The organism is Sphingobacterium sp. UBA1897 (assembly GCF_002337775.1).
Taxonomy (GTDB): domain Bacteria; phylum Bacteroidota; class Bacteroidia; order Sphingobacteriales; family Sphingobacteriaceae; genus Sphingobacterium; species Sphingobacterium siyangense.
The window spans coordinates 1-92362 of record NZ_DDGR01000005.1 but is presented as its reverse complement, the minus strand read 5'-3'; the positions used below and the strand labels follow the sequence as shown (position 1 = coordinate 92362).

At 39.0% G+C, this 92362-nt stretch carries 75 protein-coding genes; 44 read left to right on the top strand and 31 right to left on the bottom strand.

Annotated elements, in window-relative coordinates; translation table 11 throughout:
- Window positions 1-35: 35 nt before the first annotated feature.
- The 3 genes from B4N43_RS04275 to B4N43_RS04265 are packed head-to-tail and all read right to left on the bottom strand — an operon-like array spanning window position 36 to window position 3464.
- Window positions 36-533, bottom strand: a complete 498-nt coding sequence (locus tag B4N43_RS04275) for an FKBP-type peptidyl-prolyl cis-trans isomerase (protein WP_046672788.1) — start codon at window positions 531-533, stop codon at window positions 36-38.
- Window positions 534-570: 37 nt separating this feature from the next.
- On the bottom strand, window positions 571-2571 hold the full coding sequence (locus B4N43_RS04270; RefSeq protein ID WP_286732990.1) for a thioredoxin domain-containing protein: 2001 nt from the start codon (window positions 2569-2571) through the stop codon (window positions 571-573).
- Window positions 2572-2621: 50 nt separating this feature from the next.
- The gene (locus B4N43_RS04265) at window positions 2622-3464 is read right to left on the bottom strand and encodes a hypothetical protein (protein WP_286732988.1); all 843 of its coding nucleotides are present in this window, start codon (window positions 3462-3464) and stop codon (window positions 2622-2624) included.
- A 193-nt stretch (window positions 3465-3657) separates the two neighbouring features.
- Between B4N43_RS04265 and B4N43_RS04260 the strand changes: the two genes are divergently transcribed.
- The 7 genes from B4N43_RS04260 (at window position 3658) to B4N43_RS04230 (ending at window position 14770) form a co-directional block, all read left to right on the top strand.
- Window positions 3658-4272, top strand: coding sequence for an RNA polymerase sigma-70 factor (locus B4N43_RS04260; protein WP_286732986.1), 615 nt, complete (start codon window positions 3658-3660; stop codon window positions 4270-4272).
- Between the two features lie 2 nt (window positions 4273-4274).
- Window positions 4275-5285, top strand: a complete 1011-nt coding sequence (locus B4N43_RS04255) for a FecR family protein (RefSeq protein WP_286732985.1) — start codon at window positions 4275-4277, stop codon at window positions 5283-5285.
- A gap of 18 nt (window positions 5286-5303) precedes the next feature.
- Window positions 5304-7874, top strand: coding sequence for a TonB-dependent receptor (locus tag B4N43_RS04250; protein WP_286732982.1), 2571 nt, complete (start codon window positions 5304-5306; stop codon window positions 7872-7874).
- Between the two features lie 5 nt (window positions 7875-7879).
- Complete coding sequence (locus B4N43_RS04245; RefSeq protein ID WP_120333676.1) at window positions 7880-8698, top strand: DUF4249 family protein; 819 nt, start codon at window positions 7880-7882, stop codon at window positions 8696-8698.
- A gap of 118 nt (window positions 8699-8816) precedes the next feature.
- Window positions 8817-9515, top strand: coding sequence for an AcvB/VirJ family lysyl-phosphatidylglycerol hydrolase (locus B4N43_RS04240; protein ID WP_153845680.1), 699 nt, complete (start codon window positions 8817-8819; stop codon window positions 9513-9515).
- Between the two features lie 51 nt (window positions 9516-9566).
- Window positions 9567-12086, top strand: a complete 2520-nt coding sequence (locus tag B4N43_RS04235; RefSeq protein ID WP_286732977.1) for a DUF5686 and carboxypeptidase-like regulatory domain-containing protein — start codon at window positions 9567-9569, stop codon at window positions 12084-12086.
- A gap of 113 nt (window positions 12087-12199) precedes the next feature.
- Window positions 12200-14770 (top strand): flippase-like domain-containing protein, encoded by a 2571-nt coding sequence (locus B4N43_RS04230; protein WP_286732975.1) that lies wholly within the window; start codon window positions 12200-12202, stop codon window positions 14768-14770.
- 44 nt (window positions 14771-14814) lie between these two features.
- Here B4N43_RS04230 and B4N43_RS04225 read toward each other — a convergent pair whose 3' ends face one another.
- Complete coding sequence (locus B4N43_RS04225) at window positions 14815-15306, bottom strand: SixA phosphatase family protein (protein ID WP_205400428.1); 492 nt, start codon at window positions 15304-15306, stop codon at window positions 14815-14817.
- A gap of 360 nt (window positions 15307-15666) precedes the next feature.
- Between B4N43_RS04225 and B4N43_RS04220 the strand changes: the two genes are divergently transcribed.
- The 4 genes from B4N43_RS04220 to B4N43_RS04205 are packed head-to-tail and all read left to right on the top strand — an operon-like array spanning window position 15667 to window position 20440.
- A complete protein-coding gene (locus B4N43_RS04220) occupies window positions 15667-16896 on the top strand; it encodes a hypothetical protein (RefSeq protein ID WP_286732973.1) in 1230 nt (409 codons plus the stop codon).
- Window positions 16897-16948: 52 nt separating this feature from the next.
- Window positions 16949-18007: a glycosyltransferase family 2 protein gene (locus tag B4N43_RS04215; protein WP_286732972.1), complete on the top strand. Its 1059-nt coding sequence runs from the start codon at window positions 16949-16951 to the stop codon at window positions 18005-18007.
- A 20-nt stretch (window positions 18008-18027) separates the two neighbouring features.
- Window positions 18028-19260 (top strand): glycosyltransferase, encoded by a 1233-nt coding sequence (locus tag B4N43_RS04210; protein WP_286732970.1) that lies wholly within the window; start codon window positions 18028-18030, stop codon window positions 19258-19260.
- The gene (locus B4N43_RS04205; RefSeq protein ID WP_286732968.1) at window positions 19253-20440 is read left to right on the top strand and encodes a glycosyltransferase; all 1188 of its coding nucleotides are present in this window, start codon (window positions 19253-19255) and stop codon (window positions 20438-20440) included. Before B4N43_RS04210 ends, B4N43_RS04205 begins: the two co-directional genes overlap by 8 nt.
- A 67-nt stretch (window positions 20441-20507) precedes the next feature.
- On the opposite strand, the gene B4N43_RS04200 is transcribed toward B4N43_RS04205, so the two are convergent.
- Complete coding sequence (locus B4N43_RS04200; protein WP_286732966.1) at window positions 20508-21803, bottom strand: glycosyltransferase; 1296 nt, start codon at window positions 21801-21803, stop codon at window positions 20508-20510.
- Between the two features lie 52 nt (window positions 21804-21855).
- Window positions 21856-22860, bottom strand: coding sequence for a hypothetical protein (locus B4N43_RS04195; RefSeq protein ID WP_286732965.1), 1005 nt, complete (start codon window positions 22858-22860; stop codon window positions 21856-21858).
- A 138-nt stretch (window positions 22861-22998) separates the two neighbouring features.
- Here B4N43_RS04195 and B4N43_RS04190 point away from each other — a divergent pair, with 138 nt between their 5' ends.
- From B4N43_RS04190 to B4N43_RS04175, 4 genes are read left to right on the top strand one after another with little or no spacing between them, the layout of a single operon-like run.
- A complete protein-coding gene (locus B4N43_RS04190; RefSeq protein WP_286732963.1) occupies window positions 22999-24000 on the top strand; it encodes a hypothetical protein in 1002 nt (333 codons plus the stop codon).
- A 36-nt stretch (window positions 24001-24036) separates the two neighbouring features.
- The gene (locus B4N43_RS04185) at window positions 24037-25110 is read left to right on the top strand and encodes a glycosyltransferase family 4 protein (RefSeq protein WP_286732962.1); all 1074 of its coding nucleotides are present in this window, start codon (window positions 24037-24039) and stop codon (window positions 25108-25110) included.
- A gap of 5 nt (window positions 25111-25115) precedes the next feature.
- The gene (locus B4N43_RS04180; protein WP_286732960.1) at window positions 25116-25781 is read left to right on the top strand and encodes a glycosyltransferase family 32 protein; all 666 of its coding nucleotides are present in this window, start codon (window positions 25116-25118) and stop codon (window positions 25779-25781) included.
- Window positions 25782-25812: 31 nt separating this feature from the next.
- The gene (locus tag B4N43_RS04175) at window positions 25813-26772 is read left to right on the top strand and encodes a glycosyl transferase family 90 (RefSeq protein WP_286732959.1); all 960 of its coding nucleotides are present in this window, start codon (window positions 25813-25815) and stop codon (window positions 26770-26772) included.
- Here the strand turns inward: B4N43_RS04175 and B4N43_RS04170 are convergent.
- From B4N43_RS04170 to B4N43_RS04105, 14 genes are all read right to left on the bottom strand, one after another.
- The gene (locus B4N43_RS04170; protein ID WP_286732958.1) at window positions 26767-27876 is read right to left on the bottom strand and encodes a glycosyltransferase family 4 protein; all 1110 of its coding nucleotides are present in this window, start codon (window positions 27874-27876) and stop codon (window positions 26767-26769) included. The two genes, B4N43_RS04175 and B4N43_RS04170, sit on opposite strands and share 6 nt — an antisense overlap.
- Complete coding sequence (locus tag B4N43_RS04165; RefSeq protein ID WP_286732957.1) at window positions 27873-28898, bottom strand: glycosyltransferase family 9 protein; 1026 nt, start codon at window positions 28896-28898, stop codon at window positions 27873-27875. Before B4N43_RS04165 ends, B4N43_RS04170 begins: the two co-directional genes overlap by 4 nt.
- 3 nt (window positions 28899-28901) lie before the next feature.
- Window positions 28902-29507, bottom strand: coding sequence for a DUF4254 domain-containing protein (locus tag B4N43_RS04160; RefSeq protein ID WP_286732955.1), 606 nt, complete (start codon window positions 29505-29507; stop codon window positions 28902-28904).
- A 207-nt stretch (window positions 29508-29714) separates the two neighbouring features.
- On the bottom strand, window positions 29715-31193 hold the full coding sequence (locus tag B4N43_RS04155; RefSeq protein WP_286732952.1) for an NADH-quinone oxidoreductase subunit N: 1479 nt from the start codon (window positions 31191-31193) through the stop codon (window positions 29715-29717).
- Window positions 31194-31198: 5 nt separating this feature from the next.
- Window positions 31199-32800 (bottom strand): complex I subunit 4 family protein, encoded by a 1602-nt coding sequence (locus B4N43_RS04150; RefSeq protein ID WP_286732951.1) that lies wholly within the window; start codon window positions 32798-32800, stop codon window positions 31199-31201.
- A gap of 3 nt (window positions 32801-32803) precedes the next feature.
- Window positions 32804-34858, bottom strand: coding sequence for an NADH-quinone oxidoreductase subunit L (locus B4N43_RS04145; protein ID WP_286732948.1), 2055 nt, complete (start codon window positions 34856-34858; stop codon window positions 32804-32806).
- Window positions 34859-34861: 3 nt separating this feature from the next.
- The gene (gene nuoK, locus B4N43_RS04140) at window positions 34862-35170 is read right to left on the bottom strand and encodes an NADH-quinone oxidoreductase subunit NuoK (protein ID WP_075994232.1); all 309 of its coding nucleotides are present in this window, start codon (window positions 35168-35170) and stop codon (window positions 34862-34864) included.
- The gene (locus B4N43_RS04135; protein ID WP_088162988.1) at window positions 35167-35709 is read right to left on the bottom strand and encodes an NADH-quinone oxidoreductase subunit J; all 543 of its coding nucleotides are present in this window, start codon (window positions 35707-35709) and stop codon (window positions 35167-35169) included. Before B4N43_RS04135 ends, nuoK begins: the two co-directional genes overlap by 4 nt.
- Window positions 35710-35712: 3 nt before the next feature.
- Complete coding sequence (locus tag B4N43_RS04130) at window positions 35713-36276, bottom strand: NuoI/complex I 23 kDa subunit family protein (protein ID WP_046672765.1); 564 nt, start codon at window positions 36274-36276, stop codon at window positions 35713-35715.
- 3 nt (window positions 36277-36279) lie between these two features.
- The gene (locus B4N43_RS04125) at window positions 36280-37353 is read right to left on the bottom strand and encodes a complex I subunit 1/NuoH family protein (RefSeq protein WP_286732946.1); all 1074 of its coding nucleotides are present in this window, start codon (window positions 37351-37353) and stop codon (window positions 36280-36282) included.
- A gap of 250 nt (window positions 37354-37603) precedes the next feature.
- Complete coding sequence (locus B4N43_RS04120; protein ID WP_075994228.1) at window positions 37604-38890, bottom strand: citrate synthase; 1287 nt, start codon at window positions 38888-38890, stop codon at window positions 37604-37606.
- A gap of 191 nt (window positions 38891-39081) precedes the next feature.
- Entirely contained in the window at window positions 39082-39327 is a 246-nt protein-coding gene (locus B4N43_RS04115; RefSeq protein WP_286732944.1) for a hypothetical protein, read from the bottom strand.
- 81 nt (window positions 39328-39408) lie between these two features.
- Complete coding sequence (locus B4N43_RS04110) at window positions 39409-40416, bottom strand: SPFH domain-containing protein (RefSeq protein ID WP_286732942.1); 1008 nt, start codon at window positions 40414-40416, stop codon at window positions 39409-39411.
- Between the two features lie 5 nt (window positions 40417-40421).
- Complete coding sequence (locus B4N43_RS04105; protein WP_286732940.1) at window positions 40422-41792, bottom strand: hypothetical protein; 1371 nt, start codon at window positions 41790-41792, stop codon at window positions 40422-40424.
- Window positions 41793-42131: 339 nt separating this feature from the next.
- On the opposite strand from B4N43_RS04105, the gene B4N43_RS04100 reads away from it, so the two are divergent.
- The 4 genes from B4N43_RS04100 (at window position 42132) to B4N43_RS04085 (ending at window position 45397) form a co-directional block, all read left to right on the top strand.
- On the top strand, window positions 42132-42494 hold the full coding sequence (locus tag B4N43_RS04100; RefSeq protein ID WP_075994224.1) for a BlaI/MecI/CopY family transcriptional regulator: 363 nt from the start codon (window positions 42132-42134) through the stop codon (window positions 42492-42494).
- Between the two features lie 4 nt (window positions 42495-42498).
- A complete protein-coding gene (locus tag B4N43_RS04095) occupies window positions 42499-44742 on the top strand; it encodes a M56 family metallopeptidase (RefSeq protein ID WP_286732937.1) in 2244 nt (747 codons plus the stop codon).
- Window positions 44743-44927: 185 nt separating this feature from the next.
- Window positions 44928-45131, top strand: coding sequence for a hypothetical protein (locus B4N43_RS04090; RefSeq protein WP_286732934.1), 204 nt, complete (start codon window positions 44928-44930; stop codon window positions 45129-45131).
- Window positions 45116-45397 carry a type II toxin-antitoxin system YoeB family toxin gene (locus tag B4N43_RS04085; protein WP_286732932.1) on the top strand — a complete coding sequence of 94 codons (282 nt, stop codon included), beginning with the start codon at window positions 45116-45118 and terminating at the stop codon, window positions 45395-45397. Before B4N43_RS04090 ends, B4N43_RS04085 begins: the two co-directional genes overlap by 16 nt.
- A 1-nt stretch (window position 45398) precedes the next feature.
- Here the strand turns inward: B4N43_RS04085 and pth are convergent, their stop codons facing one another.
- From pth to B4N43_RS04070, 3 genes are all read right to left on the bottom strand, one after another.
- On the bottom strand, window positions 45399-45962 hold the full coding sequence (pth, locus tag B4N43_RS04080) for an aminoacyl-tRNA hydrolase (protein ID WP_075994222.1): 564 nt from the start codon (window positions 45960-45962) through the stop codon (window positions 45399-45401).
- An 82-nt stretch (window positions 45963-46044) separates the two neighbouring features.
- Complete coding sequence (locus tag B4N43_RS04075) at window positions 46045-46641, bottom strand: 50S ribosomal protein L25/general stress protein Ctc (RefSeq protein WP_075994221.1); 597 nt, start codon at window positions 46639-46641, stop codon at window positions 46045-46047.
- 471 nt (window positions 46642-47112) lie between these two features.
- Complete coding sequence (locus B4N43_RS04070; RefSeq protein WP_046672755.1) at window positions 47113-48069, bottom strand: ribose-phosphate pyrophosphokinase; 957 nt, start codon at window positions 48067-48069, stop codon at window positions 47113-47115.
- Window positions 48070-48871: 802 nt separating this feature from the next.
- On the opposite strand from B4N43_RS04070, the gene B4N43_RS04065 reads away from it, so the two are divergent.
- The 11 genes from B4N43_RS04065 to B4N43_RS04015 all read left to right on the top strand — a co-directional run bounded on the left by B4N43_RS04065 (window position 48872) and on the right by B4N43_RS04015 (window position 65376).
- On the top strand, window positions 48872-51886 hold the full coding sequence (locus B4N43_RS04065) for a DUF2723 domain-containing protein (RefSeq protein WP_088162981.1): 3015 nt from the start codon (window positions 48872-48874) through the stop codon (window positions 51884-51886).
- A gap of 148 nt (window positions 51887-52034) precedes the next feature.
- On the top strand, window positions 52035-53435 hold the full coding sequence (locus tag B4N43_RS04060) for an APC family permease (RefSeq protein ID WP_236582744.1): 1401 nt from the start codon (window positions 52035-52037) through the stop codon (window positions 53433-53435).
- A 246-nt stretch (window positions 53436-53681) separates the two neighbouring features.
- Window positions 53682-54245, top strand: a complete 564-nt coding sequence (gene pyrR, locus B4N43_RS04055) for a bifunctional pyr operon transcriptional regulator/uracil phosphoribosyltransferase PyrR (protein ID WP_286732925.1) — start codon at window positions 53682-53684, stop codon at window positions 54243-54245.
- A gap of 182 nt (window positions 54246-54427) precedes the next feature.
- On the top strand, window positions 54428-55366 hold the full coding sequence (locus tag B4N43_RS04050) for an aspartate carbamoyltransferase catalytic subunit (RefSeq protein ID WP_075994218.1): 939 nt from the start codon (window positions 54428-54430) through the stop codon (window positions 55364-55366).
- Window positions 55367-55748: 382 nt separating this feature from the next.
- Window positions 55749-58787: a tetratricopeptide repeat protein gene (locus B4N43_RS04045; RefSeq protein ID WP_075994217.1), complete on the top strand. Its 3039-nt coding sequence runs from the start codon at window positions 55749-55751 to the stop codon at window positions 58785-58787.
- 6 nt (window positions 58788-58793) lie between these two features.
- Window positions 58794-60536, top strand: coding sequence for a TonB-dependent receptor (locus B4N43_RS04040; protein WP_075994216.1), 1743 nt, complete (start codon window positions 58794-58796; stop codon window positions 60534-60536).
- Between the two features lie 40 nt (window positions 60537-60576).
- On the top strand, window positions 60577-62031 hold the full coding sequence (locus B4N43_RS04035) for a hypothetical protein (protein WP_286732916.1): 1455 nt from the start codon (window positions 60577-60579) through the stop codon (window positions 62029-62031).
- 25 nt (window positions 62032-62056) lie between these two features.
- The gene (locus B4N43_RS04030; RefSeq protein ID WP_046672749.1) at window positions 62057-62764 is read left to right on the top strand and encodes a MotA/TolQ/ExbB proton channel family protein; all 708 of its coding nucleotides are present in this window, start codon (window positions 62057-62059) and stop codon (window positions 62762-62764) included.
- The gene (locus B4N43_RS04025; protein WP_046672748.1) at window positions 62764-63174 is read left to right on the top strand and encodes an ExbD/TolR family protein; all 411 of its coding nucleotides are present in this window, start codon (window positions 62764-62766) and stop codon (window positions 63172-63174) included. The genes B4N43_RS04030 and B4N43_RS04025 overlap by 1 nt, the downstream gene beginning before the upstream one ends.
- A gap of 58 nt (window positions 63175-63232) precedes the next feature.
- The gene (locus tag B4N43_RS04020; protein WP_075994214.1) at window positions 63233-64060 is read left to right on the top strand and encodes an energy transducer TonB; all 828 of its coding nucleotides are present in this window, start codon (window positions 63233-63235) and stop codon (window positions 64058-64060) included.
- A gap of 11 nt (window positions 64061-64071) precedes the next feature.
- Window positions 64072-65376: a bifunctional folylpolyglutamate synthase/dihydrofolate synthase gene (locus B4N43_RS04015; protein ID WP_286732915.1), complete on the top strand. Its 1305-nt coding sequence runs from the start codon at window positions 64072-64074 to the stop codon at window positions 65374-65376.
- Window positions 65377-65487: 111 nt separating this feature from the next.
- On the opposite strand, the gene B4N43_RS04010 is transcribed toward B4N43_RS04015, so the two are convergent.
- Together B4N43_RS04010 and B4N43_RS04005 are read right to left on the bottom strand one after the other, a co-directional pair.
- On the bottom strand, window positions 65488-66507 hold the full coding sequence (locus tag B4N43_RS04010) for an asparaginase (RefSeq protein ID WP_088162974.1): 1020 nt from the start codon (window positions 66505-66507) through the stop codon (window positions 65488-65490).
- Window positions 66508-66519: 12 nt separating this feature from the next.
- Window positions 66520-67287, bottom strand: coding sequence for a TatD family hydrolase (locus B4N43_RS04005; protein WP_286732914.1), 768 nt, complete (start codon window positions 67285-67287; stop codon window positions 66520-66522).
- A gap of 362 nt (window positions 67288-67649) precedes the next feature.
- On the opposite strand from B4N43_RS04005, the gene B4N43_RS04000 reads away from it, so the two are divergent.
- The 3 genes from B4N43_RS04000 to B4N43_RS03990 are packed head-to-tail and all read left to right on the top strand — an operon-like array spanning window position 67650 to window position 71186.
- Window positions 67650-69044: a TolC family protein gene (locus tag B4N43_RS04000; RefSeq protein WP_286732912.1), complete on the top strand. Its 1395-nt coding sequence runs from the start codon at window positions 67650-67652 to the stop codon at window positions 69042-69044.
- Between the two features lies 1 nt (window position 69045).
- Window positions 69046-70002, top strand: a complete 957-nt coding sequence (locus B4N43_RS03995) for an HlyD family secretion protein (RefSeq protein ID WP_286732910.1) — start codon at window positions 69046-69048, stop codon at window positions 70000-70002.
- 11 nt (window positions 70003-70013) lie between these two features.
- Window positions 70014-71186, top strand: coding sequence for an ABC transporter permease (locus B4N43_RS03990; RefSeq protein ID WP_145329426.1), 1173 nt, complete (start codon window positions 70014-70016; stop codon window positions 71184-71186).
- Between the two features lie 79 nt (window positions 71187-71265).
- On the opposite strand, the gene B4N43_RS03985 is transcribed toward B4N43_RS03990, so the two are convergent.
- From B4N43_RS03985 to B4N43_RS03975, 3 genes are all read right to left on the bottom strand, one after another.
- Complete coding sequence (locus B4N43_RS03985; RefSeq protein ID WP_286732908.1) at window positions 71266-72288, bottom strand: FKBP-type peptidyl-prolyl cis-trans isomerase; 1023 nt, start codon at window positions 72286-72288, stop codon at window positions 71266-71268.
- Window positions 72289-72311: 23 nt separating this feature from the next.
- Window positions 72312-73322: a DHH family phosphoesterase gene (locus B4N43_RS03980; protein WP_075994208.1), complete on the bottom strand. Its 1011-nt coding sequence runs from the start codon at window positions 73320-73322 to the stop codon at window positions 72312-72314.
- 118 nt (window positions 73323-73440) lie between these two features.
- A complete protein-coding gene (locus B4N43_RS03975) occupies window positions 73441-76080 on the bottom strand; it encodes a hypothetical protein (RefSeq protein ID WP_286732907.1) in 2640 nt (879 codons plus the stop codon).
- A 412-nt stretch (window positions 76081-76492) separates the two neighbouring features.
- On the opposite strand from B4N43_RS03975, the gene B4N43_RS03970 reads away from it, so the two are divergent.
- The 5 genes from B4N43_RS03970 to B4N43_RS03950 all read left to right on the top strand — a co-directional run bounded on the left by B4N43_RS03970 (window position 76493) and on the right by B4N43_RS03950 (window position 82894).
- On the top strand, window positions 76493-76882 hold the full coding sequence (locus B4N43_RS03970; protein WP_046672738.1) for a DUF423 domain-containing protein: 390 nt from the start codon (window positions 76493-76495) through the stop codon (window positions 76880-76882).
- A gap of 240 nt (window positions 76883-77122) precedes the next feature.
- The gene (gene priA, locus B4N43_RS03965; RefSeq protein ID WP_286732906.1) at window positions 77123-79606 is read left to right on the top strand and encodes a replication restart helicase PriA; all 2484 of its coding nucleotides are present in this window, start codon (window positions 77123-77125) and stop codon (window positions 79604-79606) included.
- Window positions 79607-79838: 232 nt separating this feature from the next.
- Window positions 79839-80495 carry a protein-L-isoaspartate(D-aspartate) O-methyltransferase gene (locus B4N43_RS03960; protein WP_286732904.1) on the top strand — a complete coding sequence of 219 codons (657 nt, stop codon included), beginning with the start codon at window positions 79839-79841 and terminating at the stop codon, window positions 80493-80495.
- A 105-nt stretch (window positions 80496-80600) separates the two neighbouring features.
- Window positions 80601-82424, top strand: a complete 1824-nt coding sequence (locus B4N43_RS03955) for a MutS-related protein (RefSeq protein WP_286732903.1) — start codon at window positions 80601-80603, stop codon at window positions 82422-82424.
- Between the two features lie 68 nt (window positions 82425-82492).
- Window positions 82493-82894 carry an acyl-CoA thioesterase gene (locus B4N43_RS03950; protein WP_104383990.1) on the top strand — a complete coding sequence of 134 codons (402 nt, stop codon included), beginning with the start codon at window positions 82493-82495 and terminating at the stop codon, window positions 82892-82894.
- A 160-nt stretch (window positions 82895-83054) separates the two neighbouring features.
- Here the strand turns inward: B4N43_RS03950 and B4N43_RS03945 are convergent, their stop codons facing one another.
- Complete coding sequence (locus tag B4N43_RS03945; protein ID WP_286732899.1) at window positions 83055-83429, bottom strand: DUF779 domain-containing protein; 375 nt, start codon at window positions 83427-83429, stop codon at window positions 83055-83057.
- Window positions 83430-83549: 120 nt separating this feature from the next.
- Window positions 83550-85052, bottom strand: a complete 1503-nt coding sequence (locus B4N43_RS03940) for an aldehyde dehydrogenase family protein (RefSeq protein ID WP_088162964.1) — start codon at window positions 85050-85052, stop codon at window positions 83550-83552.
- 174 nt (window positions 85053-85226) lie between these two features.
- On the opposite strand from B4N43_RS03940, the gene B4N43_RS03935 reads away from it, so the two are divergent.
- Entirely contained in the window at window positions 85227-86129 is a 903-nt protein-coding gene (locus tag B4N43_RS03935; protein ID WP_075994201.1) for an AraC family transcriptional regulator, read from the top strand.
- Between the two features lies 1 nt (window position 86130).
- Here the strand turns inward: B4N43_RS03935 and smpB are convergent, their stop codons facing one another.
- A complete protein-coding gene (gene smpB, locus B4N43_RS03930) occupies window positions 86131-86586 on the bottom strand; it encodes an SsrA-binding protein SmpB (RefSeq protein WP_075994200.1) in 456 nt (151 codons plus the stop codon).
- Between the two features lie 411 nt (window positions 86587-86997).
- Here smpB and spt point away from each other — a divergent pair, with 411 nt between their 5' ends.
- From spt to B4N43_RS03905, 5 genes are read left to right on the top strand one after another with little or no spacing between them, the layout of a single operon-like run.
- Window positions 86998-88197 carry a serine palmitoyltransferase gene (gene spt / locus B4N43_RS03925; RefSeq protein WP_120333715.1) on the top strand — a complete coding sequence of 400 codons (1200 nt, stop codon included), beginning with the start codon at window positions 86998-87000 and terminating at the stop codon, window positions 88195-88197.
- Between the two features lie 11 nt (window positions 88198-88208).
- Entirely contained in the window at window positions 88209-89330 is a 1122-nt protein-coding gene (locus tag B4N43_RS03920) for a hypothetical protein (protein WP_070561222.1), read from the top strand.
- Window positions 89327-90319 carry an NAD-dependent epimerase/dehydratase family protein gene (locus B4N43_RS03915; RefSeq protein ID WP_286732895.1) on the top strand — a complete coding sequence of 331 codons (993 nt, stop codon included), beginning with the start codon at window positions 89327-89329 and terminating at the stop codon, window positions 90317-90319. The genes B4N43_RS03920 and B4N43_RS03915 overlap by 4 nt, the downstream gene beginning before the upstream one ends.
- A gap of 9 nt (window positions 90320-90328) precedes the next feature.
- A complete protein-coding gene (locus B4N43_RS03910; RefSeq protein WP_075994198.1) occupies window positions 90329-91021 on the top strand; it encodes a CDP-alcohol phosphatidyltransferase family protein in 693 nt (230 codons plus the stop codon).
- A gap of 2 nt (window positions 91022-91023) precedes the next feature.
- Window positions 91024-91419: a GtrA family protein gene (locus tag B4N43_RS03905; RefSeq protein WP_075994197.1), complete on the top strand. Its 396-nt coding sequence runs from the start codon at window positions 91024-91026 to the stop codon at window positions 91417-91419.
- Window positions 91420-92362 lie beyond the last annotated feature (943 nt).

Here is a 92362-nt window from a genome sequence, read left to right as displayed (position 1 = left end):
CACCCGGCTTTGTTTTTTTGTATCTTGGGTCAGGATTAGTGACCTTGTGTGCCGTCTACACCATGTGAATGCCCGTGAGACAATTCTTCTTCAGTAGCAGGACGTACAGTTAAGATTTCGATATCGAAATTTAATGTTTTGCCAGCCATCGGGTGGTTTAAGTCAGCGACAACTACTTCTGGAGTAACCTCAGCTACTACAGCGCGGAATTGGTTTCCTTGGTTGTCTTGTAAAGGCAATACTTCTCCTACTGGAGGTAAACCTGTTTCTTTAAACATATCTACTGGCAATTGTGCGAATGCTCTGTCGTCTTTTTGACCGTAAGCATCATCCGGTGCCAATTCAAATGAAATTTTATCACCAACGTTTAAGTCTGCGATGTTTTCTTCGAATTTAGGTAACATCATACCTACACCATATAAGAAATCTAAAGGTTGTTCTGCAGTTGTTTCTTCAACGAAAACTTTTTCACCGTTTTCTACTGTGTGAAGTCTGTACGTCAATGCTACGACGTCGTTTGCTTTTATAGCCATCTGATTTTGATTTTTGGAAGCCCGAGGCTACCGTTTATTAAATATAATTTATTAACGCTTGTATGGAATCCTGTGGTAGACTGCAGGTCCTGTTTTTACAAAGATATGCTTTTGTCTCCTTTCCGACTCTATGTTCGAGCAATGGAAGATTTTCTTCTGTACCGCCAAGAACAATTTTATTTGGAATATAATAGTTGCCGAGTTCATTTTTGAAAGCCATCGCTTTATCCCCCGTCAATGCAATTTCATTGATTCCATATATTTCTTCTAGCAATAATATTGCCCAATTTGAATAAGCCGAACCATAAGTCTTGATTTGCGGGAATACATTCGCCAGCAATTGGTCTGTAATGGCGATGTAATTTTCATCATCAAAAAGCAAACCTAATCGTTTCAGCTGACGAACCATTGTCGACGAAGAGGAGGGGATGACATTATCCATAATTTCGCTTTTCCGTGCGATGAGTTCCTCTGCCTGCGACGATGTATAGTAGAATGTTTTTTGTGATCCATCGTAAAACAATGCAATGGCCTTATCAGTGAGCTGTCTTGCTTTTGTGAGCCAATTGAGGTCAAATGTCGCCTCATATAATGCTATAAAGGCTTCAATAGTGAATGCATAGTCATCTAAGAAGCCTGCGATTGCTCTATTGTTATCTTTTGGTTGGTGCAATAACTGGAGATCGTCTTGAATAAGATGTGTACAGATAAACTGTGCATTGTTTAAAGCGAGTTCAAGGAAATGGCTGTTTCCAAGACTGTGATAGGCATCTATTAGTCCTTTTAGAAATAGCGCATTCCAAGTGGTTAGCTGCTTATGGTCGAGTCCCGGACGGATCCGTTGTTCACGATAGTTGTATAATTTTTTCTTTGAAATTTTTAAAAAATCTGCCCATTCGTCAGCTGACATATTGACCTTTGTTGCTAACTGGTCTGCATTAATGGCGCAAATAGGAATGTTGGTTTTCTCCTCCTCCCAGTTGCCGGCTTGGGTTATGTTAAAATATTGCCCGAGTAGGGGAGCATCGTCGCCCAATACCTCGTCAAATTCAACTTTGGAGAAGGAATAGTATTTCCCTTCAATGCCTTCGCTATCGGCATCTAAAGCGCTATAGAAACCATGGTTTGGTGCTAGCATCTCCCGTTCGGCCCAGTCTATCGTTTCTTCGATAATCCGCTTATAGAACGGATCTTGACTTTGTTGATAGGCTTCGGCATAAAGGGACAGTAGCTGTCCGTTGTCGTAGAGCATTTTTTCGAAATGAGGAATATGCCAATAATGATCGACAGAATAGCGCGCAAAGCCACCACCGATCTGGTCGTATATACCTCCTGATCCGATCTTTTTCAACGTAAAATGAACATGATCTAAGATCTCCCGATCGTCGGCAAGTACGCCATATTTTAGGAAGAATAACCAATTGTTTGGTAGCGGAAATTTCGGTGCTTTTTGATAACCACCTTCTTTTTTATCGAACATCTCGGTCCAAGGGGCAACAATTTCATTTAAGTCCTCGATTGTGTATTGCGCTGGAATAGGGTGAATGGGAAGTTTTTCGGCCCTTTGAATACCATTGTTCAGCTTTTCGGCATAGTCAAATGCGACTTCGGGTTTCTCCGCCCACATTTGTGCAATTTGTAATAAGATATTCTGCCAGTCGTGCGGTTTGAAATAAGTACCACCATAAATAGGTCTCCCATCGGGCAGGCAGATACAATTCAATGGCCAGCCCCCTGCATTGGTCATCAGTTGCACAGCAAGCATATACACTTGATCAATATCAGGGCGTTCTTCACGGTCGATTTTGATCGATACGAAAAACCTATTCATGGTTTGGGCGATGGCTGAGTTTTCAAAACTTTCACGCTCCATCACATGGCACCAATGGCAAGCCGAGTAGCCAATGCTTACGATGATCAGTTTATTTTCGTCTTTTGCCTTTTTTAAAGCTTCCGGTCCCCAGGGCATCCAATCTACTGGATTGTGTGCGTGCTGTTTAAGGTAGGGTGAATTTTCAAATTGCAATTGATTCGCCATAAGACGAAGGTAGTAAAAAAGCCTCCATCATGGAGGCTTAAATGTGTTTTTTAATATTGGGGTTCTGCAATGATCTGGTAAGTCTCAATGGCATCTTTCGGAGTTCCAACCAAAGCGATTGACGATGTACCTCTTTCCCAAATTGCTATCGGCAGGTGATTAAGCTTATTTTTGAAGAGCTTACTATACTTATCGTTAAGTTCAGCCTGTTGATTGTTTGTTGTGGTAAGTGTGGGGCTACCAAAAGATTCGTGTGCCACTTCCATCAAATATTCTTTCTCTTTTTCAGGTGTTTGCTTTCGAAATTGATCGCCATAATAGAGATTGACATAGCTATAGGGGTATTGCCCTTTTATATAAGTTTGATCGATGCGATAACCCTTTTTGTAAGAAAAGGACTGCCCTACAATGCTTCTTGTGGGTGGGTTTTCCCAATTGACATTGAAAAAATCTTTTCCAGCAATAGCCCTGATCGTTAGGTTGGCTTGTTTGACCACCTTACTGTCTTTGTAAACCAATAAGTTAAATTTGTAATCGCCCGGTTTGTTGAATGTGACACCGGTCATATAACGAAAAGGATTAACGCCTGAACTGTAATGCATAATATCATCGATATGCCAAACAATTGAATCAACAACCTCTTTTTCCCAAAGAAAAAAAGTGAAATGATCCTTATGTTTTTCTTTATCATATAAACGGATTTCACCTTGTTCAAATACATTGATAATTCTATTGTCAGTCCAAACATCCATGTTTTTGGTCATTCTTGTTGTAAGAGATTCCGCTTCTTTTTCTTCAGGTTTTATTACTTCTGATGTTTCAGTATAATTTTCTTTTGTACAAGAAAAGAAAATAAAAGAAATGCAGCTTATTAAAAGATATTTTTTTAACATTATTTTTATGTTTTTGCAAAAATAGAAAAAAATGCGAGAAACTTTTGTGTGGTGTGGCGTTTCACTTTTTAGTTGCGTTAGATAATAGGTTGTCGGCAAGCGTTTATAGCTTGAAAATTAATTAGATGTTATAAAATGTCCGATGAATTTGATTATTTTTACATGCATTTATTATTAGCTTTACCGAAGTCCTATGTCAAATGACGTTGACCTGCTTAAGAAGATAGTCCAAAAAGATAGAAATGCTTTTGAAGCTATTTATAAGGGCCATTTCCGTAAATTGTATATCTTGTCTTTTCGGTATGTGCGAGAGGAAGCAATTGCTGAAGAGCTCACCAACGACGTATTTATGATGTTATGGGAAAATGCAGGCAAATTGGCCATTAGTCAATCTCTGGGAGCTTACCTATCACGCAGTGTTATCAACCTTTCGCTTACCTATCTTAAAAAGAATCAACGTTTATTGGATCGGAATAACGATTATAGTAAAGAACTGGATCTGACGGATGATGAAGATGAAATTGATCGCGCCGCACTTTACGAATCCAAGTTGTTGATGATCGAAAGTATACTGGAAGGGCTACCGCCGCAGTGTCGTAAAATCGTTCTTATGAGTAAGTACGATAAGATAAAACAACAAGAAATCGCGGATCAATTGGGAATTTCAATAAAAACGGTTAAAAATCATTTGACCATTGCTTACGATAAAATTCGGATCGCATTGGCCAAGCAAAAAACTTTTCTGTTGCTTCTAATCGGCTTTTTATTTTTTTCATTGGGACTTTTTGTCCAGTTTATTATCTTATAGTTATGGAAGAAAACAATACTTCAAGATTTATTCCTTATGACTTGATTCAGAAAGAGCTGGATGGGACTATTTCCGAAAGGGAAGGAGTGTTGCTTGGGCGTTGGATTTCGGAGGATGTGGCGAACTACGAGCTATACCATGAAGTTAGAAGTATAGCTGATGATCTTAGAGCACTGGAATGCTATAAAAAGGTAGATGCCAGTAACCAATGGGAAAAATTTAAAAATCAGTTGGATAAAACAGGGGATCAACAAGAAGCGGAGATCGAGACACCTGTACGAGCAATCTGGAAACCCTGGATGAAATTTGTGGCTGCAGCCGTATTGTTCGTGGTCGGTTTTGCCGGCTACCTGAACTTTGACCGTTGGATGGGGTATGAAGTCCGATTATACGGATCGGAAACACAGCAGCCTACAGTACTTCCCGATGGTTCGGTAATGACACTACAGGCAGGAGCCGAGGCGATGTTCAACAAAAGAACATTTCCACAGCAAAGAACTGTCGAGCTAAAAAAGGGAAAAGCACTATTCGATGTCAAACATCAGACAGGGACCTCCTTTATGGTCGATCTTGAACATAATTATGTGCGTGATATCGGCACTACCTTTGAAGTCAATTTACTGGAAGATGATGTCGAAGTCCTTGTTAAGGAGGGAAGTGTAGCCTTGAGCAGTGGAAAAGGAGATCATGCAAAAGAACTTGTTTTACAGAAAAATCAAAAGGGATTGTATAAAAGACAAACAGCGTCTTTATCTAAAATTGACCTGTTGGCAGATAATGATATTGATGTAGCACAAAAGCTGAGCTACTCAAATGTTCGGTTGGATAGTATCTGTACAGATCTGGAAAAGCATTTTCGGGCGAATATAACTGTCGTTGGAGATAGTTTAAAAGCACGCAAGCTCAGCATGTACTTTGATGGGCAAACGCTTAACGAGATTGTTCAGATTCTTTCCAAAACTTTAAATGTGAAGTGGAAAGCCGGTAAAAAGGGATATAGTATCTACGAATAGGCTCTTCGCTTTGCTGATATGAAAGATAGGATTCTGTATCGTTTGCTTTTTTTCTGCTGGTGGGTTATAGCGATGTGTCCGAAAGCCATGGGACAGAACTCTCCTGCCGAATTTCGGATCTCAATTGACACTCATAACAAACAGATTCTTCAGATACTTGCTGAAATTCATAATACATACGATATATCCATGTCTTATGACGAGCAGGTCTTTAATAAAAAGATTATTTATAGCCGATCGTTTGACAAATCCAGTCTGGAAGAGGTTCTAAATTATTTGTTGAAAGATTCCAATGTTGGATTTACAATGATCAATAGAGCGCTGATATTCTATGAAGAAGATAAAACTTTTACCGTTAAGGGGCGTGTTGTGGATAGTTTAAGTGGCGAAAACCTGATTGGTGCCACCTTGTTGATCGCGGAGAAAAGTAAAAGTAGTTTAAGTAATAAATATGGGTTTTACTCACTGACATTACCACGGGGCGAATACAGTTGTTATGTAAGTTATCTGGGCTATAAGACAAGGTTGGTCTCATTAAATGCTGAGTTAGAAAATAATTACCTGGTCATTAAGCTCGCTCCAGTGGATTTTAACTTGAGTGAGGTGGTGGTTAATGTTGATTCTTCCTTCACAGCGCAGCACATGGGAAGTTTCACAGATAAAGTCAATTGGACCCAAGCACGAAGAAATGCCTTTTATAAAGGTGAGGCTGATATCATGAAGGTATTACAGATGCAAAATGGGATTAACGGATTAACAGAAGGCGGCAGTAATCTTTTCGTAAGGGGGAGCGGTAAGGACCAGAATCTTATTTTGCTTGATGAAGCTGTTGTTTATAATCCATCGCATCTATTCGGTTTAACCTCCGTGTTTAATTTGGACATCTTGAAGAATACGCAGCTTTATAAGGATGCTATTCCTGCAAATCTAGGGGGGCGTCTTTCTTCCATCATGGATATGAGTACCAGAGACGGTGATGCCAATGCTTTTCATGTTTTTGGTGGGTCAAGTCTATTGATTGCTCGGGTAGGTGCTGAGGGGCCATTTATAAAAAAGGGAAAAGGTGCTTTCATTGCCACTGCACGGGGAAGTATATTGAATGCTTTTAATACGGATTATCGCTTGTTTAATGTCAAAGGTAGGTACAGTGACTATAACGTGAAGTTCAACTATACATTTGACGAGAAAAATCGAGTTTACCTTTCGGGGTACTATGGGGAAGATAAGGTTATTTCACCGAGTAGGAATACCAATCGTTGGGGCAACTGGACTTCTACTTTGCGATGGAACCATGTGCATAGTGATCGGTTGTTTATGAACCTTTCGGCCATATTCAGTGATTATCATAATAAATTGGATGTCAGTAAACCCGAATCGAGTGATAATCAAATCTGGTTGACACGGATACGTGACTTTAGTTTGAAATCCGATTTTACGTATTTTATGGGATTAGACCGCACTTTGGATTTTGGTCTTCAGGGAACCCTGCATCGTTTTAATCCCGGGGAGATATCGCCGATAAATTCAAACACGGAAGATAATATTTTTAGGGCGCAAGCTTATGATTATACGGGGTATGTTTCTTTTAATTGGAAGATCGATTCAGCCTTCCGGATTGTTGCGGGAATACGGGCGAATGCCTTTTTTAATGCTTCCTTCGGACGCTATTATTTATTGGATGGCAGCTCGTATAAGCCATTGTCGAACGATGCCGACAAGAAAAAGTCGTATTATGGTTTAGAACCACGCCTGTCTTTGCAATATAAAATGGGCAATGACTATGCTTTCAGAATGGCTTATAATAGGAGTTATCAATATTTGCAGTTATTACAGAATGATGAACTTGCTTTTTCCTCATTGGAAGCTTGGGTGCCGGCGGGATTAAATATTAAACCACAATATGTTGATGCTATTTCTTTTGGTATCAACAGGTTATTGTATCATGGAAATATTGGACTGGAAGGGTACTGGAAGAAGATGGGCAATCAGGTCGAATTGATCGATCATGCGCAACTGATACTTAACCCATTTATTGAAACACAGCTGCGACAAGGGAAGGGGCATGCTTATGGACTGGAATTATCTGTCAATCAGCGTATCGGTGAGTTTACGGGCAGTATCTTCTATAGCTGGTCGAGATCTTTTCGTAAGATCAATGGCATCAATAAAGGAAAAGAGTATGCGGCTAATTTCGATATTCCACATGTGCTTAAGAGCAACTTGTCCTATGATTTGGGGAGGTCGGTGCATCTCAATGCTTTTTATACAATTCATACGGGAAGGCCTTTAACCTATCCAATAGGATTTATGGAATATGAGGGTATATATGTTCCGGTGTATTCAAGCCGTAATTCCCATCGTATGCCTACATTTAGTCGGTTTGATTTAAATTGCTCGGTAGATTTGGAAACGATAAAGCAACGAGAGCGAGGAAGAAGACATACCTTGAATTTTGGATTATATAATGTATTTGATCAGCGCAATCCACTTTATTATAGTTTCTCCGAAGATAGCAATGGGAATTTAGCTATTCAGAAAACGTCATTTTCTGGGCGAGTTCCCTCAATTAGTTACACAATGAGATTTTGATTGATATGAGATTCTTATTGATTATAGTTACTTGCTTCCTAGCGGTTTCTTGTCAGAAATCGGCTGTAGACGAAGGACAATCGTACGATATGATTGTTGAAGGTGGGATTAATACGATGTACAAAGAGCAGTATATCCAATTAAAGAAATTGGACGGGCTAAAGTCTAATTCAGGGACTATCGGGATTAGTGGGGCCACCGTACGTGTAACCAATGGTCCCAATATGATTGAATTCAATGATTTGGGTGAGGGGCTTTATTATGGTGAGCTGTTCAATCTGAAGGACACGGTAGGAAATGTCTTTCAGCTTACGATTACTTTGAATGGGAAATTGTATGAAGCACAAGATCAATTGATACCTGTGGTACCAATTGAAAATGCCTTTCTACCGGTCGAAAAAAGTAATTTGAATAACAAATGGACGGTAAAGGTTAATAAACATCTCTTCGGGATGCGAACCTCCAATAAATGGCTTATTATGCCGCAGAAGGATTTTTCTGAAGATGATATTTCTTCTTTTCGCTCTCCTTTTAGCTACAGTTATCGTTTGGGGGCACCTAATGTACTGAATAACTTACTTGGGAAGACTTACAACTATGAAGTTTCGTTGAAGGACAGTTTAATCGTCTCTAAGTTTTCTGAATCGCCACGTTACTCCCGTTTTATTTATAATCTATTTCAGGAGACTGAATGGAAAGGATTATTGTCTGCAGTACCTGCCAATGTTGAAGGTAATATTTCGAATAATGCCCTTGGCTTTTTTTATGTGATGGACGGTGTGCGTAAATCAATTCCAATAAAGGACATTAGAACCAGTAAATAGTGTCCGTAGGGAAGGATTTCAGAGCTTATTTATTGATGAATCGCTCCTGATGAATCGCTCCACGTGGTCAAAGACATTGTTATTATTCAAAGCAAATATTTACACATAATATATACACATGAACACTGCACATTATAAAGCAGATAGATTATTGCTATTTCTATTTTTCTGGTTATGTTTGGCCCTAAGACCAATACAGGCGGAAGTACTGCCAAATTACGTTATTCCACTTAAAGATACCAATAACAAACAAAAGACAATGCTTGTATTTATTACGGGCGATGGTGGTTATAATGATTTTAGTAAAAGCCTGTTATCTTACTTCTCACTCGATGGATATCCTCGTTTGGTCATCGATGCAAAAAAATATTTCTGGAAAAAGAAAACTCCGCAAGAAGCGGGAAGGGAATTCGAACGGTATATTGACCATTTCAGGAAAGAATGGGACTGCGACCAAATTTATTTGATAGGACATTCATTTTCTGCCGGAGTGTTACCTTTTGTTCTGAATAATTTCTCGGATCCGTTGAAAAAGTCAATCCGGCATGTTACTTATTTGTCGCCCGATCAGTATGCGAGTTTCGAGGTGACCGTATCGACTATGCTTAACTGGAAACAGAAGCCCAATGGCTACGAAGTACTAGCTGAAGTCTTGAAGCTAAAGCAATTCCCTTCGACTTATGTCTTTTGTAAAGAGGGCGAAGAAGATCTCGTGAAAATGTTTCGTAATGCGGGATTAAAGGTCGATGTACTGGCGGGGCCGCACAATTATAATCGTGATTTCAAGACTATCTATAACACAATTCGATTAAGATAGCAATCATATTAGGACTTTTTTATAAAAACCTTGTCATCCTACTGAATTTAGATGCAAGGTTTTTTTATGCAATATCGTTTTTTATTGGTTTTACTGTTCTTTACTTCTCGACTATTTGGACAAGGAGCTTCATTAACAGGGATTGTCCTCGATGCCTCAACGGCAAAACCTATACAAGGTGTTACTGTAAAGCTTTCCAATACGGCAAAATCTGTAGCAACAAATAAGGAGGGGCAGTTCCAGTTACCATCCGTGCCTGACAATTGGGAGTTACTATTTAGTGCCGTTGGCTATAAAAAACAGGTATTCCCGATGAGTGTCGCACAGGGCAAGAAAGTTCTTATTATTCGTTTGGAAGATGAACAACAAAGTCTCGATGAAGTTGTCGTGAATGCGCCTAAAAAAAGAAAATACACGAATAAACATAATCCAACAGTAGATTTAATCCGTAAAGTAATTGAAAAAAGAGATGAAAATAATGCGTTAAATGGAACAGCCGGTAGCTATCAAGAATATGAGAAGCTATCGATGTCCTTGTCTATCCAAAATCAAAAGGTGGATAAATCCCGCTTGCTCAAACGTTTCGGATTTTTAAAACAGGGGATGGATACGCTAAAATATCCCGGTAGGTCGCTGGTCCCGATATTTATGGATGAGAAAATTGGTCAGCGAAAATTGGATGCTCTTAAAGGTAACAGCTTTGTTTTACTGGGTGAGAATCAGTCGCGCGTAGATCAGTACCTGGATGAAGACGGTATTGATGAGTATTTGGATAAAATCTATGGTGAAACAAATATCTATGATACGGATGTCTCTATTGGGAATAGACGTTTTTTGAGCCCTATAGCAACGTTGGGACCTTCGTTTTATAAATATTACTTGGTTGATACCTTGAAAGATAGTAAACCTTGGCATGCCAAAATACGCGTAGAGCCAAGGAATAGGGAGGATGCACTTTTTTCAGGCTTCATCTATATCCGCTTAGACGGAAGTTATGCATTGGATCAAGCGGAGCTGACCATCAACGAAGCGACCAATATCAACTGGGTAAAGGGTTTAAATATTGTTTTGAATTATTCGGAAAATCAAGCGCATCGTTTTTTTCTGAGCAGGGGAGTACTGACGATAGACATGGGGATTTTTAAGGACGGTATGGGCTTGTTTGGGGAGAAAGTGACCAGCAGATCAGCTTCCAATGAAACACAGCTCGCTGTCAATGGTAAAGCATTGACACGGACAGGGCCACAGAATCCGAATGGGATTGACTGGAATCTTGCGAGACCTGAGAAACTGAGTAGGCTGGAGGAGCAGGCTTTTACGAATATTGATAGCTTAAAACAGTCAAAATCTTTTAAAAATTTGATGGCTTTGGGCTCCTTCATTATGTCGGGTTATTATGGGCGCGGTGTTATCGAAATAGGGCCAGTACCTTCATTTTATAGTTTTAACCCTGTAGAAGGAAGCCGATTTAAATTTGGTGGCAACACGACGGATATTTTTAGCAAGACATTGGTCCTGGATGGTTATGGTGCCTATGGGACGAAAGATAGGCAATGGAAATATAACATGGGTGCCACTTACTCCTTTAACGGAGAATCGGTCTATAAATTTCCTGTAAAGTTAGTCTCTGCTAAGGTTAGTAAAGAGGTGCAGGTGCCGGGACAGGATCTCAATTTTATTGATAATGACAATTTTTTGCTTTCATTCAGAAGAGGGGAAAATGACAAAATGTTTTATCTACAGCGGAGGCAGATCGAATACTGGCAGGAATTTGAAAACCATCTATCCTTTAAAGTAGGGTTCTTTAATCAAATCCTTAGCCCAGGTGGCATATTGGAGTTTGACCGCCGAGCTTTTAGAAGAAGTAACGGCAATGAGCTGTGGACCTCTGCTTTCACCGGAGAAATTCGCTGGGCTCCACATGAGAAATTATACCAGGGGAAACGTTATCGACGTATTATTAATACAGGTCAGCCTGTTTTTACCTTAGCCGCACAGGTTGGCGTGAAAGGTTTATTGGGTGGAGATTATAACTACCAACGTTTTATATTAAATGCCAATAAGCGATTTTTTGCGTCCCAATTTGGTTTTGCCGATATCGTATTTGAATCGGGCATCCAATTTGGAAAGGTTCCCTATCCGCTGATGATTATTCACCGGGCAAATCAAACCTATTCGTATCAGCTCAACTCATACAATTTGATGAATTCAATGGAATTTATGAGCGATAAGTACACGTCACTATTGCTTCAACATTCATTTAATGGTTTTTTCCTGAATAAAGTTCCGCTTCTGAAAAAACTGGATCTCCGGGAGATCGCCTCTGTAAAAATGTTGTATGGAGCTGTCGATGCCTCCAACAGATACACGAAAAGTTTTGATGAATTACCCAAGGATCCTCGCGAACCGCAACTGTTCTCCCTCAATAATGGGGCTTATATAGAAGGGAGTGTTGGCTTGAGTAATATCTTTAAAATTCTACGTGTCGATCTGGTTCGCCGTTTTACGTACCTGAATAATCCCGGTGTATCTCCATGGGGTATCAGGGCAAAGATCGGTATTGATTTTTGATGCCTAAAAAAACAAATCGGATTGGGACTATTTTAAAGTAATGATGTCATTAGTAAAAGTGATTTAGAAAAACGAAATAATTGGGTTTGTCAATTTGAGAGGTAATTATGCTGATGAAAAACAAAATGTTGATCTGGAAATCCTTATTGGGCCTATTGGTCATTTTGGGTGCCGTATATTTTTTTGCAAATCAGAGACAGGAGCTGGCATCGTCGGTAGGGCTTATCCAGTCAAGTTCGTTGTTTTGGGTGGCAATCGGGATCGTGGTTTCTTTGGCATACATCGCCATGCAAGGTTTGGTCTATGTCTATAGTTTTAGGTCTTTGCAACAAAAGTTATCACTGGGTGGAGCTACCCGTTTATTTCTAAAGAGAAACTTTATCAGTGTCTTTCTTCCGGTAGGTGGATTTACCTCACTGGCTTTCTTTAAGAAAGAAGTTAATCAAGAGGGAATTGATGATGCAAACGCCAATCTTTCTTCTGTTATCTACGCAGTCATTAGCCTAGTGTCCTTATTTATACTCTGTCTTTTTGTTTTTCTGTTTGTAGGAATCGCAGGTCTTGATGTGCAGATTATCGGGATTATGCTTGTTTTTAGTGTGCTATTGCTGGGGTTTGGCTGGTACTGCAGATCATTTTACCGTGGGGGAGTAACATACAATTTTACAGTACGGCATTTCCCCTCAGTTGCAGGTATCTGGGATGAACTCCATAAAAAGGGTGTGGATTTTTGGGCTGTATTGCAAAGTCTCATTTGGGCGACAGTCATTGAGCTAGTAGGGATTTTACATATCTATATTGCTATGCTTGCTTTAGGCTTTGAAACATCTTTATTGGCCTGTACAGTAACCTATGCTGTCGGAACGTTGGTCTATTGTTTTTCACCATTGATGAAGGGGGTGGGACTGATCGAAGTATCTATGATTGTCATTCTGTGTAAGTTTGGCTACAGCGAAGAACAGGCTATTTCTATATCCCTTTTATATCGTTTATTTGAGTTTTGGGGGCCATTGGCATTGGGTGGAATTAGTTTCTTCGTGAATAAAAACAACATCTTTGTTCGGATACTTCCATCTGTTTTTATTTTCGTGATGGGGCTTATTAATATCATCTCTGTCTTGACGCCGGCGATTCATAGCCGTGTCACGGCATTAAAGCAATTTATATCTTATGATGCTTTAAACTTCTCAAATGCAGCGGTACTTTTCTTCGGTATATTATTGGTGATGTGTTCGGGTTTTCTGTTGAAGGGGCTACGTATGGCTTGGTATGTTGCGGTTGTGCTATGTTCGCTTTCCATTGTTGCTAATCTTTCCAAAGGGCTGGATTTTGAAGAAGCCTGGTTCGCCTTTTTGGTGCTGTTGATGCTTCTTTATTCATCAAAACACTATTTTGTACAAAGTAATAGAAGATTCAGCTCCTTAAATCTCAGCTTGGTTTTGTGGCTTATTGGGGTCGTGCTGCTGTATGGAATTACTGGGTTTTATTTTCTGAATGCGAAGCATTTTAACATGGATTTTACCATTTTAAATGCGGTAAGCAGTACGCTGCACGGTTTTGTGCTACTTAATGGTGATGTTGCGGAACCTCAGACAACGATAGGACAGTATTTTTTGTATTCCATTAATTTTTTTAGTGTGATCAGTCTGTCTGCATTGTTCTACTGGATGGTCAATCCGTGTCAGTTAGCGGAAGAAGAGGTTGATGGGCAGATTGAAATTGCACAGCGCCTCTTGGAGCGTTATGGTAAATCACCTGTTGATTATTTTAAGACGTATGGGGATAAAGATCTTTTCTTTAACACGGAGCGGACGGGCTTTATTGCGTATAAAAAATGTTATGGTTTTGCTATGGTGCTCGAAGGACCCGTTTGTGAGGATACTGAAGATGCGATGAAAGAACTGATTAATGCATTTGAACGTTATTGTTGCAAATCGAGTTTAAAAACAGCCTATTACCGCGTTGATGGTAGACATCTAGGGGTTTTCAAGCAGTTGGGCAAAAAATCTTTTCTGATCGGAGAAGAGGCTATTGTCAATGTCGATAATTTTTCGCTGGAAGGAAAGAAACGTAAATCACTTCGAAATGCGGTGAATAGCATTGAAAAAAAAGGTTTTGTTTCGAATTTATATCGCGCACCGTTATCCAATGGTTTGCTTCAGAAATTGCAGGTTGTGTCTGATCATTGGTTGAGAGACATGAAGCGTTCAGAACGTGTTTTTTCTCAAGGTATGTTCGACGTTGGTAAGATTAAAAATAGCCATGTAATTACTTTGGAGGATAACGAAGGGCGCATTTTGGCCTTTTTGAATATCATTCCCAATTATGCTCCAGACGAGGCGACGTATGATCTTATCCGGAAATTGCAAGATGCACCAGGGGGAAATATGGATGTATTGATTATCCGTTTTTTAGCGTATTGCAAAGAGGAAGGTTATTCTTTTTTAAATATGGGACTGGCTCCTTTTTCGGGATTTGACAAGAAGAAAGGGCTTGTTGAACGTTTGATCAGTTTTCTATATGAAAATAATCCTTACTTCCGTCAACCAAAGGGCCTGAAAGAATTTAAGGAAAAATTTGATCCCTGCTGGGTCGAGAAATTTGTGGTGTATTCACATGATTTGGATTTGATTTCAGTGCCTTTGGTGATTGATAAGGCAATGAAATCAAATGCGGGTAAGTGATAAGCTGATCTTATCTGAAGATAAGTTTGTTCTTTGATCGGATTTTAATCAATTATTTGCACAAGATCAGCGCAATTGCCGCTGAGCATATGAAAGGTAAAACCTGCATCGAGCTTGATCTCTGCGCAGGATGAGGTGCGTAAATAGGCCGCTTTTCGGGTCAGGTATTCCACTAGATCAGTCAACGTGGGGTTATGTCCAAAGAGCAGTACATGATTGATATGATCGGGGATCGCATTTATGATGGAAAGCAAATGCTTGTATGTACATTCATAAATTGTTTCTTCAATTTGGATATCAAAAGAAGAAGAGCCCATGACATCTAGAAAAATACGTGTTGTTTGCATTGCGCGATTGGCTGGTGAACTAATCACGATACTGTTTTCATCTAAGGTCAATTTTGCCGATAGCTTAGCCGCTACTTGTTTTGCGTGTTGTATGCCGTCGGATGTGAGTGCGCGATCAAAATCGTTTATGCCCGGAATAGTTTCGGCTTTGGCATGTCGGATGATATAAAGTTTTTTACTGTTGTCCATGATTAAAATTTTTGATTCTTATACAATATAAATAATAACGCTTGTTGTTCCGGTTCATTGTGTTTGGGCAATGAGCAGGCTTGCGTATGAATACAAATAATAATACAGGAAGTTTTGAAAAGTATATACTCTATGAATAGTTTTTTTACCTCAAGTGATACGTTTAATATCGTATCAAAGCTAAAGCGTTGTGTTTTTTAAATGCTTATAATGGCAAAATGAAAGTCTTGATAACGATTTTTTTGGTGATTTCTGGTCTTTGTTGTTTTATACATCTATTTGCCGTCAGTTTATTTTATTTATGGAAAAACATCGTTAGCCAAGTCGCGTTTTTTTGTTTCTACCGTTTGATTTTTACTTATGATTCGTAATTTTTTGATACTTCTTTATGGAAGTATTTTCCTAGTGGCTTGCAGTCGTCCAGAGGATTTTTTTGCGGGGGATGTTGAAGCTCCTATTTGGACTGTTGATCCCATTGATTCAGTTACTTTTGATAATAATGAAGGTTTGGTCAATATACATACTGTTGCTGACGCTAATTTTAAGGGGCTAAAAAATGCCAACGATTTTATAGATATCTCGGGCGCAAATGCCAGTTATTGTCATCCAGATGTTCTTTATTTTCCAAATAAACTGAATGGGTATAAGTATTGGATGGTTTTCACCCCTTATTTTGGTGCAGTGGGGACCAATCAAAATTCAAAGAAATTTGAAAATCCAAGTGTTGTTGTATCAAATGATGGTCTTGATTGGGTAAATCCTCCGGGATTGAGCAATCCCATTATCAATGCGCCCTTCCCGACAGAAAGTTTCGGTGAAAACAAGGTTGATCCGATTCAGGGATTTTGGTCAGATGTCGATTGGATATACTTAAATAATCAGTTTTATCTTTACTATAGAGGCAGTTTTATCACTGCTCAGTCTTTGAAAGGCAAATGTGTGTTAAGTAATACCAATTTTGATCGACTGAAACAAAACGCTCATCGCACTATTGTACAACAAACATCTACAGATGGTATAAAGTGGTCGAATCTGAACGTCGCCTTTACCAGTAATCCTCCGTTTACTCCCAAAGATGATCATCTATTGTCTCCCTCTTTTATTCATGACGGAAGTGAGTTTTTGAGTTATGAAATTGAGCTGAATTTTAATTCGAAAAATTTTAAAGGGAAGGATCCTTCTTATGTGGTTCGCAGAACATCTGCCGATGGGATTAATTTTACAGGGTTTCGCGACAGCAAAATAGTTAATTTCTTTAATAAACCCTGGCTGAAGGAAGGTAGTGGTAATTCGCCATGGCATATTCAGGCAACATATGCTGACGGTTATTATTTTCTATGTATTGCTGTTGGTGAAGTGAAAAGATACACGGCAGAGCTATTGTATGTGGCTTATTCGAAAGATGGATTAAATTTCAAAGTATTACCGAAGCCTCTGTTGAAAAATAATGCCTATCGAAGTTCGATCTTTCCAATGGGGAGTACTGAGTCTCTCCTCAAGATGGGAGCTATGATCGGGAATAAATCAGGGGAATTCCGATACCGGGAATTTACGTTAAACAAAGATAGGATCGAAAAATCTTTAAATTGATTTCGGTATTTGATATATAATTCGTCTTGCTATTTTTGTATATTGAATGTCAATGATGGAAAAAAATGGTAGTACGAAGGGGACTTTTCCCGTCGCTGTGTCGGTAATCATACCGGTATACAATGTTGAAAAATATTTAGATGAGACAATCCAAAGTGTACTTGACCAGGAATTACAAGATTTTGAAATTATTCTTGTCAATGATGGTAGTCTGGATTCTTCTGCTGCAATATGCCAAAAATATGCATCCTTAGATTCGAGAATTTACTTTTTTGATCAGGACAATGCGGGTGTTTCCGTTGCGAGAAACAATGGTTTGAGTCGTGCGCGAGGAGAGTATGTCTATTTTCTAGATTCTGATGATACGATTGATTCCGAATTCTTGACTGGAACTTATACATTAGCAAAACAAGATGATCTTGATCTAGTCGTTTTAGGAGAGATATATTGTTACAGAGCAAAACGATTGACTGCTGTACCTACTTGTGGATTGTTTATAAAAAAGTCATTATTGGACAGCTATCATGATATTCGCTTTCCCGTGGGAATCCAACCTTGTGAAGACGGTTTGTTTTCACATTGCCTTTTTTTAATGACTGATAAAATAGGATTCAATCCGGATGCAAAATATTTTTATAGACAACACGAGAATCAAAATCATGTACGCATCAATAAAGAAACCGCTCGCATCTTAAAACAGATACCTAATTGGTTGGAACTTTTAAAAATATTCTACGATCAACATGATATTTTTACCTCGAGAGCACTCAAACTAGCTTTGTTTATTGAACATGAACCGTTTGAGTTGCGTTACATAAAAATGCCTTTTGATGAGAATGAAAAAGAAGTACTTTTCAGATTATTGCAAAATTTTATGCGACAATATGTCGAGCCATATTTATCCAAAACTGATATAGAAGTATTATCGGTTCCATTTAGGTCTTTCATGACAGCGGAAAATCATGTGAATTTTGATAATTTTTATAAAAGCTATCGAACGAATAGAGCCCAGCAGTTTAAACATGCATTGTTTTGGGTTAAGTTTATTCCAATTTCTAAATTAAGGAGGAAACTTCGCAATAATATCAGAAATAAATATATTGATATATGAAGATTCTATTAATACAACATTTGTATTTTTTAAATGGAATAGGAGGAACAGAAAAAATCTGCTCGATATTGGCTAATATTTTATCCGCCAATGGTTATGAAGTCGAAATAGCCACTAATGAAAATGTAGTTGGTAAGCCAGTGTTTACTTTGGATAAAAGCGTACGTGTTACAAACATATATGATGTAAATCTGGAACAAAAAGAGGAGATCCCCTTATATAATTATAAAGGCAGAAATCCTTTTCTTTGGATAAAATATAAGATAGAAAAGAAGTATGCTAAATGGTATAATCGCCGTTTAATAAAGCGTATGGAAGGGGAAGATAAACTATTTCAGTATAATTTGAGAAACCGGGCGATTGCTTGGAAAAGTTACATTGATCTAGTTAAGCCAAATTTGATTATTACAATGTCTATTGGTTCATTGTTGGAAATTACCTATGGAAACACGCTGACAATACCAATTTTAGATTCGGTGAACGGTCGGCCAGATTATGATTATTCCAATATTCTGGGCGGAAGGAAATCGTATATGGTTGATTTATTGACGTCAAGTTTTAGTAAGCTTGATGGCATCCAAATTCTTTTTGATAGTTATAGAAAATTTTTGCCCGATAATTTTGCCGGCGAATGCCGTGTTATTACGAATCCTATCGACGAGGTAAGCGAAACCGATTTGGTTCGACATAGTAATGAAAAATCGAGATTTAAGATAATTCATATTGGACGATTGGATACTGCGTGTAAACAGCAACATATAGCTATAGATATTTTCTCTAATTTGGCAGAAAAATACCCGGCATGGGATTTGGAATTTTGGGGTATAGGTGATGACTTTGAGCGATTGAAATTACAGATTCTTGAACTGGGCCTATCCAAAAGAATTTTCCTTCGCGGATTTACTGACGATCCCATCGCAAAGATGAAGGCTGCAGATATCTTTATTTTTCCGAGCAGATATGAAGGATTTGGGCTTGCTTTGGCCGAAGCTATGTCTGTTGGTTTACCTAGTATAGGTTTTGCTACATGTTCTGGAGTGAACGAATTAATAAAGCATGGTGAGAATGGGTTTTTGGCGAACGATCGAGAAGGTATGGAGCTTCATCTTGAGCAATTAATAAATAATCCACTTCTTCGTGAACAAATGGGGATAAAAGGGGAAATTTTTATAAAAGATTTTAATCTTGATAAAATGACGAGGGGATGGTTGGAGTTGGTTAATGCTGTAATAAATAAATATGACAATGTCTAAAAGGAAACGAGTACTATATTTTATGCCGGTTAATCCGATGAATGATCGCGCAGGAAATATTACGAGATGTATACAATTGCTAGAATATTTTGAACGTAATAGCCCTTATGTAGAAACAGCTTTTGTTTCATTTGATCATTGGGCGCAGGCGGACAAAATGTCTTTTGAGCAGAAATTTCCGAATATTCGTTTAATACTTATACAACATAGGGAAAATAAGGGGAATTATCTAAAATATTTCTTTCGGGATAAGCTTTCGAGATTATTCTTAAAAAAAGGTTTAGATCAGGTAACGCCTTTCCATTTGAAACAAATAAGAAAGCAGTTTAGCGGCAATTTTGATGTTACATTGATAAGTTACGTTGAATGGGGGAGATTTGTTGAAGCAGTTCCATCTAAACGTACCATAATAGATACACATGATTTAATTACATCTCAATATTTAACGCGGAGTGGAGATAGAAAATCGATAGGGCAGGTTTTCCAAGAAGAACTTGAGATTCTTAATTGTGCTGACGAGGTATGGACTTATTCAATTGAAGAACAATATATCTTTGAGCAGTTTCTCACAAATAAAGTGAGATTGCTTCCAGTTTCATCAAGTATTCGCAAAAAAGAGAAAGTAGAAAATAGGATAGATCATGAAATTCTATATGTTGCTAGTGATAATGGCCATAACCAAAGAAGTATTGAGTGGTTTATTCAAGAAGTTCTACCTTTGGTTAATGAACATTTTTCATTGACAGTTGTGGGTAAGATTTGTGATAAAATCGAGGATAACAGTCGAATCGAGAAATTAGGTGTGGTAGATGATTTATCCGATATATATAATACTAGCAAGATTACTATTTGTCCAATGTTATCTGGGACAGGAATTAAAATAAAAGTGTTGGAATCGCTTGGTTACGGTCTACCCGTTGTGACGAATAGGCGAGGTGTTGATGGCCTAGTCAACAAAGTTTCAAATGGTTGTTTAATTGCGGATAACCCTAATCAATTTGCTTTTTATATCAATAAGTTATTGAGTGATTCTCAGTTTTATAATCAATTGCAAACCCAAGGGGTGCAGTTTTATGAAAGCTATTATGCCCCAAATAATGAAATCAGGATACTCGATGAGAGCTTTTTAGGAAAAGGGAATATGGATATAGAAGATCCTAATTTGAGAGATATCACGTAGAATTTAATATTTTATTGTTAAATATTTGTTTCCTAAAATACTGAACCGCTTTATGAAACAGATATTTTTATTCCTCCCAGATATAGGTCTTGTTTTTACCGAAGACTTTATTTGTAAAGTTTTTAAGCCTTAACTTCCATTTAACAACCTTTGTTCTTTTTAAGGCATCTAATTTACTTGTAAGAATCGTGTTTTCTTGCTGAAGGTTAAAAACCGTTTGGTTTATATCCATCTTAATTTTGGGAACACAAAATTGATAAATATAATCTAATCTGTTTTTGATAGCTAGTCCTATATTTTCTGGATCTAATTGGTTTTTTACTTCATTTTTGGCTTTTTCTCCTATGCAAGTCCTAAAATCTTTTTCATTAAACAACTTTAACATCAGTTTACTTGCATATTCAACATCAGGATCTGCCCAATGTGTTTCGGCATTTTCAGTATAGACATAATTATTTTTAGTTGATATTAGTTGATAGGGGACAAGACAACTATTTTCAAAATTCATAAAATCTAAATTACCCGAATAGGCGGTCGCAATAACAGGCTTACCTAGAGACATTGCTTCAGCTAAAGTCAAACCAAAACCTTCGGATCGATGTAAAGAAACGAAAACATCACAATTATTAATCAACGCGTCCAAGCTTTCTCTTGGTAGAATTTCTTCGATTAAGATGATGGCCGGATTTGTTCTTATCCGATTCTTTAATTTTTCTCTCATTTCCTTGAACTTATCTCCAACAGATGTTTTTATGATTAAAATAGCTTGTGTATTGTTTTCACCAAAGGCTTTTTCAAAAGCTGTAATAGCGGCATAAGGATTTTTGCGTTCCAATACACTGTGATAATCAAACATCGAAAGAAATATGAATTTTTCTTTCGGGAGATTAAGTTCTTCGCGAGAAAGTTGTGTAGTCGGGATTTTAATGGAGTGCATAAACCGAAGTACTGGCTTGTTTGAAACTTGCGCGATGGCGTTTTGACAGAAATTACTTGGTACCCAGATTTCATCTAAGATTTCAATATAATCCTGAAAGTCTGTCGGGAAATAATCTAACTCCCATGCCCAAAAACCAATGTTATATTTCCCCTTCAAATAGGATTTATTATTTGATGAAATTACTTTTGAAAAATTGTCAAAATTTATCTGTATTAGATTGACTGAATAGGGATTTTCATCGATAATTTCAATGGCATTATCACGTTCTTCTTTGATATCAGAAGATATTTCAAATTTTACATCATTGATAACATAAGGGATATTTGCACTTTTGATAGAACGGATATTGCTTCGGACAGCCTCTCCTAGCCCAAATTGTTTGTGAATATAACCAAGAATGTTAATTCCTTTTAAATTTGACATGTGTGAAACTTTTAATTTTAATGACTGTATAAATAATTCGGGATTCTTCTTATTATAAACTGCTATAGTGCTTGATCCAATTTTCTAATGCGTATTTTTCTTTAATACGTGAATCTATTTGATGATATGCTGAGTTACAAAATGCATCAATTTCATCCGCACATTGATTTTCCCAGATAAGAATATTTCTGGGATCGTAAAAATCATATTTAGCAATTTCCTTATTTGTTGTAATAAGTTTCTTTTCGTAACCTAAAGCCTCAAAAATTCTAAAAGACAAGCCGTTATGGATGGGATTATGTATATCTATTAATACAGTGGATTGAAGCGTCATTTTTAAGCTGTCGGAGTAACTTATTGGCTTTTTTATAATCGAAATACCGTTATCCTTTAAAGTATTGCGGTATTCTTTTTCGTTACAATATAAGATAAATTGGTTGTTGAATTTAATTTTATCCAGTATTTGCTTCAAAGCTAATGTTTCTTTTATTCTATTTTTTTGAAAAGTTGCAAGGAGAAATGCCTTATTTTCGATTGTAGGTTTTTGATCGCTAATAATTTTTTCGAGATAGAAATTGGTACATATAGATATGTTTTTTGACGTATTATCGTCTTCAAATGCAAGAAAACGATCAAAAAGAGGGATATATTTAATAATATCAGGATAGCGTTGTATTCCGTCCCATTGGTATGCGATTGTATAATTTGATTTAGTTGACAATTGACTGATAAACTCAAGTGGAAATAAATCTGGCCTTATAATGAAGCTAAAGTCTACATTTTCTATTTTATTTAGCATATCGCATAAATTTTGACGAATGTAACGTTGTTTTAACTTCGCTTTATATGACTTGTCTGAAAAAACAATTTTCCGGTATACGTTATAAATCCTGTGAAATAGACTGGGATATTGAAATGCTGTATTTAATTCCGAAAAATCGATTATCTCATACCCTAAAAGTGATAGTTCAGATCTAATTGCATCAGAAAAACCGTAATTACTTGGGCTACCAAAAATCATTTTTTTTTTACGATGTAAATACATATTGTTTTCCATAACGAGTTATGTTACAAAAATGATACATTTTTTTTATTTTCGTAGAAAATAAGTAAAAAGAATAGATTTAGATCGGAACTTTATTGTATCATATCAAATCGTCATTACGTTATCATTGTAAATTAATAGAGAAGTATTTTGATTAGAGACAAGAAAAGAGTTATTGTTGGTATGCCTACTAGTTTTGGGTTTTACAAAATCATTAACAGCCGATTAGAACAGCTTGGATTTGAAGTGATTGATGTAAGTTTTCAAGACCATGAATTCAAATATAAAAATCTGGCTGATAGATTATATAATTTATTTCGAAAAGTATTTTTAGGAGATCGAACTTACAAAGCTAAGCTGAAATTTCTTGCTGCAGGAAATGGAATTTTGACGAGTTTACAAAATTTAAAAGGAAAGGCGGATTACGGACTTATTATACGTTCGGATATCTATCCAATGTTTGTAATGGATCTAATCCGAGCGAAAACAGAAGTACTTTTGGGATATCAGTGGGATGGATTGAACAGGTATCCTACTATTAAAGATAAATTGAAGTATTTTGATCGGTTCTACTTTTTTGATCAGGGGGATATCGTGACAGCTAAAGAAGGTAATAATAAAGTAATACCTATAACCAATTTCTTTTTTTCACATTTACAGAACTTAGAGACAGCGATCCAAAAAAATACATTCTTATTTTTGGGAAGTTATATCAGTAGCCGAATGCGAAACATCGTTAATACGGAAAAATTAATAAATGATTCAGGAGGTTTTACAAGGTTTATGGTTTATAGTGATGATAGTAAGCTCGTTAAAGAGGACTTCCCAAATATTCAGTTTATTCAGGAGCAAATTGAATATATTGATTATATTAAGCTGGTATTAACAAGTGAATATTTGGTAGATCTTTTAGTAGATTCTCATGAAGGTCTATCTTTTAGAGTTTTTGAGTCCATAGGATATAAAAAAAAGCTATTGACAAATAATAAAACGATTCGTCAATATGATTTTTATCATCCCAACAATGTTTTTATTCTTGGGGATGAGCAAAGGCTACTTGAAGAATTTTTGATATTGCCATATGTAGAGATTCGCAAAGATATTATTGAGAAATATGACTTTGATAATTGGATACTTCGTATTTTTACCTGATGAAAATAATATCTTGTTTGGATATGATAAACTAAAATGAAGGATACAATTATATTTGATGCAGAACGAATGAAATATCCCCATACTGGGTTATATCATTTTTGTAAACAACTTGGTATGGCTCTGCTCAAAAACAATAGTTTTAAACATAATATGGATTTGCAGTTTTATCTTTCAGATGTTACGAGTAAAATCTTTGGAGACCATGTGCATTATATCCAGCAAAAATCCATACATAAATTTCTACGCCCCTCTCTGCACAACAATGAACTTTGGCATTCAACATATCAATTGAGTTCTTACTTTCCGCGAAATTCTAAAACTAAGATACTAGCAACGATCCATGATCTCAATTTTTTGAAAGAAGGAAAATCTCTTGAAAAGGAAAAAAAGTATTTAAAAAAGCTACAGGGTAATCTAGATCGTGCTGATAGTGTTGTTGCTATATCTAATTATGTGAAACAGGATCTGTTAAATTATTGTAATTTAAATGGTAAGGAAATCCAAGTAATTTATAATGGGAGCAATTTGGCTCCAAATTTCCATTCTAATATGGAAGTAGAAGGGAGTGCCAACGGCGATAAGCCATTTATCTTTACAATTGGTACAGTAAATAGCAAGAAGAACTTTCATACACTTCCATATTTACTTGTCGGTAATAATTTAGAGCTTATTATTAGCGGTATTATCAATCAAGATGGATATGATAAGTATATCATGGAAATTGCCTCTAAACTAGGTGTCACTGAAAGAATTCGTATTACAGGACCAATTTCTGAGCATGAAAAATATAGTTATTTAAGGGACTGTGCGATATTTGCATTCCCTTCTATTGCTGAAGGGTTTGGATTGCCTGTTATTGAAGCGATGTCTTTAGGTAAAAAAGTATTATTGTCTACCTATACTTGTCTGCCTGAAATTGGAGGTCCTGAAGCTTTCTTTTTAGAATCTACTAATCCAGATTATTTGATTGAATTTGGAAAGTTGAATCTTATGGAAATTATCAATGGGGAAGACCGTACTGCTGAGATCACATCATGGGCATCACAATTTTCATGGGATAAAGCAGCTCGTGAATATTGGACGCTTTATAAAGAACTGTTGAAATAATAAAAATGGCAATTCCAAAAGTTATCTATCAGACTTTTAAGACCAATAAGATACCCTTGTTGACAAAGTTTTATATTTGGCGATTTCTAAAACGAAATAAAGGCTATACTAGACAGTTTTTTGATGATGCGCAAATCGATACGCTCATTAGAGAAAATTTTGATCAACGTACTTACGAGGCCTTCGCGCGGTTGCAGATCGGTGCCGCTAAAGCCGATTTTTTTAGGTATGCGGTTTTATATGTTTATGGCGGTATCTATTTGGATTTAGATAGCGATATTATTGGCGTTTTGGACGAAGTGATTAAACCTGAGGATACGGCGGTTATTACGTATGAGAAAAATAGAAGCCTCTATGCACAATGGGCATTGATCTACGATAAAGGACACCCATTCCTGAAAAAGACGATTGAATTGATCGTGCGAAATATCGAGGAAAATAGATATCCACATGATGTACATCAAATGACTGGGCCAACGGTATATACGGAAGCAATAAATCGGGTTTTAGAAGAAGATCCTCAGGTTGCCTATCGTCGTATTACCGACGATTATCAAGGACTTTTGAAGTTCAAGTATAAACTAAGTAAGATTCTGATTTACGGCGATCGCTCACTACATTGGAAAAAAATGCAGCTTCGTGTACCTGTGGTCAAACCTAAGGACGATTAGATAGCGACAGCTCTTATTTCTTATATATGCTATGAGTTTGAATTTCAAGAAGATCTTTTTAAAAAATAAGAATGTTAAATTCTTTTATTATTTAAGTGTATTCGGACGACAGCTGAGACCAAAGTTTCTGCTACGGAAAAAGGCCTCGGTGTTGCTGAACAGAGATTTGACCCAGCAGCCTGAATGGGTTCAGTTTCGGATAAACTATTATAATAAACTAGCTCCGCAACGGTCGTTGTCAAACGATGCGATTCAGATCAAAGATTATAAGATGCCCAGGAAGATACGGGTTTACTATTTCGACAGTAAACAATACCTGGATTATTTTGATCAACAATTAAAATTTCAAATCTTTCCAGGTGATATTATTGCTATTCCAGATAAACCTGCCCTAGTGAAAAGTAGACCAATCGCTGGTGATAATTCCAACTCGGTATTGTTGAACTTGGATAAGAGCAGGCACTTTAATTTTATTACTGATCATATTGCATTTAGGAGGAAAAAAAATAGATTAGTTGGAAGGAGCGGATTTGCACAGGTGCACCGGAAGCTTTTCTTTCAGCAATACCATAATCATCCCTTATGTGATTTAAAAAGAGCGTTTAAGTCTTCTGATCACGATTACCTTTCTATCACTGGACATTTAGCTTATAAATTTATTCTTGCCCTGGAAGGAAATGACGTAGCTACCAACTTAAAATGGATCATGTCTTCAAATTCCATCGCTGTCATGCCGATGCCAACGTATGAAACCTGGTTTATGGAAGGAACCTTATTACCGGACTATCATTTTATCTGTATTAAAAACGATTATTCGGACCTGGAAGAAAAATTACAGTTTTATATAGATCATCCCGACGAGGCTGAAACAATTGTTAAACAGGCCAATGCCTATGTGAAATTATTTATGGATCGGGCACAAGAAGAGTTCGTTTCTCTTCATGTATTGAAGAAGTATTTTGTTTCAACGGGTCAGTCGGTCGATTTATAAACTGGCATAAATAGAAGCCATCTGTTTGGCAACACGTTCATCATTAAACTTTTGAACAAATTCTAGTCCTTTTTCTATCATTTCATTTCGCTTGGAGGAATCACTAAGCAAGGATATTATAGCATGCTTTATCTCTGCAATATTTGTAGGGTCAATATAGCAAGATGCCGGTCCCCCAGCTTCTGGGAAGACGCCCATTTTACTGGTGATCACAGGTGTACCAGAGTAAAGCGCCTCTATAATAGGAATGCCAAAGCCTTCATAAATTGAGGGATAAATGAAAATCGTTGCCGATGCATAAAGAACGGCCAATTCTTCCATTGCTAATCCTTGGAAAAAGAATATCCTGTTTTCCATGTGGTTTTGTTGCATATAGGCCATGATGTCCTGATAGTAACGTGTTGGTTTACCTACAATAACAAGGGGGATATCAAGGTCTTTTATGGCCTTCACTACTGGTAAAATATTTTTACGCGGTTCAATGGTTCCAACATTCAATAAGAAATCCTGTGGTAATTTTAACTTCTCTCGAAGATTTGCTTTCTGCTCTTCAGTTTTGATAGTTTTAAATGCTTCATGGCAGCCTTGGTAAACAACATCGATTTTTTCTTCGGGTATATGAAAGAGGTCGACAATATCGTTTTTAGTACATTCGCTTATGGCAACGATACGATCAGATGCCTCGCAGGCATGCTTGAATTTCTTCTTATAAATCCAACGATCAATTGGATGATAAAGTTCAGGATGTCTCAAAAAAATTAAATCATGAATGGTAACGATAGATTTAATATGTGCCTTTGCTAAACCTAATGGAATTTCACCAGACAGTCCATGGTAAATATCAACTTTATCTTTTTTCAAATCCCGAACAATACGTTGATTACGCCAGAGATTAGGCCAAGTAGTGTTGATAAAACCCTGTGGCAACCGTATATTTTTTTGAGATGCTGGTTGATTGATATATTGATCACCAATTTTTGGTGTATATTTTAGATACTCATTTTCGGGAGCATACTTTTCGAGCATACGAATTAAGTCCCGACTATAATTCCCTAGACCGGTCTTGTTTAAAAAATAGCGTTTTGCATCGAACCCAATCCTCATCTTATTCCGTTTATTTTTTCGATCACCATTTCCGGTGTAATTAAATCAATTGCTTCTATTCCATCACAATCACAGGGCTTGTTGCCATAGACTGAACTTGGTCTATTGGGGTGCTCAACTTGGATGCAGTCTGTTAGCTGCTGCCCATAACCTGTGAATCCAGCATAAGGATGCGTTGCTCCCCACAAAGAAAGACACCTTACGCCCATTAACGATGCCATATGAAGTCCGGAAGAGTCCATACTGATCATGAGATCTAGGTTCGAAATCAAATCCAGTTCCTCCCGTAGCGAGAATTTGCCTATGGTATTATAGGTGTTGGGAAATCGCTCGGTCCAGTTTTGGGCAATTTGGAACTCTTGTTTGCCTCCGCCGAACAACAAAACATCATAACCATTGTGCGTGAGTTCGTCTATCACATTTTCCATTTTGGTTTGAGGAAAAATCTTATAACGATGTTGTGCAAATGGAGCAATGCCAATTTTCTTTCGATCAAAACTTGCAAACATACTAAATGCAGCTTTGGGTACATCCTGCAAATTAGAAGCCAATTTATTACTGAGCTCAAATTTGAAGCCTAATGCACGAAATACGTCTGCATAGCGCTCCACCGTTAGCTTTAAAGGAACTTTAATTTTGTTATTTTCTCGTGTTAAAGCTTTTTTTTCTTCCCGCCCTTTGTCAAGCTGCTTTACTTTTACGCCCGATAAGGAAAATAATAGATCAATTACACGCGAACGCAAATTGAAATGTAAGTCGGCTATAGCATCTGCGCCGTACTGTGCTAGCTCTTTCTTTAGCCTGACCAAACCAAAAAAACCTTTATGAATTGTTTTGGGCTCAATGGCGTGAAACCGTATGTTTTTTATTCCATCAAAAAATGGGGCAAAGAATTGCTTGCTGACCATAATAATTTCTATATCAGGGTACTGAATGCAGAATTCTTTCAACACGGAGGCAACCATGGCAACATCGCCCATAGCTGAAAATCGGGTTACTATGATCCGTTGCGGTAAGGACATGTTTTATTTTCCTGAAGAATATAGGACAGGGTTCAATGAAGGGTCGTTATACATTTTCATCTGTTTATAAACCTTCATGTATTTATCGCCAGATGCGATTGCGGTCATCAATTCATCAATACTTTTGGACAAATCTTTCCTTTGTTCCAATAAAACGTTCAGTTTTTCTTGGCAGGAAATGATATGTGCTTCGGAAGCATCTGTGCGCAATGTTTCCTGTTCCATGTGGTAGATTTTTAACGCCAGAATGGAAAGCCTATCAATAGCCCATGCCGGACTTTCAGTATTGATTGTTGCTGTAGGACTCGCCTGTATATCTTGAAATTTTTGTAGAAAATAACTATCAATATACTCTACGGTATCTGTGCGGTACTGATTGGATTCATCAATACGTCTTTTCCAGTATAAGCCTTCTTGGGGTTCAATCGAGGGATTACGTACCACATCTTCCATATGCCATTGCACGGTGTCAATCCAGCATTTTAAATAGAGGAGATGTTCCAGAGATTGTTTGTCATACGGATTTTGGATTGGATGATCAATCTGATCGTAGACGTGGTAATCCTGGATAGCACGCTGAAAAATTGGATTTGCTATTGCACTAATCATGGTACAAACTTAGATAAATTGCTTTTTATATGCAATTTAATTGCGCTTTACATAAAAAACAATTTATTGGTCTCTCCTCAACCGTAGATAATACTTTTATTGAGGAAATATAAAATATATTATGGAGTTATTCTTACTATTCAACGCAGACATTAAGGGAATGAATTAGACGATAGACTTATTAAAATGAAAGAAGTTTCCTGTTTTCTAGAATGCCGAAAGTAATAAATCAGGAAAGATACCTAAGATCAATACGGCTACGGTACATAAGATTCCAATACACAAGAGTACCATATTGAACTTAACTCCTGGAGATCCCGTATTTTCTCTTAAAAATGCATTCAGTGGTATTTTAAAATAATAAAATAGGGAAATGACAGATGTCAATGCACCAACTAGGAGCAATGCCAATAAACCAAAGGATTGGAAGTTTTGGTATTGTTCGAACACTTTGGAAAAGACCAAAAGTTTTCCAACAAAACCTGCAGTAGGGGGTAGCCCCACCAAAGCGATTAAAACAATTGAAAAGGAGGTGAACAGCAGTGGGTACTGCTTTCCTAAGCCGCGATACGATTCAATTGAAGTATTTTCTAAACTAGCTTCCAAAGCATCAATAAAGATGAATACCGCAATATTCATCAAAGCGTATATGGATAGATAAAATAACAGCACATTTGATTCATTATTTTGATAAACCAATACAGCCATAAGAAGTATCCCCGTATGACCAATAGAAGAATAGGCCATCATCCTTTTGGCATCGTGTTGGCGTAAAGCGGCTAAATTACCAATCAGCATAGTTGCAATGGCGATCGCAATAATCACATAAGTCAAGAAATCACTAAAATAAAAGGACACGTTAAGCCAGGCTGAAAGTATCTTGGATAATAGCACAACAACAGCAATTTTGGGTACTGTAGCGAGATAGGTTGTAATAACTGTTGGGGCACCCTGGTAAACATCCGGACTCCAGACATGAAAAGGGAAAAAACTCAGTTTGAAACCAATACCTGTCAGCAAAAATAGTAAAGCAATGCTGATCATGATCTGGGGTGCTTCCATCAAGCCGGCAATGTGACTTGGGGCGTCAAAATTCAGGTTTCCCGTGAAACCGTATAATAAAGACAAACCATAGAGCATAACCGCAGCACAGATGGATCCGAACAGTACATATTTTAAAGCAGCTTCCGATTGAACTTTTGTTGAAGAGAAATAGCCAACCATAATATAGGAGCTGATCGAAACTGTCTCCACTGCAATAAAGATCATCAACCAGTTACTCGACATAGTCAGCAGGTTCAAGCCAAGGGTTGCGGTCAGTAGTACGGCGTATAGGTCACCTAAAGGGCGGTCTTGATGGCGTTGTTGAATGAATATACAAATGAGAATTGTTGACAACAGGATAATCAAACGTGCGGCTACAGCAAATGCATCAATATGGATCATATCAAAAAAGCCTGTTGCATCTACCTTACTAAGTCCTTGGCCCACAAGATAACAGCCACTGAGCAATAGCCCAATGAGGGTGATGACAAAAGAGGTATGCTTCCAGTGTTTGTCAATAAAAAGACTAGCTAGAATAGTACCAATAAAAGTGACGATCAATGTCAGTTCAGGCTTAAAATAAGGAACGCTTACGATAATCTGATCGATGAAAGAACTGATATATGGACTGAATGCGAGCATGCGAATTAAATAAATTGTTGGATAAAACTCACGAGATTCAGAACACTAGCGTTTAGATAGTTAAATACTAATGCCGGCATAACTCCAAGTAACAAGGCGAGCGCTAGGGTAGGAAATAAGATGATCTGTTCACGTGAATTTAGGTCTGTAAGTGCATTACTCCAAGATTCACCACCTTTTAATCGAATTTGTCCAAAGAACATACGTTGCAGTGTCCAAAGTAGATAGGCTGCACTTAATAGGATACCTATGGATCCCGCAAGTGCCATCCAGCGCGGTAACCCGGTTCCTATACTCGCTGCATTGAAGGAACCGATAATGACAAAGGCTTCGCCAATAAAGGCTGAAAAGCCGGGCAGGCCCAGGGATGCAAAAAATGCGACAGCGACATAACCTGTGTATTTAGGCATAATTTGAGCTAAGCCACGGAAACTATAGATATTTCTGTCATGTACTCGGTCATAGACCACGCCAACAAGGAAAAAGAGTGCCGCTGATAAGAATCCATGGGAAATCATCTGAAACATGGCGCCAGAAATACCTTCGGCAGTCAGCGATGCAATACCAAGTAGTACAAAACCCATATGAGAGACCGATGAATAAGCAATCATTCGTTTCAGGTCTTTTTGTGATAAGGCATTCAAGGCACCATAAATAATGGATACAACGCCGATTAATCCAAGCCACCAATTGGATAAGGCTGCCATATCGGGAAAGATGCTATAACAGATACGGATGATACCGTAACCACCAATTTTCAGGAGGATACCGGCAAGAATAATAGATACGGGTGTCGGCGCTTCAACGTGCGCATCCGGTAGCCAAGTATGTAGGGGAACAATGGGTACTTTAATGGCAAAGGCAAAGAAAAGCACAATGAAACCGATCAGTCGAGCCGAAACACCCAAAATTTCCTGGTAACCCTCCCAGCCGAAAATAGAACCCTCAAGATAATTCTGTGGATTCATCATATAGATCATGTTGAAAGTATGTGCTCCAGTCAAAGGGTTGATTACTGAAAAATACAATCCTACGATAATCAACAACATAAATACAGACCCGAATAGGGTATATAGAAAGAATTTTATGGCTGCGTATTCGCGTCTTGCACCACCCCAGATACCGATCAAGAAGTAGAGTGGCAGTAACATGACTTCATAAAACAAATAAAATAGGAAGAAATCCAATGCACAGAAAATCCCCATAACGGCCATATTAAGTACCATGAGCAAGGCAAAGTATCCCTTCGGACTTTTCTGGATATTCCAAGAGGCGCCTATAGCCATCAGCATAACAAAAGCACTCAGCAATAACAAGGGCATGGAGATCCCATCAATACCAATAAGATAATCGATCTCTAATTTACCTATTGATCCTAAATCTAATCGGATCCAGGAAAGTTGCTCAACAAATTGATAGCCCGCCAGATCTTGGACTCCTGTTTTGCTTGCATCAAATTGTGCATAACATATTCCGGCCAGTACAAATTGAATTGCTGTGAATGCTAAAGCAATATATTTGTAACTCGATTTATATCGTGTTGGTAGGGCGAGAATGAGCGCCGTAGCCAATAGCGGTAAAAATATCAATAAGGATAAAATAGGCATTTCCTAAAAAAATATAAGATAAATTAAACCAAGTAAAACTAATAAAAAGACGGAATACAATGTTGTCTGTAGCTTTCCATTTTGGACCAGGCGAACCTGATTGCCTGTCCAATAGGCTACAGTAGCAACCGTATTAACAAAACCATCTACAATATATTTGTCTATCCAAACACTTAGCTGAGAAAGGGATAAGACGATAAACTGAATCAAAGAAACGAAAGCGTCAACGATATGACGGTCAAACCAATAGCAGAATTGTGCTAATTTTAATGTGCCATTAACAAAGACTGCTTGGTAAAACTCATTGATATACCCTTGGTTGAAAGCGGCTTTTAATGCCTGGCTATCGGGGTTCAAAGGGTATTTATTCTGTACATACCATTTCCAGCCAATGATCCAGCCAATAGCAGAACCAAGAAGCAGTATTGCAGGGATAATAAGGTGCGCACTATGGCTTGGTGCAAAAGTATATTCATCCAATAATAGGCCGTCCATCAACCAGGAATCGTGATACGAAAACGGATTGAAAGAAAACAATGGAAATAAGCAGAACAGTCCCAAAACAAACATGGGGATCAACATGGTCTTTGGCGCTTCATGCAGCGGATGATCATGTAGTTTGCCCTGAAGTTGTTTCAACAGTCTGAACTCCCCAAAAAAGGCTTTGAATAGCAAACGACCGATGTAGAAAGCCGTTAAAATACTCACCAGAATCAAACTTATGGGGATGATAAGGTATAAGTTACCTTTTGAAATAGCCCATTCAAAGGAAGAGATAACGATACTATCTTTGGATAGATAACCTGAAGTCAAAGGGAATCCTGCAAGTGCTAGCGAAGCTATGCTCATCAGCACGAAGGTCTTTGGCATATATTGACGTAGCCCGCCCATATTCCGTAAATCCTGTGGGTCAAAGTCCAGGTGGCTATGTTCTTTAAGATGGGCCATTTCATGAATGACAGCTCCGGCAGAAAGAAACAACAGACACTTAAAGAAGGCATGGGTCGTTAGGTGAAATAGTGCAGCATCCCATGTTCCAATGCCAATGCCAACCATCATAAAACCTAACTGCGATATGGTCGAAAAGGCAAGAATACGTTTGATGTCGTATTGGCCAAGCGCGAAGTATGCGGCCAAAGCAGCGGTTATTGTACCAATGATGGCAATAAATAATAAGGCAGATTCATTAAATAATGGAAATACAGTAGCCAGCAGGAATACACCAGCAGCAACCATTGTCGCGGCGTGAATCAGCGAGGATACGGATGTAGGGCCTTCCATGGCATCAGGAAGCCATACATGTAATGGAAATTGTGCGGATTTAGCCATAGCTGCCAAGAAGAAGGCTAATCCAGCAATGGTAAGCCAAATCTGAGGTAAGCTATTGACTGGAGATATCCATAATCCTTGGGCGATTGTGGATTGATAAATTAAGCCATTGTCCCCAAATAGATCGATTAAATTGAGGGTTTTGAACTGTGTAAATAGGATCGCAAGACCAATTAGAAAACCGAGGTCGCCGATGCGATTGACCAAAAATGCCTTTTTATTGGCTTGTACAGCTGTCTCACGTGTGAACCAGAAGCCGATGAGGAGATACGATGCAAAACCGACCAATTCCCAAAAAACATACATCAACAGGAGGCTATCCATAATGACCAATCCCAACATCGCAAAACAGAATAAGCTGAGATACATCCAATAGCGGTGAATACCTGTATCGCCATGCATATAGGCTCTGGAGTATATATGTACGGGTAAGGCAACAGTTGGTACCAAAAAAAGCATCAAAGTGCTCAAATTGTTCAGCAGGATACCAACTTTAAATGATGTTTCACCGATGGTGAACCAATTTACCTGAATTGATACCGCCGGATTATTCCATATGGAGAACCAGGTTAAGCCGCCAGCGATAAAGCTGAGGATGATGGCCGTGAGAGAAACAAGGCCGGACTGGTCGCGTTTACCTACTAGTGCTTGATATACGAACGCCGCTAATGGTGCTACCAAAGTAAGCAGCGCGGTCAGAAGGGGCGATATGTGAACAAATTGATCCAATGCTTACTTGTCTTTTAATTGGTTTATCTCATCCGGATTAATGGTTTTGTAATGTCTATAAACATTTAATACGATAGCCAATCCAACAGCGACTGCGGCCGCAGCAAGAACGATGGCAAATAATGCAAAAATTTGCCCACCATAACTCAATTTATCATATTTTCCAAAAGCAACAAAGTTCAGGATAGCGGCATTGATCATCAACTCAATACCGACCAAAATCATAATTGCATTTTTCTTGGAAAGAACGGTATAAAGACCAATGCAAAAGATGCAGGCACTGACAACTAAAAAATGCGTCAGCGTAATCATATTGTACGCTCCTTTCTGGATAAATGTGAGGCTCCTATCAAGGCCATCATCAAAAACACGGATATGATTTCAAATGGCAATACATAAAAAGTCATAAAACGTAATCCGATCTGATGAATATTATTGTCTGTTGCGACAATCTCGGTGTTATTTTCCCTAGCTTGTAAAATCCACGTAGAAGGGGCTTGTTGCCATTCAATAATGCCGTATAGCATGAGTAATAGGAAGCCAAGCACTACTGGAATAGTCTGCCATTTGGGTATGCTTAAGAATGAACCGCTACTATCTTGAAGATCTTTTAAAAGCTCTTTATTGGAAAGCATAAAGGCAAATAACATCAATATGAGCACGCCGCCAACATAAACCATAATTTGTGTAATGGCCACAAAATCGGCTAAAGCAAATAGGTAAAGTCCTGCCATTGCAAATAGCACAATAAAAAACAGGAATAAAGCACGTGCAATATTTTTAAGATTGACGAGCAAAAGTGCTGAACCGATTGCTAGGGTAGCAAAGGCATAGAATAAAATACTTTCCATCTTTTATTTTTGCTTTGCTGCCTCCTTTTCAGCTTGAAACTTGGTCCATTCTGCTTTACGTTGTGCGACCTCGCTATCGGTCATATCTGAGAAACCATAGATAAGATCAGTCAGTTTTTGTGAGCTGCGGTCATATTCGTTGGTCATGGTAATACATTCTGTCGGACATACGACAGTACATAGCCCGCAATACATACATTTGGCCATGTCAATGTTGAATTTGGCCGGGTATAGTCTTTTAACGCTACCGTCTGAGGTTTTTCCAATCGCTTCCGGTGATTTGATTGCTTCGATTTCGATGCAGTCGACAGGACAAGCCTTTGCGCATAAATCACATACAATGCAGTCTTCGATATCGACTTGCAGCTGATAGCGGGCAACCTCGGGGATAGGCATTTTTTCACGCGGGTATTGTACCGTGACAATACCTTCCTGCTGATCAAAGTAGTTATCCTTTTTGATATTTAATTCCGTTCGCGAACGTCGGGCACCAAACAAGTGTTTAACAGTCAAAGATAAACCCTTGATTGCCGTACGAAATGCATGCGAAGCCGTTTTAAATATCATATCCTATGCTATAACTAAAATTCGCCAAATTGCAGAAATGGCCATACAAAGAAAAGCCAGCGGCGTCAATACTTTCCAACATAAACTCATCAGTTGATCTGCACGCAACCGTGGTAATGTCCATCGAATCCACATTTGGATACCAACAATAAATAATGATTTGGCTAAGGTCCAAAATATTCCCCACACTAAGCCTGTGGTCCAATCGGCCAAACGTATTGCACCTATGTTTGGTAACGGTGTATTCCAAGCTCCTAAGAAGAGAACAACCCCCAACATCGATACCAAAAACATCATGGCATACTCCGCCAAAAAGATAAAGGCAAATTGTATCCCGCCATATTCTGTATGGAAGCCACCGACCAATTCAGATTCGGCTTCCGGGATATCAAAGGGAGCACGATTACACTCGGCAAGGGTTGCGATAAAGAATATGATGTAGGTGATAATCAAATGTGGAGCCTGAAAAATATTCCAGGCGAAGAGCCCCCCAATCTCATTGACTTCCCAAAGCCCCAAGAGTTTAATGCTTCCATTGGTTAGGATGCCCTGTCCAATAGCGATTTCATTCAAATTTAGGGTTTGGGTTAGCATAACGACCGTAATTAGGGAGAGGCCTACCGGAATTTCATAAGACACCATCTGTGCTATGGCACGCATGGATCCTAATAAAGAATATTTGTTGTTAGATCCCCAGCCAGCCATTAAAATGCCCAAAGCATCAATGGAGATGATGGCCATTATGAAGAACAGACCCGTATGCGTATCCGCTGGAATAAAATCTTTGGCCCAGGGAATAACGGCAAAACCTGTAAATACAGCAACGAAAATAACGATAGGAGCAACTCTAAAGAGAATCTTATCGGCTGATGAGGGGGTAATTAATTCTTTTTGTAATAATTTGAGAATGTCGGCGATCGTTTGGAGACTGCCATACTTTCCTGTTTCCATCGGTCCTAGACGATCCTGTACAAATCCCGCGATCTTTCGCTCGGCATATACTGCAAACAAGGTGAAAGCTGCTATAAAGGTGAAAATAGCAATGGGAACCAAGATATATAGTATTGTTTCTAACAAGTCTTATTTATAATGATTTTTAATAAGAGACCAATGAATACGCAAACTTAACGAAAAACAGGGAATTTAGATAAGGAAAAATTAAAATATACTTAACAAGTAGATTATCGTGACAATAGCGTAACGACAAGTAATCATATCTTGTTCGAGTGGGTGGTTTCGGACGGCTGTAATGCCATCGATGTTAGCTCGGGTGAAAATAAAAAAGCACCCCGAGGGATGCTTTTTTAGGATATAAATCGAAATCGGATTAACGATTTGAAAATTCAACGTAGTCGCGCTCTGTGTGGCCAACATATACTTGTCTAGGGCGACCGATAGGCTCTTTATTTTCGCGCATTTCTTTCCATTGTGCAATCCATCCCGGTAGACGGCCTAAAGCAAATAATACGGTAAACATATCTGCTTTGAAACCTAATGCACGGTAGATGATACCTGAATAGAAGTCAACATTTGGATAAAGTTTTCTGTCGATGAAATATTGGTCATTCAATGCTGCTTCTTCAAGCTTTTTAGCGATATCCAATACCGGATCTTGAACGCCTAATTTCTCCAAGATATCATCACATGCTTTTTTGATGATCTTAGCACGAGGGTCGAAGTTTTTGTAAACGCGGTGACCGAATCCCATTAGACGGAAAGGATCGTTTTTGTCTTTTGCTTTAGCAAGATATTTTTCAGCATCACCACCATCATTTTTAATGGCCTCCAACATCTCGATTACGGCTTGGTTTGCACCACCATGTAACGGTCCCCATAATGCATTGATACCCGATGCAACAGATGCATAAAGGTTTGCATTGGATGAACCAACGATGCGAACAGTAGATGTTGAACAGTTTTGCTCGTGATCAGCATGTAAAATCAACAATTTGTGCATGGCATCAATTACGACTGGATCGAATGTTTTTTCATCGTTAACTTCTCCGAATAACATGTTTAGGAAGTTGTCAATGTAGCCAAGGTTGTTTTTTGGATAAACAACAGGATGACCTAATGATTTCTTTTGAATCCAAGAAACGATTGTTGGCATTTTTGCCAAAAGATTGATGATCGTTTGATCTTCTTCTTCGTCTGTTAAGTTTGGATTTAAAGATTCTGGATAAAATGCCGACAATGCGCCTACTAAACACGAAAGTTGGCCCATTGGGTGAGATTTGGATGGGAATCCAGCGAAGAAGTTTTTCATATCTTCGTGAATCATCATTTGCTTTTTGATGTCAGCTCTGAATTTTTCCAATACCTCTTTTTTGGGAAGCTCTCCATAAATCAACAAATAAGCAACTTCCAAGAAAGTCGATTTCTCTGCCAATTGTTCAATTGGATATCCTCTATATCTCAATATGCCTTTTTCACCATCAAGGAAAGTAATCGCACTTTTCGTTGCACCTGTATTTTTGTATCCTGGGTCTAACGTAATAAATCCGCTTAGATCTCTTAATTTGGAAATATCAACTGCTTTTTCATTTTCAGTACCGACAATGACCGGTAGGTCATACGAAGTGCCGTCTAAATTTATAGATGCTTTATCTGACATGTTTATATATTATCTTATATCTGATTTGTTATGCTAATCTCACAAATTTAACTATTTGATATTTAAAATTGAAAGTTCTTTTGGAATTAAAATGACATGATTGCGTCATTTTGGATAATATTCACTAATTATTTACTTAAATAAGCAAATAATTTATTCAAATTTAACATTATCTTATTTTGCAAAAAATATCAATCTATTTTTCTTTGCGCAACCTTTCCTTTGTCTTCGTAGTTACCCTGTTTACCCGATCCAAAAAAGGGGAGTATGATAAAACATACCAGAATAATAGAGGTTAGTGTCAGAATTCCCGTAGTCCACAATATTTTGCTGAAGTTCTCTGCATCCAATAGCTTAATGCCCCAAAGCCCCAGTAGGAAATAGGTGGCAACGAAAAGTATCACCAAGGTGAGTAATATACCGAATATGTATTTCATAGCTGAATTAATTTATGTGTTATGAATTGATTCACCTCGGTATAATTGAGCTGAATCGTGATATGAATATCCCCGCATGCATTATATTTTATTGAGGATCTGTTTTTTGAGCGTATCGAATTCTTCTTGGGTAATGATGTTTTCACGGAGCAGCAGCTGCAGCTTTTTAAGTTTCTCGACAAAGTCGCCCTCTTGCTGAATATGATCTTTGATCTCCTCTTTTTGGAGGTCAAACTGTTTTCCGAGTTCCATACCGACGCCCAGCTGTGCCCCTACACCCGCGATTCCCCCTTCATTTTTAGCGGCATCACGGAGCGCACGTAGTTTTTCTAATTCAACATAGCTCAGACCTGCCTGTTGCGCCGCTTGATTTTGTGTACTTAAATCGGCGATTTCTCCGATTCTTCGTTGTGTATTGGCATCAAATTGAGTTCCTAAGATTTTGAAATCCGTAACATCGAGCCCAAGATCCTTAAAGTCTTGTTCAACTGCAGTTTTGATATCGCTGGATAGCAGCCCCAGTTGGCTGTCAATCTCATTATAACCTAGTTTCTTTTGTGCAATCTGCGCAATAATTTGTTGTGGGATCCGATTATTGATGATGTCTTGAATGACAGCTGTGTTGACCGTATTTTGATTTGCTACAATGTTTTTATAGAAATGCACTGGTTCCTTGATCAGGTAAGAGAATGTACCATTCAAGCCGATTTCTATTGGTAAATTGTAATGGGGGTCGATATATTTAATAGGTGTTCCCGTTCCCCAGGATTGATTGACGATAGCGGCCGTACGAAAAAAGTAGATGTAAAGCTTATGTTCGGATTCAAAATTCTGCCGTAAACGCGCTAAAGTGGTAAAGAATGGATGGTTGTCCGTTTTGAGGTTGTATGTTCCCGGTTCGGTCAGCAGGTTTTCACCTTTTCCTTCATACACAAGGATGCAGCCCTGCCCTGGAGCGAGGATCAGCTTGCTGGAATTTTTGATCTCGTTCCTTTCGGATGGGAATTTATGCCACAATAATTGAGGGTCTTGGTTTTTCCACTCGATGACTTCAGAAAGCTGGTTGTTAAAAAGATTAAATAGTCCCATAGTGTTTAATTTAGTGTGTCGAATTTGGGGTTATACCCTTCAAACTTATTGATTTGTTTGCCGTTATTATCAAAATAATAATAGTCGCTGGCTCCTTTTATAATAAAACCATCTTTGAGGAGGTTCCCATTTCCATACATGGATTTAAGATCTGTGGTCACTGTTTTTTGTATAGCGCCAGTTGTTACATCCAATAGTTGGATCTGGAAAGGATCGTCTTCGGCAGGTGTTGGTTTATACGCAATGAGTAGCGTTTTGTCATTCTGCGCAATGATTACAGGCTGAAAGTAAAGTCTTCCTGGCGTAAAGTCCTTGAAGCTGATCAGACGGGCGCCTTTAAATTGCCATGGATTAATCAATACCTTTTTATAAGGATCGCGGTCGGTGAATATGCCCGACCCGCCGTAGTCTTTATCCCAGGAAAAGCGCGGGCTATCTTTTGGGAATCCATATTGATATTGATAACTGTACTGGATTAACTGGATTTTTTCTTCTGGATAATAACTGGATTTACTTGAAAAGGTAAATTCCGTTTTTGTTGTTGGGTTGGGAAGCTTTTTCCTTCTTTCGTCGTACAGCTGTTTGTCGGGAATAGATTTGTTAACCAAGGGATAATAAGCTAGGTTTTGGCCTTCATTGTTGACAATTTGATAAGCGGAACCATAGTCTTCGTATTTAAATTCAACTTTGGCGATTCCTGTGCTTAAAGATGGCGCATCTTTTACATAGTTCTCTAGGACACTTTTATACGTGAGTGTATTTCTGTCCAGCTGATAAATGTATTTGGATTTGACGATGATATATAGGTTCTGGTCTTCAAATACCTGAAGTTTGACGTCGCTGCTTGATAGTTCGACGGGAGTTTCCATCAGAGCTTTTACCCATTCTTTTTTACCCGTTTTGGGATCGAAGAGCCCAATATAAACCTTATTGTCCTTGTTTTCGTCCATTCGTTTTCTGAAGGTTCCGACATTACCGACGACAACAACATGTGGTGTATTATCTTTATCCAAAAATAGCGTGTTGCTTGCGTAGTTCCATTCGAGAGGTTCTGCCTCTTCTTTTTTCTCTGCTGTATTGGAAGTGCTGTAAGTTGAATAATCGGGCGTTGGCTTTTTGGAAAAAATAGCACTCAGGGCTCCAATGATAAACATAAGCGCAATAAAGCCCACAACGGCAAATAATACAATCCGTATGGCTTTATATTGATCTTGGTTGTTGCGTGGGTAGTTATAGTTGTGGTTGATATTGATGTCATCACTATCTAGAAAAAATTCAGTTCCACAGCTATCACATTTGTAATAATCGGGGCGTAATGTGGTGATTTTTATACTGCCACAATGCGGACATTTGATCGCTTTGATATTTTTAGCCATTGATCTTTCTTGTATTTGTTTTTAAACCATCTCCTTTTGGAGTGAACGGTGTGACTGATTGCTATCAATTTTACACAGTGGAAATTTCTGTTTTTTCAATTGATGAAGCGATTTATGAATGAATTTAGAATTAAAATAAACGTATTGCAAATTTTCTGCCAGCTAACTTATATTCGTCGGATTTGAGTTTAAATACGCAAGAAATGAGCCACTTCTTTTTTTAGAGGGGTGAGGAAGGTCTTATTTTGGGAGAGATCCGTAAAGGAAAGAAAAAATATTTTTTTGTATTTACGAATTATTCGTAGATTAGTGATAGATTAGAAAAAGGAAGATAAAGACATGGAAAAATTAACAGCACAGGAAGAGCAGGCAATGCAATCTATTTGGAGCCTCAATGGAGGTTTTATAAAAGAGATCTTGGATAATGTAAAAGGCGAGAAGATGCCTTATACGACATTAGCTTCGACAGTAAAGAATCTGGAGCGCAAGGATTTTGTGAAAGCAGTACGCTATGCCAATGCCAAGCGCTACGAGCCGATGGTGAGTGAGGAAGATTATAAGGCCAAGTTTATGAACTCCTTTGTGGGCGATTATTTCAAAAATTCCTATAAAGAGATGGTTTCCTTTTTTGTACAGGAAGAAAAACTGACGGCTGATGAGTTAAAGGAGATCATGGATATGATTAAGCATAATAAATCTTAATGGCATGGAAAGTCTACTAACCTATATTATACAAGTCAACCTGTTGTTGGGTATTATCTATCTGGGATATATCGGACTGTTGAAAGGCTTGACGTTCTATTTTTTAAATAGAGCCTACTTCTTAGTAGGGGGGCTATTTGCTTTTCTGTATCCGTTTTTGGATTTAAAGTCTTTGTTTGTACAGCGTGGATTGAATATGGGGGTCGTAGGCGAGCAAATTTCGCTTTATATTATGGAGCCGGAGGTTCAACAGCAGCTGACATTAGGGAGGTTGGTGGAAATCGTATTTATGGCCGGTGCTGTTTTATTGTTATTAAAATTTGTATTTCAATTATTGAGTTTATTGCGAATTCATCTGAATTCGAGGTCCGATCAATGGAGGACTTATCTATTCCGGAATGTGCTTATTCCTATTGTTCCATTTTCGTTTTTGAATAAAATCTATGTCAATAAAGGGCAGCATGTTGATGCTGAACTAAAAGATATTTTTAAGCATGAGGATATTCATGTGAAAGGCCTTCACAGTCTGGATATTTTACTGTTTGAAATGATATTGGTGTGTTGTTGGTACAATCCTTTCGTCTGGCTCATGCGCAGGGCCATTCGCCAAAATTTGGAGTTCCTGACTGATCAACAGGTTCTCGATAAAGGAATTGACAAGCAGACGTACCAATACAGCCTATTGAATGTGTCCAAAAAGGGTACTTCAGTAGGATTGAGCAATCAATTTAATTTTAAACTTCTAAAACGTCGAATTATGATGATGAACAAGAAGCGATCATCGAAAATAGAGCTGAGTAAATACGCCTTTCTTTTACCCGTATTTTTATTGACGGGAGCAGCATTTACGGTAAGTAAAGCGGAGGGAAGTATAGAGGGGGTAGTTGAGAAGGCAAATGAGACAGTGTTACCTATTCAGTTACCAACAGTTGATTTAAAATCTCAGGAAGATCAATCAAATAGGAGCTCTACTGCGTTAGCGGATACTTTGGCTAAAGCAAATCAGGTAGAAGCGAGAGATTTTAAGGAGATCAAAAGATCTGCTATTGATTTTTCTAAAAATCAAAAGTATTTTGTGGATAATAAATTGGTCTCTAAGGCTGAATTTTTGGCTATTCCTGAAGGAAAACTGGCGACGTACTGGTTTTCGAATGATAGTGATATGATCAAGTATCGGACAAAGTCTTCAATTGATATTGCTGGCGGAGCAATTTTGGCCAATACTGTTGAGATGCAACAACATTCGGATATAGCACAAAAAAAATTACGCTATGTTATGAATGGCATTGTGCAGGAAAAAACTTTTACTGTGGATGATATCGATCCAAATGCTATAGCGTCAGTCTCGGTATTACAAGGTAAGGCTGCTATTGATAAGTACGGTGAGGATGTTGGTAAAGATGGTATCCTTGAAGTGAATTTGAAGGAAGGGGCTCATATTGGTAAAGATATGACCAAACTCAAAGGTCTTCCTATAAGGGTGACGTATCGTGATGATCAGCTAACGAATGATAAATCAACTGATGTGGTGTATGTTATTGATGGCAAGAGAGCAGATCAAAAAATGGTGAAGGAGCTGGCGCTGACGCCGGATGGAATTGACAATATAACGATACTAAAGGGAGCGTCTGCGACCGTTAAATATGGATCAGATGCAGAGAATGGCGTTATATTGATTACGACAAAAAAATTGGCCCGTGAAAATCCTGATAAACTGAATGATAAAGTGCGTCCAATTGGACAGGATGATAAAAAGGACAATGCAGCTAACGCTCCCAAGATGAAGGTGAAAGGAGAGCTTTCGGAAGTTGTTGTAACAGGGTATAAAAAAGAAGATGCGAGCGGAGGCGAACTCAAGGGCCGGGCAGAAGGAGTTGCGGTCTATATGAAGGGACGACCTACAGATCGTGAACCGGGCAAGTTTGGTGCCCGTAGTATTGGTGGGATTAAGGGAGATCCACTATTTGTTGTGGACGGAAAAATTGTCGAAGATAAGAAGTTAAGTGAGTTGGACCCGAATACAATCCATACCTTGTCGATCTTGAAAGATCAAAATGCTACTGCACTATACGGTAATCAGGGAAAGGATGGCGTTATTATCATTGTCACCAAAGCCTATGGAAAGGAGCATCCTGAAGCAGTGTCTTCTGATGTAGAGGACCGTCTGTCGGGAAAAGTGAAAAAAGTAATTAAGACCGAGCTGGATAAAGAAAAAGTTGAAGTGGTTAAGGAAAAACAGGTGCATTAATCCGTTCAACTAAAGCTTGACACAAGAAACATACAAGATCGACACAAGGATGACTATACCTAAGTCCTTGCTTAACACAAGGTCGACACAATAAAAGCACAAGAGTTGCACAAACGGAAAAGCCGATTTATTCGGCTTTTCCGTTTGTGGAGTTGTTTTATTAACTTTGTAAAAACGAAAGGGTTATGGCAATATTATCATTTCAAATAGATTCTTCTGAAGTAGAAAAGATTAAAGCGGTACTAAAGGCACTCGGTGGGACAAAAATAAAAATTGAGCCTGAAGATAGATCGTCGAAATTAAATGACCGCGTGAAAGAAGCTAGGGCTGAGAAGAAAAAAGGCGAATTAGTCCAATTGGATAGCAAGAATATATGGGAAAGTATTTAATCCAATATTCGAAAAAAGCGATTAGAGATTTGCAAATGATTAAAAAATCAGGACGTAAATCTGATAGGACAAGAATTGACCTATTTCTCTTGGAAATGGAGGAGAGTCCGAGAATGGGGTCAGGCTCTCCCGAACAATTAAAATATTTTGACGGTGAAATTTGGAGTAGGGCGATCAATAAGAAAGATCGCCTTATTTATGAAATTTTTGAAGAAGAGATTGCTGTCGTTGTGATCCAAGCACTGGGGCATTACAACGACAAATAACTTATTTCGTATTCAAATTTGTCATCGTCAGCTCGATGCCGATATTGACAAAACTCTGGATCATTTTAACGGAATGGTCAATCAAAGCCGGTAGTTCAGCTTGTTCCTCTTTGTCAAAAGGGCCAAGTACATAATCTACTTGTCTACCTTTTGGGTAATTGTCTCCAATACCGAAACGTAAGCGCGGATAAACCTGTCCGCCACAAAGCTGTTCAATGGATTTAAGTCCGTTATGACCGGCGCTGCTTCCTTTGGGTTTCATTCGTAGCGAACCAAATGGAATGGCCAGATCATCCACAATCACCAATACATTCTGAATAGGAACTTTGCATTGTTGCATGTAGTAATTGACGGCCTTGCCGCTTAAGTTCATATAAGTCGTGGGTTTAATTACTGTGACGTTGTGGCCTCTTTGCTTAAATTCGCTATAATATGCTAACTTGAGCAAGGAGAAACTGGCGCCAGCCTGTTTGACAAGCTCGTCGGCAACCATAAAACCTATATTATGCCGTGTATCGGCATATTCACTGCCAATGTTGCCCAATCCAACGATAAGATAATTCATGATGCAAAAATAAAAATTTTAATAAACAAAAAAAGCACCGAATTTCGGTGCTTTCTGTAGTATTTTAAGAATCTTGTTCAGATTATTTTTTACCACCTTTAGATGCTTTCGCTGCTTCTTGTTCAGCTTGACGCAATGCACGAGACATGATTACTGATACGATTGTATCATCAGCATTGTTTAATACTTTTGCGTTTTCCAATTGAATTTGACCTACACGAACTGATTTACCAACTTCTAAAGATTCCATTGGTACAGCAATTTCTTGTGGTAAGTTTGCAGGTAATGCTTTTACGCGTAAATTACGTAATTTTTGAACTAATTTACCCCCCATTTTAACACCTGGAGAAGTTCCTGTTAATTTGATAGGAATATTCAATGATACTTCTTTATCATCAAATAATTCTAAAAAGTCAACGTGCGTAACTAAGTCAGTTAATGGGTGGAATTGTGCGTCTTGAACGATAGCTCTTTTAGTTTGACCTTCAATGTTTAATTCAACAATGATTACGTCTGCAGTGTAAAGAACTGGTTTCAAATCAGCTGCGGATACAGAAAGAGCTGTTTGCTCTGTGCCACCGTAAAGTACTGCTGGTACTAAACCTTGGTAACGCAATTCTTTTGCATCTCTTTTCCCTACGTTCTGTCTTACAGAACCGCTAATAGCAATTGATTTCATCTTTTAATTTTTTATAAATTTGAGGTGCAAAGATAATCTAATTTCTGATATTATCAAAAAAATACGACCGCTATTAGTTCGGAAACAGATACTTATTCCAGGTTTTTGATTTTTCCATGTTCATGACTATGCCTATTCAAGGCCACTTATTTACTCTAAAGTATGACCAAATTGATACCATTTCCTATATTAAAACTGGAATAGGACTCTCTTAGTAGGGGTATAACAGGGGGTTAACAGGGCTTTACCCCTGTTAACCCTCCGTAAATCCCCTGTTATTGTAGAATTTGGTATCAAACAATTGCTAACTTATATACTCGATAAAAAGGGCTATTCGCCTATGGTTAAAAGATAAGAACCAAGCGGAAGAGAGAAGGTGGGGTGGTGGCGCAATACAAAAAAAAGACCCTGGTCGTTGAGCTGAATGCTTTCTGTACCAGGGTCCAATATCTAGAATCTAAAACTCAAAGATTATTCTACTTCAAATAAATCGGAGATTGAAGAGTGTTGATTTACACTTGTGATTGCTTTTGCAAATAAATCAGCCGTTGATAATACTTTGATTTTGGTCGATTGTTTTGCTTTTTCTGGATCTAATTGAATGGTATCGGTTACGATCATTTCTGACAAGACCGAGTTTTCAATTGTTTCATATGCCTTTCCGGACAATACAGCATGTGTACAAACAGCTCTTACAGATTTTGCACCATTTTCCATGATCAGTGCTGCTGCTTTTGAAAGTGTACCAGCAGTATCACAGATATCATCGATTAAAACAACGTCCTGACCTGTTACGTCACCGATGATAGACATCGATTCGATTTCGTTTGCACGTTTACGACGTTTGTCACAGATAATAACTTCTGCATTGAAAAATTTAGCAAAGGTACGTGCTCTGTATGAACCACCCATATCTGGTGAAGCAATCGTTAGATTTGGAAGTTTTAACGATTTGATATAAGGAACAAAAATGATAGAACCATCCAAATGGTCAACAGGGATATCGAAAAAACCTTGGATTTGTGCTGCGTGCAGGTCCATTGTCATGATACGGTGGATACCAGCTGCAGTCAACAGATTGGCGATCATTTTTGCGCCAATAGCAACTCTTGGTTTGTCTTTTCGATCTTGTCTTGCGAAACCAAAGTAAGGGACCACCGCGGTGATATAATGCGCTGAAGCTCTCTTCGCTGCATCTGTCATCAATAATAATTCAAAAAGGTTGTCGGTTGGTTGGTTGGTAGATTGGATAATGAATACATCGCTTCCGCGAACTGACTCATTGTAGAAAGGTTGAATCTCACCGTCGCTAAAACGTGACAATGTTTTGTCTCCTAGTGGTTTCCCGTAAGATTGTGCGATTTTTTCGGCTAGTTCTGTAGTGCCAGAACCTGCAAATAGTTTAACCGTGTTGAATTGCAAAGGCATGGTTTTGTATATTTATGTTGGGTTATTGTATTGTCGTTTATTCAATATTTTTATTCCCTTACTGTTTTTTAAAGTTAAACATTAAAAAAAATGGATTGTTTTCACAATCCATATACGCTTAACTTTAAAAGTTGTCCGACCTGGATTCGAACCAAGACAAACAGAACCAAAAACTGTTGTACTACCCTTATACTATCGGACAATGTCTCTAAAAAGTCAACGTTTCCGCTTTTCTCTTTTTGACGACGCAAAGATAGAGATTTGTTTTAAAAATCAAAATGTAAATTTAAAAAAATCTAAACCCTTTTATAAATAATAAGCCTTGCATATAACGCAGAAAAGGCTTGCAAATGCAAGCCTTTTCTATTGTTTGTTGTCCGACCTGGATTCGAACCAAGACAAACAGAACCAAAAACTGTTGTACTACCCTTATACTATCGGACAAACAATTCAAAAGTGATTGCTATCGTGATGATGTCGTTCACATTTGATGATGCAAATATACGGACTATTCTCATTTCTGCAAATAAAAATGAACTTAAAAGTGTATTAGGGCTGATTTTCAAAGAAATAATTTTTGTTTTGATTTGAAAAGATATGCACGCTAAGCTTTTTTATCGAGATGTTGGCCCACAAAAGTACATGCGTGCTTTTGGGAATGCTTTCCTTTCAGCCAATATTGGATCGCGTAATGAAATTTTTTCAATTAATATGTGTTAAAAAATCAGAATAAAGTTCATTTCTTATTAACTTATCCTTATTTTCGAGCCGTATTAATAATACTTTTTACAGTTATCATTTTATGAACTATACTAAAATCAACAATCTTTTAGGATGGATATGTGCGCTAATAGCAACTGTAGCGTATGTCATGACTGCCGAACGATCGACGAGCTGGTGGGACTGTGGCGAGTTTATCGCTTCAGCCTTTAAACTTCAAATTGTGCACCAGCCAGGAGCACCTTTATTCTTAATGATTCAAAATATATTCTCAAACCTTGCTGGTGGAGATGTTACACGAATTGCTTTCTGGATGAACGTGGGATCGGCGGTATGTAGTGGTCTGACCATTTTGTTTTTATTTTGGACAATTACAGCTTTAGCAAAGAAAATCGTTGTAAAAGGTGTTGATGGATCATATACATCCACCGATTTAATCAAAATATTCGGCTCGGGCGCTGTTGGTGCACTGGCTTATGCTTTTACGGATACTTTTTGGTTCTCAGCAGTAGAGTCCGAAGTATATGCCATGTCTTCTTTATGTACAGCCGTCGTATTTTGGGGTATTCTAAAATGGGAAAATCATGCCGATGAAGCTGGTTCGGACCGCTGGTTGATCTTTATCGCCTATGTGATGGGACTTTCTATCGGGGTACACTTACTGAACCTTCTGGTGATTCCGGCAATTGCTTTAGTAATTTATTTTAAACGTTCAAAAACAGTGACATCATCGGGAGCGATCAAAGCTTTCTTAATCGGCGTTGTTGTTTTGGCGCTAATTTTATGGGGTATTATTCAATACACCGTTAAAGCCGCCGCATATTTTGATCTGTTCTTTGTGAATAGTTTGGGAATGGGCTTCGGTACTGGATTTAACCTATTCATGATTTTAGCGGTAGCTCTTTTCGTATATGGTATCTGGTATTCAATCAAAAAGGTAAAACCCATGTTAAATCTGATCTTAATCAGTGCAGCATTTATCATTTTTGGTTATAGTTCCTTTGCCATGATCATGGTGCGCGCCAAGGCAAATCCTACGTTAAATAACAGTGATCCGGATAATGCATTTTCTTTTGTGAGTTATCTTGGCCGTGAGCAATATGCCAGTGAGCCGCTTTTGAATGGACCTACATTTGATGCACAAGTGGTTGATGCCGAGCCTACGTATACGTACAGAAAAGATAAGGACAAGTATACCAAGGTGGAGAACGGCATGGACTATAAATACGATAAAACGATGTTTTTTCCGCGTGTTTATAGCTCAAGAGACCAAAATCATATAGATTATTACCGCGATTACCTAAAGATTCCTGAAGGACAATCGCCGACTTTTGGCGATAACCTGAAGTTCTTTTTCAGTTATCAGATCGGACACATGTACGGTCGTTATTTTCTTTGGAACTTTGCTGGTCGTCAAAATGACCAACAAGGACAGGGTTCCTTCACTGAGGGGAACTGGATCTCAGGGGCTAAACCTGTAGACCAGATGCATGTGGGTGGACAAAATGCCATTCCAGATTCATTGAAAACTGATCCTTCAAACAATAAATATTATTTTCTGCCTTTGATCATTGGTTTAATTGGTGCATTCTGGCATTTTGGAAAAAGACAACGTGATGCGGGAATTGTGGGTCTGTTGTTTTTCTTTACAGGATTAGCAATTGTATTATATCTAAATCAAAGTCCACTCCAACCACGTGAACGTGACTATGCGTATGCAGGTTCTTTTTATGCCTTCGCCATCTGGATCGGGCTCGGCGTTTTCGCTATCGCGGATTATTTAAGCAAAAAAGTGGATGGTAAAATAGCGGCCGGTGCTGCTACAGTAGCTTGTTTATTGGGGGCTCCTGTATTGCTGGGTTTCCAAAACTGGGATGATCACGATCGTTCGGAAAAAACGACCGCACGTGATTTAGCGAAAAACTACCTGGCTTCCTGTGCACCAAATGCAATTTTATTTACCTATGGTGATAACGATACCTACCCATTGTGGTATGTGCAAGAAGTTGAAAATTATCGTCCGGATGTTCGGGTCGTAAACTTAAGTTTGTTGAGTTCGGACTGGTATATGCGCCAAATGAAACAAAAAGTAAATCAGGCAGATGGTTTACCGATCAATATCGATGATGAAAAGTTCAAGAAAGGTGTTCGCGAAGTGCTTTATTATCAGGATATGAAAGTTCCAGGACATGTGGATCTGGATTTGATCATGCAGATTTTATTGTCTGACGACCAGAAGAACAAATTGGAATTGAGAGGTGGTAAGTTTGAAAACTTTCTGCCAACCAAAAACTTTAGCCTTCCGGTGAATAAAGAATCTGTTCTGAAAAATAATGTCGTTCCTAAAGCTTGGCAAGAATCTATTGTCGATACCATGAGCTGGACTTACAATAGAAATTATATTTCCAGAGCGGAGTTGTCTATCTTAAATGTGCTGTTAAATAACGATTGGAAACGTCCGATTTATTTTGCGGCAACAGTTCCAAATGATAACTACCTTGGTTTAGATAAATATTTGGTACAAGAGGGCTTTGCGCTGCGTTTGATGCCAATTGCAACTCCTGCCGGGGCAGAAGGTACATTGGTTGATACGCAGTCTGCTTATAAAGACATTACTACGAAATACCAATGGGGTAATATGGCACATGCTTCTTACCTGGATCCTGAATCTTACCGCATGATTACCATGATTACAAATACAGTAATGGGTGGTACAGCGACACAGTTGATGATGGAAGGTCATAAGGATGAGGCGCGCAAAGTTGCTGTCGAAACCTTTGAGAAAATGCCAAAACGTGTTTATTTGATGCGCGATATTTTAGGCTATATTCCAATTGTCAATGTGTTGTATGAAACTGGTGAAACGAAGCGTGCAAATGAAATCGTAAACCGTAACCTGAAGTTTATGACGCAAAATATGCGTTGGTATCAGGATATTGCACAAACAAAACCTGAGCTGGAATATTCAAATATCGGTACAGCATTACGTGCTTTGGGTGCCTATAAGAGTATCTTGGCCTCTACCTCGGAAAAACAATTGCTACAGCAAGTGACCGATTTAGAAAAATCGTATAAACAACAGTATGGTGTTGAGTAACAATTAGAGACATCATTTTAACCGAAGGAGCTGCCCTTTACTACAGGTATTCGAAAGGAAATACACTTTTTGATGCGATGTAGGAAAGGGCGGCTTTTTTTTGATTATTTTTTCTTAGCTTAACGCCATATAAAACCAACCTTAAGTTATGATGAAACGTCAATTAAAATTGTGGGATGCAGTGATGCTGGTCATGGGGTCGATGATCGGAAGCGGTATTTTTATTGTATCGAGTGATATGATGCGGCAGCTGGGATCCGGATATTGGTTGGCGATAGTTTGGTTATTGACCGCATTAGCAACTGTTGCGGCGGCAATCTGCTATGGCGAATTGTCGTCTATGTACCCGAAGGCTGGGGGACAATATACCTATCTGACAGAAATATTTGGGAAGCCAATTGGTTTTTTATATGGCTGGAGTTTATTTACAGTCATTCAAACGGGAACGATAGCAGCTGTAGCTGTTGCCTTTGGTAAGTTTACAGCCTACCTTATTCCGCAGTTAAATGATGCAGCACCGCTATTTCAGCGTGGAGAGTTTAAGATTACCTGGATACAGATTGTCGCTATGGGTGTTATTATTCTCCTGACCTTTATCAATACAAGAGGGATCAAGAGTGGAAAAGCTGTTCAATCTTTCTTTACTTCAGCAAAAATTATTGCGCTGGTTTTACTGATTTTAGGTGGTCTGTTCTTGATTAAGGAAAATCATTTTTCAGAAAATATGGCTTATGGCTGGGATTCTTTTCAAAATTTGAAAGGTGCTGGCTGGTCGCAGATCTCGGGGGGCGTGCTGATGGGGGCTTTAGCTGCTGCGATGGTAGGTTCGGTATTTAGTAGTGTGGCCTGGGAAAATGTAACGTTTGTTTCCGGAGAGATTGTAAATCCACAGCGTAATGTTGTTCGGGCATTGGTTATCGGGACGAGCTTGGTGATGTTGCTCTATATAAGTTGTAATTACATTTACCTAGCGGCATTAAATAGAGAGGAAATTGCTTTTGCGGCAAATGATCGTGTTGCCATAGCGGCGGCTGAAAAAATATTAGGACATACGGGCACGATAGCGATGGCGATTCTGGTTATGATCTCGACCTTTGGCTGTGTTAATGGACTTGCGCTGTCCGGAGCGCGTGTTTTTCAGACCATGGCAAAAGATGGATTGTTTCTGAAGCAGGCGATTCCCAATAACAAATATGATGTGCCCGCACGATCGTTATGGCTTCAGGGAATCTGGGCTTCCTTACTTTGCCTGAGCGGACAATATGGCAATTTACTGGATATGATATCTTTTGTTATTGTCATATTTTATATGATTACAGTACTGGGTGTTATTATTCAACGTATCCGGAGACCGGATTTGGAACGTTCCTACAAAACCTTCCTCTTTCCGATTACACCAATCTTGTACCTGTTGATAGGTGCCGTATTTTGTGTATTATTAATTATCTATAAGCCACAATATACCTGGCCAGGCTTTATACTTGTATTAATCGGTGTACCGGTGTATTTTTTTGCACGGAATAATAAACGTGCCGAGCTAGATGAATAGTCGCTACCTATAGCATTTCGATGTTATGGAATTTGCTGTAAATGGTTGGCAATGCGTATTGTATATAACTTCAAAATCTGGTAATGTGCTGGAATAATGGCTTTGTAAATTTCCCGGAAAGGAAGATAATCTTTGTTTAAATCACTTTTTGTTATTGTGCCAGTTGGATGCAAATATTGAAATTAATTGCCCTTCATGGCTTCGTTTTTGTTAAAAAAAGTGTAGCTTTGCTCAAACATTCCCATAATGAAACAGTCGATTTTATTAGACGGACCAAAATTTCAAATCACAATTCAAAGACTATGTCGTCAATTGATTGAGAATCACGGTGATTTTTCAAATGCTGTCGTCATAGGTATTCAACCCCGAGGAACTTTCTTAGCGAGACGCATCGTCAAAGAGCTTGAACAAATGATCGGAAAAGAGATTTTAGTTGGCGATTTGGATATTACCTTTTATCGCGATGACTTCCGTACGAAAGGGAATACTGGTCCAATCTTAGCAAATAGCACAAATATCAATTTTATTGTAGAAGGTAAAGAGGTGATCTTTATAGATGATGTCTTATGGACAGGACGTACTATTCGTGCGGCAATGGATGCTGTGCAGGCATTTGGCCGTGCAAGAAGAATAGAATTGCTTGTTTTGGTCGATCGCCGGTTTTCTAGACAGATCCCTATTCAGCCCGATTATATCGGAATACAGGTAGATTCTATTGATTCACAAAAAGTAATTGTTAACTGGAAAGAATCAGAGGATCAGGATAGTATTATCTTGATTACAGAAAAGAAGGCGTCAACTAGCGATTAATAGCGGTGTCATGACGATACTGAAGGTTATTGTTGACCTTTGGAAACAGGCACTTTCAATAAAACCTTCATGACTTCGCAGACGCCAACAGCAATGAAAGCAAACTGAAGGTTCTTTCTGGCCAATAAGATCAGACACTTTCAGAAAAAAAATGATTAGTAAATATTTGAATATACTATAAAATGTCATCTGTAGCAGAACAATTAAGTACCCGCCATTTATTGGGGATCAAAGATCTAAATGAGAACGATATCCAATTGATCCTGGATACAGCAAGTAATTTCAAAGAGGTATTAAATAGGCCAATCAAAAAGGTTCCGTCGTTAAGGGATATTACGATTGCCAACGTGTTTTTTGAAAATTCAACACGGACACGTCTATCCTTTGAACTTGCTGAAAAGAGACTTTCTGCGGATATCGTGAATTTTGCGGCTTCCTCCTCTTCAGTAAGTAAGGGGGAGACACTCATCGATACGGTGAACAATATTCTTGCAATGAAGGTTGATATGATTGTGATGAGACATCCATACGCCGGAGCAGGGGTATTTCTAAGTAAACATGTTGATGCACAAATTGTCAATGCAGGTGACGGAGCACATGAACACCCTACACAGGCTTTACTTGATTCATTTTCGATCCGCGAACGCTATGGTGATGTAGCTGGTCGTAAAATAGCTATCGTTGGAGATATTACACATTCACGCGTTGCCTTGTCGAATATCTTATGTCTTCAAAAGCAAGGTGCAGAAGTGATGGTTTGTGGTCCGACCACATTAATTCCTAAACATATTACATCATTGGGTGTAAAAGTAGAGCATGATTTGCGGAAAGCGTTGAACTGGTGTGATGTTGCAAATATGTTACGGATTCAATTGGAGCGTCAGGATATTGCCTATTTCCCTTCCTTAAGAGAATATTCCATGCTATATGGATTGAATAAAGAGATTTTGGATTCTTTAGAGAAGCCAATCACAATTATGCACCCCGGACCAATCAATCGGGGGGTCGAAATCACATCGGATGTCGCGGATAGCGAACATTCAATTATTTTGGATCAGGTTGAAAATGGTGTTGCTGTGCGCATGGCTGTCTTGTATCTATTAGCAGGGCAACGCGGATAGTCTACATTGGTTTTGACGTGCGTTAATGTACGTGTGAGACTAAATAGCACTGTTTTCTAATGCAATAATAGTATGCCTGACTTTATTTTTTTGTCGGGCATATTTTTTGTGCAAAATTTCCGTTATAATACAGGGTTATTCACAGATGTTAATAACTTTTGTGTAAAATAGCTCAATTAAAGTATAATTTAGTAAAATGAATAAAACTATCTCCCTGAGAAGTGGAGATTTGAATTGATTTTCAATAAATTTGAGGCTATCTTAAAGCCTTTAATGGCAGAGAGGCTTTCGATAAATTTGCTTTGAAATGCGAATTTATCGCGGTTTGGAGGGAGATTCATTTACATTTGCAGATAAATAACATATTAAGGTTTCACATATTATGTATAAGAAGATTTACCAGGTGGGAGTTGCATTAACCGTTATGGCGACGCCAGCATTAGCGCAACAGACAGAATGGCAACAAATCAACAAGGCGTACAAAACAGGGATGGAATTGTATGAACGCGGAAAATTTAGTTCTGCTTCAGCCCAATTTGACCGTGTTGAAGCTTTGCGGACAAAATCCAACTTGCAATTGGACGAAACAGAGGAACTGTCTTTGTTGAAAGAGAACGTACGGTATTATCAAGCGGTTTGCGCACTGGAATTGGGCGAATCCGATGCCGAAAACCGTTTTCTGAAATACATTAAAGATTTCCCTGTCAGTGCAAATGCTAAAGCAGCTTATTTTCAAATCGGTAAATCCTATTATGCTAAAAAAGATTATGTTAAGGCCTTAGAGTGGTTTAACAAGATCGACAGCAAAAATTTAGCAGGTAAAGAAAATGTAGAATATCGCTTTAAATATGGATATGCTTCCTTTATGACAAAGGATTATAAAACGGCGAAACCATTATTTGAAGGATTGAAAGATCAGAAAACTGAATTTCAGGAAGCTTCAATCTATTATTACGCGTATCTTTCTTACTTAGACGCCGAGTATAAAACGGCGTTGAATGAATTTGAGCGCCTAAATGGATCTAAACAATTCGAAAATAGTTATCCTTATTATATTACTGCTTTGTATTTCTTGGATAAGCGCTACGACGATGTGTTGGATTATGCGTTGCCAATTTTGTCGCGAACAAAACAAGAAAATGAAACAGAGATGTTCCGTATTATCGCGGCAACATACTTTATCAAAGGTGATTTAAAAACATCAAAAGAGTATTACGACAAATTCCAGGCACAAGACCAAGGTAAGACGCAGAATAATCAGGATAGCTACCAAATCGGTTACATCGCTTACAAATTGAAGGATTACGATAAAGCGATCACTGAATTGGAAAAAATGACTGATCCTGACGCATATTATCAATCTGCGATGATTACCCTAGGGGATGCTTTCTTGAAGAAAGGCAATAAGCAATCTGCGCGTAACGCATTTTTCCGTGCTTCGAAATTGGATTTTGATCCAGCAATGCAAGAAGAAGGCTTATTCAACTATGCTAAGCTTTCGTATGAATTGGAATTCCACCAAGTGGCTTTGGCTTCGACACAAGAATACCTGAAAACGTACCCAAAATCGAAACGCTTAGAGGAAGCAAAAACTTTGCTTGCTGAAGTATTGTTGAGTACAAAAAACTACCGTGAGGCAGTTGATATTTTGGAATCTATCCCTAAACGTGGAAAAGAAGCAAACGCAGCTTATCAAAAGGTGACCTACTACAGAGGTTTGGAGTATTATAATGAGCGTGCTTTTGAAAATGCAATTTCCCTATTCATGCGCTCTGAAGAGTTTCGTTATGACGAGGAAATTTACGCTTTAGCCACCTATTGGAAAGCGGAAGCAATGTACGAAGTGCGTAAATATGGTGAAGCGGTTACAAATTTCAATAAATTCCTACGCTTGCCGGGAGCTAGCAAAACGGATGTGTATGGGTATGCCAATTATGCGTTAGCCTATGCGGCTTTCCGTAATGGAAACTACAGCACGGCGGCCAATTACTTCGAGCGTTTCTTAGCGTCTGGTGGTTCGAAAGGAATAGAAATGAATACACGTAATGATGCAATTGCACGCTTAGGTGATTCTTATTTCTCTTCGAAAAATTACGGCAGAGCATTAACAGAATACAATAAGTTGATCTCTTCTAAAGCGCCTAGTCAGGATTACGCGTTATTCCAGCGTGGTATTATTCAAGGTTTACAAGGGGATAACAATGGTAAAATTTCAACATTGAATGCTGTTATTGCACAATTCCCGAGCTCTAATTATGCTGATGATATTGCGTTTGAGATTCCTTACACACGTTTCTTGATGGGAGAAAGTGACCAGGCAATTGCTGGACTTCAAACAATGGTTGAAAAATATCCGCGCAGCAGTTATGTGCCACGTGCTTTGGTGACGATTGGTTTGGTTCAGTATAATCAAGATAACAATGATGCTGCATTGGCAACTTTCCAACGTGTAGTCGACCAATATGGATCAACAGATGAAGCAAGACAGGCCATGCGATCGATTGAGAACATCTATTTGGATAAAGGCGATGCAACAGGGTATATCAAATATGCAACTGGAACAAACTTAGGGGATGCGTCGAAATCTGAGCAAGACTCGCGTTCATTCTCCACTGCCACAACCCTATTCTCCAGAGGTAATTACCAAGGGGCAGTGGAAGCTGTAAATGCGTATTTCGATAAATTCCCGAAACCAAATCAAGAGAAATATGCACGTTTTGTTCGTGCTGAAAGTAACGCAGCTTTGGGCAATACAGAAGATGCACTACATGATTACAATATTATCTTGAATGACTGGACATCTCCTTATACAGAACGCACGTTGATTTCGGTGTCAAATTTATATTTGAAACAAAAGAAATATAACGAAGCGACACAGTTATTGAAAAAGCTGGAGCTTACTTCTGAATACAAGGCTAACTATGGTTTCGCAATAAATAACCTAATGGTCTCTTATTTCCAAATTGGGGATTATAAGGAAGCATTAAATTATACCAACGCTGTCAAGAACTACGAAAAGTCTTCGGAAGAGGAGATCGCAAATGCATTCTTGTATGCCGGTAAATGCTATGTGAAGCAGAATAAGAAAACTGAGGCAATGAAAGAATTCAGTTTAGCTGCATTGAAGAGCCGTACGGTATATGGTGCCGAAGCAAAATACAACGTTGCGGTACTACAATTGGAAAATAAACAATACGATGCGTGTATCAAAACAGCAATGGATCTATCCGATAATTTCTCTTCGTACGAATATTGGGTGGCGAAAAGCTTTATTACCATGGCTGATGCTTATGCAGGTAAAGGGGATTCTTTCCAGGCGAAAGCTACACTTGAATCGATTGTGGATAACTATGATGCGAAAGACGATATTTTGCCAGCCGCAAAAGAACGTCTAAATAAATTGAACAACAAAAAGAAATAGGATACAATGAAGAAGTTGCAAAATAGAAACGTGAAGAAATATACTTTAGCAGCGCTTTTGATGGGCGTGGGATTGAATTCTTTTGCACAGGAAACAGGCAAGAAGAATGATCCTGAGAAACCGGTCACTATCGATTCTTTTGATGTTGTTCGTGATTATAAGCCAATTCTTGCGGATGCTGTGAAAATCCGTCGCAGTCCGGATATGACCAATAAAAGGGAATACCAGCCCAAATTGTCCTACAACAATATTTTGGACAAGAAATTAGATATCAATACCGGTTTGAAACAATTGAATGTACAGGAGATTCCTTTTGCACAACCCTTTGAACATAGTAGCAACTATGTCAAATTTGGTATCGGTAACTATAACAGTATATTGGGAGAAGCTTATTTGGCTTCTGAACAGTTTGAAAATACACGATTTGGTTTATTTGCAAAGCATTTGAGCCAAAAGGGTAATATTGACGGACAGAAGTTCAGTACACAAGATATCGGTATCTTTGGTCGTCGTGTATTGGATGCGGTAACCGTTAAAGGTACCATCGGATACAATCGTTATGGCACAAACTTCTATGGCCAGACTTTTGATCAATCGGGAACAACCTTGTTGAATACGACTCCGGATAAACAGACCTTTACAGATATCTACTTGAATGGAGAGCTGTCAAGTAATGTGGATCCAAAAAATGAGCAAGCCTTAAGCTATTCCGCAAAAGTTGATGGTTATTTGTTTAAAGACGCTTATAAAGCCAAAGAAAATTCCATCGCATTATCCGGTTATTTGAACAAACGGCTAAGTGCATTCAATGTTGGTGCGAATTTGAGCGTGACAATGAATAATGTGAAAGATAGTGCTGAAGTAAAAAATCATTTGGCGGTCATCAATCCATATATTCGTTTTAAGGGCGACAACTATAACGTAACCTTGGGTGCGAATTTAACTTCTGAATTTGGCGATAGCTCAAGATTCAATATTTTCCCATCCGTAGAAGCTGATTTTGCTTTGGCACCTGAATATATTTCCTTGTTTGCCGGAATCAATGGGGGAGTGAAACAAGCTTCTTTCCGTAGTTTCGCTAAGGAAAATCCATATTTGGCTCCTAACGCCAAAATGATAAACTCGATTGAGAAAATGAATGTTTACGCGGGTTTAAAAGGAAATGCTGGCGCAACATTTGGTTATAAAGTAAAGGTATTCTACAAACAGATTGAGGGATTGCCTTTATTTAAAAACAGTGCATTTGGCGATAGTCAAAATGGTTATGTTCCTTGGGCTTTTGATGTCGTTTATGATGGCGTGATCAATAAGGCTAAACATATGGGATTGGAAGGGGAAATCAATGTACGTCTTTCACAACTGGTTAATCTGGGCGGAAAAGTGTATATAGACGATTATAAATTGAGTGATGAGGAAGAAGCATGGGGATTGCCAAAATTCCGTATGCAGGCTAATGCACGCTTCAATATCTCCGATAAATTTTTCGTAGATGCTGAACTTTCTACACAAGGCAATACCTATGCGTATATTTATGATTATAACGCAGATGGCAGTCGTATTGCCAACAGTGGGCATAAGGCAACAATAGCGTCGTTTGCTGATCTTAATGCAGGCGCAGAATACCGAATCAAAAAACAATTTGGTATTTTCGTCAAAGCAAATAACATTTTTGGAAAAGAATACGAACGTTATATGTATTACCCAAGATTGGGCTTTAATGTAATTGGTGGTCTTAATTATTCGTTTTAACGAATTAAGATTATAAATTTGCATCTTAAAATAGTGCGCGATGAATCTAGGCAAAAACATCAATAGTTTATTAAAACGTTATGCGGAAGTATACGTGCCCGGAATAGGTGTGTTCAAACGAATTCATTCTCCGGCTCAGTTCGATAAACAGAATAATGTGTTTTTACCCCCGATTTCTTATGTTGAGCTCGACTATTCTGCTCAACATGGATTTAATATTGTTCATTATATCCAACAACAGGAAAACTTGGGCCTCAATCAGGCGCAACAGATCTTGTCGGAAACTGTTGATAAGCTGCGGGCCGATTTGGGGCAATTTGGACAGGTCAAACTTGATGATCTTGGATTACTGATAAGTTATGGCGCAAGTTTGGTCTTCAAACCCTTAGACTTGTCGGGATTCGACTTCCAACCGGTTACAAATCTTGTTGCACCAGAAATTGAAACAGTTGTTTCTTCTTTGGAAGAAGCCAAAGAAGAAGAACTTACGGCCTTAGCTGTTGAAGAAGACCCTGTTGTAGAAGAAGATCCTGTTGTAGAAGAAGATCCTGTGGTGGAAGCTAATGATAAGGTAGAGCCTGCGATAGAGTCTATGCCGGATACGGCAGATCAAGACGAAACGATCGAGGTTGAAGAGGTCAAAGAAGAAGCTGAAACAACACAGGTAACGGATCCAGTAGCGGATGAGCTTTCGCAGGAGACAGCACCAACAAGCGATCGTACCGGTCTTGAAGCTGAAGAATCGTCGTTAGCGCAAAAGGAAACTGAAGAGTTTGAACCTGTGGATGCTGCTGTGATAGCTGATAGCAGTGTTTCGGTTACTCCGAAGGAAGAAAACACTTCAAAAAGAGAAATCGGTGCTATTGCGTCGGCTAACGCGAATTCAACATACGCACCAAATATCTATGAGGAAGAGCCGCGTAATTCAAATGCGATCTGGTATTGGATGACTGGAATTATTGTGCTGGCAATGGTTGCTGTTGCGGTCGTTTACACCAATCCTGCGTTGAAGGATTCGTTATTTGGATCGACTAAACCTGTTGTAAAAACGGCAGATACGCTTGTTCAAAAACAGCCGATCATGCCTGCGGATACATTGTCCAATACGTTGCAAGCCGATAGTTTGAAAAAAGTCGATTCATTGGCTAAGCGCACTGTGATAGATTCTGTTAAAAAGACATCAACTGTACCAGCGCCTAATGCGGCAGCAAAACCTCCGGTTTTGGAAGCAAACCCTGTGATCAAAGAATCTATCCCTGTTGCACAACCCAGATATCAATTGGTAATAGGTTCTGCAAAGACAATGGTACAAGCAGAGCAGGAAGCCAAGCGCCTTCGGGAAATGGGCTATAAAACAGCACGAGCTGTAGAGGGAAAGTTTAAAAGAAATAGAAAGAAAATCATCTTAAACACCTACATGACAAAATCGGAGGCAGACCTCGCTAAGAAATCTGTAGAGAAAAAGATTGAAGGTGCTTGGGTAGAAACATTATAGAAACTATATAAAACTATTAATAATTATGTCATTAGTACAAGATACAGCACGGGCTGCTGTGGATTCGTTTAATCAAGCTGCACAACAACCATTACCTGCTGCTGCGCCTACAGAAAACATGAGTTTGATCGATATGATGATCAAAGGGGGATGGATCATGGTTCCAATCCTACTGTTGTTCTTTATTGGATTGGTTATCTTTTTTGAGCGTTATTTGACTATCCGTCGCGCCGCAAAATATGATAACAGCTTAATGTCGCAAGTAAAGGCAAATGTTTTGTCCGGAAATTTGGATTCGGCATTAGCTGTAGTTCGTTCAAGTAACTCAGCTTTGGGACGTATGTTGCAAAAAGGCTTATTGCGTGTCGGCAGACCGATCAAAGATATTGAAGGAGCGATCGAAAACGTGGGTAAATTGGAAGTTGCCAAGTTAGAAAAGAACATCAATATTTTGGGTATTATTGCTGGTATTGCCCCGATGCTTGGTTTCGTAGGTACGATCTTTGGAGTAATTAAGATTTTCCACGACGTCGAATTAGCTGGTGGTATTGATATTGCTTCTGTATCTGGGGGGCTATATGTAAAAATGGTATCTTCTGCATCAGGTCTTGCGGTTGGTATCTTAGCTTATTTGGGCTACCATATCCTGAATATGATGGTGGAACGATTGATTTTACGTATGGAAACGGATGCAGTAGAATTTATTGATTTATTGGATGAACCGGGAAGATAATGAACTTACGAAGTAGAAAAAATAAACCATCTGCGGAAGTACATACTTCAGCGCTGAATGACATCATGTTTTTCCTGATGTTGTTCTTCCTGTTGGCTTCTGCAGTTTCTAATCCGCAAGTGGTGAAGCTATTGTTACCAAAGTCAAGTGCGGGAGAACAATCTGTTGCTAAAAAGACCGTCACGGTATCGATTACAAAAGATTTGGGCTATTTTATTGACAAAACTCCAGTTCCCATTGAAGGATTGGAAGCTGCAATTCAATCGCAAATGGCTGCGGGTGAGGAAGTGACAATTATGCTCTATGTCGATAATACGGTTCCCATTCAAAATGTTATTTCTGTAATGGATGTAGCTAATCGATTGAAGATTAAAGTGGTATTGGCAACAGAACCAAAAAAAGATAAATAGGAACAATTAAACTTTTTTTAAGTTTATTGGTCAGCTATTAATATAGGAGATTAATGCGATGAGATATCACCTTCAACATGAAGAAAATAATTTCCCCAAAGCATTGGGGATATCGACTTTGGTCATGGCATCGTTGCTCTTGATTGGATTTTTTGTTGTTTTTAAAGCTCAGGCACCTGATGAATATGGAATGGGGGGAATGATCGTCAATTACGGTACTTCACCTGAGGGAATGGGAGATGACTATATGAGTGTTGAGGAACCATCGGTGGATCCCAACGCCAATAATGAACGCCCTGACCGTATTGATCCTGTTGAAACACCTACCCCAACTCCAACGCAGCAAGTTGCGGAGAAAGCGGTTGTCACACAGGATTTAGAAGATGCCCCTGCGGTAACAAAAACGGAAAAGAAGGTCGTTTCAAAAGCACCGGAAACAACCAAAGCTGTAAAAGAAGTGGCACCACAGGCCAATGCCAAAGCGCTTTTTAAAGGCAATAAAAATAACGGTACTGGAGCTGGTGATGGTACAGGGACAACTCCTGGAAATCAGGGTTCCAAACTGGGTGATCCTTTAGCAAGTAACTACGGCGAAGGGGGATCTGGAAACGGTAACATGATGTTGTCTATTGAGAACCGAAGTTTTACGCAACGGCCAAGTATCGACGATAATGGACAGCAAGCAGGAAAGGTTGCTGTGGAGTTTAGAGTGAACAAGCAAGGGGTTATCACCTATGCGCGTGCTGGTGTAAAAGGAACGACGATTACCGATCCATCCTTGTTGGAGAAATGTGAGCGTGCTGTACGTGGCGCTAGGCTAAACCAATTGCCAAATGCTCCCGACTCCCAAACAGGACGGATTGTATTCAATTTTAGATTAAGATAAAAATCATTCACATGAATGCTTATAATGAGGCAATCGAGTATCTGTATACTCGATTGCCTATGTTTACAAGGGATGGCGCCTCTGCCTTCAAAAAAGACCTTGACAATACCATCAAACTTTGCGCTGCTTTGGACAACCCACAGCGAAAATTCAAAACATTACATATTGCCGGTACAAACGGAAAAGGATCCACCTCCCACATGTTGGCCGCTATTTTGGCCGAGGCAGGATATAAGACAGGCCTCTATACTTCACCACATTTACTGGATTTCAGAGAACGTATTCGTGTCAATGGTCAGTTATGTGAGAAAGAATTTGTTGTTGATTTTGTCAATACCCATCGCGAGCTTATAGAAGAAGTCAGTCCATCGTTTTTCGAAATTACTGTAGCCATGGCTTTTGATTATTTCGAGAAGAATAAGGTTGATATCGCTGTCATTGAAGTCGGCCTTGGCGGGCGTTTGGACAGTACCAATATTATTCAGCCTTTGCTGTCGGTAATTACCAATATCGGTTTTGATCACATGAATCTTCTTGGTAATACCCTAGTGGAAATTGCTGCTGAGAAGGCCGGAATTATCAAAAGAAATACACCTGTCGTTATTTCGGAATATGCTGAAGAGACAGCAGCTGTGTTTTTGGATAAAGCAACGATCGAGCATGCACCGATCCAATTCGCTTCCGATAAGTATGCCACGAAAATGCTGGGTGTGGACCAAGATTATTTGACGGTACAAGCGACGGATTCTGCGGGTCATTCAGCAGACTATCAGCTGGATTTAAAAGGCTCCTATCAGGTCAAGAACCTCGCCGGCGTCCTGTTAGCTGTGGATGAATTACGTCAACTGGACTTTGAGATCAGTGATCAACATGTGCATCAAGCGCTAAAAAATGTGCAGGCAACCACAGGAATTCAAGGCCGATGGCAACAATTGTCTAAGGATCCATTTATCATCTGTGATACAGGGCACAATGAGGACGGAATTCATGAAGTGCTCAAAAATCTGGCTACAACAACTTATGATAAATTGCACTTTGTGATAGGCGCCATGCGCGATAAGGATTTATCACATATGTTGCCTTATCTGCCCAAAGATGCAACCTACTATTTCTCTGCTCCAGATATGCCGCGTGCAATGCCAGCAGAAGAGCTGCGGAAAGAAGCTATGGAATTTGGTCTAACGGGACTTGATTATGCATCGGTAGGAGCTGCGTTTGATGCAGCAAAAGAAGCGTATCAACAAGGGAACCTTATTTTTGTTGGCGGAAGCAATTTTGTTGTTGCGGAAGTGCTTGCTCGTTTGAGACAGGAATAAGAATACCGCCTTTTCTCGTAAATAAATCTGCGGGAGGATTATTGAAACCGATCACAAAAAAGGGAGCTGCGTGAAGTGCAGCTCCCTTTTTTGTTATTTTGTGCCTGGTCATTAGTCATTGATCGTCAATTCACCACGGATATCCTTTTCAATCCAATAGGCGACCTCTTTTTGATCTTCTAACTCGCCTTGAAGATACATTAATTTGGTTACTGCCGCTTCGAATGTCAGGTCGTAGCCATTGAGCACGCCGATGGATTTAAGTCCTTGTGAAGTCTCATAGCGACCTAATTCAACAGACCCTACTTTACATTGCGAAATGTTGAGGATATTTTTACCTTGTTCAATTGCTTCCTTCAATAGATCCAAAAACCAAGTGTCGGTGGTTGTATTGCCCGATCCGAATGTTTCCATAACAATGGAGCGGACATCGGAATCTAGGACTGCTTTGATTGTTTGTGCAGAGATCCCCGGAAATAATTTCAATACGGCTACCCTGTTGTCCAGTTTGGTATGTAGGATAAATTCTTTATCAATATTATTTAATAAAGCATCTGTATTATATTTGAGGTGAATACCAGCTTCAACCAATACGGGATAGTTTGGCGATCTAAAGGCCTCAAATTTGGCCGAATTATATTTAAATGAGCGATTGCCACGGAATAATTTATTGTCGAAAAGAATGCATACCTCTTGGATAATGGATATACCATCCTGCTTCGCAGAGGCTATTTCCAACGCTGTCATCATATTTTCCCGGGCATCCGTTCGAATTTCCCCAATAGGCAATTGGGAGCCTGATAATATGACCGGTTTTTGGAGTCCTTCCAACATAAAGCTCAGTACTGATGCCGTAAAAGCCATTGTATCGGAACCATGCAGAATAACAAAACCGTCGTAATCTGCATAGTTATCCTTAATAATTTGTGCCATTTCAATCCATATCTCTGGCTTCATGTTGGATGAATCGATAATGGGTTCGAAAGAGTGCACGGTCAGCTTATAGTCTAAGCGACTTAAATCAGGGAGATTACGTTTGATCAATTCAAAGTCGAAAGGAACGAATGTTCCTGTTTCATCTTTAACCATTCCAATGGTCCCACCTGTGTAGATAATAAAGATATTATGCATTGAGTTTTGAAATTATATACCAAATATACGTTTTGAATTTTCTGTTGTGATTTCGGCTACCTTTTCGACGGAGATCTGGTGAAGGTCAGCTACTTTTTGTGCGACGTAAACCAAATAGCTACTTTCATTTTCTTTACCGCGAAAGGGGACAGGAGCCAAATAAGGTGCATCTGTTTCCAGAACAATATGTTTTAAATCGATTTCTTTGACCACCTGATCTAAGCCCGCTTTTTTAAAGGTAACGACTCCGCCAATACCAAGAGCGAAACCTAAATCGATAGCTTGGCGGGCCTGCTCCAGGGAACCGGTAAAGCAGTGCAGAACGCCAAATAATTTGTCGTCGTGAAGTTCTTCCAATAATTCGAACAGTTCAGTGAAGGCTTCCCGGCAGTGGATATCGATCGGTAAATTTAATTCCTTAGCCCATTTAACCTGAGTTCGAAAGGCGTCTTTTTGAATTTCAAGCGTGCTTTTATCCCAATAAAGATCCAGCCCGATCTCACCTATGGCATGGACTTTGTTTGTTTCCAAGCTCTTTCGGATGGTTTCTAACTCTTCCACATAGTTTTCTTTTACATCGCAGGGATGTAATCCAAGCATGGGAAAACAATGTTCTGGATAAGCTGCTACGGTATCAAATACAGGTTTTATGGAAGCGCTATTCACATTCGGCAAAAAAAGGCGTTGTATGCCATTATCGAAGCAACGTTGTAGATGTTCTTGCAGTTTTTCGGTTCCTGCATGGTAATAAATGTGTGTATGTGTATCTGTAAGCAACATAGTTTTCTGCGTGGAAGCAGCGGGTTAGGGTAAAAACTTGTTTTTATTATTATCGAATAAAGTGGTAGACTTAATTACCAAAATTTCAATTCGCTCTCCAAAGATAACTTATTAATTAGCAAAAATGAAAATTAATACAGGATTCCTTCTACAGAAACGAATTCCTTTTTTTGTATCTTGGAAAAGCTAACAGGTGGAGGTCAGTCCTTCATGTCATGGAGACATTAGCAAAGATTGTTATTGGCCGTTGAAAAGATACGTTTAATTAAAAAGAGTCAGAAGTCAAACATACTGTACGATTTACTGTTAAACAGATAAAAGAGGCGGTTGTTGTCCTATTTTTATAAGAATAAATGAATCATATGATGAATAAGAGGTTATGCCTGGGTTTGTTGACTTTGGCGTCGGTTATGTGTTTAAACAAATTACATGCGCAATCATTGATTGACCCTTCGGTAAAAGATATTATTCAAAAAGCCTTTCAGACAAATAAAGAATTGAAATTGAAGGCTTACGAAGTCGATAAAGCACGTCTGGAAGCCGATGGAGTAAAAGCAAACCGGCTGCCACATGTCTCGGCACTCGGGCTATACGGTTATGTACATAGCAATGGGAGTATTGATATTCCTACGGTTAATATCCCTTTATTGAACCTCGGCTTGTTTGAAGGAGCCACAGGATTTAGTATGCATGGGCAAGCGGCCTATGCGGGGGTGTCTGTAAAGCAGATTATCTTTTCGGGATTACAGATTCCGAATGGAATAAAAGCATTGCAGGAGAAAGCTGTGGCTCAACAATATTTAGAATCGGCCGGTCGAGAAACACTTTCAAAGGATATTATTGCTTCTTTTGATCAGCTGATGTTGTTGGATGAGGTGGATAAATTGATTGTCGATTCTGAAAAGCGATTAAAGAAAGAACAGGAAAAAGTGAATAAAGCGATTCAAAATGGCCTTGCAATACCTTATGATAGAGATAAATTGAAATTGGCCTTGCTGGAGCTGGAAGAGAAAAAGGTAGAGGTTTCTGGCAATCGGGATTTGTTGTGTCAAAAGATCGAGCAAGAAACAGGGGTATCTTTTCAGGAGGTCGGTGGAATTCATTATGGACTTAAACCTATATTTTTGTCGGATCTTCCACGTGATGTCGAACAAAGATCCGAATTGAAAGCGCTAGATGCTTCCTCAAAAGCGTATGAGTACCTGTATAAAAAAGAAAAGGGGGGAGCTCTTCCTGCTGTCTTTGCTTTTGGATCCGCAAACTATCTGAATGTATTCAACTCCAAACTCACGGTGAAAGACCAACCGCTATTTGGTACAGTCAACTTACCGCTTAATTCCATCAAGGGGAGCCCAAATTTAATGGTCGGCGTAGGGGTTAAATGGGATCTCTATACGGGCGGAGAGCATCATAATAAGATAAAGCAAGTTAAACTTGATCAGCATATCAATACGACCAAGCGAGAAGATGCGCAAGAAAAATTAAATTTATTACTCAGCAAAAATACCGTTACCTACACGACTGGCAATCAAAAGTTGAAAGTGGGCGAACAGCAATTGAAAGTTGCCGAAAATAACCTTTCTATGGCTGTTAAACAATATCAAGCTGGCTTAATAGATGTTACGGAGTTATTGGCTGCTGAAAACGATTGGTACAAAGTTAATTTGGGTTATTTTAACAATGTTTTGCAGCAACGTACAGCTGCAGTTGAATTACTACATACATCAGGAAAATTATTACAAACTATACATGAGTAACATGAAGAATTTATATGGGATATTATCTCTGTCTATTTTTGTTTCTTGTACAAATCAAGTGAAAGAGAAGCCTATTGAAGGCAAGGTGGAGCGAGAGCAAGTGACGGTTGTGACAAAGGTTCCGGGGAAAATTGCGAAGCTTCTGGTTGAAGAGGGAGACTTTGTGCATGCGGGTGATACCTTGGCTATTTTGAGTATTCCCGAGATAGATGCGAAAGAAGAGCAGGCAAAGGGAGCACTGCAGTCTGCTGATGCACAATATAACATGGCAGTCAAAGGTGCTACGAAAGGTCAACTCGTGCAGTTGCAGGCGAAGGTAGATGGACTTAAGGAACAATATGAATTTGCGAAAAAATCAATAGGTAGGCTGGATGCCCTTTTGCAGGATAGCCTGATTCCGCAGCAAAAGTACGACGAGACCTACGCTAAATATCAGGGGGCTAAAAATCAATATCTTGCAGCACAGGCTGAATTAGCTGAAGCAAAGGGTGGGGCTAGACAAGAACAGCAGATTATGGCGTTGGGGCAAAAAGAACGTGCACTGGGAGCGGTATCTGAAGTCAATGTTGCTGCACAGGAGAAATATGTCATTGCTCCACAGGACATGAGTGTGGAAACGATTAATCTGAAAGTTGGTGAATTGGCGATGGCAGGCTATCCGATTATCAATGGTTTCCTCGATCGATCGACCTATTTTAGATTTACATTGCCCGAAAATAAAATGGGAAAACTTCAAAAAGGAGAGGCTGTTGAGGTAGAAATTCCTTATTTGAATCACAAAAAGGTTAAAGCAAAGGTGATTAGTATCAAAGCCTTAAATTCGTACGCAAGCATTGCCTCAGCTTATCCTGATTTCGATCCGCAACAGGCTGTGTTTGAATTGAAAATTGTTCCTGAAGATGTTGCCGGTAGCAAAGATTTGTTAACAAAAACGCTTGTGGTTCTCCATGCGAATTAAAGAGCTTGACTGTGAAAAAATTTTTAGAATTGATCCAACGGGAGTTTAAGCTCTTCTTCAATAATAAAGTGCTATTGATGCTTTTTCTGGGTGCACCTGTATTGTATGGTGTCTTGGTGGGGCATGTTTATCAACAAGGTAAGGTAACTCAGATGCCGATCATTGTAGTTGATGAGGATAATAGCCCCTTAAGCAGTTCATTTATTGATATGCTTTCGGATAATGAGAGTATTGAAGTTGCCCGTGTATTACCGTCCTTATTTGATTCAAAAGATATTGCGATGCAATATGAGGCAACAACGATTGTACATATTCCCAAGGGTTTTGCATCCGGAGTACAACAGGGGCGTTTGCCCGAAATGACTGTTTTTGTAGACGGTGCCAATACATTGACCTCAAATACTGCCATGATGGCTGTCAATGTGTGTGCCTCGACGTTGAAAGCAGGCATACAGATTCAGGCACAAATGAAACGTGGTGTTCCCGCAAAGATCGCTGCACAGCAGTACGAACCATTTAAGACCACTTTTGTTAAGCAGAATATCCGAAGTGGAAATTACCTGTATTTTATGCTACCGGGAGTGCTAATTACTGTGCTGCAGCAGGTCTTGCTCTTAGGCTTGGCTTTGTCTTTTTCCTCAGAATTTGAAGGCAATACATTTCCGGAACTTGTACGTAAAATAGGTAATCCTATCGGACTTATTCTTGTTAAGATATTACCATATGTTTTGATGTCTGTTGGTATCCTGGTTTTATATTGGGGTTTTGGTCAATATTACCGTATGCCTTTACAGGCCGAATTTGGTCGCTTTGTACTCTGTACTTTCGTCTTTTTGCTTGCCGTGTGTTTTATAGGTGTACTCGTCAGTATTCTACTGCCTTCGCAGTTGAAATCGACAGAAGTACTTATGGTCATTGCGACGCCAGCATTTATCTTGAGTGGCTTTACCTGGCCTTCGAGTCTAATGCCAGGCTGGGTGCAGGCAATTGCAAATGTAATTCCATCGACGCATTATCTACGAATTTTTAGGTTAATGTTTATTCAGCATGCTGAAAATTACCATACCGATAAGGCGCTGATCGCATTGACCATCATCATGATCATCAGTTTTATATTGGCGGTAATAATACTATGGCTGAAAATACGGAAGATCAAAAAAGAAGATAAGAAGATTAGCGTATAGTGAATAAAAATACGAACAATAAAAAAGCGGTTTCATCGAGATGAAACCGCTTTTTTGTTAACTGAAATTTACAGTCGAATTATTTTTTTGCTGCAGGAGCTTTAGTTGCAGGAGCTGTTGCCGCTGGAGCCGTAGTTCCAGTAGGCGCTACCATGCCTGGAGTTGTTGCTGTAGGAGCAGGAGCTTTTCCAGGTTTGATATCCAATACTTCTACTTCAAATACTAAAGGAGCATATGGAGGGATAACACCTGAAGGGCGATCGCCATAAGCCAAAGATGAAGGAATGACTAAAGTTGCTTTTGTACCTTTGTTAAACAATTGGAATGCTTCAGTCCATCCAGGGATTACACCATCAACACCTAATTGGAATTTTAATGCTTCATAAGGACGTTGAGGGTTGAAAATTTTCTCTTTTTTAGCTACATCTGGAAGGTTTGTATCAAATACTTTTCCTGTAGTTAATGATCCTACATAGTTCACGTGAATAGAATCACCTACTTTCGCATTTGTACCTGTTCCAGGTTTAGTAATTACATATTGAAGACCTGAAGCTGTTTTAGTTGTTTTCAAGCTTTTATCCTTGATGTATTTTTCAAGTTTAGCTGGTTCAGCTGCCTTGTGTTTGTTCAATTCTTCTTCAAAATATTTTTGAACTTGTTCACCCAATTGTTGGTCTGTTAACTTTCCTTTTTTGAAGTGTTTTTTGACTTTGATCGAATAAACAATGAATTTATCTGCAAACTCCGGTTTTGGTTGATGTGTTTTAGCAGCCATAGAATCCAAATTGATTTTGAATACTAAGCTATCACCTTCACCTACATATTTGAATAAACCAGTAGGGTCACCTGGATTTTTTGCGATGATACTATCTGGATATAATTGAACGATTTGAGGGACTCCCATGTCATACGTACTTTGCATTGTAGAATCTCTGTCCGTTTTCACAACCATGTCAAGTGCTAATAAATCGCCTGATACTGCTTTTTCTTTTGCATTATCATCTACGATTTTATACTCAAGACCACCTTCAGCCTTTTTGAATTTTTGGCATGACGTCATCAAAAGACCGGCAGCCGCGAAAAATAGAATTGCTTTCTTCATTTTCTAATGTATGTTACGATATCTTATTTTGTTAATATTTCTTTATAATTTGGTAAAACCGATTTGAATTTTGCAATCACTGCTTCGAGGCTTTCTTTCGAATTACCTCCTGAAGCGTTAAGATGCCCCCCTCCATTGAAATACAATTTACAGATCTCATTGCAAGGAACTTCTCCAATCGAACGCAAAGATAGTTTAATTTGTTCATTTCTGTCAATAATTAAAGCAGCCAATCGAATTCCTTTGATAGAAAGGGCATAATTGACTAATCCTTCGGTATCACCGGTGATCACTTCAAACTGAGTGAGATCCGCTTTGGTTACATGGATAATGGCGGTGTTATATTCATGGATAACCTCTAGACGATTCAATAGACAGAACCCTAAGAATTTCAGGCGGCTTTCTGACGAGCTATTGTAAATCTCTTCGTGGATAGCCCAGTTTTGTGCACCGCAATCAATGAGTGATGCAATGATGCGGTGAATTTCAGCAGTGGTAGAACGGAAGCGGAAAGAGCCCGTATCGGTCATAATACCGGTATATAGGCATGTCGCCATGTCAGCACTGATATGGTCTGGATCTTGCATCTCATGGACTAAGAACCGATAGATCAATTGTGCCGTCGCTGCAGCAGATGGATCCCAAAATGCGTAGTCCTCAAACCCTTCCGGATCTAAATGGTGATCAATCATGCATTTAATTCCTTTCGCTTGACGAATAGGTTCACCCATTTCGTGAATCCGGGCAAGGCCATTAAAATCTAAGCAGAAAATTAATTCAGCTGCGTCAATCTGTTGATTGTGCAGGTCAATATCCTGCGTATAAATTTGTACATTTTCTAAGCCAGGTAACCAATCCAAAAAGGCAGGAAAGTCTGACGGTACAATGAGATTTACGTGGTGTCCTTTCGCGGTCAACCAAAAATATAATCCTAAAGATGAACCCAATGCGTCCCCATCTGGTTTGTAGTGCGTTGTAATTACAATACGTTTTGGTTCAGCTAATAATTCTTTTAATTCTTCCGATTTCAGCATAGTCATATTAAGTCTGCAAACCTACTATAAAAAAATTAGATTAGACAAATTTTTTATAAAGATCTTTTAGCATCTTATAGCGTTTGGTGTTGATTTTAAAAAATTGATTTTCAGGTTTTTAAAACTTATATACATAGATCTTGAAATCCCGCTTCATGCAGATTAAATAATTGGCATTGTCGCCATAGTTAATCGGTCCATAATAGAACTTTGAAAAACCTTCTACAGGAAATCCCTCCTGGACCAAGCCATCAGATCCGAAAACATAAATCATGCGGTTGTCGGTTCCAACACCTATGATATCAGATTTACCTATTCGTTTAAAAAACAACGGTCTGTTACTGGCCTCTTCGATGAATTTATATTCAAAGTAGGAAGACGAGTCTCTTGAACTGTAGGCATTCAGTTTGTTGTTGGCTAGAATAACAAAATCTCTGTCAGCACCACCGCTAATATCTTCAAAATTAAAGAACGCATCTTTACCCCAATCACCTAGTTTTATTTTTTTGGTTTCGCCTTCGAAAGGAATTTTGAATACGCTGCCTTTATTGTTTGCCAAGTAAATGAAGGAGTTCTTTTCATCCGACGCCGCAACTAAACCAATTGGATTTTTAACACTTTCCCCATCGGTATCCATTGTTTTTTTACGGATGATCTTACCATTTTGATCAAAGAAATACACGGAAGCAGTGCTTGTACCGGCAATAATATAATTTGTCTGTCCCAGGCTGGTTGTTTTTAGATCGAATAAAATTCGACCATCCACGCTATTATTTTCAAAGCCCTCCACCTTTTTGCCATCCAGGGTATACGCAAGAATGCGGTCTGTTGCCGGAATGTAAATACGTTGTTCTTTATTGAAGGTGGCGATTGTAGCCCCGTAAGTTGCCGAGTATGGAAGTTCAACGGAGAAGCCAGTTCTGTTTTTACCATCGGGCATAAAGCGATATAAACGGTTTTTTGTGACGGCGACAATACTGAGATCCTGTAACTGCATTGGCTCGCCCAAAATTTCACCTTGGAAGAGGTTTTGCCAGAGTTCTTTTCCATCCGGCGAAAATGCATGTACCGTGTGATCTTGTTCTTGAATCAGGATAAACTTATTCTTCCCATCTTGATCGAAAATCCAAGGTTTATTGATCATTCGGTTCTCCAGCTGGACTGTCCATTCTGGTTTGCCGCCTAATCTCGTATCACTCTTAAAGAGGGCATATAAACTGGACGAAAATGTGCCCTGATTGCCACTCAACTGGTAAGACCAGGAGTAGAAATTTTGAAAGCCATATTCATCCTCATCTTTAAAGTTCTTTGCAAAGTCAGCTTTTAAGTTATCTAGAATATTGCTTTTACCAGCTTTAGGTTCTAAATAGAACGTCACGTTGCTGCGGCTATTCTGCAATGCTGCATGATTTTTAAAAATAGCCGTTCCGGAAAGAAATTGCTTTTCCCGGAAAGATTCCCGATAATCTCTCAAGATACCCGTCCGTGTAGCTACCACCATAATGTTATCTACAATGGTAAAATAGGGGCGGGTAAAGCTTTTGAAAGGTTCTCCAAATAGCGCATGTAAGAGATTCGAATATTTAAATTGATAGATTGAATCACCTACAGACGAACTGAATTTCTTGAGATTATCAGCAAATAGCGTTGAATCCGAAATACTGATCAAACCTATTGCATCCTGATTATCTAATTCCGCAAGCGCAAATTCATCGTTGAAAATTGGCGCGATGATACTGTCAAATGATACTTTGCTGTCTTCTTCAAAGTTCTTTATACTTTTAGCCAATCGAGCATCTTCTTTTTGCTGTACCAACAAGGCTTTCAGTCCACTGCGAAAACTATGGGGATCTGAAATACTAAAGTCTATATAAGATGCAGCATTTTTAGGTAGATAATTCCCCAGAGCTTGCACTTGAGCTGTCTGCGTGGCAAATAACTGTAGGTAACTATTTTTGCTCGCCGAGAGATCTGTTTCACCCTTAAAAATAAAAGCATCCTTTTTGAAATTCATATTCCAGGACGTTTGGCCCTTCAGCGAATCGATTAAGTTGAGATAAGTGCCAAATTTGGATTTCATCAATATTCGAGCTATTTGCGCCAATTGTTCATTGAAAAAATAGAGACTAAGTGGCGTGTTTTTATTGTTATGGTTTACAAAGAACTCGATTTGTTTGGTACTTATTTTCTTAACCTGTTTATCAAAGATCTGGGAGAGTATCTGTTTGGAATAGCTAGCGAAAATGATTTCGTGAGAATAGGCACAATAAAGTGTACTATCCTTAGTGCCTTGATTAAGCCCATAAAATCGTTGCCCTAAGGTGTCAAAAGGTTGTATTTTGTAGTTTTTACCGACGTTTCCAAGTAATGTTGCCAGCGAGTTATTATCAATGCTTTGACCAACCTGAACGCTATATAATGGAGTAATCTGGTCTTTTTCCTGGTGAAAAGAGAGTAATATTTGCTGCCCCGCTACAAGAGGTGCAAACTGTTCATTACGTAATAATTCGTCTTTAAGACGCTCCAGGTCGCCGAAATTGCGTTGACCTATAATGGCTTTAAAGAGCTCATAGTCGTTGAAGATCGTATCTACAGTCTGATCATTGGCAAAGGAGGCAATAGCTAATGTACTTTCAGGAAGATATTGTAAAGCTTTAGAATCTTGTTTATTGTTTTTATTGAAGTCTCCAAAAAGATAGATCGTGGCCGCGATGACCGCGATGAATAATATAACAGTGATGATGATTGTTTTTTTCATCCTTTTTATTTTTTTCAATGCCTGATAAGAACTCGAATAAATCGTCAGTACCACGCTGGTCGATGCGATTAAAAATCCAGTTTTAGCAGAACAACTATTTATGAGGTACTCATTTTCTTGTCAGCAGAATAAGTACACTAAACTTGTTTTTTTAATGGTGATGAAGCCATCATGCGGCAGATGTTTATCAAGGATATACAAATCTTGCACCTCGTTCAAGATTTCGGTGAGCTGCACGATGCTCATGATGATTCATACGTAAAACAAACCTAATAAAAATATATGGGAAGAGATAGAAAATCGTTCCTATAATGCGCCTTTGTAATATAAATTTAACAAAAAATTCCTTATTTTGCTCTGTTTTTAATACATTTATCGCTAGAAACTCATTTTCAGCATTCACTTTAACATAATGAATAAGAAAATCATTTTAGCCGCTTCGTTGTTGGGAGCATTAGCTGTAATATTAGGCGCCTTTGGTGCTCATGGTCTAGAAGGAAAGGTAAGTACATATCATATTGAAACTTGGAAAACTGCAAATCAGTATCATTTCTATCATACCTTCGCCCTGTTATTTTTATCTACTTTTTCGCGAGCAAAGACGTACTCCATTAAAGTATCATTTATAGCTTTCCTCATTGGTATACTTTTTTTCTCGGGATCGTTATATGTCTTAAGCGTGCGCGAAATAACCGGCTTTGGAAATCCGTCTATTTTAGGGCCTATCACCCCTTTGGGAGGATTGTCGTTAATCGTTGGCTGGGTTGCATTATTTATTGCTGCACTAAAAAATAAATCGTAATCCTATTTAATTGCCTATGTTCATACGAAATCATATTCGTATCTAATTATAACGGAGCCTTCTTGAATAGATTTCAGGAAGGCTTTTTTAGGTTGCAATTGATTGACCTGTGATCTCTTGGTTTTTTTACTCCGATATCGCTTTGAGCCCACATGATTGTTATCGGTTTAGGTATCTCCGGGGTCGTTTGACCTCTTTTCCTGAAGGTTTTTTTGTACTTTTATACCATAATTTGAATTTATGTCCAATCCACAATCTACGATTTTTAGTGAAAGAGATACGCTGTTTGTTGATGTGGTCCTACCACTAGCATTGGCAAGAACATATACCTATCGTATTCCGGTTGACTGGAATGATCGTGTGCAGGTCGGTGTACGTGTCATTGTGCAATTTGGGAAGAATAAGATCTATTCTGCGGTTGTGAAGTCAATTAGTCAGGAGGCACCAAAGCACTATGAAGCAAAGTATATTTTGGACATCATTGATGACAAACCCATTGTCAATTTGGCTCAATTTAAACTTTGGGATTGGCTAGCCGATTATTACATGTGTAGTTTAGGCGAAGTCATGCAGGCTGCGCTACCTTCGGCATTGAAGCTGGCCAGTGAGACCAAAGTCGTTTCATCGATTGCAGCAGATTTTGACCGTTCTACACTTTCAGATAAAGAGTATCTTATCATCGAGGCTTTGGAGGTGGCGGGAGAACTTAAAGTCAATGATATTGTGAAATTGCTGGGACAAAAAACAGTCTTCCCCATATTGAAGCAATTATTTGACAAAGGAATTGTTTTGATTTCTGAAGAGATTACAGAAAGATATAAACCCAAGACCAAAGCATTTTTACGTTTTGCTCCCGACTTTAGAAATGAAGATGCAAAAAGAGAATTGTTGGATAGCTTAAACCGTGCGCCAAAACAACAAGATGCGGTATTGGCATTTATGCAGCTGGTCAAAAAAACCGAGGAGATCACGCGGCCCATGTTGGCTGAGGCCTCGGGCTGTGGTAACGGTGCTATTACGGCTTTGATTGACAAAGGTGTTTTTGAAATAAAGGAAAAGGTTGTATCCCGGTTCCAGGGGGAAGATATCGAACTGGATGCCAATTTTCAATTTAATGAAAATCAGCAAAGGGCCTATGCCGAAATACAAGAGTCGTTTGAAGAGAAGGAAGTTACCCTGTTACATGGTGTTACTGCTTCGGGAAAAACACAGATTTATATACGGCTTATCGAACAAGCAATCGCAGCGGGAAAATCAGCCCTTTATCTACTACCTGAGATAGCGCTGACAGCACAGATTACGGCGCGCTTAAAGCTGCATTTCGGCGATAAATTGGGGGTGTACCACTCCAAGTTTAATGATAATGAACGTGCCGAGGTATGGCATAAAGTAATGAAAAATGAATTTCAGGTCGTGATTGGGGCCCGTTCTTCAGTTTTTCTGCCCTTTCAGGATTTAGGGATTATCATCGTTGATGAAGAGCACGAAAGCTCTTATAAACAGTTTGATCCAGCCCCACGTTACCATGCCCGTGATACGGCTATTTACCTCGGATTCCTACATCAGACCAAAGTGCTATTGGGATCAGCGACGCCTTCTTTGGAAAGTTATTACAATGCCAAGGCTAAGAAGTATGGTTTTGTGCAACTGCTTGAGCGTTATGGCAACGCACAATTGCCAAGTATTGAGTTGGTGAATATTCCCGAAGAGGGAAGAAAAGAAAATATGTTTTCCTATTTTTCTGGCACCTTGTTAAAGGCAATTGAAGAAGCTGTAAAAAATAAAGAGCAGGTTATATTATTTCAAAATAGACGTGGGCACACGACAATGATCCAATGTAATACCTGTGGATTCGTTGCAAAATGTGTCAATTGTGATGTCAGCTTAACCTATCACAAGAGCTCTAATATGATGCATTGCCATTATTGTGGTCATGTGGAGCCTCCACTTCGTGTTTGTCCGGCCTGTGGAATGCCGCATATCGAAAGTAAAGGGTTCGGTACAGAAAGGGTAGAGGAAGAGCTTGAAATCCTGATGCCCGAAATTCGCATCGGTCGGTTGGATCTGGATTCCACAAAAGGTAAATACGGTTTCGACAAAATTATCACAGCTTTTGATGAGCATGAATTTGATGTTCTTATTGGAACGCAAATGGTCGCTAAGGGGCTCGATTTCGGAAGAGTAAGCCTCATCGGTGTTGTCAATGCAGATACGATCATTAACTTTCCGGATTTCCGTTCCTATGAACGATCTTTTTCGTTATTTTCCCAGGTAGCAGGACGCGCAGGTCGGCGTGAAGCCGGAGGAAAAGTGATCATCCAAAGCTACACCACGAATCATCGGGTGTTAGAACAGGTGGTCAATAACGATTATGAAGGGATGTTTATGACGGAAATTACAGAACGAAAAAACTATCTTTATCCTCCTTTCTACCGGCTTATTCGGATTGATATTAAACATACGGATTTTCAGAAATGCTATGATTCGGCCAATCGTTTTGCCTCGGCGCTGCGTCAACAATTGGGTGCAAGGGTATTGGGTCCGGAGCCGCCTTTAGTTTCACGCGTGCGGAATAATTTTATCCAGACCATTACCTTGAAGATTGAACGCACAAATATTAGTATTGCAAAGGTCAAGGAATTGATCCGCTCGGTTCTCCTGGATTTTGAAATAGATAAAACCAATGCTGGTGTACGCGTTCAGGTTGATGTAGATCCATATTAGTGACAGCTATTGCCCCATTAGCTTGTAAAAACGAGCGTTTTTGGTAAAGTTAATTACTTGTGCTTATCGTTTTGTTCGGTCTCAAATTCAAGAGGTCAGCGTAGATTGGGCATAAGGACAGGTGATTTGGAAAATAAAGCTAATTGACTTGAAAATGTGTACTGTATTGGTATTGAATTATTTGTGATTAATTCTGCTTAATATGCCTTTTAAAAGGTAAATTTGAAACATCATGGCGTACAAGTTTATTGATAATTATCGAGAGAAAGGTGCTCGTAAGAAATTGGTTGAACATCTTAAAAGCCGGGGGATTGCGGACCAGAAAGTATTAGATGCCATTGGCAAGGTACCACGTCACTATTTTTTTGATGAAACATTCTGGAATCAGGCCTATCGGGATATTGCTTTTCCAATAGGTGACGGGCAAACAATTTCACAGCCGTATACCGTCGCCTATCAATCTGAACTGCTTCACGTCAAAAAAGGAGATAAAGTACTGGAAATTGGCACCGGATCCGGATACCAAACCTGTATCTTATTGGAACTTGGCGCAGAAGTGTATACCATCGAACGTCAGGAAAACCTATATCAACGAACCATTCAAGTGTTGCCGTACATGGGCTATAAACCGAATTTCTTTTTGGGCGATGGCTCCAAGGGAATTGAGGAGCACGCTCCTTATGACAAGATTATTGTAACTGCGGGTGCGCCATTCGTGCCAGAGCTTATGTTAAAGCAGCTGAAAATGGGCGGAATTTTTGTGATCCCTGTAGGAGACGAAAAATCACAAAAGATGATGACGATCATTCGTGTCGGTGAAAATGAGTTTGACCGTATCGAATTGGATACTTTTCGTTTTGTGCCTTTGGTGGGTGATCAGGCCTGGTAGGATATCCATTCAACCAGCTTAAACGACTTCCCCCAAGGTCTTTAAGCGATACCAAAACATCCATGATTAAATTGAAATGAACGTGAAAGAATAAATATTCACCTTATGACCCCAACTGCAATATTATATGACCAGAAGCATCGCGAAATCGCTTCAACTGTCCTCAAATTAAATAAACAAGTCAATACGCTCAGCTTGTCGCGGCTATTTGTGATACTCGGTGGCGGAGCGTTATTATTTTATACCTTTCAACTGGAAAGCCTTCCGCTGGTGTTTTTCTGTTTTTTTGCATTATTGTTCCTATTCGCCTATCTCGTGCGGAAGCAGAGCCAGCTGGAGCTTCAGAAGAACTATTTTGAAGCCTATCTGAAAGTTTTGGCAAATGAACAGGCTTTGGCAGACGGAAAATTAAATATGTATGATCATGGCCAGCATTTTGAAAACGGAGCTCATCCTTATAGCTCCGATATGGATGTCTTTGGAACATACTCCTTATTTGCACAGATAAATCGGGCAACGACCAAACAGGGGATTGATCTTTTGGCTTCTTGGCTTGATGCACCTCTCCAAAGCCATCAAATTCAACGCAATCAAGAAGCTTCCCAGGAACTTGAAAATGAATCGGAATGGATATGGGATTTTCAGGCAAAGCTTTTGGCCAATCTGAACCATAAATTGGATATCAAAGCATTTTTGACAAATTACTTTCAAGACCGAAATTTTCAGTTCGGAAATGCCTTCATGCGAGTCTATCTCAAAATAGGGCCTGTTTTATTTTTGGTCGCTTTAGTGGGCAGCTTTTTCGTGCCAAAATTGGCTGGGGTGGCAACATTGATAGGGTTATTTCATATTCTTTGGGCCTTGGCCAAAGCGGGAAGTGTTAGCATGTTCTCCTCTCGAATAGATAAGATAGGTGGCGTGCTGGGCTCATACGCAGAGGCGATTCAATCTATTGAAGACCACGCATGGAAGTCTATTGCTATGCAGGAGATTGCGGGAGAGCTTAAACAAAACCAGGGTACAGGATCCATTTCCCTTGCCTTTAAAAAACTCGCTGGTCTTATTAATAATTTGGACGCCCGGAATAATGTCTTTGTCGGGATATTTCTAAACTTGTTTCTGCTTTGGGATTTTAGACAAGTATTGGCTATTGTTGACTGGAAGAATAAGTACGAAAACGAGATTCTAAATTCATTCGATACCTTAGCTAAGGTTGAGGCTGTAACTAGCCTTGCGATTTGGAAGAGAAACCATTCGTCGTACATTTATCCATTAATTTTGGATAACCCACTGGAAAATAAGATTGACGCGCAAGGGGTATATCATCCATTGATTCCAAGCAATCAGGTCGTAGCCAATGATTACAGTAGTATAGATCATCGAGTTGCTTTGGTGACAGGTTCAAATATGGCTGGAAAGAGTACGTTTCTGCGGACAGTTGGTATTAATGCAATTTTGGCATATGCCGGAGCTGCGGTTGCTGCAGCTTCTTTTCAGCTCCCGATTTATAAACTGATATCCTATATGCGAATCAAGGATAATTTGAATGAAAGTACGTCGACTTTTAAAGCTGAATTGAATCGGATGAAATTTATATTGGATACAGTTTCAGCACATAGCGATAGTTTTTTCCTAATCGATGAGATGCTTCGTGGGACAAATTCTGTCGACAAATATCTTGGCTCCCGTGCAATCATAAAGAAACTGGTTCGATTGGATGGTAAAGGCATGGTGGCTACACATGACTTACAGCTGTCCAGTTTACAAGAGGAATTTCCGGGAGATATCAAAAATTACCATTTTGACATTCGTGTCGACGAGGGTCAGATGCTGTTTGATTATAAGCTGAAGATAGGAGAATGTAAAATATTCAATGCTTCGCTTTTATTGAAAGGTATAGGAGTGGATATCGACGAAAATATGGAATAAAAATGACGGAACTGGAGCTAGATTGGTTTACATTTGTCTCCTCTTAAATCCACTTAATAAAAAAATAAATGACTTTACAAGAACGTATTGATTTATCAGAAACACATGTTTGCACGACCGTGTTTCCGTTTTTGACGAATCATCACGATACTTTATTCGGCGGCAAGGCGATGTCCATTATGGACGAAGTGTCGTTTATGGCTGCAACACGATTTTGCCGCAAAACGTTGGTGACTGTGTCGACAGATCGTATAGACTTCAATAAGGCAATTCCTTCGGGAAGTATTATTGAAGCTATCGCAAGGGTTCAAAATGTAGGCCGGACCAGCTTGAAGGTGAAGGTCGAGATATTTTTGGAACATATGTACAAGGAGGGAAGAGAACTGGCCATTGAGGGTGTTTTTACATTTGTTGCCCTAGATGAAAACAAACAGCCAATTCCAGTCCTTGAAGGCTTGGATATTGAATAAAATTTTAGCATTCCGAATGCGGAAACTCAGGAGAGATTTTTTTAAAATTATAACATCGAAAAAGGGACGCATCTGCGCCCCTTTTTTCTTTGAGAGAGTGATCCAGAATTTTATAGGTCATCTCTACAACGTTGTGATTCTATGGTGTTTTATGCTTTTTTTATTCGTTTCGTTTGATTGGGCCGAGGTCATTAAGCTCTTCGGCTGTGAATAGGCGATAATGAACTTTGAAAGTTTTACCCAGTGGCGTTTCCAATGAGAATCCTCCGGGACCAAACCCATCCAGTACATCGAGGGTGAAATGCGCATGTTTCCAATATTCAAAGAGATCACGATCCACCCAGAATTCATATCCTTCAGCTAATCCGATCATGGCATCATTCGTCCTCGGAAAATACCCTCCTTCCTCAAAACACTGTGGCTGCGTACCCTCGCAACAGCCTCCGGCTTGATAAAACATTAATTTACCATGCTTTGCTTCAAGTTCATGGATGAGCTCCCTTGCTTTTTCAGTGATGTCTAATCTATTAATCATGGTGAAATCAGTTTATGTGTTTTAGCGTTGGTTCATATGAAATTCAGCGGAAGGGGCAGCATTTGCTCCCCCTAGACTCGGGTATCAAGCTGTTCGAAAAGTATACCCGGTATGCTTCAGTTAAAAGAAGCCAAGTTTTTCTTTGCTGTAGGAAATCAACATATTCTTGGCTTGTCTGTAATGGGCAAGCATCATTTTATGGTTTTCCCGTCCAATTCCTGATTGTTTGTATCCGCCAAATGGAGCGCCAGCTGGGTAGGAGTGGTACTGATTTACCCATACACGTCCAGCTTGTATGGCACGTGGAACCTGATAAAGCTGATGTGCATCTCGGGTCCATACACCTGCTCCGAGACCATACATGGTATCGTTGGCGATGGCAATTGCTTCTTGTTCGTCTTTGAACGTGGTCACTGCAAGCACGGGGCCGAAGATTTCTTCCTGGAAAATGCGCATGCTATTATCACCTTTGAATAGGGTGGGTTTGATGTAGTAGCCTTCTTCAAAACCAGCACCAACATTGTTTTCATCTCCGCCAGTCAATACTTCGGCTCCTTCTTCTTTGCCAAGTTTAATATAGGACATGATCTTATCTTTTTGAATCTTCGATGCCTGAGCACCCATCATTGTTGTTGGGTCTAATGGATCCCCGACTTTGATCTGATTAACCCGATCGATCACTTTAGCAATGAATTTTTCATAAATATCCTCCTGGATCAGTAGACGAGAGGGGCAGGTGCAAATTTCGCCCTGGTTGAGCGCGAATAATACCGCCCCTTCAACTGCTTTGTCCAAAAATGCATCATCTGCATCCATTACCGAACTGAAGAAAATATTGGGCGATTTTCCCCCCAATTCTAGGGTTACCGGGATGATATTTTCAGTCGCATATTGCATGACCAAACGTCCTGTTGCTGTGGAGCCTGTGAATGCTGCTTTGGAGACCTTAGGATTGGTGACCAAGGAACGACCAAGTTCTGCGCCGAAACCGTTGACGATATTGACCACTCCGGCAGGAATCAAATCACCGATGATTTCCATAAGAACAAGAATAGATGCTGGTGTACTTTCAGCGGGCTTTAATACGACAGTGTTCCCTGCAGCAAGGGCCGGAGCTAGTTTCCATACGGCCATCAGAATCGGGAAATTCCATGGAATAATCTGTGCAACAACACCGATTGGTTCGTGTACAATCAGCGACACCGTATTGCTGTCCAGTTCGCTTATGGACCCCTCTTCAGCACGGATTACACCGGCAAAATACCGAAAATGGTCGATGGCTAATGGGATATCCGCATTGAGTGTTTCACGTACAGCTTTTCCGTTGTCTATCGTTTCAACGGCTGCGATATATGCTAAATTAGCTTCAATGCGGTCAGCGATTTTATTGAGGATAATACTTCGTTCTGTAGCGGAGGTTTTTCCCCAGGTTTCAAAAGCTTTGGCTGCAGTGTTGACAGCGAGATCCAGATCTTCTTTTGTTGAATGGGCAACTTGAGTGAACACTTTTCCGTCTACCGGCGAGATATTATCGAAGTATTTTCCTTGAATTGGTGCGACAAATTTACCACCAATGTAGTTGTCATATCGTTCTTTGAACGATGGTCTTTTGATTGCGCTCATATGGTTTATTATTAATTATTTTTAATCCCTTCTTATCAAAGTTAGCCAGCAATTATTCAATAGCGTAGCAGAATTGATCCAAAACATAGCACAATTGTGGCAGATGAATTTCGGCTACAATTTATTTTTTTTATTATATTTGATTGACTGCCAATTATATTTAATTGTTGCACTATGGGAGATAGGACGCTGATTCATACATTGCCATTTTCGCGGGCTGGGGAGCTTAGCACATTAGTGGAGAACCGACGCGCATTTACGTTAGATAGCTTGGAGCTTAATATCTACGAAACATATCGGGTATCGCAGCATGTGCCTTTATGTTTTGATGATTTGGTTATGATTAACATGATCCAAGGTAAAAAGATCATGCATTTGGAGAATGTAAAGGCTTTTGACTATCTGCCCGGTCAGATGATGGTGTTGCCTGCATCGGTGGCTATGCATATTGACTTTCCGGAAGCGACCCTCGACCAACCCACGCAGTGTACCGCTTTAACAATTCATAAAGAGAAGATAGCAGCAGTCTTGGACTATCTAAATGAGTTTTATCCGAAAGAACAATTTAGTCAGTGGCGGCTTGATCCGGATTTTTTTCATCTGTACAATTCGACTGAGCTCGCCGACCTGGTGAACAAGTTGTTTCAAATTATTATTAGCGAAAATCCGTTGAAAGATGTGCTTGCAGATTTGACTTTTAAAGAGCTTACGATTCGGCTACTTCAGTCACAGTCGCTGATTGCATTAAAAATTGGGAAGTCGCCCAACAAGGTGCTGTTACATGTGCAGGAATTTATTCAGAAACATATTACCGAGAAAATTTCAATTGGTTTATTGGAGCGGACTGCCCACATGAGCAAAGCGAGTCTTACGCGGATGTTTAACCGTGAACTTGGACTTAGTCCAATGGAGTATGTGATCCAACAGCGTATCGAGAAGGCAAAAAAAATGCTTTTACTCACCCGCAATGTAAAGGAGTCTTGCTATGGGGCTGGATTTAATGATGTCAACTACTTTGTCCGGCTTTTTAAAAGCAGGGTAGGAATGACGCCAGGCGCATTTGTCCTGGCGCGTTAATCTAGAATTTCATCACGCGATCAAGCTCTCGTTTAACATCTCTTTCTTTGATGTTTTCTCGTTTGTCAAAATCTTTTTTACCCTGTGCCAAGGCAATTTCAACTTTGGCAAACCCCCGGGAACTGATAAAGATGCGTAGGGGTACAATGGTAAAACCACGTTCTTCCCCCTTCTCTTTTAGCTTTTTTAATTCTCTTTTTGTCAATAGTAGTTGACGGTCGCGTTTTGCTTCATGGTTATAAAAAGATCCCATGGAGTATTCAGCGATGTGCATGTTTCGGATATATAATCCGTCCTCAAAAAAACTACAGAAACTATCGTTAATATTTGCCTTTCCTTCGCGTATGGATTTTATTTCTGTACCCAATAATCGAATTCCTGCAATGTACTTGTCCAGTAAGTGGTATTCAAAAGAAGCTTTTTTATTTTTTATATTGATATCTGAAGATAAAGCCATATATTGTTGTATATTAGTAAGTCTATACCATTGCTATTGCAATGAACCTAAATGTAACTAATTATAGGATAATTTAAAGTTCGCAAATATAATTATTAAAATTGTCTTATTTTAAAGTAGAATTGTGTGGGCAGATGTTAGCGGAGTATTAAAATAAAATTAACGGTTTTGGGCGATGTGTTAAAAATATGACTAAATTTAAGCGAAAGTCAGATTATGTTTTCGTATGTTTGCAACGTTTTTTGGAATTATTGTGAATATATACAACGTAGAATTTCAACTTGCATTGTGCATATTAGCAGATTTTTAGTCGGAGACCGAGTTTTTTATATAAAAGTCCAATTCGATAATTTTGTTTGTTACAATAACATCTAAAAGTTAGAAATAGTTTTAGAAATACCTTTTTATCGCATGAGTAAAGGAAAGTTAGGCGAAAAAATATCGCAATTTAAGATTGTTGAGGAGTTGAAAGCTAAGGGCTTATATGCCTATTTTAGACCTATTCAATCAAAACAAGATACCGAAGTAAAAATCGATGGTAGACGTGTATTGATGTTTGGTTCTAACTCTTATTTAGGGTTAACGACTGATACACGTATTATAAAGGCAGCGCAAGATGCTTTGGAAAAGTATGGTACTGGATGTGCTGGATCTCGTTTCTTAAACGGTACGTTGGATATTCACGTGGAACTGGAAGAAAAATTATCTGCTTATGTAGGTAAAGAAGCCGCGATTCTTTTTAGTACAGGATTCCAATCAAATCTAGGTCCTTTGTCATGTCTAATGGGACGTAATGATTATATTTTGTTGGATGAACGTGACCACGCTTCAATTATTGATGGTAGCCGTTTGTCTTTTTCCAAAGTAATCAAATACGGTCATAACAATATGGAGGACTTACGTGCTAAGTTATCACGCCTACCTGAAGATAGTGCGAAGTTAATTTGTACGGATGGTATCTTTAGTATGGAGGGTGATATTGTTAATTTGCCTGAGCTTACATCGATTGCCAATGAGTTTGATGCTGCTGTAATGGTTGACGATGCACATAGTTTAGGTGTTATTGGCCATAAAGGAGCTGGTACAGCTTCTCATTTTGGGCTTAATGACGATGTAGACTTGATTATGGGTACATTTAGTAAATCGTTAGCATCTTTAGGTGGATTTGTGGCCGGTGATGCAGATGTGATTGATTTCTTAAAACATAATGCGCGCTCTGTGATGTTCAGTGCTTCAATGACTCCCGCTTCGGTAGCTTCAACATTGAAAGCTTTGGAAATTATTCAAAATGAGCCAGAGCATATTGAAAAATTATGGAAAAATACAGATTATGCCAAAGCACAATTACTGGATCATGGGTTTGATTTAGGTGCTACGGAAAGTCCTATTTTACCAATCTTTATTCGTAGCAATGAAAAAACGTTCTGGGTAACTAAAATGCTCCAAGATGATGGTGTATTTGTTAATCCAGTTGTTTCTCCAGCAGTTCCTGCAGAAGAGTCTTTGATTCGTTTTTCATTGATGGCGACACATACTTATGACCAAATCGACGAAGCTATTGAGAAGATGGTTAAAGTATTCAAACTAGCTGAAGTTGAAACATTAATATAAAATCTAATCGTATGATTCAGATTATACCCGTTGAAACAAAGAAACAAAGACGGCTGTTTATAGATTTCCCTCATAGTCTCTATGAGGGAAATCCTAATTATGTACCTGCCTTATTTCTTGAACAAAACGATTTGCTTTCCCCTGACAAGCATCCCTTTTATAAACATTCCCAAGCACAACCTTTTCTAGCTTATCGTAACGATAAGATTGTTGGTCGTATATGTGCCATCTGGAACAACAACCATAATGCCTTTAATCATGTGAATGAAGGACAGTGGGGTTTTTTCGATTGTATAGATGATCAAGAAGTCGCAAACGCGTTGTTTGAGACCGCAGAAAAATGGGTTAAAGCTAAAGGAGGGGATACGATCGTTGGGCCTATCAATTTATCGACCAATGATACCGTTGGTTTATTGGTTGATGGTTTTGATAAGCCTCCAGTGGCCATGATGCCCTACAATTCACCGTATTACATCGACTTGATTACCAATTCAGGCTATGGACATAAAGTGGATTTGAGAGCTTATTTGGTTATGGAAAAGTCTGCGGATAAGCGTTCTGTTTTGCTTTTGGATAGGCTGGAAGAGCGTTTGAAAAGATCTGGCATTACATTGCGTCAATTCAATGTGAAGGATTTTAAAAACGAGGCAGCAAAAGTTCGTGACATTTATAATAGAGCATGGGATAAAAATTCGGGTTTTGTTCCGATGACAGAGGACGAATTTAATTATACGGCCAAAGATTTAAAAATGATTCTCGATCCTCGTTTTGCTATCGTTGCAGAGAAAGATGGTGAGCTTGTTGGCTTTGGTCTAGGGATACCAGATATCAATCAGATCCTTATCAAAGTGAAGCGCGGACGTCTACTTCCTACGGGTATTTTTAAATTGTTATTTGGCAAGAAAAAAATCAACTTGCTTCGTGTACTCATGTTAGGGGTATTGGAAGACTACCGTAAGCTTGGTATTGAAGCATGTTTGTATGGCCGAATTATAAAAGAATCAAAAGATTCTAATATTAAGGGGGCCGAATGTTCATGGATGTTGGAGCATAATTACATGATGAACCACGCTATTGAACAAATGAATGGAGAATTGTACAAACGTTATCGTTTGTATCAAAAATCATTATGATAGAAAAAGTATTAATCACCGGAGCGAGTGGTTTTGTAGGCTATCATTTGACAAGAGCAGCGAAAGAGGCGGGGATGGAAGTTCATGCCGCGGTGAGAAAGTCAAGTGATGTTTCAGAAATTCGCTCCGTTGTAGATAAATTTGTTTATCCGGATTTCTCTGATGAAGAGTCTATCAGAGAATTACTGGAAGCGGAAAACTATACCTATGTTGTTCATGCTGCGGCAATGACTCGTGCCAAACATGAAGAAGATCTCGAAAAGGTCAATGTTGGTTATACAAAGAACTTGGCATCAGCTTGTTTTTCTTTAAAAACTCCCATCAAAAGATTTGTTTTCGTTAGTAGTCTTGCGGCGATCGGTCCTGTTAACTACGATGCTAACCTTATCGATGAAAGCAACTCTTATCGTCCTGTTACGGCATATGGTCGTAGTAAGCGGAAAGCGGAGCTCGCGTTGAATGATTTTAAAGATCAGCCACTAACGATTTTGCGCCCTACTGCGGTATACGGCCCTCGTGAAAAGGATATTTTTATTGTTTTTAAAACAATGAACGGAGGCCTGGATGCTTATGTTGGTCGCTCTCCTCAAAAGCTTAGCTTTATTTATGTTGCCGACTTGGTGCAGGCGATTATTCATGCCTGTCGTTTTGACCAAGGTGGAAAGCAGGTGTATAACCTTAGCGATGGACAGGTATATGGGCGTTATGAGTTGGCTAGGTTTTTCAAAGAGTTTAGTCAAAAGAAAATGATTCGTATGCATATTCCTTTGGGTGTCGTGAAGACTATCGCGGTTATTTTTGAACGTTTGTATAAAAATTCTAAAGCAATACCTGTACTATATCCGGAACGGCTGAATGAACTTACAGCTGAAAACTGGGGCTGTGATATCTCGGCGGCTCAACGTCAGCTACAATACCAACCTAAATATGATTTGAAGAAAGGCTTAATGGAGGCATTGGCTTGGTATAAGGAAAATAAATGGCTATAATCGCAGATAATGAGTGAGTTAAAAATAAATAAAAAACTTTTTCAGGATAGAAAGAGAACAAATATCTTAAGTGAACCCGAACAAAAACTTATTTCGTACCTCGTTCCTCGAATCCCCAATTGGATTACTTCGGATGGACTTACGGCAATTGGATTTTTAGGTTCCTTAATGATATTGGGGAGTTTTATACTGGCTGAATATGTTGATATTCGCTATTTACTTTTAGGAATCCCTGGTTTCTTTGTACAATGGTTTGGTGATTCATTAGATGGGCGTATCGCATTCTACCGCAATAAATCCCGTCGCTGGTACGGTTTTGCGCTGGATATTGTAATGGATTGGATCAGTACGGTTTTTATCGGATTGGGATATGTGCTGTATACCGTGGGTGACTTTAAGTATCTGGGATTTACATTGGTCGCATTATATGGCTGGGCAATGATCATTTCTCAGCTCAGGTATAGAATTACAGATAAGTATACGATTGACGCCGGAATTTTGGGGCCTACTGAAATTCGGGTGATTATTTCATTGGTTATGCTCTTCGAAGTTTTAATGCCTGGATCTATTAATTGGTGTGTACTGGTAATCTGTATTGCACTTTTTATAATTAATACAAATGATACACGTCTCCTTCTTAAATTAGGCGATGAAAAAGATAAAGAGGATAAATTGAAAAAACAGCAGGAGGAGGCTATTTAACGATGTCTTCAAAAGTTATTACTTTTTTAAAAGCTCAACTTTCCGCCTTTTTAGGCGGATTGTTTGATTTTGGAGTATACTCTGCTTGTTATAAGCTACTTCATATCAGTGCTCCTTTTTCTAATGCTATTAGTGGTAGCCTTGGTGCTGTTGTTAATTTTTTGATCAATCGATACTGGTCCTTTGGTAGTACGCAAAAGTCTGTAGGGAGTCAGCTATGGAAATTTGTGATTGTCGTCTGTGGTAGTATTACATTGAAGTCTACGGGAATTCATTTTCTGGTGGATGTATATCATTTAAACTTTTTGTTCTCAAAACTAGTCGTTGAGTTGCTCGTTTCTTTGGGCTTCAACTATACACTTCAGCGTTTTTGGGTTTTTAAAGCAGAGGAGAAATAGTAATTTCCTTCTTTTTGCGAATCAGCTTTAGCTGGTTTCAGTTTCTTTTCTGTTTTCTGATTCTTTTGATCTCTCTTGCTCTTTTCTTACCTAGTTTTGGTTTTGTAGGATGTTAGTTTAGCTCTTGTTCTAGACTAAAAGGGCTTCTTAGCGTCTTATCTCTGTTATATTCCTTCAAATCGCTGTTGTTTTCTGTTTCTCTGGGGCAAATCCGAGAAGCGTGCTACTATCTTATTTGTTGATTATATTTATTCGCTTTTATTTAGTTCTTCTTTAAACTAGATTTTAATTGGTATTTAGTTAGCTTTAAGTTAGGTTTAGTTTAGCTATAAGCTAAGCTATACCTAAACTAACCCTAACTAAACCCTAAGTAAACCCTATACTAAAATGAAAGTTGATCAAAGTTTACAATAAGTAATTCCTGGACCAAAATGACAGGATCGGGAGCCTTGCATAAATTCTAAAAAGAATCCCGGGCAAGTCTTAAGGTCGCCATGCCATCCTCTGTTCCGCTGCGGTTGCGCTTCGCTGTCACATCCTATCACTATTATATATATCGATGGTATTAAACGTTGCGGATCTCTGTTGTTCTCTGTTCGGCTATGTTTGCGTTTTCCGATCTCCCTTTGCTATTTCGGTGGGGCAATAGATCCGGCAGGTGCACTTCAGGATGTTTTCGTTGCCCGATTCCGCTATGTGGCCCAGTCTGGTGGCCGGATCAGCCATCCCAGCCCTCCGATCACCTGTTTTACAAAAAGAATCTCACACCGTTACAGGTAGTTAGGGACAAAATGAAATAAATAAGAACAAAAGGCTTGGAAGTCTGCCCGAAAACTCCCTATCTTTGCACCACTCCGCAAGGGAGGGACGGTTACCTCGAAAGAGGGAATCATGAAAAAAGAAGGGTTTAAGAGAAGTCTGGCAGGATTTAAAATCCCGCTCA

Coding starts and splice junctions, on each gene's coding strand:
- B4N43_RS04275 (WP_046672788.1), bottom strand. CDS start 533: ATGGCTATAAAAGCAAACGACGTCGTAGCATTGACGTACAGACTTCAC.
- B4N43_RS04270 (WP_286732990.1), bottom strand. CDS start 2,571: ATGGCGAATCAATTGCAATTTGAAAATTCACCCTACCTTAAACAGCAC.
- B4N43_RS04265 (WP_286732988.1), bottom strand. CDS start 3,464: ATGTTAAAAAAATATCTTTTAATAAGCTGCATTTCTTTTATTTTCTTT.
- B4N43_RS04260 (WP_286732986.1), top strand. CDS start 3,658: ATGTCAAATGACGTTGACCTGCTTAAGAAGATAGTCCAAAAAGATAGA.
- B4N43_RS04255 (WP_286732985.1), top strand. CDS start 4,275: ATGGAAGAAAACAATACTTCAAGATTTATTCCTTATGACTTGATTCAG.
- B4N43_RS04250 (WP_286732982.1), top strand. CDS start 5,304: ATGAAAGATAGGATTCTGTATCGTTTGCTTTTTTTCTGCTGGTGGGTT.
- B4N43_RS04245 (WP_120333676.1), top strand. CDS start 7,880: ATGAGATTCTTATTGATTATAGTTACTTGCTTCCTAGCGGTTTCTTGT.
- B4N43_RS04240 (WP_153845680.1), top strand. CDS start 8,817: ATGAACACTGCACATTATAAAGCAGATAGATTATTGCTATTTCTATTT.
- B4N43_RS04235 (WP_286732977.1), top strand. CDS start 9,567: ATGCAAGGTTTTTTTATGCAATATCGTTTTTTATTGGTTTTACTGTTC.
- B4N43_RS04230 (WP_286732975.1), top strand. CDS start 12,200: ATGAAAAACAAAATGTTGATCTGGAAATCCTTATTGGGCCTATTGGTC.
- B4N43_RS04225 (WP_205400428.1), bottom strand. CDS start 15,306: ATGGACAACAGTAAAAAACTTTATATCATCCGACATGCCAAAGCCGAA.
- B4N43_RS04220 (WP_286732973.1), top strand. CDS start 15,667: ATGATTCGTAATTTTTTGATACTTCTTTATGGAAGTATTTTCCTAGTG.
- B4N43_RS04215 (WP_286732972.1), top strand. CDS start 16,949: ATGATGGAAAAAAATGGTAGTACGAAGGGGACTTTTCCCGTCGCTGTG.
- B4N43_RS04205 (WP_286732968.1), top strand. CDS start 19,253: ATGTCTAAAAGGAAACGAGTACTATATTTTATGCCGGTTAATCCGATG.
- B4N43_RS04200 (WP_286732966.1), bottom strand. CDS start 21,803: ATGTCAAATTTAAAAGGAATTAACATTCTTGGTTATATTCACAAACAA.
- B4N43_RS04195 (WP_286732965.1), bottom strand. CDS start 22,860: ATGGAAAACAATATGTATTTACATCGTAAAAAAAAAATGATTTTTGGT.
- B4N43_RS04185 (WP_286732962.1), top strand. CDS start 24,037: ATGAAGGATACAATTATATTTGATGCAGAACGAATGAAATATCCCCAT.
- B4N43_RS04180 (WP_286732960.1), top strand. CDS start 25,116: ATGGCAATTCCAAAAGTTATCTATCAGACTTTTAAGACCAATAAGATA.
- B4N43_RS04175 (WP_286732959.1), top strand. CDS start 25,813: ATGAGTTTGAATTTCAAGAAGATCTTTTTAAAAAATAAGAATGTTAAA.
- B4N43_RS04170 (WP_286732958.1), bottom strand. CDS start 27,876: ATGAGGATTGGGTTCGATGCAAAACGCTATTTTTTAAACAAGACCGGT.
- B4N43_RS04165 (WP_286732957.1), bottom strand. CDS start 28,898: ATGTCCTTACCGCAACGGATCATAGTAACCCGATTTTCAGCTATGGGC.
- B4N43_RS04160 (WP_286732955.1), bottom strand. CDS start 29,507: ATGATTAGTGCAATAGCAAATCCAATTTTTCAGCGTGCTATCCAGGAT.
- B4N43_RS04155 (WP_286732952.1), bottom strand. CDS start 31,193: ATGCTCGCATTCAGTCCATATATCAGTTCTTTCATCGATCAGATTATC.
- B4N43_RS04150 (WP_286732951.1), bottom strand. CDS start 32,800: ATGCCTATTTTATCCTTATTGATATTTTTACCGCTATTGGCTACGGCG.
- nuoK (WP_075994232.1), bottom strand. CDS start 35,170: ATGATTACGCTGACGCATTTTTTAGTTGTCAGTGCCTGCATCTTTTGC.
- B4N43_RS04135 (WP_088162988.1), bottom strand. CDS start 35,709: ATGGAAAGTATTTTATTCTATGCCTTTGCTACCCTAGCAATCGGTTCA.
- B4N43_RS04130 (WP_046672765.1), bottom strand. CDS start 36,276: ATGATATTTAAAACGGCTTCGCATGCATTTCGTACGGCAATCAAGGGT.
- B4N43_RS04120 (WP_075994228.1), bottom strand. CDS start 38,890: ATGTCAGATAAAGCATCTATAAATTTAGACGGCACTTCGTATGACCTA.
- B4N43_RS04115 (WP_286732944.1), bottom strand. CDS start 39,327: ATGAAATACATATTCGGTATATTACTCACCTTGGTGATACTTTTCGTT.
- B4N43_RS04110 (WP_286732942.1), bottom strand. CDS start 40,416: ATGGGACTATTTAATCTTTTTAACAACCAGCTTTCTGAAGTCATCGAG.
- B4N43_RS04105 (WP_286732940.1), bottom strand. CDS start 41,792: ATGGCTAAAAATATCAAAGCGATCAAATGTCCGCATTGTGGCAGTATA.
- B4N43_RS04100 (WP_075994224.1), top strand. CDS start 42,132: ATGGAAAAATTAACAGCACAGGAAGAGCAGGCAATGCAATCTATTTGG.
- B4N43_RS04095 (WP_286732937.1), top strand. CDS start 42,499: ATGGAAAGTCTACTAACCTATATTATACAAGTCAACCTGTTGTTGGGT.
- B4N43_RS04090 (WP_286732934.1), top strand. CDS start 44,928: ATGGCAATATTATCATTTCAAATAGATTCTTCTGAAGTAGAAAAGATT.
- B4N43_RS04085 (WP_286732932.1), top strand. CDS start 45,116: ATGGGAAAGTATTTAATCCAATATTCGAAAAAAGCGATTAGAGATTTG.
- pth (WP_075994222.1), bottom strand. CDS start 45,962: ATGAATTATCTTATCGTTGGATTGGGCAACATTGGCAGTGAATATGCC.
- B4N43_RS04075 (WP_075994221.1), bottom strand. CDS start 46,641: ATGAAATCAATTGCTATTAGCGGTTCTGTAAGACAGAACGTAGGGAAA.
- B4N43_RS04070 (WP_046672755.1), bottom strand. CDS start 48,069: ATGCCTTTGCAATTCAACACGGTTAAACTATTTGCAGGTTCTGGCACT.
- B4N43_RS04065 (WP_088162981.1), top strand. CDS start 48,872: ATGAACTATACTAAAATCAACAATCTTTTAGGATGGATATGTGCGCTA.
- B4N43_RS04060 (WP_236582744.1), top strand. CDS start 52,035: ATGATGAAACGTCAATTAAAATTGTGGGATGCAGTGATGCTGGTCATG.
- pyrR (WP_286732925.1), top strand. CDS start 53,682: ATGAAACAGTCGATTTTATTAGACGGACCAAAATTTCAAATCACAATT.
- B4N43_RS04050 (WP_075994218.1), top strand. CDS start 54,428: ATGTCATCTGTAGCAGAACAATTAAGTACCCGCCATTTATTGGGGATC.
- B4N43_RS04045 (WP_075994217.1), top strand. CDS start 55,749: ATGTATAAGAAGATTTACCAGGTGGGAGTTGCATTAACCGTTATGGCG.
- B4N43_RS04040 (WP_075994216.1), top strand. CDS start 58,794: ATGAAGAAGTTGCAAAATAGAAACGTGAAGAAATATACTTTAGCAGCG.
- B4N43_RS04035 (WP_286732916.1), top strand. CDS start 60,577: ATGAATCTAGGCAAAAACATCAATAGTTTATTAAAACGTTATGCGGAA.
- B4N43_RS04030 (WP_046672749.1), top strand. CDS start 62,057: ATGTCATTAGTACAAGATACAGCACGGGCTGCTGTGGATTCGTTTAAT.
- B4N43_RS04025 (WP_046672748.1), top strand. CDS start 62,764: ATGAACTTACGAAGTAGAAAAAATAAACCATCTGCGGAAGTACATACT.
- B4N43_RS04020 (WP_075994214.1), top strand. CDS start 63,233: ATGAGATATCACCTTCAACATGAAGAAAATAATTTCCCCAAAGCATTG.
- B4N43_RS04015 (WP_286732915.1), top strand. CDS start 64,072: ATGAATGCTTATAATGAGGCAATCGAGTATCTGTATACTCGATTGCCT.
- B4N43_RS04010 (WP_088162974.1), bottom strand. CDS start 66,507: ATGCATAATATCTTTATTATCTACACAGGTGGGACCATTGGAATGGTT.
- B4N43_RS04005 (WP_286732914.1), bottom strand. CDS start 67,287: ATGTTGCTTACAGATACACATACACACATTTATTACCATGCAGGAACC.
- B4N43_RS04000 (WP_286732912.1), top strand. CDS start 67,650: ATGATGAATAAGAGGTTATGCCTGGGTTTGTTGACTTTGGCGTCGGTT.
- B4N43_RS03995 (WP_286732910.1), top strand. CDS start 69,046: ATGAAGAATTTATATGGGATATTATCTCTGTCTATTTTTGTTTCTTGT.
- B4N43_RS03985 (WP_286732908.1), bottom strand. CDS start 72,288: ATGAAGAAAGCAATTCTATTTTTCGCGGCTGCCGGTCTTTTGATGACG.
- B4N43_RS03980 (WP_075994208.1), bottom strand. CDS start 73,322: ATGCTGAAATCGGAAGAATTAAAAGAATTATTAGCTGAACCAAAACGT.
- B4N43_RS03975 (WP_286732907.1), bottom strand. CDS start 76,080: ATGAAAAAAACAATCATCATCACTGTTATATTATTCATCGCGGTCATC.
- B4N43_RS03970 (WP_046672738.1), top strand. CDS start 76,493: ATGAATAAGAAAATCATTTTAGCCGCTTCGTTGTTGGGAGCATTAGCT.
- priA (WP_286732906.1), top strand. CDS start 77,123: ATGTCCAATCCACAATCTACGATTTTTAGTGAAAGAGATACGCTGTTT.
- B4N43_RS03960 (WP_286732904.1), top strand. CDS start 79,839: ATGGCGTACAAGTTTATTGATAATTATCGAGAGAAAGGTGCTCGTAAG.
- B4N43_RS03955 (WP_286732903.1), top strand. CDS start 80,601: ATGACCCCAACTGCAATATTATATGACCAGAAGCATCGCGAAATCGCT.
- B4N43_RS03950 (WP_104383990.1), top strand. CDS start 82,493: ATGACTTTACAAGAACGTATTGATTTATCAGAAACACATGTTTGCACG.
- B4N43_RS03945 (WP_286732899.1), bottom strand. CDS start 83,429: ATGATTAATAGATTAGACATCACTGAAAAAGCAAGGGAGCTCATCCAT.
- B4N43_RS03940 (WP_088162964.1), bottom strand. CDS start 85,052: ATGAGCGCAATCAAAAGACCATCGTTCAAAGAACGATATGACAACTAC.
- B4N43_RS03935 (WP_075994201.1), top strand. CDS start 85,227: ATGGGAGATAGGACGCTGATTCATACATTGCCATTTTCGCGGGCTGGG.
- smpB (WP_075994200.1), bottom strand. CDS start 86,586: ATGGCTTTATCTTCAGATATCAATATAAAAAATAAAAAAGCTTCTTTT.
- spt (WP_120333715.1), top strand. CDS start 86,998: ATGAGTAAAGGAAAGTTAGGCGAAAAAATATCGCAATTTAAGATTGTT.
- B4N43_RS03920 (WP_070561222.1), top strand. CDS start 88,209: ATGATTCAGATTATACCCGTTGAAACAAAGAAACAAAGACGGCTGTTT.
- B4N43_RS03915 (WP_286732895.1), top strand. CDS start 89,327: ATGATAGAAAAAGTATTAATCACCGGAGCGAGTGGTTTTGTAGGCTAT.
- B4N43_RS03910 (WP_075994198.1), top strand. CDS start 90,329: ATGAGTGAGTTAAAAATAAATAAAAAACTTTTTCAGGATAGAAAGAGA.
- B4N43_RS03905 (WP_075994197.1), top strand. CDS start 91,024: ATGTCTTCAAAAGTTATTACTTTTTTAAAAGCTCAACTTTCCGCCTTT.